108 protein-coding genes, 1 tRNA gene and 1 pseudogene (2 of these 110 only partly in view) are annotated in these 114,358 nt (G+C 73.3%); 47 read left to right on the forward strand and 63 right to left on the reverse strand.

The window, feature by feature from the left end:
- The 11 genes from AB0I60_RS17825 to AB0I60_RS17875 form a co-directional block, all read right to left on the reverse strand.
- Positions 1-1,029 carry the beginning of a bifunctional FO biosynthesis protein CofGH gene (locus AB0I60_RS17825; RefSeq protein ID WP_360731101.1) on the reverse strand. 1,491 nt of this gene lie to the left of the window's left edge, so only the first 1,029 of its 2,520 coding nucleotides appear in the window; the start codon lies at positions 1,027-1,029; its stop codon lies off the left edge, out of view.
- A gap of 184 nt (positions 1,030-1,213) precedes the next feature.
- On the reverse strand, positions 1,214-2,932 hold the full coding sequence (locus AB0I60_RS17830) for a TIGR03767 family metallophosphoesterase (RefSeq protein WP_360731102.1): 1,719 nt from the start codon (positions 2,930-2,932) through the stop codon (positions 1,214-1,216).
- Positions 2,933-3,039: 107 nt separating this feature from the next.
- The gene (locus AB0I60_RS17835; protein ID WP_360731104.1) at positions 3,040-3,324 is read right to left on the reverse strand and encodes a chorismate mutase; all 285 of its coding nucleotides are present in this window, start codon (positions 3,322-3,324) and stop codon (positions 3,040-3,042) included.
- 123 nt (positions 3,325-3,447) lie between these two features.
- A complete protein-coding gene (locus tag AB0I60_RS17840; RefSeq protein ID WP_360731105.1) occupies positions 3,448-3,591 on the reverse strand; it encodes a hypothetical protein in 144 nt (47 codons plus the stop codon).
- 38 nt (positions 3,592-3,629) lie between these two features.
- A complete protein-coding gene (locus AB0I60_RS17845) occupies positions 3,630-3,932 on the reverse strand; it encodes a HepT-like ribonuclease domain-containing protein (RefSeq protein WP_360731106.1) in 303 nt (100 codons plus the stop codon).
- Between the two features lie 34 nt (positions 3,933-3,966).
- Complete coding sequence (locus AB0I60_RS17850; protein ID WP_360731108.1) at positions 3,967-4,275, reverse strand: nucleotidyltransferase domain-containing protein; 309 nt, start codon at positions 4,273-4,275, stop codon at positions 3,967-3,969.
- Positions 4,276-4,309: 34 nt separating this feature from the next.
- Positions 4,310-5,113 (reverse strand): exodeoxyribonuclease III, encoded by an 804-nt coding sequence (locus AB0I60_RS17855; RefSeq protein ID WP_360731110.1) that lies wholly within the window; start codon positions 5,111-5,113, stop codon positions 4,310-4,312.
- A gap of 11 nt (positions 5,114-5,124) precedes the next feature.
- On the reverse strand, positions 5,125-5,346 hold the full coding sequence (locus tag AB0I60_RS17860; protein WP_360731112.1) for a hypothetical protein: 222 nt from the start codon (positions 5,344-5,346) through the stop codon (positions 5,125-5,127).
- A gap of 7 nt (positions 5,347-5,353) precedes the next feature.
- Positions 5,354-6,670: a cytochrome P450 gene (locus AB0I60_RS17865; RefSeq protein ID WP_360731114.1), complete on the reverse strand. Its 1,317-nt coding sequence runs from the start codon at positions 6,668-6,670 to the stop codon at positions 5,354-5,356.
- A gap of 61 nt (positions 6,671-6,731) precedes the next feature.
- Entirely contained in the window at positions 6,732-7,040 is a 309-nt protein-coding gene (locus AB0I60_RS17870) for an SH3 domain-containing protein (protein WP_360731115.1), read from the reverse strand.
- Positions 7,041-7,273: 233 nt separating this feature from the next.
- A complete protein-coding gene (locus AB0I60_RS17875; protein ID WP_360731117.1) occupies positions 7,274-8,494 on the reverse strand; it encodes an NADP-dependent isocitrate dehydrogenase in 1,221 nt (406 codons plus the stop codon).
- 136 nt (positions 8,495-8,630) lie between these two features.
- On the opposite strand from AB0I60_RS17875, the gene AB0I60_RS17880 reads away from it, so the two are divergent.
- From AB0I60_RS17880 to AB0I60_RS17890, 3 genes are all read left to right on the forward strand, one after another.
- Positions 8,631-9,437, forward strand: coding sequence for a metal-dependent hydrolase (locus AB0I60_RS17880; protein ID WP_360731119.1), 807 nt, complete (start codon positions 8,631-8,633; stop codon positions 9,435-9,437).
- A 36-nt stretch (positions 9,438-9,473) separates the two neighbouring features.
- Positions 9,474-10,166 carry a class I SAM-dependent methyltransferase gene (locus AB0I60_RS17885; RefSeq protein ID WP_360731121.1) on the forward strand — a complete coding sequence of 231 codons (693 nt, stop codon included), beginning with the start codon at positions 9,474-9,476 and terminating at the stop codon, positions 10,164-10,166.
- Positions 10,167-10,249: 83 nt separating this feature from the next.
- Positions 10,250-10,726 (forward strand): hypothetical protein, encoded by a 477-nt coding sequence (locus AB0I60_RS17890; RefSeq protein WP_360731122.1) that lies wholly within the window; start codon positions 10,250-10,252, stop codon positions 10,724-10,726.
- A gap of 43 nt (positions 10,727-10,769) precedes the next feature.
- On the opposite strand, the gene AB0I60_RS17895 is transcribed toward AB0I60_RS17890, so the two are convergent.
- On the reverse strand, positions 10,770-11,027 hold the full coding sequence (locus AB0I60_RS17895) for a Prokaryotic metallothionein (RefSeq protein ID WP_360731124.1): 258 nt from the start codon (positions 11,025-11,027) through the stop codon (positions 10,770-10,772).
- A gap of 105 nt (positions 11,028-11,132) precedes the next feature.
- Positions 11,133-11,206: transfer RNA gene (locus AB0I60_RS17900), tRNA-Arg, on the reverse strand.
- A gap of 122 nt (positions 11,207-11,328) precedes the next feature.
- Here AB0I60_RS17900 and AB0I60_RS17905 point away from each other — a divergent pair.
- From AB0I60_RS17905 to AB0I60_RS17915, 3 genes are all read left to right on the forward strand, one after another.
- Positions 11,329-12,435, forward strand: coding sequence for a DnaJ domain-containing protein (locus AB0I60_RS17905; RefSeq protein ID WP_360731126.1), 1,107 nt, complete (start codon positions 11,329-11,331; stop codon positions 12,433-12,435).
- A gap of 86 nt (positions 12,436-12,521) precedes the next feature.
- On the forward strand, positions 12,522-13,700 hold the full coding sequence (locus tag AB0I60_RS17910; protein WP_360731127.1) for an LLM class flavin-dependent oxidoreductase: 1,179 nt from the start codon (positions 12,522-12,524) through the stop codon (positions 13,698-13,700).
- A gap of 131 nt (positions 13,701-13,831) precedes the next feature.
- Positions 13,832-14,593, forward strand: a complete 762-nt coding sequence (locus tag AB0I60_RS17915; RefSeq protein WP_360731128.1) for a hypothetical protein — start codon at positions 13,832-13,834, stop codon at positions 14,591-14,593.
- Between the two features lie 32 nt (positions 14,594-14,625).
- Here the strand turns inward: AB0I60_RS17915 and AB0I60_RS17920 are convergent, their stop codons facing one another.
- The 4 genes from AB0I60_RS17920 to AB0I60_RS17935 all read right to left on the reverse strand — a co-directional run bounded on the left by AB0I60_RS17920 (position 14,626) and on the right by AB0I60_RS17935 (position 18,163).
- Positions 14,626-16,812, reverse strand: a complete 2,187-nt coding sequence (locus AB0I60_RS17920) for a hypothetical protein (protein ID WP_360731130.1) — start codon at positions 16,810-16,812, stop codon at positions 14,626-14,628.
- A gap of 378 nt (positions 16,813-17,190) precedes the next feature.
- The gene (locus tag AB0I60_RS17925; protein WP_360731132.1) at positions 17,191-17,601 is read right to left on the reverse strand and encodes a hypothetical protein; all 411 of its coding nucleotides are present in this window, start codon (positions 17,599-17,601) and stop codon (positions 17,191-17,193) included.
- Complete coding sequence (locus AB0I60_RS17930; RefSeq protein WP_360731134.1) at positions 17,598-17,873, reverse strand: hypothetical protein; 276 nt, start codon at positions 17,871-17,873, stop codon at positions 17,598-17,600. Before AB0I60_RS17930 ends, AB0I60_RS17925 begins: the two co-directional genes overlap by 4 nt.
- 26 nt (positions 17,874-17,899) lie before the next feature.
- Positions 17,900-18,163: a hypothetical protein gene (locus tag AB0I60_RS17935; protein WP_360731135.1), complete on the reverse strand. Its 264-nt coding sequence runs from the start codon at positions 18,161-18,163 to the stop codon at positions 17,900-17,902.
- A 416-nt stretch (positions 18,164-18,579) separates the two neighbouring features.
- Here AB0I60_RS17935 and AB0I60_RS17940 point away from each other — a divergent pair, with 416 nt between their 5' ends.
- The 3 genes from AB0I60_RS17940 to AB0I60_RS17950 all read left to right on the forward strand — a co-directional run bounded on the left by AB0I60_RS17940 (position 18,580) and on the right by AB0I60_RS17950 (position 21,830).
- Complete coding sequence (locus AB0I60_RS17940) at positions 18,580-19,560, forward strand: Fic family protein (RefSeq protein ID WP_360731137.1); 981 nt, start codon at positions 18,580-18,582, stop codon at positions 19,558-19,560.
- Positions 19,561-19,596: 36 nt separating this feature from the next.
- Positions 19,597-20,178, forward strand: coding sequence for an HhH-GPD-type base excision DNA repair protein (locus AB0I60_RS17945; protein WP_360731139.1), 582 nt, complete (start codon positions 19,597-19,599; stop codon positions 20,176-20,178).
- Between the two features lie 65 nt (positions 20,179-20,243).
- Positions 20,244-21,830: a serine/threonine-protein kinase gene (locus AB0I60_RS17950; protein WP_360731140.1), complete on the forward strand. Its 1,587-nt coding sequence runs from the start codon at positions 20,244-20,246 to the stop codon at positions 21,828-21,830.
- Here AB0I60_RS17950 and AB0I60_RS17955 read toward each other — a convergent pair.
- Positions 21,764-22,963, reverse strand: a complete 1,200-nt coding sequence (locus AB0I60_RS17955) for an MFS transporter (RefSeq protein ID WP_360731141.1) — start codon at positions 22,961-22,963, stop codon at positions 21,764-21,766. The genes AB0I60_RS17950 and AB0I60_RS17955 overlap by 67 nt on opposite strands.
- 80 nt (positions 22,964-23,043) lie before the next feature.
- Between AB0I60_RS17955 and AB0I60_RS17960 the strand changes: the two genes are divergently transcribed.
- The 6 genes and pseudogenes from AB0I60_RS17960 to AB0I60_RS17985 all read left to right on the forward strand — a co-directional run.
- Positions 23,044-23,358 (forward strand): helix-turn-helix domain-containing protein, encoded by a 315-nt coding sequence (locus tag AB0I60_RS17960; protein ID WP_360731143.1) that lies wholly within the window; start codon positions 23,044-23,046, stop codon positions 23,356-23,358.
- 60 nt (positions 23,359-23,418) lie between these two features.
- Positions 23,419-24,195, forward strand: coding sequence for an ABC-2 family transporter protein (locus AB0I60_RS17965; RefSeq protein ID WP_360731145.1), 777 nt, complete (start codon positions 23,419-23,421; stop codon positions 24,193-24,195).
- Positions 24,188-24,985, forward strand: coding sequence for an ABC-2 family transporter protein (locus AB0I60_RS17970; protein WP_360731147.1), 798 nt, complete (start codon positions 24,188-24,190; stop codon positions 24,983-24,985). The genes AB0I60_RS17965 and AB0I60_RS17970 overlap by 8 nt, the downstream gene beginning before the upstream one ends.
- Positions 24,982-25,968 carry an ATP-binding cassette domain-containing protein gene (locus AB0I60_RS17975; protein ID WP_360731149.1) on the forward strand — a complete coding sequence of 329 codons (987 nt, stop codon included), beginning with the start codon at positions 24,982-24,984 and terminating at the stop codon, positions 25,966-25,968. Before AB0I60_RS17970 ends, AB0I60_RS17975 begins: the two co-directional genes overlap by 4 nt.
- Positions 25,969-26,011: 43 nt before the next feature.
- Entirely contained in the window at positions 26,012-26,407 is a 396-nt protein-coding gene (locus AB0I60_RS17980) for a bacteriophage spanin2 family protein (RefSeq protein ID WP_360731151.1), read from the forward strand.
- Positions 26,408-26,515: 108 nt separating this feature from the next.
- Positions 26,516-26,695: pseudogene (locus AB0I60_RS17985) on the forward strand (DUF1918 domain-containing protein); the annotation flags it as partial.
- 98 nt (positions 26,696-26,793) lie between these two features.
- Here AB0I60_RS17985 and AB0I60_RS17990 read toward each other — a convergent pair.
- Complete coding sequence (locus AB0I60_RS17990; protein ID WP_360731153.1) at positions 26,794-27,459, reverse strand: TetR/AcrR family transcriptional regulator; 666 nt, start codon at positions 27,457-27,459, stop codon at positions 26,794-26,796.
- A 79-nt stretch (positions 27,460-27,538) separates the two neighbouring features.
- Here AB0I60_RS17990 and AB0I60_RS17995 point away from each other — a divergent pair, with 79 nt between their 5' ends.
- Entirely contained in the window at positions 27,539-28,444 is a 906-nt protein-coding gene (locus tag AB0I60_RS17995) for an NAD-dependent epimerase/dehydratase family protein (protein ID WP_360731155.1), read from the forward strand.
- Here AB0I60_RS17995 and AB0I60_RS18000 read toward each other — a convergent pair.
- Complete coding sequence (locus tag AB0I60_RS18000; RefSeq protein WP_360731157.1) at positions 28,441-29,256, reverse strand: inositol monophosphatase family protein; 816 nt, start codon at positions 29,254-29,256, stop codon at positions 28,441-28,443. The genes AB0I60_RS17995 and AB0I60_RS18000 overlap by 4 nt on opposite strands.
- Before the next feature lie 59 nt (positions 29,257-29,315).
- Entirely contained in the window at positions 29,316-30,305 is a 990-nt protein-coding gene (locus AB0I60_RS18005) for a malate dehydrogenase (RefSeq protein ID WP_360731158.1), read from the reverse strand.
- Between the two features lie 160 nt (positions 30,306-30,465).
- On the opposite strand from AB0I60_RS18005, the gene AB0I60_RS18010 reads away from it, so the two are divergent.
- Positions 30,466-31,071 (forward strand): pentapeptide repeat-containing protein, encoded by a 606-nt coding sequence (locus AB0I60_RS18010; protein WP_360731160.1) that lies wholly within the window; start codon positions 30,466-30,468, stop codon positions 31,069-31,071.
- Positions 31,072-31,117: 46 nt separating this feature from the next.
- Here AB0I60_RS18010 and AB0I60_RS18015 read toward each other — a convergent pair whose 3' ends face one another.
- The 6 genes from AB0I60_RS18015 to AB0I60_RS18040 all read right to left on the reverse strand — a co-directional run bounded on the left by AB0I60_RS18015 (position 31,118) and on the right by AB0I60_RS18040 (position 42,961).
- Complete coding sequence (locus AB0I60_RS18015; RefSeq protein WP_360731162.1) at positions 31,118-33,985, reverse strand: TNT domain-containing protein; 2,868 nt, start codon at positions 33,983-33,985, stop codon at positions 31,118-31,120.
- An 83-nt stretch (positions 33,986-34,068) separates the two neighbouring features.
- Positions 34,069-35,583, reverse strand: a complete 1,515-nt coding sequence (locus tag AB0I60_RS18020; RefSeq protein WP_360731164.1) for a TNT domain-containing protein — start codon at positions 35,581-35,583, stop codon at positions 34,069-34,071.
- Entirely contained in the window at positions 35,580-36,050 is a 471-nt protein-coding gene (locus tag AB0I60_RS18025; protein WP_360731166.1) for a hypothetical protein, read from the reverse strand. The genes AB0I60_RS18020 and AB0I60_RS18025 overlap by 4 nt, the downstream gene beginning before the upstream one ends.
- Positions 36,013-42,117 (reverse strand): glycohydrolase toxin TNT-related protein, encoded by a 6,105-nt coding sequence (locus AB0I60_RS18030; RefSeq protein ID WP_360731168.1) that lies wholly within the window; start codon positions 42,115-42,117, stop codon positions 36,013-36,015. Before AB0I60_RS18030 ends, AB0I60_RS18025 begins: the two co-directional genes overlap by 38 nt.
- Before the next feature lie 23 nt (positions 42,118-42,140).
- Positions 42,141-42,458 carry a WXG100 family type VII secretion target gene (locus AB0I60_RS18035; protein WP_360731169.1) on the reverse strand — a complete coding sequence of 106 codons (318 nt, stop codon included), beginning with the start codon at positions 42,456-42,458 and terminating at the stop codon, positions 42,141-42,143.
- Positions 42,455-42,961 carry a YbaB/EbfC family nucleoid-associated protein gene (locus tag AB0I60_RS18040; protein WP_360731171.1) on the reverse strand — a complete coding sequence of 169 codons (507 nt, stop codon included), beginning with the start codon at positions 42,959-42,961 and terminating at the stop codon, positions 42,455-42,457. Before AB0I60_RS18040 ends, AB0I60_RS18035 begins: the two co-directional genes overlap by 4 nt.
- A 111-nt stretch (positions 42,962-43,072) precedes the next feature.
- Here AB0I60_RS18040 and AB0I60_RS18045 point away from each other — a divergent pair, with 111 nt between their 5' ends.
- Genes AB0I60_RS18045 through AB0I60_RS18060 form a run of 4 tightly spaced genes read left to right on the forward strand, consistent with a single transcriptional unit; the run spans position 43,073 to position 46,377 of the window.
- Positions 43,073-44,254 carry an MFS transporter gene (locus AB0I60_RS18045; RefSeq protein WP_360731173.1) on the forward strand — a complete coding sequence of 394 codons (1,182 nt, stop codon included), beginning with the start codon at positions 43,073-43,075 and terminating at the stop codon, positions 44,252-44,254.
- Positions 44,244-45,209, forward strand: coding sequence for a DMT family transporter (locus tag AB0I60_RS18050; protein ID WP_360731175.1), 966 nt, complete (start codon positions 44,244-44,246; stop codon positions 45,207-45,209). The genes AB0I60_RS18045 and AB0I60_RS18050 overlap by 11 nt, the downstream gene beginning before the upstream one ends.
- Complete coding sequence (locus tag AB0I60_RS18055) at positions 45,206-46,063, forward strand: bifunctional methylenetetrahydrofolate dehydrogenase/methenyltetrahydrofolate cyclohydrolase (protein WP_360731177.1); 858 nt, start codon at positions 45,206-45,208, stop codon at positions 46,061-46,063. Before AB0I60_RS18050 ends, AB0I60_RS18055 begins: the two co-directional genes overlap by 4 nt.
- Positions 46,064-46,083: 20 nt before the next feature.
- Positions 46,084-46,377, forward strand: a complete 294-nt coding sequence (locus AB0I60_RS18060) for a DUF3017 domain-containing protein (protein WP_360731357.1) — start codon at positions 46,084-46,086, stop codon at positions 46,375-46,377.
- A 10-nt stretch (positions 46,378-46,387) separates the two neighbouring features.
- Here AB0I60_RS18060 and AB0I60_RS18065 read toward each other — a convergent pair whose 3' ends face one another.
- Positions 46,388-46,951, reverse strand: coding sequence for a TetR family transcriptional regulator (locus tag AB0I60_RS18065; RefSeq protein ID WP_360731179.1), 564 nt, complete (start codon positions 46,949-46,951; stop codon positions 46,388-46,390).
- A 77-nt stretch (positions 46,952-47,028) separates the two neighbouring features.
- On the opposite strand from AB0I60_RS18065, the gene AB0I60_RS18070 reads away from it, so the two are divergent.
- The 3 genes from AB0I60_RS18070 to AB0I60_RS18080 all read left to right on the forward strand — a co-directional run bounded on the left by AB0I60_RS18070 (position 47,029) and on the right by AB0I60_RS18080 (position 49,175).
- On the forward strand, positions 47,029-47,589 hold the full coding sequence (locus tag AB0I60_RS18070; RefSeq protein ID WP_360731181.1) for a dihydrofolate reductase family protein: 561 nt from the start codon (positions 47,029-47,031) through the stop codon (positions 47,587-47,589).
- A gap of 166 nt (positions 47,590-47,755) precedes the next feature.
- On the forward strand, positions 47,756-48,175 hold the full coding sequence (locus AB0I60_RS18075; protein WP_360731182.1) for a hypothetical protein: 420 nt from the start codon (positions 47,756-47,758) through the stop codon (positions 48,173-48,175).
- A gap of 121 nt (positions 48,176-48,296) precedes the next feature.
- The gene (locus AB0I60_RS18080) at positions 48,297-49,175 is read left to right on the forward strand and encodes an AraC family transcriptional regulator (protein ID WP_360731184.1); all 879 of its coding nucleotides are present in this window, start codon (positions 48,297-48,299) and stop codon (positions 49,173-49,175) included.
- Between the two features lie 50 nt (positions 49,176-49,225).
- Here the strand turns inward: AB0I60_RS18080 and AB0I60_RS18085 are convergent, their stop codons facing one another.
- The 4 genes from AB0I60_RS18085 to AB0I60_RS18100 all read right to left on the reverse strand — a co-directional run bounded on the left by AB0I60_RS18085 (position 49,226) and on the right by AB0I60_RS18100 (position 55,269).
- Positions 49,226-52,522, reverse strand: coding sequence for an error-prone DNA polymerase (locus AB0I60_RS18085; protein ID WP_360731186.1), 3,297 nt, complete (start codon positions 52,520-52,522; stop codon positions 49,226-49,228).
- A 1-nt stretch (position 52,523) separates the two neighbouring features.
- On the reverse strand, positions 52,524-52,685 hold the full coding sequence (locus tag AB0I60_RS18090) for a hypothetical protein (RefSeq protein WP_360731188.1): 162 nt from the start codon (positions 52,683-52,685) through the stop codon (positions 52,524-52,526).
- Positions 52,685-54,259, reverse strand: a complete 1,575-nt coding sequence (locus AB0I60_RS18095) for a DNA polymerase Y family protein (protein WP_360731189.1) — start codon at positions 54,257-54,259, stop codon at positions 52,685-52,687. Before AB0I60_RS18095 ends, AB0I60_RS18090 begins: the two co-directional genes overlap by 1 nt.
- A gap of 335 nt (positions 54,260-54,594) precedes the next feature.
- On the reverse strand, positions 54,595-55,269 hold the full coding sequence (locus AB0I60_RS18100) for a hypothetical protein (RefSeq protein WP_360731191.1): 675 nt from the start codon (positions 55,267-55,269) through the stop codon (positions 54,595-54,597).
- Positions 55,270-55,742: 473 nt separating this feature from the next.
- On the opposite strand from AB0I60_RS18100, the gene AB0I60_RS18105 reads away from it, so the two are divergent.
- Complete coding sequence (locus AB0I60_RS18105; RefSeq protein WP_360731192.1) at positions 55,743-56,327, forward strand: hypothetical protein; 585 nt, start codon at positions 55,743-55,745, stop codon at positions 56,325-56,327.
- Positions 56,328-56,471: 144 nt separating this feature from the next.
- Here AB0I60_RS18105 and purH read toward each other — a convergent pair whose 3' ends face one another.
- From purH to AB0I60_RS18140, 7 genes are all read right to left on the reverse strand, one after another.
- Entirely contained in the window at positions 56,472-58,055 is a 1,584-nt protein-coding gene (gene purH / locus AB0I60_RS18110) for a bifunctional phosphoribosylaminoimidazolecarboxamide formyltransferase/IMP cyclohydrolase (protein WP_360731194.1), read from the reverse strand.
- The gene (gene purN, locus AB0I60_RS18115; RefSeq protein ID WP_360731359.1) at positions 58,052-58,687 is read right to left on the reverse strand and encodes a phosphoribosylglycinamide formyltransferase; all 636 of its coding nucleotides are present in this window, start codon (positions 58,685-58,687) and stop codon (positions 58,052-58,054) included. The genes purH and purN overlap by 4 nt, the downstream gene beginning before the upstream one ends.
- A gap of 56 nt (positions 58,688-58,743) precedes the next feature.
- On the reverse strand, positions 58,744-60,279 hold the full coding sequence (locus tag AB0I60_RS18120) for a DUF6350 family protein (protein WP_360731195.1): 1,536 nt from the start codon (positions 60,277-60,279) through the stop codon (positions 58,744-58,746).
- A gap of 138 nt (positions 60,280-60,417) precedes the next feature.
- The gene (locus AB0I60_RS18125; RefSeq protein WP_360731196.1) at positions 60,418-61,098 is read right to left on the reverse strand and encodes a DUF5336 domain-containing protein; all 681 of its coding nucleotides are present in this window, start codon (positions 61,096-61,098) and stop codon (positions 60,418-60,420) included.
- A gap of 174 nt (positions 61,099-61,272) precedes the next feature.
- Positions 61,273-62,163 (reverse strand): succinate--CoA ligase subunit alpha, encoded by an 891-nt coding sequence (sucD, locus tag AB0I60_RS18130; protein WP_360731197.1) that lies wholly within the window; start codon positions 62,161-62,163, stop codon positions 61,273-61,275.
- A gap of 2 nt (positions 62,164-62,165) precedes the next feature.
- On the reverse strand, positions 62,166-63,335 hold the full coding sequence (sucC, locus tag AB0I60_RS18135) for an ADP-forming succinate--CoA ligase subunit beta (RefSeq protein ID WP_360731199.1): 1,170 nt from the start codon (positions 63,333-63,335) through the stop codon (positions 62,166-62,168).
- Positions 63,336-63,690: 355 nt separating this feature from the next.
- The gene (locus AB0I60_RS18140) at positions 63,691-65,310 is read right to left on the reverse strand and encodes a hypothetical protein (RefSeq protein WP_360731200.1); all 1,620 of its coding nucleotides are present in this window, start codon (positions 65,308-65,310) and stop codon (positions 63,691-63,693) included.
- Between the two features lie 148 nt (positions 65,311-65,458).
- On the opposite strand from AB0I60_RS18140, the gene AB0I60_RS18145 reads away from it, so the two are divergent.
- Complete coding sequence (locus AB0I60_RS18145; protein ID WP_360731201.1) at positions 65,459-66,592, forward strand: alpha/beta fold hydrolase; 1,134 nt, start codon at positions 65,459-65,461, stop codon at positions 66,590-66,592.
- Positions 66,593-66,889: 297 nt separating this feature from the next.
- On the forward strand, positions 66,890-67,609 hold the full coding sequence (locus tag AB0I60_RS18150; RefSeq protein WP_360731203.1) for a M23 family metallopeptidase: 720 nt from the start codon (positions 66,890-66,892) through the stop codon (positions 67,607-67,609).
- Positions 67,610-67,903: 294 nt separating this feature from the next.
- Here AB0I60_RS18150 and AB0I60_RS18155 read toward each other — a convergent pair whose 3' ends face one another.
- On the reverse strand, positions 67,904-68,326 hold the full coding sequence (locus tag AB0I60_RS18155; RefSeq protein ID WP_360731204.1) for a helix-turn-helix domain-containing protein: 423 nt from the start codon (positions 68,324-68,326) through the stop codon (positions 67,904-67,906).
- Between the two features lie 54 nt (positions 68,327-68,380).
- Between AB0I60_RS18155 and AB0I60_RS18160 the strand changes: the two genes are divergently transcribed.
- Positions 68,381-69,724, forward strand: coding sequence for an MFS transporter (locus AB0I60_RS18160; protein ID WP_360731206.1), 1,344 nt, complete (start codon positions 68,381-68,383; stop codon positions 69,722-69,724).
- Here AB0I60_RS18160 and pcrA read toward each other — a convergent pair.
- Positions 69,687-72,005, reverse strand: coding sequence for a DNA helicase PcrA (gene pcrA, locus AB0I60_RS18165; RefSeq protein ID WP_360731208.1), 2,319 nt, complete (start codon positions 72,003-72,005; stop codon positions 69,687-69,689). The two genes, AB0I60_RS18160 and pcrA, sit on opposite strands and share 38 nt — an antisense overlap.
- 227 nt (positions 72,006-72,232) lie before the next feature.
- Between pcrA and AB0I60_RS18170 the strand changes: the two genes are divergently transcribed.
- Positions 72,233-72,529: a chorismate mutase gene (locus AB0I60_RS18170; RefSeq protein WP_360731210.1), complete on the forward strand. Its 297-nt coding sequence runs from the start codon at positions 72,233-72,235 to the stop codon at positions 72,527-72,529.
- Here AB0I60_RS18170 and AB0I60_RS18175 read toward each other — a convergent pair.
- Positions 72,498-73,565, reverse strand: coding sequence for a histone deacetylase (locus AB0I60_RS18175; protein ID WP_360731212.1), 1,068 nt, complete (start codon positions 73,563-73,565; stop codon positions 72,498-72,500). The genes AB0I60_RS18170 and AB0I60_RS18175 overlap by 32 nt on opposite strands.
- Positions 73,566-73,629: 64 nt before the next feature.
- Between AB0I60_RS18175 and AB0I60_RS18180 the strand changes: the two genes are divergently transcribed.
- The 6 genes from AB0I60_RS18180 to AB0I60_RS18205 all read left to right on the forward strand — a co-directional run bounded on the left by AB0I60_RS18180 (position 73,630) and on the right by AB0I60_RS18205 (position 80,614).
- Positions 73,630-73,947, forward strand: a complete 318-nt coding sequence (locus AB0I60_RS18180) for a hypothetical protein (protein ID WP_360731214.1) — start codon at positions 73,630-73,632, stop codon at positions 73,945-73,947.
- Between the two features lie 187 nt (positions 73,948-74,134).
- Positions 74,135-75,112: a hypothetical protein gene (locus AB0I60_RS18185; RefSeq protein WP_360731215.1), complete on the forward strand. Its 978-nt coding sequence runs from the start codon at positions 74,135-74,137 to the stop codon at positions 75,110-75,112.
- A 332-nt stretch (positions 75,113-75,444) separates the two neighbouring features.
- Positions 75,445-76,182 (forward strand): hypothetical protein, encoded by a 738-nt coding sequence (locus tag AB0I60_RS18190; RefSeq protein ID WP_360731217.1) that lies wholly within the window; start codon positions 75,445-75,447, stop codon positions 76,180-76,182.
- 159 nt (positions 76,183-76,341) lie between these two features.
- A complete protein-coding gene (locus tag AB0I60_RS18195; protein WP_360731219.1) occupies positions 76,342-77,178 on the forward strand; it encodes a hypothetical protein in 837 nt (278 codons plus the stop codon).
- Positions 77,179-77,579: 401 nt separating this feature from the next.
- A complete protein-coding gene (locus AB0I60_RS18200; protein WP_360731221.1) occupies positions 77,580-78,920 on the forward strand; it encodes a serine/threonine-protein kinase in 1,341 nt (446 codons plus the stop codon).
- A 113-nt stretch (positions 78,921-79,033) separates the two neighbouring features.
- Positions 79,034-80,614, forward strand: a complete 1,581-nt coding sequence (locus tag AB0I60_RS18205) for a serine/threonine-protein kinase (RefSeq protein ID WP_360731222.1) — start codon at positions 79,034-79,036, stop codon at positions 80,612-80,614.
- 287 nt (positions 80,615-80,901) lie between these two features.
- Here the strand turns inward: AB0I60_RS18205 and AB0I60_RS18210 are convergent, their stop codons facing one another.
- Both AB0I60_RS18210 and AB0I60_RS18215 read right to left on the reverse strand, forming a co-directional pair.
- Complete coding sequence (locus AB0I60_RS18210; RefSeq protein ID WP_015105167.1) at positions 80,902-81,312, reverse strand: SsgA family sporulation/cell division regulator; 411 nt, start codon at positions 81,310-81,312, stop codon at positions 80,902-80,904.
- 183 nt (positions 81,313-81,495) lie between these two features.
- Positions 81,496-82,419, reverse strand: a complete 924-nt coding sequence (locus tag AB0I60_RS18215) for a DMT family transporter (RefSeq protein ID WP_360731223.1) — start codon at positions 82,417-82,419, stop codon at positions 81,496-81,498.
- A 75-nt stretch (positions 82,420-82,494) separates the two neighbouring features.
- Here AB0I60_RS18215 and AB0I60_RS18220 point away from each other — a divergent pair, with 75 nt between their 5' ends.
- Both AB0I60_RS18220 and AB0I60_RS18225 read left to right on the forward strand, forming a co-directional pair.
- Positions 82,495-83,388: a LysR family transcriptional regulator gene (locus tag AB0I60_RS18220; RefSeq protein ID WP_360731225.1), complete on the forward strand. Its 894-nt coding sequence runs from the start codon at positions 82,495-82,497 to the stop codon at positions 83,386-83,388.
- A gap of 87 nt (positions 83,389-83,475) precedes the next feature.
- Positions 83,476-84,603 (forward strand): XRE family transcriptional regulator, encoded by a 1,128-nt coding sequence (locus tag AB0I60_RS18225; RefSeq protein ID WP_360731226.1) that lies wholly within the window; start codon positions 83,476-83,478, stop codon positions 84,601-84,603.
- Positions 84,604-84,649: 46 nt separating this feature from the next.
- On the opposite strand, the gene AB0I60_RS18230 is transcribed toward AB0I60_RS18225, so the two are convergent.
- Entirely contained in the window at positions 84,650-85,315 is a 666-nt protein-coding gene (locus AB0I60_RS18230; protein ID WP_360731228.1) for a response regulator transcription factor, read from the reverse strand.
- A complete protein-coding gene (locus AB0I60_RS18235; RefSeq protein ID WP_360731361.1) occupies positions 85,312-86,583 on the reverse strand; it encodes a PspC domain-containing protein in 1,272 nt (423 codons plus the stop codon). Before AB0I60_RS18235 ends, AB0I60_RS18230 begins: the two co-directional genes overlap by 4 nt.
- On the opposite strand from AB0I60_RS18235, the gene AB0I60_RS18240 reads away from it, so the two are divergent.
- From AB0I60_RS18240 to AB0I60_RS18250, 3 genes are all read left to right on the forward strand, one after another.
- Positions 86,561-86,938 carry a hypothetical protein gene (locus AB0I60_RS18240; protein WP_360731230.1) on the forward strand — a complete coding sequence of 126 codons (378 nt, stop codon included), beginning with the start codon at positions 86,561-86,563 and terminating at the stop codon, positions 86,936-86,938. The two genes, AB0I60_RS18235 and AB0I60_RS18240, sit on opposite strands and share 23 nt — an antisense overlap.
- A gap of 103 nt (positions 86,939-87,041) precedes the next feature.
- Entirely contained in the window at positions 87,042-88,256 is a 1,215-nt protein-coding gene (locus AB0I60_RS18245) for a PspC domain-containing protein (RefSeq protein ID WP_360731232.1), read from the forward strand.
- Positions 88,249-88,452 (forward strand): hypothetical protein, encoded by a 204-nt coding sequence (locus AB0I60_RS18250; RefSeq protein WP_360731234.1) that lies wholly within the window; start codon positions 88,249-88,251, stop codon positions 88,450-88,452. Before AB0I60_RS18245 ends, AB0I60_RS18250 begins: the two co-directional genes overlap by 8 nt.
- 213 nt (positions 88,453-88,665) lie before the next feature.
- On the opposite strand, the gene guaA is transcribed toward AB0I60_RS18250, so the two are convergent.
- Positions 88,666-90,231 carry a glutamine-hydrolyzing GMP synthase gene (gene guaA, locus AB0I60_RS18255; protein WP_360731236.1) on the reverse strand — a complete coding sequence of 522 codons (1,566 nt, stop codon included), beginning with the start codon at positions 90,229-90,231 and terminating at the stop codon, positions 88,666-88,668.
- Between the two features lie 46 nt (positions 90,232-90,277).
- Here guaA and AB0I60_RS18260 point away from each other — a divergent pair, with 46 nt between their 5' ends.
- On the forward strand, positions 90,278-91,723 hold the full coding sequence (locus AB0I60_RS18260; protein ID WP_360731238.1) for an aldehyde dehydrogenase family protein: 1,446 nt from the start codon (positions 90,278-90,280) through the stop codon (positions 91,721-91,723).
- A gap of 224 nt (positions 91,724-91,947) precedes the next feature.
- On the opposite strand, the gene AB0I60_RS18265 is transcribed toward AB0I60_RS18260, so the two are convergent.
- From AB0I60_RS18265 to guaB, 5 genes are all read right to left on the reverse strand, one after another.
- On the reverse strand, positions 91,948-93,480 hold the full coding sequence (locus AB0I60_RS18265; protein WP_360731240.1) for an FAD-dependent monooxygenase: 1,533 nt from the start codon (positions 93,478-93,480) through the stop codon (positions 91,948-91,950).
- Positions 93,477-94,436, reverse strand: coding sequence for an MBL fold metallo-hydrolase (locus tag AB0I60_RS18270; protein WP_360731242.1), 960 nt, complete (start codon positions 94,434-94,436; stop codon positions 93,477-93,479). Before AB0I60_RS18270 ends, AB0I60_RS18265 begins: the two co-directional genes overlap by 4 nt.
- A gap of 112 nt (positions 94,437-94,548) precedes the next feature.
- On the reverse strand, positions 94,549-96,267 hold the full coding sequence (locus tag AB0I60_RS18275; RefSeq protein ID WP_360731244.1) for a GMC family oxidoreductase: 1,719 nt from the start codon (positions 96,265-96,267) through the stop codon (positions 94,549-94,551).
- Between the two features lie 113 nt (positions 96,268-96,380).
- The gene (locus tag AB0I60_RS18280; RefSeq protein WP_360731245.1) at positions 96,381-97,514 is read right to left on the reverse strand and encodes a GuaB3 family IMP dehydrogenase-related protein; all 1,134 of its coding nucleotides are present in this window, start codon (positions 97,512-97,514) and stop codon (positions 96,381-96,383) included.
- A 45-nt stretch (positions 97,515-97,559) separates the two neighbouring features.
- On the reverse strand, positions 97,560-99,071 hold the full coding sequence (guaB, locus tag AB0I60_RS18285; RefSeq protein ID WP_360731246.1) for an IMP dehydrogenase: 1,512 nt from the start codon (positions 99,069-99,071) through the stop codon (positions 97,560-97,562).
- A 69-nt stretch (positions 99,072-99,140) separates the two neighbouring features.
- On the opposite strand from guaB, the gene AB0I60_RS18290 reads away from it, so the two are divergent.
- Positions 99,141-99,590 (forward strand): DUF5319 domain-containing protein, encoded by a 450-nt coding sequence (locus tag AB0I60_RS18290; RefSeq protein ID WP_360731247.1) that lies wholly within the window; start codon positions 99,141-99,143, stop codon positions 99,588-99,590.
- 141 nt (positions 99,591-99,731) lie between these two features.
- Here AB0I60_RS18290 and AB0I60_RS18295 read toward each other — a convergent pair whose 3' ends face one another.
- The 5 genes from AB0I60_RS18295 to AB0I60_RS18315 all read right to left on the reverse strand — a co-directional run bounded on the left by AB0I60_RS18295 (position 99,732) and on the right by AB0I60_RS18315 (position 104,042).
- Complete coding sequence (locus AB0I60_RS18295; protein ID WP_360731248.1) at positions 99,732-100,685, reverse strand: anti-sigma-D factor RsdA; 954 nt, start codon at positions 100,683-100,685, stop codon at positions 99,732-99,734.
- Positions 100,686-101,258: a sigma-70 family RNA polymerase sigma factor gene (locus tag AB0I60_RS18300; protein ID WP_360731249.1), complete on the reverse strand. Its 573-nt coding sequence runs from the start codon at positions 101,256-101,258 to the stop codon at positions 100,686-100,688.
- 234 nt (positions 101,259-101,492) lie between these two features.
- Positions 101,493-102,089 carry a response regulator transcription factor gene (locus tag AB0I60_RS18305; protein WP_015805222.1) on the reverse strand — a complete coding sequence of 199 codons (597 nt, stop codon included), beginning with the start codon at positions 102,087-102,089 and terminating at the stop codon, positions 101,493-101,495.
- A gap of 80 nt (positions 102,090-102,169) precedes the next feature.
- Entirely contained in the window at positions 102,170-103,069 is a 900-nt protein-coding gene (locus AB0I60_RS18310; protein ID WP_360731250.1) for a hypothetical protein, read from the reverse strand.
- A gap of 31 nt (positions 103,070-103,100) precedes the next feature.
- Positions 103,101-104,042, reverse strand: coding sequence for a MerR family transcriptional regulator (locus AB0I60_RS18315; RefSeq protein WP_360731251.1), 942 nt, complete (start codon positions 104,040-104,042; stop codon positions 103,101-103,103).
- Positions 104,043-104,314: 272 nt separating this feature from the next.
- On the opposite strand from AB0I60_RS18315, the gene AB0I60_RS18320 reads away from it, so the two are divergent.
- Positions 104,315-104,611, forward strand: a complete 297-nt coding sequence (locus AB0I60_RS18320) for a WhiB family transcriptional regulator (RefSeq protein WP_360731363.1) — start codon at positions 104,315-104,317, stop codon at positions 104,609-104,611.
- Positions 104,612-104,811: 200 nt separating this feature from the next.
- Here the strand turns inward: AB0I60_RS18320 and groL are convergent, their stop codons facing one another.
- From groL to AB0I60_RS18335, 3 genes are all read right to left on the reverse strand, one after another.
- Positions 104,812-106,434 carry a chaperonin GroEL gene (gene groL / locus AB0I60_RS18325; protein ID WP_360731252.1) on the reverse strand — a complete coding sequence of 541 codons (1,623 nt, stop codon included), beginning with the start codon at positions 106,432-106,434 and terminating at the stop codon, positions 104,812-104,814.
- A gap of 90 nt (positions 106,435-106,524) precedes the next feature.
- Positions 106,525-106,818, reverse strand: coding sequence for a co-chaperone GroES (groES, locus tag AB0I60_RS18330; protein WP_158844728.1), 294 nt, complete (start codon positions 106,816-106,818; stop codon positions 106,525-106,527).
- A 362-nt stretch (positions 106,819-107,180) separates the two neighbouring features.
- Positions 107,181-108,041, reverse strand: a complete 861-nt coding sequence (locus AB0I60_RS18335) for an NAD(P)-binding domain-containing protein (protein WP_360731255.1) — start codon at positions 108,039-108,041, stop codon at positions 107,181-107,183.
- A gap of 112 nt (positions 108,042-108,153) precedes the next feature.
- Here AB0I60_RS18335 and AB0I60_RS18340 point away from each other — a divergent pair, with 112 nt between their 5' ends.
- The gene (locus tag AB0I60_RS18340; RefSeq protein ID WP_360731257.1) at positions 108,154-111,087 is read left to right on the forward strand and encodes a BTAD domain-containing putative transcriptional regulator; all 2,934 of its coding nucleotides are present in this window, start codon (positions 108,154-108,156) and stop codon (positions 111,085-111,087) included.
- A gap of 36 nt (positions 111,088-111,123) precedes the next feature.
- Here the strand turns inward: AB0I60_RS18340 and tsaD are convergent, their stop codons facing one another.
- Genes tsaD through tsaB form a run of 3 tightly spaced genes read right to left on the reverse strand, consistent with a single transcriptional unit; the run spans position 111,124 to position 113,295 of the window.
- Positions 111,124-112,176 (reverse strand): tRNA (adenosine(37)-N6)-threonylcarbamoyltransferase complex transferase subunit TsaD, encoded by a 1,053-nt coding sequence (gene tsaD, locus AB0I60_RS18345; RefSeq protein WP_360731259.1) that lies wholly within the window; start codon positions 112,174-112,176, stop codon positions 111,124-111,126.
- Positions 112,169-112,612 carry a ribosomal protein S18-alanine N-acetyltransferase gene (gene rimI, locus AB0I60_RS18350; RefSeq protein WP_360731364.1) on the reverse strand — a complete coding sequence of 148 codons (444 nt, stop codon included), beginning with the start codon at positions 112,610-112,612 and terminating at the stop codon, positions 112,169-112,171. Before rimI ends, tsaD begins: the two co-directional genes overlap by 8 nt.
- An 11-nt stretch (positions 112,613-112,623) precedes the next feature.
- Positions 112,624-113,295 carry a tRNA (adenosine(37)-N6)-threonylcarbamoyltransferase complex dimerization subunit type 1 TsaB gene (gene tsaB, locus AB0I60_RS18355; protein WP_360731261.1) on the reverse strand — a complete coding sequence of 224 codons (672 nt, stop codon included), beginning with the start codon at positions 113,293-113,295 and terminating at the stop codon, positions 112,624-112,626.
- Between the two features lie 176 nt (positions 113,296-113,471).
- Between tsaB and AB0I60_RS18360 the strand changes: the two genes are divergently transcribed.
- The 3 genes in view from AB0I60_RS18360 to AB0I60_RS18370 are tightly spaced (at most 34 nt apart) and all read left to right on the forward strand, a layout consistent with a single transcriptional unit that may run on beyond the window.
- Positions 113,472-113,843 carry a MerR family transcriptional regulator gene (locus AB0I60_RS18360; RefSeq protein ID WP_360731263.1) on the forward strand — a complete coding sequence of 124 codons (372 nt, stop codon included), beginning with the start codon at positions 113,472-113,474 and terminating at the stop codon, positions 113,841-113,843.
- Entirely contained in the window at positions 113,831-114,136 is a 306-nt protein-coding gene (locus AB0I60_RS18365; RefSeq protein ID WP_360731265.1) for a thioredoxin family protein, read from the forward strand. Before AB0I60_RS18360 ends, AB0I60_RS18365 begins: the two co-directional genes overlap by 13 nt.
- Positions 114,137-114,170: 34 nt before the next feature.
- A protein-coding gene (locus AB0I60_RS18370; RefSeq protein ID WP_360731266.1) for an acyl-CoA synthetase crosses the window boundary here: on the forward strand, positions 114,171-114,358 show its start. It continues 1,138 nt past the right edge of the window; the window shows 188 of its 1,326 coding nt (coding positions 1-188); its start codon is at positions 114,171-114,173; its stop codon lies off the right edge, out of view.

The raw sequence follows: 114,358 nt of genomic DNA on the forward strand, positions 1-114,358 counted from the left end.
CACCGGGGACACGCCGCCCCAGTCGTCGACACCCGCCCGCAGCATCAGCCCGAACTCGTCGCCGACCAGGTTCGGCGGGGCCTGGACGCTGGTGGACGGCGGCATCACCAGCCGCGCGACGGCGATCGCGGCGGCCAGCTCGCGCAGGTCGGCGTCGGGCATCCCGCGCATCGCGGTGTCCGGCTTGGCCCGGAAGTTCTGGATGATGACTTCCTGCACGTGCCCGTACTGGCGGGCGATCCCGCGCATGGCCAGCAGCGACTCGGCGCGCTCGGTCACCGTCTCGCCGATGCCGATCAGGATGCCGGTGGTGAACGGGACGTTGACCCGGCCCGCGTCGGTGAGCACCCGCAGCCGCACGGCTGGGTCCTTGTCGGGGCTGCCGTAGTGCGGGCCGCCCTTCTCGCTCCACAGCCGCTCGGCGGTGGTCTCCAGCATCATCCCCATGCTGGCCGCCACCGGGCGCAGCCGTTGCAGCTCCTCCCAGCTCAGCACGCCGGGGTTGAGGTGCGGCAGCAGCCCGGTCTCCTCCAGCACGGCGATCGCGCTGGCCCGCACGTAGTCGAGCGTCGACTCGTAGCCGCGCGCCTCCAGCCACTCCTTGGCCTGCGGCCAGCGCTCCTCCGGCCGGTCACCGAGCGTGAACAGGGCTTCCTTGCACCCCTGCGCGGCGGCCCGGCGGGCGATGTCGAGCACCTCGTCGCGCTCCAGGAACGCGGCGGGCAGGCGGTGCGGGACGGTGGCGAACGTGCAGTAGTGGCAGCGGTCGCGGCACAGCCGGGTCAGCGGGATGAACGCGTTGCGGCTGTAGGTCACGACGCCGGGGCGGCCCTCGGCGAGCAGGTGCGCGTCCCGCACCCGGCCCGCCGCCGCCAGCAGGGCGTCCAGGTCGTCGTCCCGGGCGTGCAGCAGCACGGACGCCTCGGTCACGTCCAGGACCGCGCCGTCGGCGGCCCGGCGCAGCGCGCGCCGCATCGCCGCCGGACCGGGGTGGGGCTCGGGCGGGGTGATCGAGATGTCCACGGCCACGTCAACGACCCTAGGCGGCCAAAATTCCAGCGCGGCCACCGGGAGTGAGATGAGGCACGTTCACCCGGCACGACCCGGCGCCCGCGCCGACACCGCAGGGCGCGGGCCGCACCCGCTCAGGCGATGCCCGGCGAGCGGCTCACCTCCACCTCGCGCGGTGCGCGGCATGCCGCTCGCCTCCCCGTCACGCGGTGACCGGGGAGCGGCCCATGACCAGCAGTTCCGCGTTCCGGTCGGCCGGCGTTCCCACGGCGTTCAGGTTCGCGTGCGGGTCGTTGAACGCGAACTCCCGGGCCAGCGAGGCCAGACCGCGCGGTGTGCCGTCGTCGTAGTCCGCCGCGTAAGGCGCGTCGCCCTCGACGAGCGTGGTGAACAGCGACAGGGTGCCGTCGCCGTTGTCGACCAGCTCGATGACCCGGGCGTGCTGCGGGTGGTCGACGTGCGCGGCGGTGTTGATCTCCCAGAACGCCCGGTCGCCCGTGCCGTGCGGGACGATCCGGTTCTCGTGGGTGTGCCCGTTGACCCAGGCGACCACGTTCGGGAACCGCTTCAGCAGGCCGACCAGCGCGGAGCCGTCCAGCCGGGGGTCCAGCGGGCGGCGGCGGTCGGGCAGCACGTTGCCCATGGTCCAGCTCGTGTGGTGGCTGAACAGGATGAACAACTCGTCGGTGACGTCCTGGGACCTCTTCAGGCCGAGCACGTCGTAGTAGCGGGAGCTGTTGCGGCGCAGCACCTTCTCCAGCCAGCGGAACTGGTGCAGGCCGATCGAGCCGTCCGCGAGGCCGGCGGTGGTCGTGGTGTCGAGGCTGATGCCGGTGACGCCGGGCGCGATGCGGAAGGTGTAGAAGACGTCCACGCCGTCGGCGTTGTCCGGGGTGAAGCCGTGGCCGACCGGTCCCGGACCGGTGTTGTTCGGGTCGAGGTGGGCGCCGACGAACCCGGCGGTGTCGAACGGCCGGCGGCGCGGGTCGGCGGTGACGGTGCGGACCAGGCCCCGGTCGGTCGCCAGCACGGCGGCGACGTCGGCGGCCTGCGCCGGTCGGGTCAGGGCGCGGGCGATGCGCGCGGCGTCGGCCTCGGGGAAGCCCATCACCTTGCGGCTGCCGGTGTAGAGGGCGTCGAGGAACGGGATGCCGTCCGGGAGGGTGCCGACCACGCTGTCGTCGTGGTTGCCGAACGTGCAGTACCACGGGATGCGCAGGCCGGGGCTGTCGAACGGGCGGATCACGGCGTCGAGCAGGCCCGGGACCAGCGGGAAGCCCGTGGCCTTGTAGTCGTCGGCGAGGGTGCTGCCGGGGTGCCAGTAGGACTTCGCGCCGGAGTCCTGCACGCCCTCGTAGCGCGCGGGGTCGCCGGTGTTGGCGGTGATCCGGCCGCCGTTGAGGACGGTGAGGAACCAGTCGAGTTCGACCTGCTCGTGGTTGTCGGTGTTGTCACCGGTGGTCATCACGAAGTCGATGGGGCGCCCGGTGAACGGGCCGCCGGGCAGCGCGTTGATCTTGCGCACGAGGGCGGTGGAGGTGTGCTGGGCGAGCGTTTCGTGCGCGCGGAACGCGCCGGAGCCCAGCAGCGGGTGGGTGTACTCGAAGCGCGCGGGGCTCTGGGTGTCGACCAGGTGCATGTCGGTGAACTGGACGAAGCAGGCCAGCGGACGGCGGTGGTCCAGCCGCCCGGGTCCGGGCGCGGCGACGTCCCCGCGCACGACCAGCGGCCACCCGGGACCGGCGGTGAGCCGGCGGTACCCGGCCTGCCCGACCGGCGTGGCCGCGCCGTCCAGGGTGGTGCCCGTGGTGGTGCTCGCCGGTACCCGTGCCGGGGCGGCGGTGGCGGGCGGCCCGCTCCACAGGACGGCCGCGCCGGCGACCCCGGTCGCGTGGAGGAATCCCCGTCGGTTCAGCGCCATCGACCCACTCCTCACCTGAGATTGGTGAAAGAGTTTCACGATCTGTGGCCCGGGTCACCAACACCAGGTGAAGTGCGGCCGAACGAGCGAAGGCGCTTCGCCTGCGCTCAGCCGCGCCGGTGTCGGTGCAGCTCGTGCTCGACGAAGGCCCCGATCATGGCCCGCCACACCGCCTCGGCGACCACCGGCGACAACCCCGCGTCCCCGGCCCGCCGCTTGACCCCGTCCACGACCCGCTCGACCCGGTCGGGCGCCCGCACGGCCGACTCGTCGGCCTTGAACCGGGCAGCCACCTCCACCAACCGCTGCCGCGCGGCCAACAACCGCACCAACTCCCCGTCCAGGGCGTCGATCCGCGCCCGGACCTCGTCCAAGGACTCCGGCTCAGCCACCAGCCACCCCTCCCGAACCGCTCACCCCATCGACCCCGTGTGCAGCCGACCCAGCCCGCCGGGGTCAGGCGCGAACCGCCCACCAGGTCGACCAGCCCAGCCGACTGCCCCCACAAGCCCCGCTCACGTGTGTGCTCGATCCCCCGCCCTCGGCCAGTCGAAGCCCACCGTGACCGGCGCGTGGTCCGACCAGCGCTCGGCGTAGGTCGCGGCGCGCTCCACCACGGCGGACACCGCCGTCGCCGTCAGGCCCTCCGTCGCGCACACCAGGTCGATCCGCCGGAGGATGCGCGTTGTCGAACACCTCAGTCACCCGCCTGGTCGAGCAGTCGGCGAAGCACCTGGTCCAACGCAGGTACCTTGTCCACGAGCGTCTGCCAGACCAAGGCGTCATCAACCGATGCGTACCCGTGGATCAAGATGCTGCGGAACGCGACGATCCGGTTGACGTCCGGGATGGCCGATGCGAGTTCGGCATCGACCTTGCGGAGCTGGTCCAGGGCCTCACCGATGATCTCGAACTGCCGCTCGACCGCCGATCTCAGCATGGCGTCCGCCTCGTAGTCCGTGAACGACTTGCCCGCGCTGAACTGGCCCAGCAGCTCCACGGCGTGCAACGCATCCCAGAGGAAGGCGCGGGGATCAGGCCGCATACAGCTGTTCCCGGGTCGCCATCACGCGCTGCCGGAAGTACGGGTTGCGGATGCTGGAACCGCTCACGAGGTCGACCGGCCGGCCGAAGATCCGCTCCAGCCCTTCCTTCAAGGCGAAGTAGCTGCCGAAGTGGTCGAACCCCGGACCGGCGTCGAACTCCACGAGGACGTCCACGTCGCTGGACACCACGTCGAACGAGTCACCGACAGCGGACCCGAACACGTCGAGACGCCGAACGCCCACCGCGCGGCACAGGTCCTCGACCTCAGGCCGCTTGGCGGCGATGATCTCGTGCACGGGCGTCACCTCCTGGCCACGATTGTGCCCGATCTCAAGCCCTCGGCCAGTCAAAGCTCACCGTGACCGGCGCGTGGTCCGACCAGCGCTCGGCGTACGTTGCGGCCCGCTCGACCACGGCGGACGTCGCCGTCGCCGCCAGGCCCTCCGTCGCGCACACCAGGTCGATCCGCCAGCCGGAGTCGTTGTCGAATGCCTTGCCCCGGTACGACCACCACGTGTACGGCCCGGCCACGTCGGGGTGCAGGGCGCGCACCACGTCCACGTACCCCGACGAGAACACGGACGACAGCCACGCCCGCTCGGACGGCAGGAAGCCCGACGACTTCAGGTTCGCCTTCCACGCCTTCAGGTCCTCCTCGCGGTGCGCGATGTTCCAGTCGCCGCACACCACGACCTCGCGCCCGGACACCGCCGCCTTCTCGCGCAGCTCCACCAGGTACGGCAGGAAGCCGGCCAGGAACCGGTCCTTCTCGTCCTGGCGCGGGGTGCCCGCGTCGCCGCTGGGCACGTACACGCTGGCCACCACGGCGGTCGGCAGCTCGACCTCCACGTACCGCCCGGACAGCTCGAACTCCGGCACCCCGAACCCGACCCGGACCGCCTCCGGGACCTGGCGGGTCAGCACGGCGACCCCGTTGCGGCCCTTGACCTCCGAGTGCGCCTGCGCCACGTGCCACCCGGCGGGCGCGCGCAGCTCGGCGGTGAGCTGGTCCGGTTCGGCGCGGACCTCCTGGAGGCACACCACGTCGGCGGACGTCGCGGCCAGCCACTCCAGGTAGCCCTTCTTCGCGGCGGCACGCAGCCCGTTCACGTTGACGGTCGAGACGGTGAGCACAGCCGGGCAGCCTAGTCGCGGGAGGCGGGCTTCCAGCCGTGCGGGTAGTCCGCGCCGCAGCCGGTGCACGTCGCCACCAGCCCCAGTTGGAGCACCAGGTAGCTCGACCCGCCCGGCGACGGCACGCCGCGCAGCTCGTGCCCGCCCAGCTCGGACCGCAGGCCGGGCCACTCGGGCGAGCACGCGCACGTGGAGACCTCACCGCGCCGGAAGGAGCGCCACCTCAGGAACATGCCCCCATCACACCACCGACCGCACGCGCCGGGTGTACCGGACCCGGCACGGCGAGTCCGGCCACTTGGTGTGCATCCCGGGCACCGGCCGGGGATCGGGGTCCAGGAGCTGGAAGTCGTAGTGCCGCAGCAGGGTCGCCACGACCAGCTTCATCTCCAGGTAGGCGAAGTGCACGCCGGTGCAGCGGTGCAGGCCGCCGCCGAAGCCGATCAGCGCCTGGCGCTCCAGCCGGCCCTCCCGACCCTCGGCGTACCGGTCGGGCCGGAACTCGTCGGGGCGTGCGTGCTCCTCGGGCAGCCGGTGCGACACCGAGGGCGCGGCGACCACCATGGTGCCCTCGGGGATCTCGTGGCCGTCCAGCTCGAACGACTCGGCCGCCTGGCGCACCAGCAGGTGGGCGACGGGGTGCAGGCGCTCCGACTCGTGCAGGCAGTTGTCCAGGTGGGTCAGCGCCTTGACGCCCGCCAGGTCCAGCTCGCCGGTCTCCGCGCGGACCCGGTCGACGTGCTCGGGGTGGGTGAGCAGGTCGACCAGCGCCCACGAGATGTGGCCGGTGGTGGTCTCGTGGCCGGCCCACGTGAACAGCAGGATCATGTTGACCAGCACGGCGTCCGGCACCTCGGTGCCGTCCGCGTACACCGCCTCGGCGAGGGTCTGGAGGAAGTCCGGCGGCGTCACGGGGTGGGCCCGGCGCTCCCGGATGAGGTTGCCGAGCAGGAGCCGCAGCCGGTCGCGGGCGCGGTTGCTGCGCACCACGGACGGCAGCGGGAGCCGTTGCGGCGCGGCGGGGTTCATGCCGGCGGAGAACCTGCGGAACTCCGCGAAGAAGTCGTGGTCCATGCGGGAGCCGAAGTCCGGGCCGAGGAAGCAGCGGGCGGCGATGCGCATCACCAGCGGCCCCAGCTCGGTGGTGAGGTCGAACTCGCCGGTGTCGCCGAGGCGCTCGGTGAACGCGGCGGTCTCCTCGCGCATCGTCTCCACGTAGCCGTCGAGCTGCCGGCCCTGGAAGCGCGGCACGACGATCTCGCGCTGCCGCCGGTACTCCTCGGCGTCGGCGAAGAAGTAGAACTCGGGCGAGAACATCCGCTCGAAGAACGGGTAGGCGGTGCGGATCGACAGCTTGCGGTCCGTCTCGCCGAAGAAGAAGCGGTTGCGCTCCGTGCCGAGCAGCACCACGGCGCGCTTGCCGGGCAGGCGCAGCGAGAACACGTCGCCGACTTCCCGGTGACCGCGCGCGATCAGCTCGACGGGGGTGCGGATGAACTCGACGAGGTGCCCCAGCACGGGTAACGCGCCGGACACCGGTGAGGGGTAGCGGCCCATGCCACCCACCGTGCCACCGCCGTCCGGGTTCGGACACCGCTCCCTGAGCGATTTTCACGTCTCACCCGCAGTCACTGTCCGAGGTCGGCGCGACGAAGTCGTTGTTCACCCACCGGCCGTCGGCCAGCAGCCGGAAGCCGTTCTGGACCGTGCGCTCGGCCTTCACCACCGAGTCGCGCTGCATGGTCGACACGATGGGCTGGGTGTCGGCGGGGCCGGACCGGACGTTGAGGATGTCGGCGGTCACCGTGACCTCGCACCCCGCCGCCGCCTCCGAGCCCATCGGCTTGCCGCCGTTGGTCACCCACATCACCCCCGCGGCACCGAGCACACCGATCACGATCAGCCCGCGCGTAGGAATCCCGAACATCGCCATGCCTCCCGAACACCGGTCCTGAAGTGCAGATATAGCCGATGTCGAGGCCCGTCGAACGCCTGCCGGCCGAATCCACCCGGCAGGGGAACCGATGGGGTGACCGCGACCGCCCCCGGCGACCGCCGGTCATCCGGCAGCGCCGCCCGGCAACGCCACCGACGAACACCCCCGGGAACGCCGAAGGGGACCGCACGGAAGCGGTCCCCTCCCCCTGCGACCGGGACGGCTCAGCCGGCCATCCGCTTCTGCAGGTTCTCGTCCAGCGTGCCGAGGAAGTCCTCGGTGGTCTGCCACTCCTGGTCCGGGCCGACCAGCAGGGCCAGGTCCTTGGTCATCCGGCCGCTCTCGACGGTCGAGATGACGACCTGCTCCAGCGTCTCCGCGAAGCCGGTGACCTCGGGGGTGCTGTCCAGCTTGCCCCGGTGCTTGAGGCCGCCGGTCCACGCGTAGATGGACGCGATCGGGTTCGTGGAGGTCGGCTTGCCGGCCTGGTGCTGGCGGAAGTGCCGGGTCACCGTGCCGTGCGCCGCCTCGGCCTCGACGGTCCTGCCGTCCGGCGTCATCAGCACCGACGTCATCAGGCCCAGCGAGCCGAAGCCCTGCGCCACGGTGTCGGACTGCACGTCACCGTCGTAGTTCTTGCAGGCCCAGACGTAGCCGCCCTCCCACTTGAGCGCCGCCGCGACCATGTCGTCGATCAGGCGGTGCTCGTAGGTGAGGCCGGCGGCGTCGAACTTGTCCTTGAACTCGGACTCGAAGACCGCCTGGAAGATGTCCTTGAACGCGCCGTCGTACGCCTTCAGGATCGTGTTCTTGGTCGACATGTACACCGGGTAGTTCCGCTGCAACCCGTAGGCGAACGAGGCGCGCGCGAAGTCCTCGATCGACTTGTTGAAGTTGTACATGCCCATCGCCACGCCGCCGTCGGGGCCGTAGTTGGCCACGACGTGCTTGATCGGCTCGGAGCCGTCCTCGGGCGTGAAGGTGACGGTCAGCTCACCCGCGCCGGGCACCTTGAAGTTGGTGGCCTTGTACTGGTCGCCGTGGGCGTGGCGGCCGATGATGATCGGCTTGGTCCAGCCCGGCACCAGCCGGGGGATGTTGGAGATGATGATCGGCTCGCGGAAGACCACGCCGCCGAGGATGTTGCGGATCGTGCCGTTGGGCGAGACCCACATCTTCTTCAGGCCGAACTCCTCGACCCGCGCCTCGTCCGGGGTGATGGTGGCGCACTTGACGCCGACGCCGTGCTTCTTGATGGCGTGCGCCGAGTCGATCGTGACCTGGTCGTCGGTGGCGTCCCGGTGCTCGATGCCCAGGTCGTAGTACTCCAGGTCGACGTCCAGGTACGGGTGGATCAGCTTGTCCTTGATGAACTGCCAGATGATTCGGGTCATCTCGTCGCCGTCGAGTTCGACGACGGTCCCCTGAACCTTGATCTTGCCCATACTCAGGGCGCTCCTCTCGCTCCGATGCAAGCAAGACAAGCGTACTGCTATGCCCGGCGGCGGGCGCGGGCACCCGGGTCGAATGGGAAGGGGGTCACAATGCCTTAGCCTCCTCACACGATCTTGGAGGGGGCCCATGTCGACCGGACCGACGCACGCGATGAGTGGCTTGCTGGCCTGGGCGGCGGTGACCGCGCTCGCCGAGGACCACCCGATCGGGCAGCTCTCCCCGCAGAGCTGGGCGGTCGGCGCGGTGCTGGCCACCGGGGCGGCCCTGCTGCCGGACCTGGACCACCCGTCCTCGACCATCTCCCGCACGTTCGGGCCGGTCAGCGCAGGTGCGTCGGCGCTGATCAACACCCTCAGCTCGTTCGTCTACCGCACCACGCGGACCCGCAAAGACTCCAACCGCGACGGCGGCCACCGGGGGTTGACGCACACGCTGGTGTTCGCCCTGGCCGCCGCCGTGGGCACGACGGCCGTCGTCCAGCAGTCGCAGAAGTGGGCGCTGCCGGCGCTGATGTTCGTCTTCGCCGGCCTGGCCGTGCGCGGGATCATGAACGACTGGTGCCCGCAGAAGGACGCCCTGCTCATCACCGGGGTGTCGGCGGCGATCACGGTGGCCTGCGTGGTGTGGACGGAGCAGACGCCGGCCAGCGCGGCGGCCTGCGGGGTCGCGGTCGGGGTGGGGTGCGTGGCGCACTTCCTCGGCGACGCGATCACCGAGCAGGGCTGCCCGATCCTGTGGCCGATCCCGCTGGCGGGCAAGACGTGGTTCCCGGTCGCGCCGCCGAAGGTGATGCGGATGCAGACCGGCGGCACGGTGGAGATGGCGATCGTCGGACCGCTGATCACGATCCTGTCGGTATGGCTCTCCGCCGCCGCGTTGCAGCGGACCGGCGTGCTGCCGTTCCTGGACGGCTTCGACCTGCTGCCGATCTAGGAACGGCGGACCACGCCGGCGGCTGTCGTCGCCGGCGTGATCGAAGACGACGCGCCCAACGCCGACGACCAACTCAGCGCCACCCGCGACGCCGCCGCCCTCGTCTACGCCGAGCAGTTCGGCGACAGCTCGCTGCGCGACCGGCCGCTGGACCGCGCCGTGCTGACCGCGTTCGCCGAGCTCGTCCGCGCGAGCGGCAACGACCGGGTCGCGGACCTGGGCTGCGGCCCCGGCCACGTCACCGCCCACCTGGCCGGCCTGGGGTTGGCGGCGTTCGGCGTCGACGCCTCCCCCGCGATGGTCGCGCTGGCCCGGCAGGCCCACCCCGACCTGCGCTTCGACGTGGGCTCGATGGCCGCGCTGGACCTCCCCGACGGCGGGCTGGGTGGCGTGCTCGCCCGCTGGTCGATCATCCACACGCCGCCGCGCGCCCTGCCGGCCGTCCTGGCGGAGTTCCACCGCGTGCCGGCACCCGGCGGTCACCTGCTGGTCGGCTTCTCGGCGACCGAGGGCCCGTCGCACCCCACCCAGGTCTTCGACCACGCCGTCGCCCCGGCCCACCGCTGGTCGCCCGACCACCTGGCCGGGCTGCTGCGCGAGAGCGGGCTGGTCGAGGCGGCCCGGCTGGTCCGCGAACCGCAGCCCACCGACCGCCGGCAGTTCCAGGAGGTCCACCTGCTGGCCCACAAGCCCCGACCGGACAAGATTTCGGACAACAGCCATTCGTAGGCTACCCGCGCCTCACCCGATCGGACTAGCCTCGCCGGGAACCGCGATCCGGTGCCGGAGGGACAGATCCACGTGGACGTGCGATGACGACCTGGCTCGGCCTCAACGCGGGCCACGACGACCCGGGCACCGCGGACCGGACCGCCCTGGCGCTGCACGAATCCCTGCTGTTCCACGCCCACCTGGTGTGCGTGCACGCGGTGGAGGAGGGCCACGCCATGTCGTTCCGGCTGGCCGACGACCCGTCGGAGAACACCGTGTCGACGCTGATCGAGCGCGGCTACGGCGTGGCCGTGCACAACGGCAGCCTGCAACGCCTGGCGGGTCCCGACCAGCTCACCAGGGGCGCGCTGCGCGCCGCGCTGGCGCACCGGCACCGCAAGGAGGGCCGTGCCCTGCGGTTCCCCGGCCAGCGCAGCCTGCGCGGCCGGTACGGCGTGTCGGACATCCTGGCGTTCAGCGCGATCGAGGAGGTCCTGCCGCACGGCGTCAAGAGCGTCGACGCGCGCGGCGACCTCCAGCCCCGCTTCATCGACGGCAAGCTGGTCCTCACCGTCTGACCTCCGCTGCGCAACCCCGGTGCGTCCGGCCCGGTGCGGGTGCTCAGCCCGGGTGCGCGCCGACGGCGTCCTTGATCTCCGTGCCGAGCGCTTCCGCGCTGCGCGCGCAGTGGGCGCAGCAGAAGAACCGGCCCTCCACCTCGACGCCGTGGCCGAGGATGCGGCAGTCGCAGTGCTCGCAGCGCGGCGCGAGGCGTTGGGCGGCGCACTCGAAGCTGTCGAACGTGTGCACGTCACCGCTCACCGTGCGCACCTCGAACGCCATCCAGTAGTCGTTCCCGCAGACGTCGCAAGTCGCCATGAGCGCAGCCTGCGGCTTGCCCCCGGGCCCGGCAACTCGACGTCACCCGCCCGGCGGGCGCACCGCGCGGGCCGGCGGAGCCGCGCGGACGGCTGCGGGGCGGAGCGGACCAGGCCGGATTCGAACCGGCGTACTCCCGCCTCGGAAGACGGGCGCGTCAACCACTGCGCTACAGGTCCCGACGAGCCGGGGCCGCGCGGCGGAGGCCGCGCAGCCCGGCTGCGCACAACCCTAACCAGGAGCCCGCACCGGAAGACAGTGCCGAACAGAGTGCGCCGAACGGTCCCGCTAAGGTCTGCGCGTGCGCGGGGTCGACTACTACGAGCTCCTCGGGGTGGGCCGCAACGCGTCCACGGCGGAGATCAAATCCGCCTACCGGTCGTTGGCGAAGGTCATGCACCCCGACGCGGGGGGCTCGTCGCTGACCTTCCGCATGTTGCAGGAGGCGTACGACACGCTCCGCGACCCGACGCGGCGGCGCGACTACGACCGGGGCTGGTCGTTCACCCGGCCGCACGCCCGGACCACGTCCACCCGCCCGCCGCGCACCGGCCGCACCGGGCGGCTGCGCAACTTCGGCGACGACCCGGACTTCGTACCCCCGAAGCCGCAGGTCGACCTCGGCGACGTCCCGTGGTGGCACCTGGTCGACGTCGGGCAGCGGGTCCGGTACGTGCCCGCCGCCGGTCCCGGCCACGCCCCCGCGCTGGCCGCCGTGGTCGGCTGGTTCTTCCTGCTGCTGCCCGTGGTCGCGGTCGACTTCTCCCCGCTCACGCTGGCGCTGTGGCTGCTCGTGGTGGGCGCGGCGGCCGTGGCCGCGTTCCGGTTGGTGCGGCGGTACTTGACGTCCGTGCGGGCGGACCGGGCGTTCGCGCACGACGTGGACGCGGAGGTCGTGCACGGCAGCACCGACGACCGGGTGTGCGAGCGGTTCACCGCCGACCTGCTGGCCCGCTACCTCACCCGGCTGCCGGGCGCGCGGGTGTTCCACGGCCTGGCGTGGCCGCGCTCGGTGTTCGCCGACGTGGACCACGCGGTGCTGTGCGGGCGGCGGCTGGTGCTGATCGAGTCGAAGTCGTGGCTGCCCGGCCACTACGCGGCCGAGGACGACGGCACCCTGTGGCGAAACGGGCACCCGTTCCGGGGCGGCGGCACGAGGCTGCCGCGCAGCCTGGCCCTGTACCGGAAGTTGTTGCCATGGCTGGACATCCGCACGGTGCTGCTGGTCTACCCGAGCCGCGCCGGCGAGGTGACGACGGACGAGGCGGCGGACGCCCTCGTGCCGCCGATGACGCCGACCCGATTCGTCGAGGAGGTCGGCGACTGGCTGGCCGAGGACCCGGCCACCGTCGACCGCGAGGCGTACCGCCTGCTGCTGGCCCAGGTCGTCCCGGTCACCCGACCCTGACCCCCGCGCACCTGAATGGCCGCTGTCGCGCGGCCGTCCGCCGGGCTAACTTCTGCGCACCCCGCCGACAGTTGGAGGAACGCGCGGTGAAGGTCGACGTCTTCAACGAGATCCAGGACCCCCGGCCGTGGCGGGAAGGGCACCAGCACGCGCGCATCACCGAGTCGCTGGAGCAGGCGAAGCTGGCCGACGAGCTGGGCTACGGCTGCTGGTGGCAGGTCGAGCACCACGGCGCGGAGGAGTTCAGCCTCTCGTCCGCGCCGGAGCTGATGCTCGCGGCGATCTCCCAGCACACCTCGCGCATCCGCCTGGGCCACTCGGCCGTCCTCGCCCCGGCCCGCTTCAACCACCCGATCCGGGTCGCCGAGCGGGCCGCGATGCTCGACCACCTCAGCAACGGCCGGGTCGAGCTGGGCCTGACCCGGTCCACCACGCCGGAGTGGCGGCTGTTCGGCATCGACCCGGAGCACGTCCGCCGGCAGACCCAGCAGGCGTTCGAGATGGTGCCCCGGATGTGGACGCAGGAGCGCTTCTCCTACTCGGGGCCGGACTTCGAGATCAGCGACGTGCCGATCGTGCCGAAGCCGCTGCAGCGCCCCCACCCGCCGCTGTGGCAGGCCGCGGCGAACCCGGCGTCGTTCGAGGAGGCCGGGAAGCGCGGCGTGGGCGTGCTGGGCACGACGATCTGGGAGTCCGCCGAGCGCGTGCGCAGGATGGTCGGGCTCTACCGCGACGCCGCTGCGGCGTGCACCGAACCGGTCGGGTCGTTCGTGAACAACCAGGTCGCGTTCTTCACGTTCGTACACTGCGCGGAGACCGACGAACAGGCGGTCAAGAACGGCGCGGTGGCAGCGGCGGCGTGGTACACCGTGAAAGCGCTGACGTTCTTCGAGGCGGCGGACTCGTTCGTGGAAACCGTGCGGCAGCACGAGAAGATCCTGGAGGACCCGACCGGCGGCGGCCTGACCGGTGACTTCCTGAGGGCGGAGGCACAGGCGTCCACCCGCCCGAACCGGGCGCAGGTCGTGATCGGGCGGGTGCTGCAGGGCGAGGCCGTGTCCGACGAGGAGATCTTCGAGGCGCTCAACGAGCAGGACTCGCTGATCGTGGGCAGCCCGGAGACGTGCCGGAAGAAGCTGCGCACGTACGCGGACCTGGGAATCGACCGCCTGATGGCGTTCCACCAGGTCGGCAACCTCTCGCACGAGTCGGTGATGACGAGCCTCCGCCTGATCGGCGACCTGATCCCGGAATTCGACACCTGAGCCGCCACCCCATCGGCGAACCTGCCCCACTCGTTACCGATTCCACCCGATCGAGTGGGCCGGGTTTGCCCGGATAACGGGCTCCACGACGGCCGCGATTCCTCAGTACGTCGAATTCGAGGATGTGCGCCATGAGCTACCCCCAAGGAACCCAACACCACCTGCCGGTCCAGGACGCGCCCAAGCCGAGGAAATTCGGTGCACTGGCGTGGACGTCGCTGATCCTGGGAATCGTGGGCCTGGTCGGCTCACCGATCATTCTCCTGAACAACCTCACCGCCGTCATCGCCGGTGTGGGGGTGGTACTGGGTCTGATCGCGTTGTTCGGCAGCAGGAAGATCCTCGCGGGCATCGGTGTCGTGCTCTGCGTCCTGGCGGTCGTCGCCACGGTGGTGGCGCAGAACGCGGCGGTGAAAGCCCTGGACGAGGCGTTCAACGGGACGACCAACGAGGGCACCGTGAGCGGCGGGGACGCCAAGGCGGACGCCGTGAAGAGCCCGCCGACCTGGGACCAGCGCTACACGTGGGAGAACGGCCTGGCCGCAGAGGTCTCCGCTCCCGCCGCGTGCACGCCGGGCGAGTTCGCCATCCCGTCGGACGTGGCACGGGGCGTGAAGGTCACCGTCACGGTCGTCAACGGTTCGGACAAGCCGTTCGACACGGGTCTGCTGTCGGCCGGCGGCGAAACCCAGTTCGCGGGGAAGAAGGCGGAGAAGATCTACGATTCCAGCGGGGCGTGCGGCGACAGTGCCCTCGCCACGGCGACCGTGCTGCCGGGGAAGACGTTCACCTACGACCTGGCGTTCGCGGTGGGTGCCGAACCCGGAGAACTCCAGATCACCCTCCAGCCCGACTTCGGCGCGGACAAGGCGATCTTCGTGGGCCAAGCCTGAGCGGGCGCTGCACACCCACCGCCCTCGTGCGTTCAGGCCGGCGGGGCTGCGGAGAACTGGATGACCGTTCCGACCACTCCGCCCAGCATCGCCGTGAAGAGGTTGACGTACAGGGATTTCGCCCGCGCGTAGACCCACCACGAGTCATCGTTCTTCGAGAACCGCAAAGCCAGTGCATGGCAGAGCGCCGACCACACCCCGGCAGCGACGAGGACGAGCAAGGCCCCTTTCCACGGCAGCCCCTTCTCGACCACACCCACGACCGGCCCCCACAGCAACACCACCGCCACCACGCACGCTGCGGCCACCGCCACCGCACTACCCAGGAAGAACCGACGTGACGAGACGACGGCAGCTTCTTCGAGGCGTTCCCGCAAGTCCTTCTGCTCCTCCTCCAGCAGGCTCAGCTTTTCCTCCTTCTCCCGCGCCCGCTCCTGCTCGTCCTGGAACTGCTTCTTCCACTTGGCAGCTTCGGCCTGCGCGCGCTGCACCTGTTGCCGCGACTGCCTCTTCGAGGTGTCCCGCCCCTCCTGCACACCGACCCGCCGGTCGACCAGCCGCTGGAGGTCGCTCTTCTCCGCGTTCAGCCGCTGGATCTCCGACTCCCGTTCCTGGTTCTCGGTCTCCAGGTTGCGCACGACCTCCGTGAGCGCCGTGTCGATGGCGACGACCACCTGGCTCTCGGCCACGTCGGACGCGACCTTCTCGCGGAGCGCCTCGTTCTGCAGCACTTTGAGGGCGGTGTCGGTCGAGATCGCGGAGTAGTGGGCCAGCTGCGAGATGATGCGGAGGGTGACCTGCTCCGTCTTCGGGTCGAACTCCTGGAACATGAACGGCAGGCGGGCGCTGCTGAGCAGAGCCGCCTCCAGCTTGTCGTTGCGCGGGACCCAGAACTGGAGCATCTGGATGAACTGGCTGGGGTGCAGGAAACACGGCGCCTGCCGCTTGGCGCGACGCCGGTCCTTGTCGTACCTGAGCAAGCCGGTGTTGTCGATGCTGAGTCCCCAGTACTCCATCTCGGCGACGATGCTGGTCCGCTTGCGCTTCTCCGCCGTGTACCGCCAGAGGACCACGTCGTGGACGACCGACCCGCGCGGCCTTCCCCGATCCTTCGCGCCCTCCCGTGCCACGATGTCGGCGATCTCGGACTGCACGGACTGCCGTTCACCGATCACCTGCGTGAGGGGATCGTCCACCACCGCGATCCCCTTGTCCGCGAGGATGATCTCCAACCCGTTGAGGTAGGGGCTGAAGTAGACCTCGGCGGTCATCGGCCGCCCGGTCTGCTCGACCACTTCCAGGAAGTGGGCCACCAACCCCGGCTGCGTCCCCGACCTCAACGTGGCGGTGGCCAACTCCGGCGTGATGAGCCCGCTGCCGACGCTGCGCCTGTTGACCAGGAGGGCGTTCGTCGCCTCGGAGATGGTCTGGGGAAGGACGAGGAACTGGACCTCGACCCGGTCCTCGATCTCCTTCAGCAGGTCGAACAGGTACAGGGTGGCTTCGTTCGACGGGTTGGCGTGCAGGGAGAGGATCGAGAACAGGAGGTTGGTGTCGAGCAGCACTTTGAAGCGCACCTTGCCGCCGTGCTGCGGAGCAACCGCGTCCAGCGACTGCCGGTCGAGGTTGGCGGCCAGGACGAGCAACTGCGCGTGCAGCCGGCCCAGCACCCACGTGCGGACGTGGTCGTTCTCCGTGTCGAGGAAGTCGGTGATCGCACTGCGCACCGCACCCCGCTGGTCCTCGTCGACGCGTTCCAGCAGGCGGTGGATCAAGCCGGCCTTCTCGATCTCCTCGTCCAGCCCGGCGAGGATGGCGTGGGTACGAGCCCCGAGTTGGCGGATGAGCGGGTTCAGCAGGAGATTCTGGAAGTCCGCGAAAATCTCACCCGGCGACAACACGCACCCGGCCTGCGCCAGGCTCTTCGCAAACATCCCACTGATCTTCTCTTCTAATTCCGCGGCTTCTTCCCGCTGCTTCCACAGGGCCCGGCGAGAGTTCTCGGAGAGCGAGCACCCGCCGGCACCGCCGGTCAACAGCGAACCCGCCCTCTTGAGCCTCTCGATGACGTCCGCGAACTGCCGAGGCTCGACCGTGACCCCGAGGTCGTCGACCAGACTCCGCTTGATCTGCTCCAGCCGCTGCGGACGGCCGACCTCGGCCAGTCGCCACAGCACGATCTTCCCCAACGCTTCCAGCCACCACTCCGACCGGTTCAACTCGACACGGTGGAGAACACCGACCAGGGAAGGGGGAAGAACGGCATCATTCTGTTCCAAAGGGACTCCTCACCGAGCACCGCGTACTAGGCCATCGCAAACCCCTCCAACCCCGTTACCCACATCCCATACCATTCCGGCCACCACAACTCTTTCCGAGGCGGGCTCACATAAGAGTCGCCTCCCAAACCGACTGACGACCTCCCGCGATCCAGATCAACGCGGAGTGTTCGACCATTCACCTCACGTCGAACCGCCTCCGCGAACCGACCGACCAGTACAGCCCGCTTGTGCCTGGGAACCAGCCGGCCTCCATACGAGGCCGCGTTGACCCGCCCCTCCGGGATGCTGCTCGATCAGCGCACAAGTGATGTGCGACTAACTGCTCCCTTCAAGCAACCGAGCAGCAGTTTTCGGGTCCATAAGGTTCGAGTAGACCTGTTCGCCGGACCGCAACGACCGATCCGGCATGGCGAACTCCGGGTACCAGCCATCCCGATCACAACCTGGAACCAGGTCGAGGGCGACGGCGACGAAGTTGTCGGGCACCGATCCGGTGATCCACATCGCCACGTACGTGCCCCGGTCCTCCACGCCTCGAACGAGCACCCCGAGTTCTGCACCGGCAACTTCGCCGACGTGTTCGTGCCCGTTGAGCAACGACGCACGCACCAGGCGCCGAACCGTCTCGCGCATCGCCCGCAGCATTCGGACGGCTGCCTCGGCGCAGTACCGATCGTGGTCGCCCCGGCCCGCGAGCCACTGGTCGCAGAACGTCGCCGACTTCAAGGGCGGAGTGTGCTCGGCGTTGTACCTGGCACGTGCGGCGGCGGCATCAGTAGCAAGCGCTTCATAGAAGTCATCCCGACTTCCAGCTTCCCTGACTCCCGCCACCGCTGCACTTTGACCTTGAACACGACTATGTCGTCAATCGAACGGATCCGCTCACGTGGACCTGTCGGCTCGGCGAACTGTTCGTTGCCCTTCTTGATCAGCGGGTGGTCGATCTCATCGAGGGGCTCGTCGATCGGCGGCAGGTCACGATTCAGATCCTCGCGCAAACAGCGGAGGGTCGGGCGAACGGCCATCAGGATTCGCTGACCCCGCCCAGTTCATCGAGACGTTCCTTGGACATCCCTGTCAAAGCAGCCACCTGACTGCTCCGGGTGCCGTCGAGCGCCGCCATCGTGCGACGCAAGGCGGCGTTGATCTCTTCCCGCCTCGCACCCAGGTACTCACGAACAGCAGCGGCCAACAGGTCCTTCTGGGACATGTGCAGCGCGGTGGCACCGTGCGCGATCAAAGCGTGCGTCTCTTGATCGACCTTGACAGGAGCAGACTGGACAGCCATGCCACACCTCCAGGTACCCAAGGGTACTCGGGTACCACTACAGGTCAAGTAGGCACGCCACTTCCGACGACCGGCGAGAACCGACTCGACGCAGGCTCCCCTGGTCCGCCCATGCGATGTTCTCGCCATGTCCCCGAAGCTGCGCCTCGCACAGGACCCGAACGCCGACGAACTGCTGTCCCAATAGCCCGCTGGCCCTGCTCTTCGGGATGCTGCTCCACCAGCACACTGTCTGATGTATGACATCGGCGGGGCGGGCCACCACCCACCCCGGAGTACTCCACCACATCCTAGTTGTTCGGTTCGATTCCTTTGGCAGGTCGCGAACAACTCCGCCTAGTTGTTTGGTACAGTTCGAAGAGCTTGATCCGAACAACTTGGAGCCACGCATGGCAGGGCGTCCGTCACGAGCGGTCGTGTACCAGCGACTGGACGAGGCTGTCGCCGAGCTTCGCGAACGTCTCGGTGGCCTGCCCGCTCCCGCCGAAGCCGAGGACATCTGGTCCAACATCTGGCACCAGGAAGCACACAACAGCACCGCGCTCGAAGGCAACACTCTCGTCCTGCAGGAGGTCGAACGCCTCCTGGACGAAGGCCGCGCGGTGGGCGCGAAGCCGCTCCGGGACTACATGGAGGTGCGCGGCTACGGCGACGCGGCCCGCTGGGTCTACGGGCAGGCCCTCGATCCAGGCGATTGGCAGACCGGCGACCTCGTCTCGTTGCAGGAGGTCCGCCACATCCACCACCTCTGCACGACCCCGGTGTGGACCATCGACCCCCACCCGCACGCAACCGATGCCGAGAGCCCCGGGAGCTTCCGCCGCCACGAGATCGCGGCGTTTCCGGGCGGCATGAAGCCACCGTCGTGGACCGACGTCGACCACCTCATGCGCGACTGGGTGGGCGAGACCGTCAAGCTGCGAGACCTCGGCGATGAACCTCTGCCGGAGTCGCTGGCACGTGCGCACAACTCCCTGGAACAGATCCACCCGTTCCTCGACGGCAACGGTCGTGCGGGCCGCCTGGTCCTCAACCTGCTGCTGGGACGGCTCGGCTACCCGCCGGCGATCATCTTCAAGAGGGACCGCGACAAGTACCTGCAGGCGATGAGGCAGGCGGACCGCGGCGAGTACGGCCCGCTGGGCGAACTCATCGCCCGCAGCGTCACCGCGAACCTGTACAAGTTCATCATCCCGGCCGTGGCCGGCCCGGTGAAACTCGTGCCGCTCGCCGCTCTGGCCACGGACGACCTGACCGAGAACGCACTCCGAGTGGCGTCCATGCGTGGCCGCCTACGCGCGATCAAGGGCGACGACGGTTTGTGGCGCAGCAGCAGGAACTGGGTCGACGAGTACCGCAAGAACCGCCACCGCCGCCTCGGTGGACCATCCTCCTGACAGCGATCGCGACCGCCGCGTGCAACCATGTCGCCCATGAGCCCGAAGCTGTGCCTCGCGCAGGACCCGGAAGCGGACGAACTGCTCTCCACCAGCCCGTTGGCCCTGCTCTTCGGGATGCTGCTCGACCAGCAGATCCCCATGGAGAAAGCGTTCAAGGGGCCCAAGGCGATCGCCGACCGGATGGGTGGCGAGTTGGACGTGCACCGGATCGCCGAGGCCGGTGAGGAGGACTTCGCCGCCGTCATGGCCGAGGTTCCCGCTGTGCACCGGTTTCCCGGGTCCATGGGGAAGCGGCTCCAGGGACTGGCCCGGTACCTGATCGAGCACTACGACGGCGACCCCGAGGTCATCTGGACCCGGGACGAACCCGACGGCAAGACCGTGCTCAAGCGGCTCAAGGAGTTGCCCGGGTACGGGGACCAGAAGGCGCGGATCTTTCTCGCCCTGTTGGGCAAGCAGCTCGGCGTTCGGCCCGACGGGTGGCGGGAGGCCGCCGGGGCCTACGGGGACGACGGGGCTCGGCGGAGTGTCGCCGACGTCCGGGACGCGGTCTCGCTCGGCGAGGTCCGGGAGTTCAAGAAGGCCGCGAAGGCTGCGGCCAAGGGTTCTGGCTGAGGGGCGCGGCGGGACGGGCGTTGTCGACACCCGGAGGTGTCGGTCCTCCGGGTTAGAGTCGCCGCGTGCAGTTGCCGGGATTGGCCGATCTCACTCCGTTGGGGCAGGGCGGGTTCGCCACCGTCTACCGGGCTCGTCAGGTCCAGTTGGGGCGCGACGTCGCCGTCAAGATCGACAACCGCGTCCTCCAAACCGAACGCGACCGGCGGCGGTTCCTGCGGGAGGCCCAGGCCGCCGCTCGGCTCTCCGGGCACCCCCACGTCGTCTCGGTGCACGATGCCGACTTCACTCCCCAGGGCACTCCCTACCTGGTCATGGAGCTGTGCACGGGCGGGTCGCTGGCCGACCTGGTCCGGCGGGACGGGCCGCTGCCCGCGCCCCGGGTCCGGGACCTGGGGGTCCAGCTCGCCGACGCGCTGGCCGCCGCGCACGCCGAAGGGGTGCTGCACCGGGACATCAAGCCCGGCAACATCCTGCTCGACCGGTACGGCACGGCGAAGCTCGCCGACTTCGGGCTGGCCGCCCTGCTGGACGCCGAGGGCAGTTCCACCGTCACCCGGGACGCGCTGAGCCCCAGCTACGCCTCCCCCGAAGCCTTCGCCATGGCCCAGCCCACGCCCGCCGCCGACGTCTACTCGCTGGCCGCCACGCTCTACGACCTGCTCGCGGGCAAGCCGCCCCGGCCGGTCCCGTGGCCCATCGAGTCCTTCGACCACCTCGGGGAGGTGCTGCGGTCACCGGTTCCGCTGGTCGCGGGCGTCCCGCAGGAACTCCACGACACGCTGGTGCGGGCGCTCACCCCGGACATCGCGTACCGGACGGGCAGTGCCGCCCAACTGCGGGACGAGCTGAAGAACCTCAGTGGCGGGAACCTGAGCAGCGGTAGTGGTGGTGTCGGGGGTGGGGTGCCGCCGGTTCACTGGCAGCACGTCGTGCAGCCGGTGTCCGGACCGCAGCAGGTGGCGCAGCCGTGGTCTGGGCCGCAGCAGTCCGGGCCGGGGGTGCAGCAGTCCGGGCAAGGGCAGCAGCAGCCGTACGGGCAGTCCGGGCCGCCGCAGCACCAGCAGTTCTCCGGGCCTCCTGCCCAGTACGCGCACTCCGGGCCGTTGACCACCAGGCGCAAGCCGTGGGCGGCGGTCGTGGTCGTCGCGCTGGTCGCGGTGGCCGTGGCCGGTGGGGTGTGGTGGATCAACCGGGAGAGCACCGCGCGGGACGACGTCGGCAAGGGCACCGGTGGGACGTCCGCCGCCCAGGACGTGCTGGAGACCGTGCCGCCTCGGCTCAAGTCGTGCGGTGAGGGCTTCTGCATGGCCGAACCCACCTGCTACCACGGGATCACGTCGATCGGCGGGCAGGCGGCGTCGGCGCGGCGCGCGGGTGACTGCTCCACGCCGCACTACTGGGAGGCGTTCTCCGGCGGGTGGCTGTCCGGGGCGATCCCCCAGGTCGACAACGACGAGCTGGTGAAGGCCGCCGAGGTGAAGAGCGTGTGCACGGCCGAGGTGATGAAGGCCAACACCCGCCCGGCCGTGGACACGTCGTCCTGGGAGATCACCGCGGTCGCCTTCAGCGACGGCAGCCGGAACTACTTCCACTGCTTCGCCAAGGACCCCGAGGAGGGCGAGGTCACGACCAGCGCCTTCGGGTCCTGAGCGGGCTTGAGCGCGAGCACCAGCAGCACCAGCGCGAGCACGGCCGGCGTGGCGGCGATCGGTGCCAGGGGCAGCAGGCCGACCCAGCTGATCACCAGGCCGCCGAGCACGCCGGACAGGCCGACGCCCAGGTAGATCGCGGACGCGTTGAGCGACAGCAGCAGGCCGCTGGACGCGGGCGCGAGCTCGATCAGCCACGACTGGATCGGCGGGTTCGCGGCCCAGGTCAGGGCTCCCCACGCGAACAGGGCGAGCGCCGCGCCGACGACCGTCGTCGTGGTCAGCGGCAGGGTGGCCAGCACGACGATGAAGCAGCTGAACATCGTGACCAGCAGCTTCCTGGTGTCGAACCGGTCCGCGAGCCGCCCGCCCGCCCAGTTGCCGAACGCGCCGCCGACGCCGTAGGCGACCAGCAGCAGGCTGATCACCACGCCTTCGACGTGCGCGGTCGCGGTGAGCAGGGGTGCGACGTAGTTGAAGACCGTGAACACCGACAGGCAGGCGAGCACGGTCAGCGCCAGCACCATGACGACCCGGCGGTCGGCGGCGGGCGCGAACCGCTCGCGCAGGCGGACGGTGGGCGGCGCCTCGACCACGGGCAGGCCTAGCCGGACGGCGACGGCGGCCAGCGCGGTGATGGCGGCGATGAGCCCGAACACGCCCTGGTAGCCGAGCGGTTCACCGAGCAGGTTGCCCGCCGGCACGCCGAGGACCAGGGAGAACGTCAGGCCGCCGAACACCAGGGCGACGGCGCGGCCACGGCGTTCCGGCGGGGTGAGCACGGTGGCCACGAGCACCGCGCCGGGCGTGTAGACGGCCGCGCCCAGGGCGCTGACCACGCGCGCGGCCAGCAGCAGCGGGTAGGTCGGGGCGAGGGCGGCGGCGAGGTTGCCGACCGCCGACACGGCGAGCGCGGCCACCAGCAGCGTCCGCCGCTCCCACCGGCCGGTGAGGGCGGCGAGCAGCGGGGACGACAGGGCGTAGGCGATGGCGAACGCGGTCAGCAACTGGCCGGCGGTGGCGTGCGTGACGTGCAGTTCCTCGCTGACGGCGGGCAGGACGCCGGTGACGATGTACCCGCTCGTGCCGATGGCGAACGCGCCGGCGGTGAGCAGGTAGGTGCGGGCTGACATGGGTTCGATTCCCCCGATCGAATGATGGTTCGACAGGAACCGTACTACGAGAATCATCAAAGTTCGATAGATCTCGTATCATGGTCGCCATGCAGGCGCTCCCCCACCCCGAACGCGACGAGATCCGCATCGAGGCGGTGCTGCACGCGCTGGCCGACCCGGTGCGGCTGCGCATCGTCCGGGAGCTGGCGCTGCGCCCGGACGGCGTCTCGTGCGGGCTGATGGACCTCGGCATCAGCGCCTCCACCCTCACCCACCACGTGCGCACCCTCCGCGAGGCGGGCGTGGTCTTCGTGACGCCGCGCGGCACCTCGCGCATCAGCAGCCTCCGCCGCGAGGACCTGGACGCGCTCTACCCGGGACTGCTGAACGGCGTGCTCGCCGCGCCGCGCTGACCGCACCGGGCCCGCGTCGGCGCGCTAAATGGTTTGCGGCCGTTCCTAGGGTAGTGAGACGTGCGCGCTTACGCGCTGCTTGCGCTCGCCGGATTCCGCCGCTACTCCACCTATCGACAAGCGATGTTCGCCGGCCTCGCCGCGAACACCACCTTCGGCCTGCTCCGCACGGCGGTGATGGTCGCGGTGGTGGGCGCTGCGCCCAAGGCCGGCTACGACGTGCCCACCGCCGTCGCCTACGTGTGGGTCGGCCAGGGGCTGATGGCGTTCGTGCAGCTCTGGGGCGACACCGCGCTCGCCGAGCGGGTGCGCAGCGGTGACGTGGTCGTCGACCTGCACCGGCCGTGGCACCTCCAGGCCGCCCTGTTCGCCGCGGACGTCGGCCGCGCCGGGTACTCGGCCCTGGTCCGCTTCGCGCCGCCGGTCGTGGCCGGCGCGCTGGTCTTCCCGTTCCGCTGGCCCGAACCGGCCGCGTGGCCGGTGTTCGCGCTCAGCGCGCTGCTGGCGCTCACGGTCTGCTTCGGCGTGCGCTTCCTGCTCAACGCCGGCACGTTCTGGTTGCTGGACAACCAGGGCGTGATGAGCCTGTGGTCGGTCATGTCGAGCGTGCTGTGCGGCTTGGCGCTGCCGCTGGCGTTCTTCCCCGACTGGGCGCGCACGGTGTTGTGGGCCACGCCCTTCCCGGCGATCGTCCAAGGCCCGATCGACGTCTGGATCGGCCACGGTCCACAGTGGACCACCTTGGCGCACCAGGTCTTCTGGGCGGTCGTGCTGCTCGCGGCGGGGCACTGGGTGCTCGGGCGCGCGGTGCGCAAGGTGGTGGTGCAGGGTGGGTGAGCGCATCTACGCCAAGCTGATCGCCGCGCGGTTGCGCGGCCAGATGTCCTACCGGGTCTCGTTCGTGCTCTACTGCGCGTCGCAGGCGTTGGCGCAGGGCTCCGAGCTGGTCGTGATCCTGGTGCTGTTCAACCAGGTCGACGCGCTGGGCGGGTTCTCCGCGACCGAGGTCGTGCTGATGTACGCGATCGCGTCGGTCGCGTTCGGCGTCGCGGACACGGTGGCGGGCCAGCTCAACGAGCTGCCGCGCTACATCCGCACCGGCCAGTTCGACGTGCTCCTGGTGCGCCCGTTGGGGACCCTGCCGCAGATCGCGGTGTCCGACGTCCGGCTGCACCGCCTCGGGCGGGTGGTCACCGGCCTGGGCGCGTTGACCTTCGCCCTGGTGCACAACGACATCGCCTGGTCGCCGTGGACGGCGCTGCTGGTCTTCGCGGCACCGCTGGCCGGTGCGGTGATCTTCTCGTCGGTGTGGGTGGCGGCCTGCGCGGTGTGCTTCTGGTTGGTGGAGGGGCAGGAGCTGGCGAACAGCGTCACCTACGGCGGCAACTCCTTCGCCTCCTACCCGGTCACCGTCTACTCGGGTTGGCTGCGCCGGGTCATGGCCTTCGTGATCCCGACCGCGTTCGTCGCCTACTACCCCGCCCTGGCCCTGCTGGACCGCCGGGACCCGTTGGGCGGCCCCGATTTCCTGGGCTGGGTTTCCCCCCTCGTCGCACTCGCCGCCGCCGGCGCGGCCGGGCTGGTGTGGCGCTTCGCCGTTCGCCACTACCGAGGGACCGGGTCATGATCGAGGTGCGCGACCTGCGCCGCGAGTTCACCGTGCGGAGCAGGAAGGGGCCCGACGAGGGCGGGCGGGGCTGGGCCGGGCGGTTCCGGCGCACCCGCCGGACGGTGTGCGCGGTCGACTCGGTGAGCTTCGACGTCGCCGCCGGCGAGGCGGTCGGGTACGTCGGGCCCAACGGGGCCGGCAAGTCCACCACGATCAAGGTGCTCACCGGCATCCTGGTGCCGACCTCCGGGCACGTCCGGGTGTCCGGCGTCGACCCGTCCCGCTCGCGGCGCGAGCTGGCCCGCCGGATCGGCGTGGTGTTCGGCCAGCGCAGCCAGCTCTGGTGGGACCTCCCGCTGCGGGACAGCTTCGAGCTGCTGCGCGCGGTCTACCGGGTGCCCAGGGCCGACCACGCGCGCCGGCTGGACGAGTGCGTCGGCCTGCTGGAGCTGGCCGGGTTCCTGGACACCCCGGTCCGCCAGCTCTCCCTGGGGCAGCGGATGCGCGGCGAGGTGACCGCCGCCCTGCTGCACGGCCCGGAGCTGCTGGTGCTGGACGAGCCGACCATCGGGCTGGACCTGGAGTCCAAGGAGCGGCTGCGCGAGTTCCTGGCGGAGCTGAACTCCGCGCGCGGCACCACGCTGCTGCTCACCACCCACGACCTGGACGACATCGAGCGGCTCTGCCCGCGACTGGTGGTGATCGACCGGGGCACCGTGCTGGCGGACGGCCCCCTGGAGGCGCTGCGGGCCGAGGTCGCGCCGGACCGGGTGCTCGTGGTCGACCTGGAGGTGCCCGCCGCGCCGCTGGACGACCTGCCCGGCGTGGTGGCGGCGCGCGTGGAACTGGGCGGACTGCGACAACACCTCACGTTCCGCCGCGCGGAGACCACGGCGGCGGCGCTGATCGCCGCCGTCGCGGCGCGGGCCGCCGTGCACGATCTGGTGGTGGAGGAACCGGAGATCGACGATGTGGTGCGCCGCTTGTACGCGCGTCGGTAGAGTCGGACGAAACGGTCACGTTTTCCGCACCCGAGGAGTAGCCATGCGCGCAGGTCGTCCGGTCGCCACCTTCCTGCTGGCGCTGGGGCTCGTCGGGGCGCTGTCGGCCTGCGAGGCCGTGCAGGACGCCTCCAACGCGGCGAACCAGGCGGGCCAGGCGATCGACAAGGTCAAGCTGTGCGCCGACGCGGTCGCGCTGGCCGGGTTCACGCCGAGCACCACCGACCCGCAGAAGGCCCTGGACGAGACCAAGGCCAAGGCCGAGGAGCTGAACAAGCTGGCCGAGAAGGCGGGCGACGCCACGCTCAAGGACGCCATCACCGGCGTCTCCGACACGATGTCCAACGTGACCCTGAGCGACCTCGACCCGGCCAAGATCGCGGACTGGTCGCAGAAGAAGCTGGACCAGGCCGCCAAGCTCACCGCCGCCTGCGGCTGACCCGCGAGAGCCGGCCCCGCCGCGCGGAATGGCCGTGTTGAGCGGAAATGCCAGGCTGTCGGTACCTTCGGAAGCGTCCTACGCTGGGACGCACCGGAGGTGTTGCACATGCACGCGACAGTCGGCGACCGGTTGCACGTCCACAGCCGCGCGGTGGGACTCGACGAGCACATCGGCGAGATCCTGGAAGTCCGCGGGCACGCGGGTGCGCCGCCGTACCTGGTCCGCTTCTCCGACGGCCACGAGGGGCTGGTCTACCCCGGCCCGGACAGCCTCGTGGAGCCGCGTCGGAGCCCGGAGGGCCTGACCGAGGCCCGCCGGGGCCCCGAGGGCGTGGCGCAGCCGCGCCGGAGCCCGGAGAACCTGGCCGAACCCCGCCGGGGCGACTAACCGCCCCGGACCAGCGAGTCGACCTCGGCGCGGTACAGCAGCGCCGGGTCGAACCCCATCGGGCCGAACTGGCCCGACACCTCCAGGCTGAGCACGCCGTGCAGCCTGGTGAACGCCCGCACCGAGGTGAGCAGCACGGCGGGGTCGACCTCGCCCTCACCCCGCGATCGGGCCCACTCCCGCAGCTGACCGTCCAACCCGGACGGCGTCACAGGCCGGGCGGGCGGGCCCGACTCGGCCAGGACGCCGATGAACGCGCTCATCGTGCGGTGCGCGAGCGCGATGGTGTCCTGCGGCGCGTGGTAGCCGGGCAGCGGCGAGCCGAACAGCAGCAGGTAGCGGTGCGGCTGGTGGACGGCCCAGGCGCGGTAGGCGTCCGCGAAGCCCCGCACGCGCTCGTCGCGGGGCCGGTCGGCGGTGTCCGCCACCGAGGCTTCGACCGCCTCCGCCAGGTCGCGCCAGGCGTCCCGGATCAGCTCGGTGAGCAGGTCGTCGCGGTTCTTGAAGTACCGGTAGAGGGCGGGGCCGGTGACGCCCATGCGCTTGGCGATCGCGTTGACCGACACCCCCTCCACGCCGAGCCCGGCGAGCTGCTCCAGCGCGATGCGCTTGGCCTCGTCCCTGGTCTCCTCGCGGTACCGCTCACGCCGGGTCGTGGTCACGTGCGCCCTCCCTTGACAGAGACACTCTAACTTGTGTTAGAACTTCTAACGTCAGTGAGAGGCAATCAGGGGAGCTGTCATGCCGGTGGTCGTGCTCGGGGCGGGTCGGGGCATCGGGCGGGAGGTCGCCCGGCAACTGGTGGCCGACGGCCGGGAGGTCCGCGCCGTCACGCGGTCCGGTGGCGTGCCGGAGGGGGCCGAGGACGTGCGGGCCGACCTGCTCGACCGGGACGCCGCCGTCGCCGCCGCGCGCGGCGCGTCCGTGGTGCACCTCGCGGCGAACGTGCCGTACCCGTCCTGGGCCGACACCCTGCCGACGCTGTTCGACAACGCCGTCGCCGCCGCCGAGGCCGCCGGCGCGAAGCTCGTGCTGGCCGACAACCTGTACTCCTACGGGCCGGTGACGGAACCGATCACCGAGGACACCCCGGAACGCCCCGCCGGGCCGAAGGAGAAGCTGCGCAGCGCGCTGGGCAAACGCTTGCGGGAGGCGTCCGTGCCGGTCGTGCTCGCCCGGTCCAGCGACTACTACGGGCCGGGCGGCGTCGGGTCGCTGCCCGGCGAGCTGCTGCTCAAGCCGCTGGCGCTGGGCAGGCGGCCGATGTGGTTCGGGCCGCTCGACGTGCCGCACACCTTCGCCTACCTCGGCGACACCGCCCGCGCGCAGATCGTCCTGGGCGACGACGAGCGCGCGGACGGGCGGGTCTGGCACACGCCGGCCGCCCCGACGCTGACCGTGCGCGAGTTCGCCGCGCTGGCCGGCCGGGTGCTGGGCACCCCGCGCGCACCCCGCCGGCTGCCGACCGCCACCGTCGCGCTCGTCGGGCTGGTCGATCGACGCCTGCGGGGCGCGGGCGAGCTGGACCACCAGCGCACGCGCCCGTGGGTGGTGGACCACTCGGCGTTCGAGCGCACCTTCGGCCCCCTGCCCGCGACCCCGCACGAGGAGGCCGTCGCCCGCACCGCCGAGTGGTACCGGGCCTAGCCGAGGACCGCCGCGATCAGCTCGTCGGCCAGCGCCGGGGTCGCGGCGGCGATGCCGGACCAGCGGCGGGACAGGTCGAGGTCGAACTCCAGCGGGCGGCCGTGCAGGTCGAGCAGCGCGCCGCCCGCCGCCGGGACGGTGACCAGGGCCGCGATCAGGTCCATCAGCCGGTGGGTGTCCGAGCCCGGGTCGGCGAACCCGTCCACCGAGCCCTCCGCCACCAGCGCCGTCTCCAGGCACGTCGTGCACAGGATGCGGATGCGGTCGGCGGCGTTCGCCAGGCGCGTCCACGCCTCCTCCGTGCCGCGCTTCGGGCGCATCAGGCACAGCGACGAGCCCTTCAGCGCGGTCCGGCCGGACGTGCGGTACGGCGTCGGGCGGCCGGCCTTCGCCGACCACGCGCGGCCCGTGTCGAACCACACCGTCAGCGCCTCTACGGGCACGGTGTCGACCACCAGCGCCCCCGCGAAGCACGACAGCGGGACACCCGTGGCCGCGTTCGCCGAACCGTCCACCGGGTCGACCACCAGGGTGGCGGCGGAGCCGTGGTCCACGAAACCGGCTTCCTCGGACAGCAGGTTCACGCCCGCCGCCTCGGCCGCCTCCACGATTGCGCCCTCCACGATCGCGTCCACCCGCATCGTCGGGGTGCCGTCCGCGCCGTCCGCGACCTCCTCGCGCAGCTCGGCGCGGGTGTGCAGCTGGCGGGCCTCCTGGTAGGCGCGGGCGGCGGCCCGCACCGCGGCGGCCAGCGCGGGGTGCACGTCCTGGGGGAGCTGGGGTTCCGGAACGGGCCAGGGGTTCTTGGTCACGGTGGAGAACATGCCACGGGGGAGCCCCCGGTGTGGAGGCTCCCCCGCGTCGTGGGAACTCAGATGAGGCCGAGGCCCCGGACCGCGTCGCGCTCCTCGACCAGCTCGGCCACGGAGGCGTCGATGCGGGCGCGGGAGAACTCGTCGATCTCCAGGCCCTGCACGATCTCGTACCGGCCGCCCTTGGCGGTCACCGGGAACGACGAGATCAGGCCCTCCGGCACGCCGTAGGAGCCGTCCGACACGACCGCCGCCGACGTCCAGTCGCCCTCGTCGGTGCCGTTGACCCAGGTGTGCACGTGGTCGATGGCCGCGTTCGCCGCCGACGCCGCCGAGGACGCGCCGCGCGCCTCGATGATCGCCGCGCCGCGCTTGGCGACGGTCGGGATGAAGTCGTTCTCCAGCCAGGACTGGTCGTTCACGGCCTGCGCCGCGACCTGGCCGCCGACCTCGGCGTGGAACAGGTCGGGGTACTGGGTGGCCGAGTGGTTGCCCCAGATGGTGAGCTTCTTGATGTCGGTCACCGCGACACCGAGCTTCTTGGCGAGCTGCGACAGCGCCCGGTTGTGGTCCAGGCGGGTCATCGCGGTGAACCGCTCGGCCGGGACGTCGGGCGCGTGCTGCTGCGCGATGAGGGCGTTGGTGTTGGCCGGGTTGCCGACCACCAGCACGCGCACGTCGTCCGCCGCGCCCGCGTTGATCGCCTCGCCCTGCGGCTTGAAGATGCCGCCGTTGGCCTCCAGCAGGTCGCCCCGCTCCATGCCCTTGCTGCGCGGGCGCGCGCCGACCAGCAGGGCGACGTTCACGCCGTCGAACGCCGTCTTGGCGTCGTCGGTGATGTCGATGCCGGACAGCAGCGGGAACGCGCAGTCGTCCAACTCCATCGCGGTGCCCTCGGCGGCCTTCACGGCCTGCGGGATCTCCAGCAGGCGCAGGCGCACCGGCACGTCGGGGCCCAGCAGGTGGCCGGAGGCGATGCGGAACAGCAGTGCGTAGCCGATCTGGCCGGCCGCACCGGTGACGGTGACGTTCACGGGCGTGCGGGTCATGAGCCTTCCCGAATGACGGTCGAACTGGCTTCAGTCCTCGGGCACGACCACTAGGCAGGCTGCACCTGTCAGCGGCGGTCTCTACTCCGGGACCGGCGCACGGGCGGTTTTGCCCGACGCGGTGAGGTTACCAACCGTTGAACGATGACAAGGTGTGACAGTGGACATCATCGGAGCGGACCCCGAAGTGGGCGAGGACTACGGCGACGCCGTGCTGGCCGGGCAGCGCTGGGAGGGGCGGTCGTTCCTGCGCTGCGACTTCACCGAGGCCGACCTGCGCGGGCTGGTGACGTCGAACTGCACGTTCACCGAGTGCAAGTTCGACCGGACTGACCTGGGTGACTCGTCGCACACCGCCACGGCGTTCCGCTCGTGCCGGTTCGACCGCGCGGTGCTGGCCTCGGCGGCGTTCCGGTCGTGCACGCTGCTCGGGTCGGTGTTCGCGGAGTGCGGGCTGCGCGGGGTCGTGCTGGAGGAGACCGACCTCACGCTGGTCGGGCTGTCCGGGGCGCTGCTGCGCCGGGCGTCGCTGCGCGGGTTGCGGCTGCGCGAGGCCAACGTCGAGGGTGCCGACCTGCGCGACGCGGACCTGCGCGACGCCGACCTCACCGGCGCGCGGCTGCGCGCGGGCAAGTTCGACGGTGCCGACCTGCGCGGGGCCCGGCTGAGCGCGGACGCCCTGGTGGCCGCCGACCTGCGCGGGGCGCGCGTGGACACCGGCACCGCGATCGCCTTCGCCGCCGCCCACGGCCTGCGGGTGGACTGAGCGCCGAGCCCCCGGTGAGCCCCGGGCGGGGCTCACCGGGCACTGCTCAGTGCGCGGGTGCCTCCTGGTTCGCCACCTCGACCAGGACGCCGTCGGCCAGCATGTCCTCCACCGACTTCGGCATCAGGTAGGCGGTGCCGCCGCCGGGCTGCTCGAACCACGGCACGGCCACGCCGGTCAGCACCTCGACCGGGCGGCGCAGGCGGTAGACGCGGTACGGGCGGTTGATCCAGGACGGGACCAGCGACCGCTCCGCGAACGGCGTGCCGGCGGCGTAGACCAGGTTGCCCGCGCCGTCGCCGAACCGGTCGACCTCCAAGCCCACCGGCAGCTCCACCATCTGCTTGTGGCGGAACAGGGTGAGCGGCGGCTCGCCGTTCATCGGGGTGATCGGCCAGTTGCGGGACTTGGGCGGTTCCAGGCGCTCCGGCGGGGTCTGCCGGCGGTCGTCGCGGAAGCCGTTGTTCGCCGGCGGGCGCTGCTCCTCGCGGAACCCCTCGGCCTGCGGGCGCTCCTCGCGGAAGCCTTCGGCCGGCGGGCGCGGGGGTTCTTCGCGGAACCCCTCGACGGGCGGGCGCTCCTCGCGGAAACCCTCGGGGACCGGCGGTCGCGGGGCCTCCTCGCGGAAACCCTCGACTGGCAGGCGCTCCTCGCGGAAACCCTCCGCCTGCGGGCGCTCGTCGCGGAAACCCTCGGGGGCCGGCGGGCGCGCGGGCTCCTCGCGGAAACCCTCGGCCGGCGGGCGCGGGGTGCGCGGCGGCGGGGGCGGCGGCAGCGGGCGCGGGACCCGGCGGCCGGTGAGGACGAGCTTGCCGACCAGGTAGGCGGCGGCGTCCTCGACCCGCTCGAAGCGGACCGGGTCGGTGGGGCCGTGGTCGAACCACGCCACCTCCCAGTCCGGGCCCTCGGTGCGCAGCACCCAGGTGCGGTCGGCCGGCTCGCCGAAGCGGTACGCGGCCGGTGGCACGTCCAGCTCGTCCAGCGCCCGGCGGACACCGGTCAGCTCGCGCTCCTCGTCCGGCGTGACCTGCCTCGGCTCGACGGCCCCGGGCTCGTGGTCGGGTTCGTGGTCGGGCTCGTCGCCCTGCTCGTGGTGCTGCTCGTGGTCCTGCCCGTGCCCGTCGTACCGGTCGTCGGCGAACCGGTGGTGGTCCGGCCGGTCGTCCGCGACCTGCGGCTGCTCCTCGAACCCGCCCTGCTGCTCGAACCCGCCCTGCTGCTCGAAGCGGTCGCGCTCCTCGAACGCGGGCTGCTCGGCGTACTGCGGGTCCGAGTACTGCTCGGTGAACGGCTGGTCGGTGAACGGCTGCTCGGCGGCCTGCTCCGGGCGGTCGAAGTCGGGCTGCTCGTGGTGGTGGCCGTTCTGGTCGGCCCGTGCCACCGGCACGTCCGCCAGGTCCAGGTCGTCCTCCGCCGCCTCCCGCACCACGGGCTCGTGGGCGGCCTCGGCGGCGGCCGGCCGCGCGGGCTCCTCCTCCGCGAACGGGCTCCACGTCCCGGTCTCGTCCTGCCCGGTCTCGTCCGGCTCGCGGTCGTACGTGGTGACCGGCGCGAACAGGTCCATGCCGTCCACGTAGGACTCACGCCGGTACCGGTCGTCGATGACCGGGCCGTCCTCCTCGAACCGCACCCGGTACGGCGGGCCGTCCTGGGCGTAGTCCACCACGTCCGACTTGAGCTCGGTCGGGTGCGCCGGCTCCTCGACGGTCGCCGGCGGGTGAACCCCCTGGTCGGAGTGGTCGCGCTCGCCGGTGTGGTCCCGCTGGTCGGCGTGAGCGCGGTCGTCGGCGAGCAGCTCGGGCAGCGGGGCGGCGACCGTCGCGCCCACCTCGACCGGCTCGTCCCGCTCCGCGAACGCGGGCTCGTCGTACCGCCGGCCCTCGAACTCCCGGCCGCCGGCCTGGCCGCCCTCGAACGCGGCAGCGTCGAACTTCGCGGTCTCGAACTGGCCGCCGTCGTGCGGCCCGCTGTCGTGCGCTCCACCGTCGTGCGGCCCACCGTCGTGCGGCCCACCGTCGTGCGGCCCACCGAACGCCTCGAACGCCTCGGGCTCCGGGACCTCGGCCACCGGCACGGGGGTGTCGCGCGGCGCGGCGGGGGCGCCCAGGTTGGCGGCGGCGGCGACCCGGGCGTCCTCGGACACCTCGGGCAGCTCGTAGTCGTTCGCCCTGGCCCGCTCCACCAGCTCCGGCTCGGGCGGCACGCCGTACGCGCGCAGGTAGTAGCCCACCGCCGCCGGCCAGACCCAGTGGCCGTCGGTCTGGAACGCCACCGGCACCACGGCCGGCGCGTCCGGGTTCAGCACGTCGGCGTCGAAGCCCCGGCCGACCACGGCGACCGGGGCGCGGTCCAGGTAGTCCATCAGCAGGTCGCGCTCGGCCTCCGGCACCGGCGGGCGGTTGACCGAGGGCCGGCCGCCGGGACCCGCGCCGTCGAACACCCGGGCCGTGCGGAACCCGCGCGGCTGCTGGGCGGGCGGCGGGGCCTGCGCCAGCCTGCGGCGCAGCCAGTCCGGCACGTTCTCGTCCGTGCGCGGGAAGAACCGCATCTCGTCCTGGTACGCCTGCGGCGGCGGTGGCACCTGCCACGCCGGTTCCGCGCGGTCGAAGTCCAGGTTGTAGCTGGACGGGTGGTCGAGCTGGTAGCGGGCGTTGGACCAGCTCCCCCGGCCCTCCCGGTACATGCCCACGCGCAGGCGCGCGAACAGCCCCGCCACGTCCTGCGGCGGGGACCAGACGCGCATGGTGCCGTCGGCGGACCGCACCTCGGCGACCAGCTCGGCGTACCGACCGGTCGCCCGGTACTCCGCCGTCACGTGCCGCCAGTCTTCCGGGGCGGCACGCATCAGCGTCAGGCCGATCTGCTTGACCAGCGCGTCCTGCTCGGTCGGGTTCAACGGCTTCGGCTCGGACACGTGCACCATCTTCCCCCGCGACTCCCCGTGGCCGCACCTGACCCCGCTGCGCCGAACGGACTAACCACGCGGTGCGACCGAGGCTAGACCTCCTGCGACGGCGGCCCGCTGCTCACCCCGGGCACCTCGACCAGGCTGCCATCGGCCAGCAGTGCGCGCACTGCCTGCGCCAGGAAGTACCCGGTGCCGCCGCCGACCTGGCCGAACCACGGCACGGCCACGCCCTTGAGCGCGGGCACCGGCTTGACCACCCGATACACGTGGTAGCGACGGTTCAGCCAATCAGGTGGCAACGATCGGTTGCCGTACATGGTCCCGGCCGCGTAGACCAGGTTGCCGGTCTCCGCGCCGAACCGGTCCAGCTCGGTGCCCGGCGGCACGACCACGGCTTCCCGGTCGCGGAACAGCGACAGCGGCGGCTCGTCGTCCAGCGGCTGGATGTCGGCCACCGGCCGCACCTCCGGTGCCGCCGCCGGACCGCCGGACCGGGCCGCGTCCAGGTCGTCGCGCCACAGCAGCTGCGCGAGCAGCGCCTTGGCCGCGTCCACCGCGTGCTCGTAGACCCTCGGCCGGCCGTGCGGACCCCGGTTGGCGTCCCAGAACTGGACCTGCCAGCCGACCGGACCGGGCGCGGGTTCCAGCACCAGGGCGTCCGGCTTCGGCTCGACGATGCCGTACTCGGCCTCCCCGACGCCGTAGTGGTCCAGCCGGGCCTTGAGGTGGTCCAGCGCCCGCTGGTCCACGTCGGTGATCACGCGGGGGGTGTGCGCGGGCAGCGGCGCGCTCTCGGCCCGGCCGGTGGCCACGGCCGTGGCGGCGGCCTCGGCGGCCGGGTCGACCGGCGGCACCGCGTAGCCGTTGTCCCGGATGTGCTGCACGAGCTGCGGCACCGGGGCGATGTGGTGGTTGCGCAGGTAGTAGGCGACGCCGCCGGGCCACACCCAGGTGCCGTCGGTGTGGAACGACAGCGGCACGGCGGGCGTCGCGTCCGGCTTGAACGCGTCCGCGCCGTAGGACCGGGCGGCCAGCACGACCGGCGCGTTCTCCAGGTACGCGAGCAGGTCGTCCAGCTCCTGGGGGTGCACGCGCGGCCGGTCGTGCACGGGCACGCCCGCCGCGTCCACGCCGTCGAACAGCGGGGCGGCGACCAGCTCGGACGGCGGGGCGGGCGCGTCGCCGCCCAGGTGGGCGCGCAGCCAGTCCGGCACGGTCTCCCTGGGGTGCAGCTCCAGCTCCTCCGCGTAGGCGGCGGCGGGCGGCGGCGACGTCCAGGCCGGCTCGTGGTCCCGGTCGAACTCCACCGAGTACGTGTCCGGGTGCACCAGGTGGAACTTCAGCGAGAACCAGGTGCCCCGGTCCGGCCGGGCCATGCCCTCGCGGAGCTGCACGAAGAACGGCAGCGCCTCCTCGGGCAGCCGCCACGGGAACGAGCCGCCGAACATGGTCAGCCCGGACGCCTCGGCCTCCACGTACCGGCCGACCACCCGGAAGTCCACGAAGAGCTGCTCCCAGTCACCGGGCAGCCGCTGCACCAGCAGCGTGGTGACCGAGCCGAGGATCGCGTTCTGGTCCTCGACGTCCAACCTCGGCGCGGTCATGCGTTCTGCTCCTCGGTAGCGGCCTCGGCCAGCCGGGCCCGCAGCCAGTCCGGGACGAAGGACTCGTCCCGGGGGAAGACCAGCAGGTCACGGGCGAAGTCGGCGGCGGGCACCGGCGGCTCGAACCTCGGGTCGTGGTCGAAGTTGTAGGTGATGTCGATGCGGACCGGCGCGTTGACCACGCACCGGCAGGAGAACCACGCGCCCCGGCCGGGCTGGTAGAGGACCTGCCGCATCTCCTGGAACGCCTGCGTCAGCCCGTCCGGCGGCAGCACCTCCGGCGTCGACCCGTCCGGCAGGTACACCGTCAGCGCCAGGTCCTGCACCGCGACCGTCATCTTCACCAGCAGGTCGATCCGCCGGAAGTCCTCGGGAGCGGCCGTCAGCAGCAGGCCGCCGATGCGCTGGAGCAGCTCGTCGTGCCGCTGCTCAGAAGTCGGCCGGCCAGAGGGCTGCGTTGTGCTCATTGGGGTAGCTCCTGACGTAGATCTCGGTCGTGCCGTCGGCGAGCGTCACGCGCCACCGGGTCTGGTAGGTGTGCGGGTGCCGCTGGAGCGGGTCGCGCAGGGCGAAGGTGTCGATGATCTCGACCGTACCGCCGGCCTTGATGAACTTCGACCGGTCCCGCTCCATCCGGTGCCAGGTCTCCTCCGAGGTGAACGCCGGCCGGCCGTTGCCCTGGTTCTGGTCGCGCTGCTGGCTCGACTGGTTCGCCGCCTCGGCCGGGAAGCCCAGCTCGTTGCCCTGGTGGTGGCCGCCGTCGGACAGCTTCTTGCCGTTGCCGTCCACCTCGCCGTGGTTGCCGACCTCGATCTGGGCGCTGCCGTCCCGGCGGATCGCGCCGCCCGAGGAGATGTCGGGCCGGCCGGTGGTGGCGACCGTCTCGCCGTCCCCGTTCGTGCGACCCCGCCACATGCCGTTGTCGGCGGTCAGCGTGGCGTTGGGCAGCGGCAGGTTCAGGTCCGGGCTGAACGGGCGGAAGGTGTGCAGGTGCGACACCGCGCCGTCGTCGCCGGTCTGGAACGTGCCGTAGCCCTGCTTCTGGTGGTCGTCGAGGGTGAACCGGGTGTTCGGCGGCAGGTCCGGGCGCGACGAGAAGGGCGCGGCGTTGCCGAACGGCGCGGTGACGGCGGCGACCTGGGCGGGCGTCCAGTGCGCCGGGGCACCGCCCACGACCTGCACGGAGTACTGGTACTCGCCGTCCACCCTGGTCCGCACCTGCTGGAGCCGGACCTCGCCGCCGGTCGGTGCGGGCCAGGTCTGCGCGGGCTGCTCGGCGCGGCCGAGCCCGTAGAAGCCGTCCGAGGTGACCTGCGCGCCGGCCGGGGCCTGGGCGATCTCGTTGTTGACCCGGCTGCGCTGGCCCGAGTGGGTCTCCTCGAACACCACGTGCCCGGCGTCGTCGGTGATGAACCGGCCCCGGTGCTGCCCGTGCTCGTCGGTGACGGTGTAATCGGTGTTGGCGTCGTGCACCTGGCCGGGCCGGCTGAACGGCTCGCCCTGGCCCAGGTCGCCCACCGACCGCTGGTGGCGGGCGTCCGGCGCGGTGCCGTCCACCGCGTTCTGCGGGTGGCCGTTCGCGTCGGTGGTGAACTCCTGGTGCAGCGGGCCCCGGTCGACGTTGTAGTTCGCGCCGGCGACCGGGTGGGTGACCTCCGGGTTGCGGGTGTCGCCCAGGAACTCCGGCGCGGCGATCCACCTCGGCCGGCCGTCCGCGTCGGTCTGCACCGTGCCCCGGTGGTTGCCGTCCGTGTCGTGGACCTCCAGGCGGGTGTCCGGCGGCAGGTCGGTGCGGGCGGTGAACGCCTCGCCGGGGCGCGGGGCCAGCGGGTGGTCCGGGCCGACCACCACGCGGCCGTTGGCCGGGGCCGGGGGCGTCTCGATGATCACCGTGCGCTGGACCGGGACCTCCTGGCCGCCGATCCGGACGGTGTCCTGGGTGGTCTGGCGGGTGCCGTCGGCGTTGGCCACGAACGCGTCGTGCCGGTGGCCGGTCTCGACGCGGTAGTGGGCGTCCGGCGCGGGGTGCCGGACCTCCGGGTTGTCGCCGTGCCGGGTGTTCGGGGCGATCGCGTCGACGTGGACCCGGCCGTCGGCGTCGACGTGCACGACCGTGCGCACCTCGCCGTTCGGGTCCTGCACCTCGATGCGGGTGTCGCGGGGCAGCTCGCGGCCGTCGAACAGCGACTGGCCCTCGCCCAGCCGGACCGTCTCGCGGTGCCGGGTCTCCGGCTCCTGCCACGGGGTCTGCACCTGCGGCTCGACGTCCTGGCGGCCCCGGTGCGCCTGGTCGTCGGTGGCCAGGTCGCCCTTCGGCTCGTGGCCGGGCGGCATCCCGTGCTCGCCGACCGGCGTGCTGGAGCCGTCCGGGTCGAAGGTGTGCCAGCCGCCGTCCGGCGGGATCCTCGGCCCGCCGGACTCGGCCGGCGAGCTGGCGTAGAGGTTGCCGTGCTGGTCGGACCACGCGAGCGCGTCCGGTGCGGTGACCGGCTGACCGGTCTCCCGGGCCACGTGGGAGGCCAGCGAGTTCTCCCCGCCCGCGCCCGCGTCGCAGCCGACGAACGTGATCGGCCGGTTCGCCAGGTCGGGGTGGTTGGTGATCAGCTCGACCAGCTCGGACCGGGTGTAGTGGGTGTCGCCGATCCGGACGCCGTCGCCGTCGGTGTGCACGTCGAGCACCGCGTGCCCGTCCGTGGCCGGGATGCGGCCGGACAGGTCGCGCAGCCGGTCCTCCGTGTGCAGGGCCACGCCCGAGTCGGTGACCTGGCTGTTCCGGATCGCCTGGTCGACCCGCTGGGACACCTCGCCCAGCGGGATCGGGCCGTGGTGGGCGACCGGGCCGAGGTCGGGGTTCGGGGTGTGCGTGGCCGGGCCCTCCGCAGGCGCGTAGCCGTCGAACGCGCCGTTGCGGGCGTCGGCGACGGTGGCGGCGTCGGGCCGCAGGACGTTGCCGTCGCGGTCGAACGTGCCGAAGTCGGGCGCGAGCACCCGGCCGTCGGCGGGCGGGACGTCCACCTCGCGCATCACGCCGAGGTCGAGCAGGCGCTGCACGCTCATCTGCCCCGTGGCGGGGTCGACCAGGGCGGGGTTGACGACCGGCTGGAGCTGGCGCGCGCCACCGGGCTGGTCGAACGCGGGGGCGACCTGCGCCAGCTCGACGGTGAGCGGGGCGTCCAGGACGTAGACGTGGTAGCCCTTGCCCATGCTGTCCGGCAGGATCGCGCGCTCGCCGAACCCGTAGGGCTGACCGTCCGGGCGCAGCGGCGACAGGAAGTCGCCGTTCGGGCTGCCGAACCGGTCGAGGACCGTGCCGGCGGGCAGCTCCACCACGACCCGGGGGCCGTCCGCGCCCTGGTTCGCGGGCCACGCGATCGACCCGTCCGGGTTGGAGTGGGCGTCGATGAACGGCTGGTAGCTGCCGTGCGGGCCGTAGGGCTGGTAGGTCGGCTCGATGATGGCGGCGGCGCGCTGGTCGTAGGTGCCGACCTCGCGGTCGGTGGGGCCGGTGCTGTCGTGGACCGAGTGGTAGGGCCCGTCGTGCGAGAAGCCCGGCACGACACCGGCCGGGTTGCCCCAGACCCCCTTGTGCGGGAACGGGTCCGTCGCGGGGGCGGGGGTCGCGTCGGTCGGGGCTGCGTCGGTCGGGGTCGGGTCGGTCGGGGTCGGGTCGGTGTCGGCGGGCCACTCGTGGCTGGACGCGGGCGAGTGCTCGTCGCCGGGTGCGCCGACCGTGTCCGGGGTCGCGTCGGTGACCGGGCTGTCGGTGACCGGGCTGTCGGTGACCGGCGTGGTGTCGGTCGGGGTGTCAGCCGGGCTCGTGTCGGTCGGGGTGGTGTCGACCGGGGTGGTGTCGACCGGGGACGTCTCGGGCGTCGGGGTCGGTCGGTCCGTGGTCGGCGTGGAGTCGGCCGGGGGCGTGTCGGTGCCGCGCGAGGCGGGGCCATCGGTGCCGCGCGACGCGGGTGCGTCCACGCCCCGGGAGGCGGGGGCGTCGGTGCGCGGGGCGGTGCCGAGGTCTGCTCGGGGGGCTGCCGGGGCCTGGCTCGGCGTCGGGTTGGGCGTCGGGCGCGGGGCCTGGGCGTCCGGGCGGGTCGGGGGCGTGCCCGGCTGGTGGGGAGTCGAGCCGGGGTGGTGCGCCGGTGCGCCGGGCTGGTGACCGGGGCCGGAACCCGCCGGTTGCGGGCCGAAGCCACCGGGTTGGGGCCCGAAGCCGCCGGGCTGGGGGCCGAAGCCCCCGGCGGGCGGGGCGGACGGGCCGCGCTGTTCGGGCATGGTCGGTGCGCCGTGCTGCGGCGCGCTGTGCTGCGGCGCGGGACCGGTGTCGCGGAACGGCTGGGACGGCAGACCGGTCACCGAACTGGCGCTGACCGCGTCCGTGCCGTGCACGGTCCGCTCGTGACCGCCGGGGTTCGGGTCCGAGAAGAAGCCGGACGACGTCGGCGCGGAAGGCCCACGCCCACCACCACCTCCGCCACCGCCGCCGGGAGGAGGCGCGAACCCGCCACCGCCGGCCATCGGCGCACCCATGCCACCCGCCGACGCCGGACCCGCAGCAGGTCCACCCGCAGCAGGCCCACCCACAGCCGGTCCGGACGCGGCAGGCCCGGTCGGACCCGCCGCCGGACCACCGGGGACCCCGCCGGCGGGAGCGCCTGCGGGCGGTGCCACGGGAGCCACCCCACTGGTCGGTACCGCACCGGGAACCGGCCCACCGGTCACCCCGGGCAGCGGACCCGCCCCCGGAACCGAACCGACCGGAGGCGAGCCGACAGGTGCCGACCCGGTGGGTGCCGAACCCGCCGGAGCCGAGCCGACGGGAGGCGAGCCGGCCGGAACCGAACCGACAGGAGGCGAGCCGGCCGGGGTCGAGCCGGAGGTGCTGCCACCGGGGGTCGACGCGCCGGGAGTGGCGCTGTGGCCGGGGGTGAAGGGCGAGCCGCCGGGGCCACCGCCCGGAGCGCGGCTGCTGGAACCGTTGCCAGGCGTGCTGCCGGAACCGTTGCCGGGGGTGTTGCCCGGCGTGCTGCCGGGGCTCGCGCCGGGGGTGCCCGGAGTTGCGCCGTGCGGGGTGCTGCCGGGGGTCGAGCCCAGGCCGGAACCGCCCGGGGTGGAGTGCGGGGTCGCACCGGGGACGCCTGCCGCACCGGGCACGCCGGCGGCACCCGGGATGCCCGCCGCGCCGGGGACGCGGGGCGTGCCACCCGGAGTCGTGCCGCCCGGAGTCGTGCCGCCAGGGGTCGCGCCACCGGGGCTGGTGCCGCCGGGGGTCGCGCCGCTCGGCGTGGGACCGCCCGCGCCCAGGCGGTTGCCGATCGACGACGGGCTGCCGCCGGTACCGGGGGACGTCGGCACGGAGCCGGCTCCCGGACGGGAGATCGGGGCGGTCGCCGGCGCGAAGCCCGCCGGTGCGGAGGTGCCGCCGGGCGCGGGTGCGTGGTCGCCGCCGACCCTCGGCGGCGCGGACACCGGCGTCGCCGGGGCGGGTGGGGCGGCCACGGAGGACGCCGTGGTCGAGTCGCCGCCGGCGGGGCGGTTCAGGCCGTCGCGGCTCACGGTCGGGCCGCCCGGGGTGGTACCGCCCGGGGTCGGGCCGCCGGGGGTCGGGCCGCCCGGGGTGCCGCCCACCGTGGGCGGTGCGGACACCGGGCCGAGGTTCGGCGGGCCGTCCGGGCCGCCGGCGTTCACCCTCGGCGCCTCGACGCTGATGCCGTCCTTCGCGCCGCCGATGCCGCCGGACACCGCGCCGGCCGACGCGCCCATCAGCACGTCGCGCGCGCTGATGTCCTGGCCCATCACCGCCGCCGTGCCGACCGTGGACACCGCGCCCTCGACCGCGCCGCGCGTGGCACCGACCGCCACCTGGCCGGCCAGGCCGCCGCCCTCGAACTTCAGGCCGCCGGACACGCCGCCGACCAGGCCGGAGACCGCGCCGGACACCGCCGCCTCGCCGGTCTTGCCCCAGTCCCAGTCCTTGCGCTCGCCGCTGAGCATCTGCACGCCCTGGATGGCGGCGTCGATGCCGACCGAGATGGCGACCTCTTTCAGGATCGCCAGGACGAGCTGCCGGAAGGTGAACTGCACGATCAGGCGGGTCGCCTGCTGGGCGATCGGGATGCCCGCCGTGGTCGCGCCGAAGGTGCCGAACGCGGCGGCGACCAGCGCGGCGATCTCGATGGCCAGCGCGATCAGCGACGCGATGATCGACAGCTTGGTGTACTCGACCTCCAGCGCGGTGTTGTCGCAGCTCTCGGCGAGCTGCTCGCAGATCTTCTGCAGCTTGGGCAGGTAGGACTCGTCGCCGTCGGCGAACTTCTTCCAGTACTCCTCGAACCGCTGGACGGCCTCGCCGGTCTGGCTGGCCATCACCGTCGACGCGGCCCCGTTGGCCTCGTCGATCACCGACTTCACGCCCTGTGCGGCTGTGCGGTAGGCGTCGGCCATGCGCCGCAACGCCGTCTCGTCACCCTCCGGCCAGCTCTGCCCGACCACGATCGGGAAGAGCCAGGTGACCTCGCTCGGGATCTCGATGCCCACCGCAGTGCCCCTCAGTAAGTCCGTCAGTAGGTCCGGGAGATCCCGGTCGCGTTGCCCTGGTCGACGCCCTCGTAGGTGTCGGCCGACTGCTCGACACCCGTCCGGATGTCCTGCAGCGCCTTCGCCAGGTTCTGGAACGCGTCGAGCGTGGCCGTGGAGTTGGGCACGTAGTTCTTGGCGAACGCCTGCCCCGACTCGTCGCCGCCCCAGCACTGCCCCTCGGCCTGGAGCGCGCCGCTGAGCTGCTGGAGGACGCCGTCGAGCGCGTCACCCGATCCGCTGAACTGGGCGGCGCCCCGGCGCATACCCGGGACGTCGACCTGGAACCCTCCGCCGGTCACCAGCCACTCCTGTCCAGGAAGCTCTCGCCGTCCTCGTCGTCGGGCCTCGGCGCGGGGGGCTGCCGCCGCGCCGACGGCGGCTGCGGCACCGGGGGCGGTGGCGGGATGAGGTCGGCGAGCGACGGGACGCCGGGCAGCAGCTCCGACAGGTCGACGCTCGCGCCCTGCTGGGCCGGCGCGACCACCTCGTTCAGCTCGGTGCGCGACCGGGCCACGGCCTGCAGGACCGTCTCGGTGGCCAGCCGCGCGAGCTTGTCCGGGGTGGTGCGCTCGAAGGCGTTGGCGGAGAACTCCAGCGACGTCAGCGCGCCCGTGGAGTCGACCGACGCCCGGACCGCGCCGTCCTTGGACACCGCCGTCGCGGTGATCGCCTGGACCCGCTCCTGGGTCTCGCGCAGCTGCGCCGTCTTGGTCTTCAGCTCGGCGAGGAGCGTGTCGACCTGCTCGCGCATGGCGGCGTTGCGGGCCTCCAACACTGCCCTGCGCCCGGTGGGATCGGTCACAGCTGTCCCCTCGCTCGTGCTTCTAGGAGGTGCTGACGCTAACCGAGGCCGTCGGGTTCCCACGGATGTCGACACCGGGTCGAGGGGGCCGGTCGGGTGCAGAGTGGACGGGTGCTCCGCCCCTACCGCGAACTCGCGGCGACCCCCGGACTGCCGTCGCTGCTGCTGTGGTCGGTGCTCGGCCGGGTGCACCTCCCGGGCACGCCGCTCGCGTCGTCGTTCCTGATCGCCGGGTGGACCGGGTCGCACGCGGTGGCGGGGCTGGTCGGCGGCGTGTTCGCCGTCGGCCCGGGCGTGGCGAGCCCGCTGCGCGGACGTGCCGCCGACCGCGACCCGTCCAGTCGGTTGCTGCTGGTCACGGCCGTGGGCTACAGGCCGGCGAGCGCGGTCGCGGGGCCGCTGCCGGTGCTGCCGGCACCGGGCTGGTGGCCGCTGTCGGTGGTCGTGGCGGCGCTGGCCGGGATGTCCGTGCCGCCGGTGACCCAGCTCAGCCGGGCGAGCTTCCCGAGGCCGGCCACCGGGCCGGCGCGGCAGGCGGTGTTCACCGTCGAGGCGTCCGTGCAGGTGCTGGTCCACGTCGTCGGGCCCGCGCTGACGGCGCTCGTCGTGGCCGTTGCGGACCCCCGAACCGCGCTGGGGGTGCTCGGCGCGTTCGGGTCCCGGGCCGCGCTGCGCCGGGCCGGGCCGGACGAGCCGCCGCCGCGCGCGCACCGGGCCGGCGGGCGGACGCTGCTCACCGACCGGTCGATGGTGTTCGCGCTGGGCACCGGGCTGTGCGTGGTGGCGGCGCTGGTGTCGGTGGACGTGCTGGTCATCGCGTGGGCGCGCGACCTGGGCAGCCCGGCCCTGGCCGGTGCGCTGACCGCCGCGTGGGGCGTCGGGTCGGTGCTCGGCGGGTTGGTCGTCGGCGGGTGGGCCGGCGAGTTCCGGCCGGCCCGGCGGCCGGCGGTGCCGGCGCTCGGCGTGGCGGCCCTGGTGCCGGTGCTGCCGCCGGTCACGTCGTCCTCGGCGTGGGTGGTCGGCGCGGTGCCGGCGGTGGGCGGGGTGGCGATCGCGGCCACCAACGCCCGGCTCAGCGACCTCGCGCCGGAGGGGCGCAAGGCCGAGGCGTTCGGGTGGATGAGCGCGTTCAGCACCGCCGGTTCGGCGCTGGTCCTGCCCGCGACGGGGTGGCTGCTCGACGACGTCGGGCCCGCTGCGGCGGCCGGGGCGAGCGCGGCGGCGGCCCCGGGGGCGGTCGCGCTGTCGACCGGCGTGCGGGTGCCCCGGCTCGGGGGACGGGATGTTGGGTGACGTCCGGGTGCTCGGTGCGCTGTTCGCGTTCGTGGGCGAGGTGTTCCTGGCGGTGCAGGGGCGGATCAACGGTCAGCTCGGGTCCGCGCTCGGGGACGGGTTCCTCGCCGCGCTGGTGTCGTTCGGCGGCGGGGTGGCGGTGCTGCTGGTCGCCGTGCCCGCCACGCGGGCCGGGCGGGCGGGGCTGGTCCGGCTGCGGGGCGCGCTGCGCGGCGGCGGCCTCCGCTGGTGGCAGTGCGCCGGCGGGGCGTGCGGGGCGTTCTTCGTGTCCGCGCAGGGCCTGACCGTCCCGGTGCTGGGCGTGGCGACGTTCACCGTGGCGGTGGTCGCGGCGCAGGTGGTCGGCAGCCTGCTGGTCGACCGGGCGGGCATCGGGCCCGCCGGGGTGCGGCCGTTCACCTGGCCGCGCGTCGCCGGGGCCGGGCTCGCGGTGGTCGCGGTCGGCGTCGCGGTGTCCGACGAGCTGGGCCGGCCGGCGGCGCTGTGGCCGGCGCTGCTGCCCGCCCTGGCCGGGTTCGGGCTGGGCTGGCAGCAGGCGGTGAACGGGCTGGTGTGGGAGGCCGCGCGCAGCACCCGGGTGACGACGCTGGTCAACTTCGCCACCGGCTCGGTCGTGCTGGCGGTGGTGTGCGCGGTGGACGTCACGGTGCGCGGGCTGCCGGCCGCCGCGCCGGGCGAGCCGTGGCTGTACGCGGGCGGCGTGCTGGGGATCGTGGCCATCGGCACGGCGGTGGTGGCGGTCCGGTACAGCGGGGTCCTGCTGGTCGGGCTGGGCCAGGTGGCCGGGCAGCTGGTGGGCGCGGTGGCGGTGGACGCCGTGGTGCCGGCGGCCGGTGGGCTGTCCCCGGTGACCGTGGTCGGCACGGCGTTGACCCTGGTCGCGGTGGGCGTCGCCGCGCTGCCCGCCCGGCGGCGCGGCCGGCCCGCGCGGCGGATGGGAGGATGGCGCGCGTGACGGCGACGATCCTCAACGGCAGGGCCACCCGGGACTCGATCTTCGAAGACCTCCGCGCGCGGGTCGCGGCGCTGGTCGAACGGGGGGTGACGCCGGGCCTGGCCACCGTGCTGGTCGGCGACGACCCCGGGTCGCACTCGTACGTCAAGGGCAAGCACACCGCGTGCGCGAAGGTCGGCATCACCTCGATCCGCCGCGACCTGCCCGCCGACACCACGCAGGAGCAGCTCGAGGCCGTCATCGACGAGCTGAACGCCGACCCGGCGTGCACCGCCTACATCGTGCAGCTCCCGCTGCCGAAGCACCTGGACGCCAACGCGGTCCTGGAGCGCATCGACCCGGCCAAGGACGGCGACGGCCTGCACCCGGTCAACCTGGGCAAGCTCGTCCTCGGCGACGAGGCACCGCTGCCCGCCACGCCGCGCGGCGTGGTCGAGCTGCTGCGCCGGTACGAGGTGCCGATCGCGGGCGCGAACGTGACCGTCGTGGGTCGCGGCGTGACGGTCGGGCGGCCGATCGGCCTGCTGCTGACCCGGCGCAGCGAGAACGCCACGGTCACCCTGTGCCACACCGGCACCAAGGACCTGGCCGCCGAAGTGCGGCGGGCGGACATCGTGGTCGCGGGCGCGGGCAGCCCCGGCCTGATCACCCCGGACATGGTGAAGCCCGGCGCGGCCGTGGTGGACGTCGGCATCACCCGCACGGAGGCCGGCCTGGTCGGCGACGTGCACCCGGACGTGGCCGGGGTCGCCGGGTTCCTGGCGCCCATCCCGGGTGGCGCGGGCCCCATGACCATCGCCATGCTGCTCACCAACACGGTCGAGGCGGCCGAGCGCGGCCTCGACCGGGACTGAGGGCGGGAGCGGTGGAACTGATGCCGGAGCAGCGCTGGCGGTCGGCGGCGGGACAGCACCTGCCGTTCGCGCTGGTGCTGGCCGTGGTCGGGCTGGGCGTGCTGCGCGTCGTGCAGTACCACTGGCGGCAGGGCGCGGTGCTGATCGGCGTGGCGCTGCTGCTCGCGGCGCTGCTGCGGGTGCTGGTGACCGACGAGCAGGCGGGCCTGATCGCGATCCGCAGCCGGGGCGTGGACGCGTTGCTGTACTCGGGGCTGGGCATCGCCGTGATCGGCGTCGCCATGACCATCATCGGCGGCCCCCTGAGCCGCTAGCCCCCGTCCGCTAGAGCCGGTCGACCAGGGCGGCGATCAGGTCGTCCAGGGTGTCGGCCGGCAGGACGTCGGGCAGGGTCAGGTGCTCGACCACCAGGCCCGTCATCGCCAGGTAGAGCCCGACGACGGTGGTCCGGTCCCCCGGCAGGCCGATGTCGAGGTGGTAGCGGACGTTGTCCTCCAGGTTCCGGGCGATCGTCCCGGTCAGGTCCGCCCGCAGGCCGGGCCGCCGGGTCGCCTCCAGGCGCAGTTCGAGCAGGGCCAGGTAGCCGGCGCGGTCGTGCGAGAGCCGCGCGAGGATGTCCTTCATCAGTGCCAGGACCAGGGCCTTGTCCCGGTCGGCGCGCAGGAGGGCGGCGAGCCGCTCCGGGTCGGGCTGGAGCCGCACGTGGATGTGCTCCCCCACGTGGCGCAGCAGGTCGTCCCGGTTGGCGAAGTAGTTCGACGCGGTGCCCGCCGGCACGCGCGCCTCCACGTCGACGGCGCGGAACGTCAAGCCGCGCGCGCCCTCGCGCGCCAGCACCTCGATCGCCGCGTCCACCAGCGCCGTCCGCCGGGCCGGGTTGCTGACCACGCGTCCTCCTCGACCTGTGCCCGCTTGACAACCACTACAGGCAGAGTACTACAGTCGGAGTGGTTACGGGAGGAAACATGCGAGAACTGACCTACCTGGTTGCCACGTCCCTCGACGGCTTCATCGCCGCCCCGGACGGCGGCGTCGGCGATTTCCTGTACGAGGGCGACCACATGCCGGCCCTGTTCGAGGAGTACCCGGACACGCTGCCCGCGCAGGCGCGCGAGGCGCTCGGCATCGACGTGCCGAACCCGAACTTCGACACCGTGCTGATGGGCCGGGCCACCTACCAGGTGCCGGGCGGGCTGCCGAGCCCGTACCCGCACCTGCGGCAGTACGTGGTGTCCTCCACCGTCCAGGACGCGCCGAGCGACGTGGAGGTCGTCTCCGGCGACGTGCTCGCCAAGGTCCGCGAGCTCAAGGCCGAGGACGGGCTGGGCATCTACCTGTGCGGCGGCGGGAAGCTGGCCGCCGCGCTGCTGCCGGAGATCGACCGGCTGGTGCTCAAGGTGCACCCGATCGTGCTGGGGCACGGCATCCCGCTGTTCGACGGCGACATCCCGGCTGCACGGTTCACGCCGACCGCGACGCGGGCGTTCACCACCGGCGTCGTCTTCACGACCTACGCCGCGTCGTGACACCCATCCGTCTATTGTGGACAGTGTGAACAACTCTTTGCCACAAGAGGCGTTGGTTGGCAAGCCCGTCGCGCTGTGACGGTGGACGCGCCCGGACGGCGGTAGGTGCCCGGACGTGCCCTGGGCATCCTCAAGAGGTCCAGACCAATCACGCAATGGGGGCATTGTGCGGAAAACCAACAGCAGCAAGCGCGTCATCCGGACCGTCGCGGCCGTGGCGGTGGCGGCCGGCGCGCTGACCGTCTCGGCGGGCACGTCCGTCGCGGCCACCGGCACCGTCGGCGCGCTGTCCGGCTGCACCACCACGAACCTCTCCGTCGTCCCGGCGACCCGCACGGCCGACTGGACGGTGTCCTGCACCGACCGCCGGTACGTGTACGCCGACGTCACGGTGTTCGCGGGCGGCGTGGCGGACAGCAACCCGTCGGAGGCGCAGTGGGTCAACGCCGGCTCCAGCTGGCAGGACCACAACGTCTACCCGCAGACCACCCCGGCCGTGGACCACATCTGCGTGCACATCGTCACCTACGTCGACCCCACCGACCCGTTCGAGCAGCCGCAGGTGATCGGGCACTCCTGCGTGTGACCCGTGACCGCCGGCCACGCCCGGCGTAGCGATCGCACGTGAAAGCGGACCGCGTCGCGGTCGTCCCCGGTGGGCCCGCCGGGGACGACCGCGACGCCGGCCGAATGGCTAGCCTGGCGGGGTGTTCGACTCGCCCGACTTCGACCTGGCGCCGTACGCGGGGTTCGACGTGCCGGCGCACGTGCGGCGCACCTACTGCTCCTGGGGCGACGCGGGCTGGCGGTCGGTGCTCGTGCAGTGCTTCGACCACGTGCCCGAGGCGGAGCAGGTCCACCTGCCCGGCGTGGCCGACCTGCACCTGGTGCTCTACGCGGCCGGGGACGTGGTCATGCGCACCGCCGACGGCGGCAGGCCGGTCCGCCGCCGTCGCGTCCCCGGAGACCTGGAACTCGTGGTGCCCGGCCGGGCGAGCGTGCGCGACTACCGGACGACGTCGGCGATGCGCACCGTCCAGGTCCACGTCCCGTCGGGGACGGTCGAGCGGACCGCAGCCCGGCTCGGCGGGGCGGAACCGGACTTCGAGGCGCTCGCGGCCTCGCTGGGCGCGGGCGACCCCGTCCTGGAACACCTCGTCCGGGCGCTGCCCGCCGCCGGCGGCGCGGACGACCTCTACGCGGAGACGGCCGCCGACTTCCTCGTCACCCACCTGCTGACCCGGGGCCGCCACGAACCGCTGCGGGGCCCCGAACACGCGGCCGTCCGCGCGGCCGTCGCGGTCATGCGCGACCGGCTGGCCGAACCGCTGACCCTGGCCGACATCGCCGCCGAGGCGCACCTGAGCGCGTACCACTTCAGCCGGGTCTTCCGGGCGACCACCGGCGAAACACCCCACCGCTTCCTCACCCGGCTCCGCATCGAACGGGCGCAACGGCTGCTGTCGGGCAGCGACCTGACCATCGCTCAGATCGCCGCGCGGTGCGGTTTCGCCACCCCGGGAGCACTGTCGACGGCCTTCCTGCACCACGTCGGAGTCCGCCCGTCGACGTACCGCAAGAGGTAGCCGGCGCCGGAGTGGCGGGCAGACGGCGGCGTCCGTGGTCACAAAGTCCGTCAGCGGAAGTCGCGGGAGCGGGAGGGGATGCGCAGGACCAGGGGTTGCAGGTGCTCCGCGCGCAGGCCGACCACCCCCTCCTCCTTCTCCAGCACGCCCCGGACCAGCAGGGCGGGGCTGGAACGGGCGATCCGGCGGTACCGGACCCACAGGCCGGCGGAGCACACCACGTTGACCATGCCGGTCTCGTCCTCCAGGTTCAGGAACGTGACGCCGCCCGCCGTCGCCGGGCGCTGGCGGTGCGTCACCGCGCCGCCCACCAGGACCTTGGCCCGGTCCGCCGCGTGCGCCAGGTCCGCCGTGGTCAGCGCGCCCAGGCCGGTCAGGTGCTCCCGGACGAACTGGGTCGGGAAGCTGTCCGGGGACAGGTCCAGCGCCCACACGTCGGCCACCGCCAGCTCCACCTCGTCCATGCCGGGCAGCGGCGGGGCCTCGGTGCCGACCTCGGTGCCCGGCAGCCGGTCCGGGCGGATGCCGGCGATCGCACCCGCCGCCCACAGCGCCGCGCGCCGGTCCACGTCGAAGCAGCCGAAGGCGCCGGCGGTGGCCAGCGCCTCGGCCTGGGCCGAGGTCACCCGGACCCGGCTGCCGAAGTCCGCCATGTCCCGGTACGGCCCGGACCGGCGCTGCTCCACGATCGCCTCGGCCACCCGCTGCCCCACGGTGCGCACGCCCGCCAGGCCGATGCGGACGGCCTGCGCGCCGTCGACCCGTTCCAGCGTGGCGTGCGGGAGGCTCGCGTTCACGTCCGGCCCGAGCACCCGGACGCCGTGCCGGCGGGCGTCGGCGACCAGCGACTGCGGCGAGTAGAACCCCATCGGCTGCGCCCGCAGCAGCGCCGCGCAGAACGCCGCCGGGTGGTAGAGCTTGAACCACGCGCTGACGAACACCAGGTGCGCGAAGCTCAGCGCGTGGCTCTCCGGGAAGCCGAAGTTGGCGAACGCCACCAGCTTCGCGTAGATCCGCGCCGAGAGCTCCTCGTCCACGCCGTTGGCGCGGGCACCCTGGTAGAACCGCTCGCGCAGGCGTTCCATCCGGTGCGTGGAGCGCTTCGCGCCCATCGCCCGGCGCAGCTCGTCGGCCTCGGCCGGGGTGAAGTCCGCGACGTCCACGGCGATCTGCATCAACTGCTCCTGGAACAGCGGCACGCCCAGCGTCTTCTGCAACGCGCCCGCCAGCAGCGGGTGGTCGTGCTCCCACGCCTCGACCCCGTTGCGGCGGCGGATGTAGGGGTGCACCGACCCGCCCTGGATCGGGCCGGGCCGGATCAGCGCGACCTCGACCACCAGGTCGTAGAACTCCCGGGGCTTGAGCCGGGGCAGGGTGGCCATCTGGGCGCGGCTCTCGACCTGGAACACGCCGACGGAGTCGGCGCGCTGGAGCATCTCGTAGACCCCCTGGTCGGCCAGGTCGACCTTGCCCATGTCGACCTCGACGCCCTCGTGCTCGCGCACCAGGTCGATGGCGTAGTGCAGCGCCGACAGCATCCCCAGGCCCAGCATGTCGAACTTGACCAGGCCGATGGACGCGCAGTCGTCCTTGTCCCACTGCAGCACCGTGCGGTCCGCCATCCGGCCGCGCTCCACCGGGCACACCTCGCTCACCGGGCGGTCGCAGATCACCATCCCGCCGGAGTGGATGCCCAGGTGGCGCGGGAAGTTCTCCAGCTGCGCGGCGAGGTCCAGCACCGGGCCGGGGATGCCGCTCTCCTCAACCGAGGACCGCAGCGGTCCCCACCGGTCGATCTGCTTGCTCCACGCGTCCTGCTGGCCGGCCGAGTGGCCCAGGGCCCTGGCCACGTCCCGGATCGCCGAGCGGCTCCGGTAGCTGATGACGTTGGCGACCTGCGCGGCGTGCCGGCGGCCGTACTTCCGGTAGACGTACTGGATCGCCTCCTCGCGGCGGTCGGACTCGATGTCCAGGTCGATGTCGGGCGGGCCGTCCCGGGCCGGCGCGAGGAAGCGCTCGAAGAGCAGGTCGAAGCGGACCGCGTCGACGTTGGTGATGCCCAGGGCGTAGCAGACCGCCGAGTTCGCCGCCGACCCCCGGCCCTGGCACAGGATGTCGTTCTCCCGGCAGAAGCGCACGATGTCGTGCACCACCAGGAAGTAGCCCGGGAAGCCCAGCTCCTCGATGACCCGCAGCTCGTGCTCCACCTGGCGGTGCGCCTTGGGGTTCTCCTCGGGCGTCCCGTAGCGGCGGCGCGCGCCCGCCCGCGCGAGCGAGCGCAGGTGGCTGTTCTCGTCCTCGCCCGGCGGCACGTCGAACGGCGGCAGCTTCGGCGCGATCAGCTCCAGGTCGAACTGGCACTGCATCCCCAGCACGGCCGCGCGGTGCACCGCGCCCGGGAACCGGGCGAACCGGCGGGCTATCTCCTCGCCCGACCGCAGGCACGCGGTGCGCCCCGGCGGCAGCCAGCCCGCGATCTCGTCCAGGCTGCGCCGCGCCCGCACCGCCGCCATGGCCGCCGCCAGCCGGCCGCGCGCGGGCACCGCGTAGTGCACGGCGTTCGTCGCCACGGTCGGCAGCCCCAGCTCGTGCGCCATCCCCCACAGTAGGTCGTTGCGCGGCCCGTCCTCGGGGTAGCCGTGGTCCGTCAGCTCCACGAACACCCGGTCCGCGCCGTACGCCCCGACCAGCCGGCGCAGCTCCCCGAACGCCGCCTCCGGCCCCTCCCGCGCCAGCGCCCGCCGCACCGCGCCCTTGCGGCACCCGGTGAGCACGACGCACTCGTCCCGGGTGTCCGCGACGACCTCGTCCGGCGAGTACACCGGGCGGCCCTTCTCCGCGCCGTCCGCGAGCTGCCCGGTGGTGATGGTGCGGCACAGCGCGTGGTAGCCGGCCGCACCGGTCGCCAGCAGCAGCAGGTGCTCCCCCTCCGGGTCCGGGACGCCGTTCTGGGGCGCGGGGAGCCCGAGGCTCAGCTCGGTGCCGAACACCGTCCGCACCCCCAGCTCCTTGGCCGCCTGGGCGAACCGGACCACGCCGTACATGCCGTCGTGGTCGGTGAGGGCGACGCCGTCCAGGCCGAGCTGCTGCGCCGCCTCCACCAGCTCCTCGGGGTGGCTCGCGCCGTCCAGGAAGCTGAAGTTGGAGTGGCAGTGCAGTTCCACGTACGGCACGCGGGACCGGGTCGCGCCCAGCTCGTCGACCTTGACCGCGAGTTCCGGCGGCGCCTCGTAGCGCTCCCTGCGGTGCGTCCACGCCGGGCTGTCGCCGCCGTCCGGTCGCGGGGACCGGCCGGACAGCGCGCGTTCCAGCTCCGACCAGCGGACCGGCGGGTTGTCGAAGCCCACCTCAGAACTGCTCGTCCGGCGCGCGGCGCGGCAGCGGGACCAGCGGCGGCGTCCAGCCGGGGTTCACCGGGCACGCGGGGTCGCCCGCCTCGGCGGCGTCCCGCTCGCCGTGCAGCAGCCAGTCCGCCAGGCCCTGGTAGTCGTCGGAGAAGTCCCCGGCCATCAGTCGTACACCCCTTCCACCGCCCACTTCCCGCCCGCGCGGATCAGCAGGAACGCCAGTTGTGCGCCGTCCGGCGCGGTACCGAGCACCTGGAGCCGGGCCGCGCGCACCGCGTGCTCGCCGTCCCACCACCGTTCGTCCACCGGCCACGGCCCGGCCCACGCCACGACCTCGCGCGCCCGGCCGGCGTGCACGATCCGGTGCGGCCGGACGACCAGCTCGGCGTAGCCGGTGACCACGACGTCGCCGCCCGCCTCGTCCACCAGCGTCACCGGTTCCGGGCACGCGAAGACAGTGGCCGGTGACGGCGCGGGCAGCCGGCCGGGCCACGGCCGCGCCGGGTCGGTCGCCGGCACCCGCTCGTCGCCCCACGGCACCAGCCGGACCCGCTCCGCCGGACCGCGACCGCCCTGCGGCACCGGGGTGAGCACGGCGTCCGGCCCGAGCAGGCCCTGCACGTGGACCATCGCGCGGGCGGCGCGCTCGGCCGCCTCGCCCTGGTCCCGGCCCGCGCCCGGCCACAGGCCGAGCTGGAGCACGCCGGCGTCCACGACCTCCTCCGGGTCGAGCCGGAGCAGGTGCAGGCCGGAGGTGAGCCGCTCGCGGGTCAACCAGCCGTCGAGCTGCCAGCGCACCCGGTCGGCGATGCCCTGCGGGGTCAGCGGGTCCGCGCACCGCCACACCCGGCGCAGCTGCTCGCCGGTCTCCGTGACGGCCTCGATGGCGAGCCGGGTGCACGCCAGGCCACGATCGGCCAGCACCCGGTGCAGGCGTTCGGCGAGGGCCCTCGCGGCGAACGCGGCGGCGTCGACCCGCTCGACCGGCGGGTCCAGGCCCTGGGTCACCGCCAGCTCGACCGGCGGCCGGCGGCGGACCCGGGGGCGGCGCACCACGCCCGAGGCCAACCGGTGCGCGAGCACGGCGGACCGGCCGAACCGGCCCGCCACGTCGCGCTCCGGGACGGCGGCGAACGCGCCCAGCGTGCGCAGGCCGAGCCGGCGCAGCAGGTCGACCAGCTCGGCGCGGTCCGCGCGGCGCTCGGCGGCCGGGTCGAGCTCCCGGACGTCCAGCGGCGCCAGGAAGTCCGCCGTGCCGCCGGGCGGCACGACCAGGCCGCGCTGCGCGGCGAGGGTCGCGGCGAACAGGCCGTCCGCGAGGCCGACCTGCGCTTCGACGCCCGCGTGCACGGCGACGTGGTCGACCAGCCGCTCGGCCGCCCGCTCCGGCGACCCGTAGTAGCCGACCGGCCCCCGGGCGGCGACCACCACCAGACCGGGGCGGACCACCTCGATGCCCGGCGCGAGCTCCTCGACGGCCGCCGCGACCGGCTCGAACAGCCGGGCGTCGCGGGCGTCGTCGTCCTCGAAGACCACCAGTTCGGGGCACTGGCCCTGGGCGGCGCGCTTGCGCTGGCCGCGCCGCACGCCCTCCGCGCGGGCCACCGCCGAGCACGCCACCACCTCGTTGGCCCGGATCACCGCAGCCGGCACGTGCGGCGGCAGCGCGGCCTGCGCCGACGCCGCCACGACCGGCCAGTCAGGGCACCACACGGCGAGCGTGTACACGGCTGTCACCTCGTTCCTGGAAGGGGAATCCCCTGGTCAGCCCGCCGAGACGCCACGGAGCCGGCTGCGGGGCGGGGTCCGGGCGCACCGGCCGGGCCCAGGAGAAGAACGCGCTCAACACCGAGCAGCCCCCGGTAAGGCGCGCGAGGAGGTCGGGAAGCGCGCCCCGGCCGACGCCGGAGCCGGCACCACAACCGGCACCACAACGGGCATCGCAACCGCAGCCGTGCAGGACGATCCCCTGGAACACGGCCCGGTCGACTCCGACGCGGCACCGAACGAGCCCCCGGCACGCGGGCCGGTCGCCGACGCGGCACCGGACGAGTCCCGGGAACGCAGCGCGGTCAGCACTTGGCCACCGCCGGGACGGGGCGGAGGACCGGACGCGGCGCGGGGGTCGGCCGGCCCGGCAGGGGCAGGGTCGTCGTCCTCTCCCGCGCGGCGGCGCCGCGTCCGGTGGCACGCACGGTCACCGTCCGGGTGGTGAGCAGGCCGTGGCCCTCGCCCAGACCGCCCCACGGGCCGTAGGACGCGCGCAGTTCGACGTCCGCACCCGGCCACGGGCCGCCGAACGGCAGCAGGACCGCTTTGCGGTGCCGGGCGCGGGCGGAGAGCTTGCGCGCGGTCGCGGGCGTCACCGGGGTGGCCAGCGACACCACGTCGAAGCCGTCCAGCAGCGCCGCGACGGTCCGTTCGACCTCGCTCTGGTCCCTCCCAGGACGAGGGACCAGAGCGAGGCGGTGGACGGCCACCCCCAACTCGGCCGCCGCGAGTGCCCCACACCGCGGCAGGCCGGCGACGGCCGCCCAGCACCCTTCCGCTGTCGCCTCGGCCAGCAGCGTGAGCAGCAACGATGTCGACTCGCGTACCAACACCGTGCTGCCCCGCCGCAGGCCGCCCCACGGGAGGACGTCCGCCAGTTCCCCGCGAACCGGCAGGACCCCGGGCTGTGCCGAGGTCGACTCGCCCGCCGCGCCTACCCCGAGCGCGACCGGCGTCGCCGTTGCCGACCTGGACACCCACCCTCCTCCCACGAATCCGCGCGCACCCCTGTGCGCGGACCGCCGTGGGAAGCCGGCGACCTGTCCCTCGAACATCTGTTCGAACGATGTGGCGATCTTATCCCCTCCGGACCACCCGCTGTCAATGGCCACGATCCGGTGACTGGCACACTGCTCGGCGCAGCTTTCCGCGACGCACGGGGGGAACCGTGAACGCACCACAGGACCAGCCACCGCGCCCCGGACGGCCCGGCTTCGGCCAGACACCTCCCGGACCGCCGGGATACGGTGCGCCACGAGGGTTTCCGGGCCACGGACCGCCTCCCGGCGGTGGCCGACCGGGCGGCGGCCACCCGCAGCCGGGCGGCGGCCACCCGCAGCCGGGCGGCGGCCACCCGCAGCCGGGCGGCGGTCTCCCCGGCGGGTACCCGCAACCGGGCGGGTACGGTCCGCAGCCGGCGAAGAAGAAGCGCACGGGGCTGGTCGTCGGCTTGGCGGTGGGGGCCGTCGTGCTGGTCGTCGGCGGCGTGTTCGGCAAGCTGTACCTGGACTACAGCCGGGAGCCCGGCGGCGGCCCCGGTGAGCAGCCGATCCCCCGGTGCGAGATCAGCGAGGGGTTGCGGTCACAGGCGCACGTGAGCAGCTTCCGGCTGGTCCAGGCCCCGCACGAGGGCGAGAAGGGCCTCAAGCAGACGCACTGCGCGTGGGAGCAGACCAAGGGCGAGGACGGCCGCGACCCGCGCACCCTGAGCTTCCTGGTCTACGACTACGGCAGGTTCTCCGACAAGCAGGACCGGAACCTGGAGCAGGCGAAGAGCAACTACTCCGGGTTCACCTCCTACGCGTCCGGGCAGCAGGCCAAGCCCGTGCAGGGCCTCGGCGACGAGGCGATCCTCGTGGCACCGTCGGCGAAGGCGGACCTGACCGAGGTGAACCTGCTGGTGCGCAAGGGCGCGGTGGTGTGGAACATCCGCTACTCGGGGCGGGACAGGGGTTTCTTCAGCGACACCGAGTTCCCGGTCGAGGACGCCGAGGCCGTCGCCCGCAAGACCGCCGAGGAGCTGACCGGGCGCTGACACCCGGCAGCGCCGACCACGGCCGCGCACAGCAGCAGCGCGGACACGGCAGCGGGGCTCCCCGAACGAACCGGAGAGCCCCGCTGCCCAGCCGGACCACCGCGCGCAACCACCGCGCGAAATCAGTGCGGCGTCAGTGCGGCATCAGTGCGCGAAGTGCCGCGTACCGGTCAGGTAGACGGTCGCGCCCGCCGCCTCCGCCGCCGCGATGACCTCCGCGTCCCGCACCGAGCCGCCGGGCTGCACGACCGCGCGCACGCCGGCGTCCAGCAGCACCTGCAACCCGTCCGGGAACGGGAAGAACGCGTCCGACGCGGCCACCGCGCCGCGTGCCCGGTCACCGGCCCGCGCGACCGCGAGCCGCGCCGCGTCCACCCGGTTCACCTGGCCCATGCCGGCCCCGACGGTGGCACCGCCGGCGGCGAGCAGGATCGCGTTCGACTTGACCGCGCGGCACGCCCGCCACGCGAAGGCCAGGTCCGCGAGGCCCTCGGCGTCCAGCGCGGTGCCGCACGCCAGGGTCCAGTTGGCCGGGTCGTCGCCCTCGGCCTCGATGGTGTCCACGGCCTGCACCAGCAGCCCGCCGGACACCGCGCGCGTCTCCACGCCGCCCCGGCTCGGCTCGTCGGCCACCAGGATGCGGACGTTCTTCTTGCGCGACAGCACGTCCAGCGCACCGTCCGCGTAGGACGGCGCGATGATCACCTCGGTGAAGATCTCCGCGACCTGCTCGGCCAGCTCCACGGTCACCTCGCGGTTGGCCGCGATCACGCCGCCGAACGCGGACACCGGGTCGCACGCGTGCGCCCTGCGGTGCGCGTCCGCGATCGCGCCGGCACCCTCCACCGAGGACACCGCGATGCCGCACGGGTTGGCGTGCTTGATGATCGCCACGCACGGCAGCTCGTGGTCCCACGCCGCGCGCCACGCCGCGTCGGAGTCGACGAAGTTGTTGTAGGACATCTCCTTGCCGTGCAACTGCCGCGCGGTCGCCAGGCCGGTCCGCCCGTCGCCCTGCGTGTAGAGCGCGGCCTTCTGGTGCGGGTTCTCGCCGTAGCGCAGCACCTGCTTGCGGTCCCAGGTCGCGCCGACCCAGCCGGGGAAGCCGGAACCCTCGTCGTCGGCGGCGAGGGTGCTGCCCATCCAGGACGCGACGGCCACGTCGTAGGACGCGGTGTGCCGGAACGCCGCCGCCGCGAGCGCCTGCCGGTCCGCGAGCGTGAACCCGCCGGCCGCGACCTGCTCCAGCACCCACCCGTAGCGCGCCGGGTCCACGACGACGGCCACGCTCGCGTGGTTCTTCGCCGACGCCCGCACCATGGCCGGCCCGCCGATGTCGATCTGCTCGACGCACTCGTCCGGCGACGCGCCGGACGCCACGGTCCGGGCGAACGGGTAGAGGTTCACCACCAGCAGGTCGAACGGCGCGATGCCCAGCTCGTCCAGCTTCGCCACGTGCTCCGGCCGCCGGGTGTCGGCCAGCAGGCCCGCGTGCACGCCGGGGTGCAGCGTCTTGACCCGGCCGTCGAGCACCTCCGGGAACCCGGTCACGTCCTCCACCGGGGTCACCGGCACGCCGGCGTCGGCCAGCGCCTTGGCGGTGCCGCCGGTGGAGACGATCTCGACTCCGGCCGCGTGCAGGCCGGTGGCCAGTTCCAGCAGCCCCGACTTGTCGGAGACCCCGATCAGGGCCCGACGAACCGGTCGCCTCTCGGCAGGAGTGGTCACGGGATGCTCACCTTTCGTCCGTTCACGGTGCAGCCCTCGCGGGCCAGTCGGGCGACCACGTCCACCAGCAGCCGCCGCTCCACCACCTTGATGCGCTCGTGCAGGCTGTCGACGTCGTCACCGTCGCCGACGACGACGGCTTCCTGGGCCAGGATCGGCCCGGTGTCCACGCCGCCGTCCACCAGGTGCACGGTCGCGCCGGTGACCTTGACGCCGTAGTCGACGGCGTCCCGGACGCCGTGCGCGCCCGGGAACGCGGGCAGCAGCGCGGGGTGGGTGTTGACCGTCCGGCCGCCGAAGCGGGCCAGGAAGGCGGATCCGAGGATCTTCATGAACCCGGCGGTGACCACCAGGTCGGGCTCGTGCTCGGCGACCGAGGCGGTCAGCGCGGCGTCCCAGTCGTCCCGGGACGCGTGGTCGCGCAGCTTCACGGCGAAGCCGGGCACACCGGCCCGCTCGGCGCGGGCGAGGCCCTCGACGCCGGTCCGGTCCGCGCCCACCGCCACCACCCGCACGGGGTGGCCGGGGTCGGACGCGGCGTCCAGCAGCGCCTGCAAGAGGGTGCCGGAACCGGAGACGAGGACGACGACCCGCGCGGGGTTCGGAAGCCGGAGTGTGGTCGCGGCGCTCAGCGTGCTTCTCCTTGCTGGGGACTGTCACAGCAGCTCAGGAGCAGCCTAGGCGTTGCCTAGTCGCGCTTGTCGGCCAGGTCCGGGTCGTCGTCCGGGTCACCCTCCCGGCGGTCGCCCGAGTCGGCGGCCGGCTCGTCGTCCAAGGCGTCGTCCAGGTCCCCGGCCAAGTCGTCCGCGTCATCGTCGAAGTCGTCCGGATCGGGTTCGGACTCGTCGTCCTCCGCCTCCTCGGCCTCCTCCTCGACCTCGTCCAGCTCGTCCTGGTACTCGTCCTCGTCTTCCTCGTCGTCGAACTCGTCCTCGTCGTCGAACTCGTCCTCGTCGTCGTACTCGTCGTGGTCCTCGGCGGGCTCGTCCTCGTACCCCTCCTCGGCGACCGCCTCGACGCCCTCGGCCGCCGGGGGCTCCTCGACGTCCCGGGGCGCGTCCTCCGGCACGGGGTCGGGGACCGGTCGGGTGCCGGCGAACCAGGCCACCACCCCGCCCGGCACGGCGACCCACCCGAAGGTGAGCACCGCCAGCAGCCCGGCGGGCACGGTGACCGGGTCGAACGCGCCGTCGCCCAGGCTGCCGCCCGCGATCGCGGCCAGCACCAGGCTGCCCACCGCGCCGGTCACCGCCGCCACCAGCACGGCCCGGACCCGCGCGCGCGGCGTCTCGGCGGCGGTGCGCAGCGACAGCCCGACCAGCACGCCGATCGCGCCGGGCAGCACCAGCACCAGCGGCAGCACCGCCGTCTGCTCCTCGGGCAGCGCGGCCAGCAGCGGCACCGCCGGCACCGGGCCGCCGGTGAACGCGGTCGGCGCGACGGTCACCGCGCCGATGGAGAACCCGGAGCCCGCCACGTAGGACAGCGCGCCGACCACCGCGTTGGGCAGGTAGGCCAGGCACATCAGCCAGATCCCCAGGCCGGTGCCCAGGGTGCCGCCCGCCTGGTCGAACAGGTCGCTGGTCACCGACCAGGACACGAGCAGGCCGACCGCCAGCAGCAGCGCGCCCGCCGAGGTGAGCGCGAACAGGGCCATCGCACCCGCCCGCAGGCCGCGCCGCGCCACCGGGTCGATCCGCTCGAACACCACCTCGACCAGGCCGCAGCGCTGCGCCACGCCGGCCACCGCCGCCACCCCGGACACCGCCGCGCAGCCGAAGAACGCCACGGCGGGCGTCGCGCGGACCACGCCGTCGTCGCCCATCAGGAACGCCACCACGCCGCCGACCACGGCGTGCGCGCCGGCGATGCTGAACACCACGCCGCGCGCCTGCAACGGCTCGAACAGGCCCAGCCGGTCCGCCGCGCCCGCCGCCGCCCGCGACACCAGCAGCATCAGCAGCACGGTCGGCAGCAGCGGCAGGACGCCGAGCTGGCCGCCGTCGAAGCGCAGCGGCACGTGGTGCGCCACCAGCCACGCGGGCGCGGACGCCGACAGCACGCCGGTCGTGGAGAACTGGGCGTGCGCCGCCGTGGAGGAGACCAGGGCGAGCAGGGCGGCGACGGCGGCGTAGCTGACCACCACGGAGCCGGCGGCCGTCATGGCGAGCACCCGGGCCCGTTCGGCGCGGGAGAACTCGGGCGGGCGCACGGAGTCCGTCACGGCACCGTGCGAAGACGATTGCAGCACCGGCATCTTTCCACTGTGTCAGGAGGGCTCGGCCGTTCGGGTGAGGCACGCCGGGTACGCGAAGAGGGGTGGCGCCGACCTGTCGGCACCACCCCTCCCACGACTGCCCCGTCAGCCCTGCTGCTGGCCGCCGAACCCGCCCGGCGGCGTGCCGGGCTGCTGCTGGCCGGGCTGCTGCTGGCCGGGCTGGTTGAACTGGCCGGGCTGCGGCATGTACGAGGTCGGCTGCGGGGCGCCGCCGGGCTGCTGCGGCTGCTGCGCGCCGAACTGGCCGGACGGCGGGCCGTACTGGCCGGGCTGCTGCTGGCCGGGCTGCTGCTGGCCCTGCTGCGGGAACGCGCCGGACTGCGGGTTCCAGCCGCCCGGCTGCCCGCCGTACGGGTTGGCGGGCTTCGGCTCGAACTTCACCACGCCGGCGTCGAGCAGCAGGCTGAGCACGATCGCGGCCGTCTCCAGCAGCGCGATGATCAGCAGCACGATCGACATGCCCTTGACGCTGCCGCTGCTCTTGATGATCGCCTGGAGGAACAGCAGGGTCGGCACGGCCGACAGGACCGCCGCCGCCGGGAGCAGCTTGGGCGCCTTGGGCAGCACGGTCAGGCCCGCCAGCGCGGCGGCGGCGAGCAGGTACTCCACGGAGCCGGACGACACGTCGTCGGCGAAGGCGAGCAGGTACGCGATCAGCCCCAGGCCGGCCGCGACCAGCGGCAGGATGAGGTTCAGGTTGACCCCCACCGCCGGCTGTTGCGCCGGACCCGGCTGCTGCTGAGGGGCGCCGTACGGCACGGACATGGTGAGGTCTCCTCCTCGACCGAAGGACTGCTGGCGACAACTGAACGCTAGCCGATGCACACTCTCCGACGACGAGCGGACCGGGCTGGTTCCCCCGGATGTGCGCATTGACTCACGTCGAACGGCGCACAGGCCACCCCTGCGTCAGGAATGGCCTGTGCGTACGGGTGAGCGTCAGCCGATCGACTGCATGATCTCCCGCATGAGCGCGGCGGTCTCGGACGGCGTCTTGCCGACCTTGACCCCGGCCGCCTCCAGGGCTTCCTTCTTGGCCTGGGCGGTGCCCGCGGAGCCGGACACGATCGCGCCCGCGTGGCCCATGGTCTTGCCCTCGGGGGCGGTGAAGCCCGCCACGTAGCCGACGACCGGCTTGGTGACGTTGTCCTTGATGTAGGCCGCGGCCCGCTCCTCGGCGTCGCCGCCGATCTCGCCGATCATCACGATCGCCGCGGTCTCCGGGTCGGCCTCGAAGGCCGCCAGGGCGTCGATGTGGGTGGTGCCGATGATCGGGTCGCCGCCGATGCCGATGGCGGTGGAGAAGCCGAAGTCCCGCAGCTCGTACATCATCTGGTAGGTCAGGGTGCCCGACTTGGACACCAGGCCGACCTTGCCCGCGCCGGAGATGTTCGCCGGGATGATGCCCGCGTTGGACTGCCCGGGGCTGATCAGGCCGGGGCAGTTCGGGCCGATGATCCGGGTCTTGTTGCCGGTGGCCACGGCGTGCGCCCAGAACACGGCGGTGTCGTGCACCGGGATGCCCTCGGTGATCACGACGGCCAGGCCGATGCCCGCGTCGATCGCCTCGATCACGGCGGCCTTGGCGAAGGCCGGCGGGACGAAGATCACGGTGACGTCCGCGCCGGTGGCCTCCATGGCCTCGGCCACGGTGCCGAACACCGGCAGCACGGTCCCGTCGAAGTCGACCTTCTCGCCGGCCTTGCGCGGGTTCACGCCGCCGACGATGGTGGTGCCGGAGGCCAGCATCCGCTTGGTGTGCTTGGTCCCCTCGGCCCCGGTCATGCCCTGGACGATGACCTTGCTGTCCTTGGTGATGAAGATAGCCATCGTCAGACCCCCGCAGCCGCGAGCTCGGCGGCCTTGTCGGCCGCGTTGTCCATCGTGTCGACAACGGTCACCAGCGGGTGGTTCGCCTCCGCGAGGATGCGGCGGCCCTCCTCCACGTTGTTGCCGTCCAGGCGGACCACCAGCGGCTTGGTGGCCTGGTCGCCCAGGATGCCCAGCGCCGCGACGATGCCGTTGGCCACCGCGTCGCAGGAGGTGATGCCGCCGAAGACGTTCACGAACACGCTGCGCACGTCCGGGTCGTGCAGGATGATGTCCAGCCCGTTGGCCATCACCTCGGCGGACGCGCCGCCGCCGATGTCGAGGAAGTTCGCCGGCTTGACGCCCCGGTGCTTCTCGCCCGCGTAGGCGACGACGTCCAGCGTGGACATGACCAGGCCCGCGCCGTTGCCGATGATGCCGACCTGGCCGTCGAGCTTGACGTAGTTGAGGCCCTTCTCCTTGGCCTTGGCCTCCAGCGGGTCCTCCGCCTGCTTGTCGACCAGCGCCTCGTGGGCGGGGTGGCGGAAGGAGGCGTTCTCGTCCAGCGTGACCTTGCCGTCGAGGGCGACGATCCGGCCCTCGGGGTCGCGGACGAGCGGGTTGACCTCGACCAGGGTGGCGTCCTCGGAGACGAAGGTCTCCCAGAGCTTCACGATGACGTCGGCGACCTGGTCGGCCACCTCGGCGGGGAACTTCGCGGCGGCGACGATCTCGTCGGCCTTCGCGCGGTCGACACCCCGGACCGCGTCCACGGGCACCTTCGCCAGTGCCTCGGGCTTGGTCGCGGCGACCTCTTCGATGTCCATGCCGCCCTCGACGGACGCCATCGCCAGGAAGGTGCGGTTGGCGCGGTCGAGGAGGAAGGAGAAGTAGTACTCCTCGGCGATGTCGGACGCGGGGGTCACCAGCACGCGGTGGACGACGTGGCCCTTGATGTCCAGGCCGAGGATCGCCTCGGCCTTGGTCTGCGTCTCGTCGGGCGTCTCGGCGAGCTTGACGCCGCCCGCCTTGCCCCGGCCGCCGGTCTTGACCTGGGCCTTGACGACGACGGTCTGACCGAAGCGCTCGGCGATGGCCTTGGCCTCGGCGGGGGTGCTCGCCACGTCGCCCGGCAGAACCGGGACGGCGTGGGCGGCGAAGAGGTCCTTCGCCTGGTACTCGTACAGGTCCACTCGGGTCTCCTGCGACGTCGGTGTCGGACACCGCGTCCCGGTGCGGTCCTCGAAAGGTCCGGCGCTCCAGGCTGGAGCCTGGTGCCCACACGTACCAGGCATCACCTGGAACGCCGGCACAGCCGTGGGGGGACCGGCTCGACGCGGCTGCGCAGAACACTATCGACCTGCGCCGACCAGTCCGCACCCCATACCCGTGAGGTCGGTCATAAAGGTGGTGAGGTCGATCACCACACCGATTCAGCCTCACCCGATCCAGCGAGTTTTTTCGCACACCCGCCTGATGATCGGACGGCTCCGGTGCGCATTGTCCGAAACAGTTCCGGTAGTGGGCGAAGGAAGTCTTGAGCCTCGTTCACCTGGAGGGGCGCGTGCCGCGCACGGCGGCGGCGACCAGCAGGGCGAGCGTGGTGGCCAGGGCCAGCCACAGGGCCGGGCCGGGCGCGGTGCCGGCCACCCGGGATTCGCTCAGCGGGTACTCCAGCGCCCGGGTCGCGGTCACGCAGGCCGCGCCGAGCAGCAGCGCCGCGCCGCGCGCGGGCCGGGAGACCAGGGCCAGCCCGATCGCGACGAGCACGGCCACCAGCGCGATCAGCAGCCCCCACGAGCCGACCCGGAGCCCGAACGCGGTGATCGGCACGTAGTCGGGTGCCCGGAGCACCGGCAGCGCGAACGCGCCCAGCGCCAGCAGCCCCGCGATCGACCCGGCCGCGAGCAGCGGCAACGGCGGCGAGCCGCGTTCGACGCCCTCCTCGTCCCGCTCCACGGCACCCGCCAGGCCGGCGCTGACCGCCGCCGCCACCGCGAGCACCGCCGCCAGCGCGGTGAACCAGACCCCGGCGGCGGGTTCGACGGAGGGGACGCGGGTGGCGTTGAACGCGGCGTCCAGCGCGAGGCCGGCGGCCAGCGGCACGGTGGCGGTGGCCACGGTGAACGCCGGCCGGGCCTTCGGCAGCAGCGCGAGCGCCGTGACGGCGGCGGCGGCCGGCCACAGCAGGCGGGCGGCGTAGTCGGTGGGCGCGGCGACGCCCGGGACGTGCAGGTGGTCGACCAGCGCGCCGAGCGCGGCGGCGACCCCGGTCGCGACGCCGAGCGCCCCGGTGATCAGCATCAGCCGGCGGCGGCCGGGCAGCTCGACGTCGTGCTCCTCCCGGTCGGTCGCGGACCGGTCGGCCGTCGACCACGCCAGCGCGGCGGCGGCTGCCAGCACCAGGAACGGACCGGGCGTCACGTCCACCTCGTCCAGGGCGAGCGCGGTGACCAGGCCGGGCACGGCGAGCGCCACCAGCGCGGCGGCGGTGCCGAGCAGGCCGCCCCGGCGCGCGTCCGCGTCACCGGTGCTCGCCGCGAGCACCGCGAGCACCGGTGCGGCCAGCACCAGCAGCAGGCCGCCCAGCAGCGGCAGCAGCCGTGCGTCCAGCGGGCCGGCGGCCGGGATGAACGCGTCGGTGGAGGTGTACGGAGCGGTGAACAGGCCCACGGCCGCGACCACGCCCGCCGTGGCGGGCAGCCCGAACCGCTGGGACCGCTCGCCGTCCTGGTCCACGCCCCCGGCCGCGAGCACGGCCGCCGCCACGACCAGGACGTGACCGGCGAGCAGCAGCCACGCGCCGAACGCCGGCTGGGGCGGGACGAGGCTCGCCGGGCGGAACAGCTCGGGGCGCGCGGCGACCAGCGGGTCGCGCACGACCTGGAGGTCGACCAGGAAGCGGCCGACCGCGACCACGCCGGCGGGCACCAGCGCGGCAGCGGCGGCGACCTCCCGGCGGCGGAGCAGGAAGTACCCGGACACGCCCGCCGGGAGCAGCGCCAGCACGGCCAACAGGGGCCACGCGGGGTAGGCGGGCGGAGCGCTGCCGTCCACCACGCGGACCAGGGGCCCGATCGCGCCGCACAGCCCGCCCGCCGCGGCGAGCCCGACCGCGAGGCGGGTCCTGGGGTGCACCGGGGACGTCAGGTCAGCGGTTCGCGTCATCGGGGGCGACGCTAGCAGGGCCCCGGGGCCGCCCGGCCGAGCGCCGCAGGGCCCGGCCGCGCGGGCGGGACGCGGCGCGGGTGATCGGGATGTCCGGGTTGTCGGCGGGTAGTCCTCTTTCGTGGGAGCTTCACCTACCTTCGGCCCCATGGGTGACGTCCCGGCGCGGCCGTCCGGCTGGGGCGGGTTCAACCTGGACGCGGTGCGGGCGGGCGTCGGCGACGCCTGGCGCGGCGTGGTCGGGGCCGGCGCGAGCCTGGTGGACGGTGCCGGCGGCGCGCTGCGCACGGTGACCGGCGCGGGCGCGGGCCTGGTCGGCGGGCTGCGGAACGTGACCGGGTCCGGGCTGCTCGGCACGGCGGTCGACGCGCTGCGCGAGGCGGCCGGGACCGGGGCCGGGTTGGTCGGCGGCGTGGCGGAGGTGGCGCGGGCCGTGGCGACGCCGGGCGGCGCGCGCGGGGTCGCGGTCGAGGCGGCCTGGCTGACCGCGCGCACCGCCCTCTACCCGTGGGGCGCGGTCGAGCGGCAGTTCCGGCCGGACGGGCACCTGAGGCACTACCGGACCGACCGGCTGCCGCCGCGCCGGCGGGGCCTGGTCGTTTCGGCGATGGAGGCGGCGGGCACCCCGGTCGTGCTGGTGCACGGCATCGGGGACAACCGATCCGCCTTCGCAGTGCTGTCGGGGGCGCTGCGAAGGCGTGGGTTCGGAGCCGTGCACGCCGTGAACTACAGCGTCCTGACGGCGCTGACCGGCGACGTCCGGCGCTCGGCCGCCCTGCTCGGGAAGCACGTGGAGCGGATCTGCGAGCAGACGGGGTCGGACCACGTGCACGTGGTCGGCCACTCGCTGGGCGGGCTCATCGCCCGTTATTACGTGCAGCGGCTCGACGGCGACGCCCGCGTCAAGACGCTGGTCACGCTGGGCACCCCGCACGGCGGGACGCTGGCCGCCTACCTCTTCCCCACGTCGCTGACCCGCCAGCTACGCCCGGGTTCGGACCTCCTGTCCGAGTTGGCCGCGCCGTGCCGGCCGTGCCGCACGAGGTTCGCGGTGGTGTGGAGCGGGATGGACCAGGTGGTGATCCCGCAGCGGCACGCCCGCTTGGAGCACCCGGCGTTGCGCGTGGAGGAGTACCGGATACGTGATTCAGGTCACCTTTCGCTATCGGTTGATACTCGCGCTCTGCACGCGGTTGTGACTGCGATCACTCGAACGGATGAAGGTTTGTCTCACCCCATCGTGCCTGTACGTAAGGGGTTTAGTAGCTCCGAAGTGACGTAGGGTCACCGCCCCCACTGCCGGACTTCCCCCTCGCCGCTATTCGGTAGACAGCACCGCAGGGGATTGCTTACGAGGCTTCCGCCCCGTTACTGTCCCCCGGTCCGTTGTCACGGTCTGGTCACAGCAGGAACAACGAGCCGGTACCCCGACTGGCTCATACCGGGATCCCCCGCCCGGTGTCGACCGGACTCCCCGAAGACGGAAGGCCAGGTTTTGTCTTCTCGACACCGCTCCCCCGGCGGCCACAGCAGTACCGACGTGCTCGAACCAGCAGCAGCCCGCACTGCCACGCGTGACGTGGGAGCGCACCGGCTGCCGCCGCCGCCCTCCGCCCTGCGCGGCCGGATCGTGGTCGCCGCGGTCGCGGTCGGCGCGTTCGCCGCAGCCGGCGCGGGCCAGACCCTCCACGCGCTGGGCTCCGGCTCGGACGGCCCCGTCCAGGACGAGGTCACGCCGCTCGCCGCCGCGTCCGACGGTGCCGCCGCGTTCGGCGTCGGTGGCTCCGGCCCCGCATCGCCGCACGTCCTGCCGGTCTCCAAGACGGCGGACCCCGCCGCCGAGGCCGAGAAGCTGACCAAGAGCGCCCGGATCTCCGAGGACCGCGAGGCGGCCGAGGTCGAGGCCAAGCGCCCCAAGTACTCCCGGCCCGCCAACGGCGACTTCACCTCCGGTTTCGGCGGTCGCTGGGGTGCGATGCACAACGGCATCGACATCGCGGGCCCGATCGGCACGCCGATCCTGGCCGCCGCCGACGGCGTGATCATCGAGGCCGGCCCGGCCAGCGGTTTCGGCCTCTGGGTGCGGGTCGAGCACGCGGACGGCACGATCACCGTCTACGGCCACGTGGACACCTACTCGGTCCGCCAGGGCCAGCGCGTCCAGGCCGGCGAGCAGATCGCCCGGATGGGCAACCGGGGCTTCTCCACCGGCCCCCACCTGCACTTCGAGGTCTGGAACCCGGGCGGGCTGAAGATCAACCCGCTGAGCTGGCTGAACTCCAAGGGCGTCAGCGTCTGACCCGTCCGCCCTCCGCAGCGGCACGGGCGCGCACCAGGTCTGAGAGAGAGAGAGAGAGAAAGGCCGGGTCGCGCGTGCGCGACCCGGCCTCTGCACTACCCCCTCGACCGCCCCCGCGGTGATTCCCCTCGCGCTTCCGCCGCCCCCGAAGCGGCTTCCGCGTGGTGCCCGCGAGCGGTTCCCCTTGGCCGGATCACCCCGAATGGCCCGGACACCCCGCTCGTGACACCCCTTAAGACGCCCGGGGTGCGCGCGGGTTGCGCACGATCTCCCACTCGGTTCGAAAGGGGGGCGTCAGGCCGCGCCGGCCCTCGCGTCGAACGCCGCGCGCGCCGCGTTGACCTCTTCCTCGTGCTCGTCCGCCCAGGTGGCGAGGCTGCGCAGGGTCTCGTGCAGGGTCCGCCCCAGCGGGGTCAGCTCGTAGTCCACCCTCGGCGGCACGGTCGCGTGGACGGTGCGCAGCACCAGCCCGTCCCGCTCCAGCCGGCGCAGCGACGCGGTGAGCACGCGCCGGCTGACGCCGTCGATCCGCCGCCACAGCTCGGCGAAGCGGTGGCCGCGCTCGGCGAGGTAGGCGATGACGAGCACCGACCACTTGTCGGCGACCCGGTCGAGCACCTTGCGGACGGTGCAGTCCGACCGCGTGTCCCACTGCCGGGCGTCGTCGTCGTCGGTTTCGTCGCAGTAACCGGGTGACTCGAAAGTGCCGTCTTCCACGGCTGCCCATCCTCCCTCAGGGTTGTATGCACATGCAACGAGAAGGGTGGGGCTGTGACGACTACGGCAACCCCGGCCCGGCTGAGCGGGCGCGAGTGGGGCCTGCTGCTGGTGCTGTGCGGGGCGATCTTCCTGGAGGGCGTCGACGTCTCGATGATGGGCGTCGCGCTGCCGTCCATCCAGGCGGAGCTGGGCCTGTCCGCCGGGGCCCTCCAGTGGGTGGTCAGCGCGTACGTGCTCGGCTACGGCGGCTTCATGCTGCTCGGCGGCCGGGCGGCGGACCTGCTCGGCCGGCGGCGGGTGTTCCTGTTCTGGCTGGCGGTGTTCGTGGTGTTCTCCGGCCTCGGCGGGTTGGCCCAGGACGGCTGGGTGCTGATCACCGCCCGCTTCGTGACGGGCCTGAGCGCCGCGTTCCTCACGCCGACGGGTCTTTCCATCATCACCACCACGTTCGACGGCCCACGGCGCGATCAGGCCCTGCTGGTGTACGGCGGGGTCGGCGCGGCCGGCTTCACGCTCGGCATGGTCATCGGCGGGCTGCTCACCGCGATCGGCTGGCGCTGGGTGTTCTTCGCGCCCGTGGTGCTCGCCCTGGTGCTCCTGGTGGCCGCCGCGAAGACCCTCCCGAGGTCCTCGGACCGGGTGCGCGGGCGGTTCGACCTGGCGGGCGCGGTCACCGTCACCGGCGGCATGGTGCTGCTGGTGCTGGCCGTCGCCGAGGGCGTGTGGCCCGCGCTGGCCGGCGGCCTGGCGCTGCTGGCGGTGTTCGTGGTGGTCGAGCGGCGGACCCCGGACCCGCTGGTACGCCTCGGCATCCTGCGCCGGGGCACCCTGCTGCGGGCCAACGCCTCCGCGCTGCTGCTGGCGACGTCGTTCTTCGGGTTCCAGCTCGTCGCCGTGCTCTACCTCCAGCAGGTGCTGGGCTGGTCGGCGCTGGAGACCGGCCTGGCCCTGCTGCTGTCCGGCATCGACGCGGTGCTCGCGCCGACCCTCACCCCGCGCCTGGTCGCCCGGTTCGGCCTGCGCCGGGTGACCACCACCGGGCTGCTGCTGGCCGCCGCCTCGTTCGCGCTGTTCCTGCGGCTGGACCACGGCTGGACCTACTGGCAGGTCCTGCCCTCCGCGCTGCTGCTCGGCTTCGCGTTCGCGCTCGCCTACGGACCGCTGACGATCATCGCCACCAGCGGCGTCGCCGACGCGGAGCAGGGCCTCGCGGGCGGCCTGCTCAACACCTCGTTCCAGTTCGGCGCGGCCCTGGGCGTCGCCGGCGTGACGGCGCTCGCCGCGCTGGGCGACACCCCGCTGGACGGCTACCGCCTGGCGCTGCTGTTCCCGGTCGCCGCCGCCCTGCTGGCGGCCCTCACAGCTTCACGAGGGGCACGCCGCCGATCAGCATGAGCCGGACCTTCCCCGCGCTGCCGAAGTCGATCGTGGCGGTGGCGCGGGGACCCGAGCCGTCGACCGCGACCACGCTGCCCAGGCCGTACTTGTCGTGGTTGACCCGATCGCCCACGTCGAGCTTCAGCGCGGGCGTGTCCTTCCACTGGTTGTTCGCCGGCGCCGGCCGCGCGGGGCCGTCCGAGCGGCGGCCCCACGTGGTCGCGGTGGACGGCGCGGAGCGCTTGGGCTCCACCCGCCGCCACTCGACCAGCTCGGCCGGGATCTCGTCCAGGAAGCGGGACGCCGGGTTCGCCGACGGCTGGCCCCACGCGGAGCGCACCAGCGCCCGCGACAGGTACAGCCGCTGCCGCGCGCGGGTGATGCCCACGTACGCGAGCCGGCGCTCCTCGGCCAGCTCGGCCGGGTCGCCCAGGGCCCGCATGTGCGGGAAGACGCCGTCCTCCCAGCCGGTGCCGAACACCACCGGGTACTCCAGGCCCTTGGCGGTGTGCAGCGTCATCAGCGTGACCACGCCGTCCGACTCCGCGTCCGGCACCTGGTCGGCGTCCGCGACCAGCGACACCCGCTCCAGGAAGGCGGCCAGCGAGCCCTCCTCGGGCAGGCCCTCGTCCTCGGCCGGCGCCGCCTGCGCCGCCGCGCCCAGGTCGGTGAACTCGCGGGCCACCGTGACCAGCTCGTTCAGGTTCTCCACCCGGGTGTGGTCCTGCGGGTCCTCGCTGGCCTCCAGCTCCGCGCGGTAGGCGGTGCGGTCCAGCACCGCCTCCAGCACGTCGGCCACGTCGTCGCCGCGCTCGACCAGCGCGCCCAGCTCGTCCATCAGCTCGACGAAGCCGGCGATGGCCTTCTGCGAGCGGGTGTTGAGCAGCGGCACCCGGCCGCGCACGGCCTCCCGCAGCGCCGCCGCGAAGCCGATCCGCTCCCGCTCGGCGTAGGTCGAGACGCACGCCTCGGCGCGGTCGCCGATGCCGCGCTTGGGCACGTTGAGGATGCGCCGCAGCGAGACCGTGTCGTCCGGGTTCGCCAGCGCCCGCAGGTAGGCCAGCGCGTCGCGCACCTCGCGCCGCTCGTAGAACCGGACGCCGCCGACCACCCGGTACGGCAGGCCGAGGCGGATGAAGATCTCCTCGAACACGCGCGACTGGTTGTTGGTGCGGTAGAACACCGCGATCTCGCCGTTGGTCGCGTCGCCGCCGTCGACCAGCCGGTCGATCTCGCGCGCCACGAACGCGGCCTCGTCGTGCTCGTTGTCCGCGACGTAGCCGACGATCTTCTCGCCGTCGCCCAGGTCGCTCCACAGCCGCTTGTCCCGGCGGTCCGGGTTGCGCGAGATGACCGCGTTCGCGGCGGTCAGGATGCGCTGCGTGGAGCGGTAGTTCTGCTCCAGCAGGATGGTGGTGGCCTGCGGGTAGTCGCGCTCGAACTCCACGATGTTGCGGATCGTCGCGCCCCGGAAGGCGTAGATCGACTGGTCGGCGTCGCCCACCACGCACAGCTCGCCCGGCGGGACGCCGCCCTCGCCGGTGCCGACCAGCTCGCGGACCAGCGTGTACTGCGCGTGGTTGGTGTCCTGGTACTCGTCCACCAGCACGTGCCGGAAGCGGCGGCGGTAGTGCTCGGCCACGTCCGGGAAGTTCTGCAGCAGCTCGACCGTGCGCATGATCAGGTCGTCGAAGTCCAGCGAGTTCGACTCGGTGAGCCGGCGCTGGTAGGCGTCGTAGACCTCGGCGACCCGGCGCTCCAGGTCGTTGGCCGCCTGGACCTTCGCCGTCTCGACGTCCACCAGCTCGTTCTTCAGGTTCGAGATGTGGATGGCGAGCGTGCGGGCCGGGTAGCGCTTCGGGTCCAGGTCGAGGTCGCGCGCGACCAGCGTGATGAGCCGCCGGGTGTCGTCGGAGTCGTAGATGGAGAAGTTCGACGACAGCCCCAGGGCCTTGCCGTCGCGGCGCATCACCCGGACGCACATGGAGTGGAAGGTGGACACCCACATGGACCGGGCGCGCGCGCCGACCAGGTCGGCCACCCGCTCCTTCATCTCGGCGGCGGCCTTGTTGGTGAAGGTGATGGCCATGACCTCGCCGGGGTGCACCCCGCGCTCGGCCAGCAGGTAGGCGATCCGGCGGGTGAGCACGCGGGTCTTGCCCGAGCCCGCGCCCGCGACGACCAGCAACGGCGACCCGGAGTGCTCGACGGCCCGGCGCTGCGCCGGGTTGAGGTCGGCCAGCAGCCGGGACGACCGGGACTCGGGGGGACTTGGCGGCAAGTCGAACAAGGCGCTCATCGTGCGTCCACGTTACTCGGTACCCCCGACAGACCTCCGCACGATCGGCCGGCTGTGGCATGATGGGCCCGTGCGCTCGGTCAACTTCGAGTTTTTCTACGGGACCCGGACTCCGGCTCCCGTGGACCGCTAGCGCGCCAAGCCACCCACGAAGCCCCGGAGTCCTCGGATTCCGGGGCTTCGCCGCTTCCGGACCGGGACCCAGCCAGAGTCGAGAGGTCACCGCGATGAACAGCACCGACACCGCGCCCACCGCAGCGCCCACCACCGCCGCGCCCGCCCCCGAGGACATCGACGCGCTGCGCCGGGAGATCGACCACCTGGACGCGGAGATCCTGCGCCTGGTCAACCGGCGGGTGGAGGTGTCCCGGACGATCGGCGCGGCCCGGATGGCCGCCGGCGGCACGAAGATCGTCCACAACCGGGAGATCGACGTGCTCAACCGCTACCGCGAACTCGGCCCGGAGGGGCGCGACCTGGCGATGATCCTGCTCAAGCTGGGCCGGGGCCCGCTCGGCCGCTAGCCGCGCGGGCCAGGTCGCGGTCCACGAGCCGGTCCTCGTCGGGCAGGTACGCGAGGGGGTCGTCCAGCAGCACGCCGGCCCCCACCAGCCCCTCCACCAGCGCGTGCAGGCACAGGGCGGCGTAGCCCCGCAGGTAGCCGCCCTCCTGGGTCAGCACGGTCGGGAGGTCCAGCGTTGCCACCTCCCGGCCGATGTGCCGGTACCCGGCGGCGGTCAGGTTGTGCCTGCCGTTCGGGTCGAACGCCGAACCGTCGAACCCGGACGCGCAGACCAGGAAGTCCGTGCCGTGCTCGCGGATCGCGGGCAGCACCAGCTCCTCCAGCGCCCGCCGGTACGCGGTGTCGCCCGCGCCCAGCGACAGCTCCACGTTGAGGTTGCCCGGGCCGCTCTCCTCCGGGCCGCCGGTCTGCACGTGGTTCGCGCCCCACGGGCCGTGCCGCATGTGCACCGAGCAGGTCAGCACCCCGTCCACGTCCCGGAACACGTCCTGGGTGCCGTTGCCGTGGTGCACGTCCCAGTCCAGCACCGCGACCCGGTGGCCGGCGCGGCGGGCCGTCTCGGCGACCAGGGCGGCGTTGTTGACCAGGCAGTAGCCGTCCGGCAGGCCGCGCTGGGCGTGGTGGCCGGGCGGGCGGACGAGCGCGTACGCCAGGCGGGTGCGGCCCGCCGCCACCGCCTCGTACGCGGCCAGCGCGGTGCCGGCGGCGGCGCGGATCGCGTCCCAGGAGCCGGGGCCGACGACGGTGTTGGTCTCCAGCGATACTTTTCCGCCCGCGTGGCACGCCTTATATAGGGAGGACAGGTACGCGTCCGTGTGGACGCGCGCCAACTCCTCCTCCGTGGCGAACCGCCCCTCGGACCACGTGAGGTGCGGTGCCACCGGGCCGTGCAGCAGGGCGTGCCGGAACGTGCTCAGCCGAGCGGCGTTCTCGGGGTGCGGCTCGGCCTCGTCCAACCACGCCCGGTCGCCGGGCAGCTCCCACAGACCGGTGCCGGTGTCGTGCCCCAGGCAGGCGTCGTGCCAGAAAAACTCCACCCGAGGGGGATATCAGGGCGATCACCCATGGGCCAAACCGAAAGAGCGCAGGCACACTGGGGGCATGGGAGTCATCGGCCTCATCACGGGTCTCATCGCAATCCTCGGCGTGCTCGCCGCGCTCGCCCACGACGGCTACCTGGCCATGCTCGGGTCGGCCGCCAAGTCGAAGCGGGCGGCGGGTGCCCCGATCGCGCAGTACGTGCGCAGCCGCTGGGCCGTCGCCGGCGTGACCACGGTCGTGGCGCTGGTCGGCCTGCTGATCACCTCGGGCGTGAGCGTGGCCAGCGACGTCATCGGCGCGCTGATCGCGGGCGGTGCCGGCCTGGCCGCCACGAACGCGTTGCAGAGCAGCCGCAAGAAGCTGAACAGCGGCAACTGAGGCAGTTCACTCGGTCGGGTGTCACGTGGGGTCATCCGGCTTACCCGTCAAGCCGCTCCCGGACCCTGCACCTACCCTGGGGTAGGCGCAGGGTCTTCGTCGTCCCACCCCCGGTTCCCTGCCCCTGAACAGGTGAACTGCGGCCCGACTCGCGTCAGGCCCGGGGGTGGGAGGGATCACGACAGGTATGGACATCGCGGAACCGGAACGGTCCGGCAGGCACCGGCTGGAGCACGGGAGCGGCGACCTCTGGCTGCCGCTGGGCCCGGTGCCCGACCCCTCCCCGCACGCGGGGCAGGTGGTCCGGCCCGGGGCGCTCCCGGTGCAGCGGACCCGCGACCCGGTGGCGGACACCGACGCGGTCGGCCTGCGCAAGTTCAACATCGGCCTCGTCCCGGCCTCGGTGACCCCGCCCCGCACGTGGAAGCGGGCCGCCTGGTTCGCCGTCGTGTCGTCGGCCGCCGTCCTGGTGGGCCTGGCGTACGCGGCGGCCAAGCTGGTCGGCGCGGACTCGCCCGAGGAGCGGATCGGGATGCCCGGCTACCCGACCGCGAGCCCGCTGATCACCGGGTTCGACACCCCCGCGCCGCCCGTCCCCACCGAGGTCGTGGCGGTCCGCCCCGAGCGACCGGACCGCCCGGACCAGCCGCGCGAGGAGAGGGCCGCGGCGGTCCGGGGCACCGACGAGGTCCGCCCCCGCACCACCGCCGACCCGGCGCCGCCCGGCGCGGCCACCGGCGAGCCGTCGACCGCCGGCCGGCCGGGTGCCGGGCCCGGCAGGTCGACCGCCGAGCCCGCCGACCCGTCCACCGCGCCGACCGTGACCACCGTGCCCGGCCGCGCGAAGCCGCTGGTGGACGCGGCGGCGATCGTGCTGCGCACGGAGCGGTTCTACGAGCAGGCGGTGGCCGACGCGGAGGCCGCGATGGCGATGGTGTCCGACGGGTTCCGGTCGGACGCGGAGGCCCTGCTGGAGCAGCGCTTCTCGGACGTGTCGGCGATCGAGGTCACCGCGATCACGGTCGACCCGGCGTCCGGCGCGACGGTGAGCACGCTCCGGGTGACGAAGTCGGACGGCAGCACCACCACCGAGCGGCGCGAACTGCTGTTCACCACGGCCGGCGACCCCCTGATCAACGCCGAACGGCTGCTCGACGCGTCCTGACCCCGGCGGGTGCGGTCGGGTCGGCGCGGCCGGGCCGGTCGGCGCGGGTGCGGCCGGCTACCGATCGGTGCGGTCGACGCCGAACGGCCTCCCGTCGGCGTCCAACGGTCGTTCGCAAACGTACAGCCCGACGCCGCTCCGTGCTTGATCGCCTGATCGAGGGACAGGTGCGGACCGCTGACCGCCACGAACGGGTGAACCCCTCCATTCTGCTGGCTTCGCCCTGGTGAAGCGCGGTACGAGTTCTCGCTGACGACACAGGTGCGAGGGAGTCGCCAGTGCAGCGCCCTACGACGAGCGGTCGCAGGCACAGCCGTGCGGGTTCGGTCTCGGTGGCCGAGTTGATCCGGAGGCAGCGCGTCCCGCTGCGGATCGCGTCCCGGGAGCGGCCCACCGCCCGGGGCCCGCTCCCCGGGCAGACCGGCGAGGCCGCCCACCAGGCCCCGCCCCGGCAGTCCAACCGGACGGCCCGGGTCGCGGCGCTGACCACCGGCGCGCTCGTGCTGCTGGTGTCCGTGGCGGCGGCGTCGATCCTGGTCGCCACCCGCGACAGCGGCCCCGCCCGGCCCTCGGTGACCCCGCCCGCCGACATCACCGGCTCCTCGGCGCTGCGGCCGGACGTGCTCGCGGCGGAGCTGACCGGGCCGCAGGACTCCGAGCCCGCCCCGCTCGGGCCGGACCCGATGGCCGCCGACGTGCCGATGGACGTGCCGGCCGAGCCGGAGGGCCCCGTCGTGCCGCCCCGGGAGGCCGCGACGCGGTCCAAGCCCCAGGTGGACGTGGTGCGGCACTTCTACGAGCTGCTGCCCGCCAAGCCCGCCGAGGCGGCGCTGCTGCTGACCGGCGACCTGATCGGCACGGGCGCGCGGGACTTCGTCGCCTCGTGGGGCGGCATCCAGGCCATCACCATCGAGTCGACCACCCTGCGGGCGGACGGCACGGTGCGCGCCGTGGTGTCGATGCAGGAGCGGTCCGGGCGGTGGATGCGGGTCGAGCAGCGGTTCTGGCTCACCGACACCAGCCCGCCCCGGATCTCCGGGACAGAGGTCCTTTCGGCCCAGCGGAGCTGACCCTGCGTGACGGCCACGCGACCGGAACTCACCCAGCGTTGAGAATCACAGTCCTTGACGAGGAAACTTCCCCCAAAGGGGTTACGGATTCGGTCACGATTCGGTATCCATGTTCCCGGTCGGTAGCTCAACGCACTCCCCGGGAAAGGTGAGACTCCGGTGTCGAACGACGACAACCGCCGTCGGCAGGACGGCTCGACGGCCAAGCTGTCGGTCGCCGACCTGATCGCCAGGCGCGAGGCGGAGACCCAGCCGATCCCCCGGATCACCGACGAGGAGACCATCCGGTTCACGCCCCGGGTGAACCTGTCGGGCCGCGAGCTGCACATCACCGAGCTGCTGCGCCGCGAAGGCCGCGCCGGCGAGGAGGAGCGCGGCGGCGGTGGTTTCTCCGTGCCGAAGCTCGTCGCCATGGCCGGCGGCGGCGTGGTGCTGGCCGGCGCGGTCGCGTTCACCGCCACGAGCCTGCTCACCTCGCCCGACGAGCGCCCGCTGGCCGAGGTCCGGTACGACAACCGCCAGGCCGCCCGCAGCACCAACACCCTCGGCAACGACCTGGCGGCAGCCGCCGCGAACCAGCAGCAGGCCCAGCCGGCGCAGGACACGACCACCGAGGCGACCACCACCACCGAGCCCACCCAGGCGACGACCCAGCGGCCCCGGGCCACCCAGCAGCCGGCCCCCGCGCCGACCACGACGACGACCGAGCAGGCCCCGCCGCCGGTCGAGCCGCCGCCCGCCACCACCACGACGACGCCGCCCGCCGAGGTGCCGCCGCCGACCACGACGACGCCGCCCACGACGACCCAGGCGCCCCGGCCGTCCTCGGACGCACCCACCCCGCCGTCCACCGGCGTGACCGCGCCGCCGTCCTCGACCGCGCCGTCCTCCGAGCCGTCCGCGCCCACTGCGCCGTCCGCACCGTCCGCCGGCGTCGACCTCGGCGGCATCCTCGACCCGCTGGGCGGGTTCGACTTCTTCTCGCCCGCCGCCTGAGTCGCGCCGCCGCGAGCCCGCCCCGCCGGCGAGACCGGCGCGGTCACCCGACCGGGCGACCCGGTCGACGCACCGGCCGGCGTTCGGGCCGACCGGTTCGACCCCCTGGCGCAGCGCGATGCGGTGCGGGTGCGTTCCGGAACGTGAGGGCCGCTCAGCGCGCGTGGACTCGGCCGTTCGGACCCAAAAGGGGCGATCTTCACCCGAACAGGTGGCTTCCCCGGTCGGATTCAGGTATCCCTTCCCGGTCCGGACGTAGCTCGCGTGACCTGCACAACGGTCCGAAAGCCGTAGTCACCGCCGGGGTAGGCTGTCCGCGCACCGATCCGCACGACGAGGAGCCCGAGCGTGAGACCTGCTGCCCTTGCCGCGGTCCCGCAGCGCCCCAGCGAGGTGGTCCGGTGAGCGCCGACGAACGCCTGATAGCCGAGCGCTACCGCTTCCTGGACCGGATCGGCAGCGGTGCCATGGGCATCGTCTGGCGGGCCCAGGACGAGCGCCTCGGCCGGATCGTGGCCATCAAGGAGCTGCTGCTCCAGCCCAGCCTCGACGCCACCGAGCGGGACGAGGCGATCCAGCGCGCCATGCGCGAGGGCCGGATCGCGGCCAAGCTGCACCACCCCAACGCCATCGCGGTCTACGACGTGGTGGAGGAGAACGGCGCCCCCTGCCTGGTCATGGAGTACCTGCCGTCGAGCAGCCTGGCCGACACGATGGCCGAGCACGGCCCGCTCGACCCGGTGGAGGTCGCGCAGATCGGCGGGCAGGCCGCCGCCGCGCTGGCCGCCGCCCACGCGGCGGGCATCGTGCACCGGGACGTGAAGCCGGGCAACGTGCTGCTCGCCGACAACGGCCTGGTCAAGATCACCGACTTCGGCATCTCCCGGGCCAGCGACGACGTCACGGTCACCAAGACCGGCCTGATCGCGGGCACGCCCGCCTACCTCGCGCCGGAGATCGCGCGCGGCCAGGACCCGACGCCCGCGTCGGACGTGTTCTCCCTGGGGTCGACGCTGTTCGCGGCCGTCGAGGGCGAGCCGCCATTCGGCCTGAGCGAGAACACCCTGGGCGTGCTGCACGCCGTGGCGGCCGGCCGGATCAACCCGCCGACGATCGACGGCCCGCTGGCCGACGTGCTGCTGGTGCTGCTGAACTACGACCCGGCCGACCGGCCGACCATGGCCCAGGCCCGCGACATGCTCAACGCGGTCGCGCACGGCCGCAACCCGAGCCTCGGCGGCCTCGCGCCCGCAGCGATGCCGGTGGCGGGCGCGACGACCGTGCTGGACGCCGACCGCACCCACGTGGTCCGGCCCGCGCCGCGCACGGTCGGCCCCCGCACGGTCGGCCCGACCGCACCCGTGGCGCCGCCGCCCGAACCGAACAACACCCGGCCGCTGGTGATCGCCGCCGTGGTGCTGGGATCGTTGCTGCTGCTCGGTTTCCTCCTGGTCGCGCTCGGCGCGTTCGACACCAAGGAACCGAAGGTGCCCCCGGTCACCAACAGCACCTCCAGCACGGCGCCCACGACGACCACGACGCCGCCTGTGACGACCACCACAGAGCCGCCGCGCACCACGTACGAAGAGCCGACCACGACCACCACCACGACCACCACCACGACGACCACGACGACCACCACCACGACGACGACCACGACGCCGAAGACGACGGTCCCCCCGACGACCACACCGCCGCCGGCCGTGACGAGTACGAGCCCGCAGCAGCCCCAGGGCGGCTGACAACCTCGTAAGGTGGACGACGAACCCGATCGGGTGACCAAACGTCCTTGTGTCGAAGTGGCGACGTCACCGGTGTTCGCCCCTGACCAGCCCGAGCTAGCTTTGGAGCACCTGTGACCGACGACGGCCGCCTGGTTGCCGGCCGCTACCGACTGGGCCACCGGATCGGCAGCGGCGCGATGGGCATCGTCTGGCAGGCCCACGACGAGCGCCTGCACCGCACGGTCGCCGTGAAGCAGCTGCTGCTCCAGCCCGGCCTGGCCGAGGCGGACACCGACGAGGCCAAGCGGCGGGCGATGCGGGAGGGCCGGATCGCGGCCCGGCTCCAGCACCCGCACGCGATCGCGGTCTACGACGTGGCCGAGGACGACGGCCAGCCCTGGCTGGTGATGGAGTACCTGCCGTCCAAGAGCCTGTCGACCGTGCTGTCCGAGCGCGGCACGCTGCCGCCGCGCGACGTGGCGTCGATCGGCTCGCAGGTGGCCTCGGCGCTGGCCGCCGCGCACGTCGCGGGCATCGTGCACCGCGACATCAAGCCGGGCAACGTGCTGCTGGGCAACGAGGGCACGGTCAAGATCACCGACTTCGGCATCTCCCGGGCGACCGGCGACGTGACGGTGACCGCCACCGGGATGCTCGCGGGCACCCCCGCCTACCTAGCGCCCGAGGTGGCCAAGGGCTACGACCCCGGTCCGCCCTCGGACGTGTTCTCGCTGGGCTCCACGCTCTACGCGGCGATCGAGGGGATGCCCCCGTTCGGCCTGAACGAGAACACCATCGCGCTGCTGCACCAGGTCGCGTCGGGCAAGGTGACGCCGCCCAAGCAGGCCGGTCCGCTGACCGCCCTGCTGATGCGCCTGCTGCGCGCCGAGCCCGAGGACCGGCCGACGATGGCCGAGGCGAAGGAGGCGCTGGCGGCGGTGGCCGCCGGGCGGGCCGCGCCGGAGTTCCCGGTGGCGCTGCCGCAGACCCACCCGCCGTCGTGGCAGGGCGCTCCCGTGCAGCAGCCCCAGCAGCACGCGGCGGTGACCCGCGCGGTCGCACCGGCTCCGGCGGCGACCCGGGTGTCCCCGGTGCCGACGCCCCCGCGCCCGGCGGCGGCGCTGCCGCCCCAGCGCCCGGCCGCCGCGCCGCGCCAGGAGTACAAGCAGTCCGGCCGGGGGCCGGTGAAGAGCAGGCGCTCGACGGTCTTCACGGCGCTGGCCATCGCGGCGGCGGCCGTGGTCGGCATCCTGCTGGCCAGCATGTTGAGCCGGGGCGAGGCCGGCAACCAGGCCGGTCCGACGACGACGGTCACCCAGCCCGCCGCCGGTGGCGAGCCGTCCACGACGACCACGAAGAAGACCGCCGCCCCGCCGCCGAAGATCACCACCGACCCGACGCCGGACCAGCAGGAGCAGGCGATCCGGGACTACTTCGCGCTGATGCCGTCGAACGTGGAGGACGGCTTCAACCGGCTGACCGCCGAGATGAAGAGCGGCAACGGCGGGTTCGAGGGCTACAAGGGCTGGTGGAGCCAGGTCAAGGCGGTCGAGTTGACCAACGTGCGGATCAACGAGCCGTACGCGTACGAGATCGAGGTCGCGTACCACATGAAGGACAGCTCGGTGTCCCGCGAGCGCAAGCTGATCGTGCTCAAGTGGGAGAACCAGGGCCTGTTCATCGCCAAGGACCAGACGCTCGGCAAGTCCTGACCGGTCCGGGGCCGCTCCCCAGCGGGCGGCCCTGCGGACCGGTGACGACCTCCCACTCCCCCTCTGCGTGCGTCTGACGACCCGCTCGCCCGCTTGGCTGCCTGCGCTCCCGGCGCAGGCGGGGCGGCGTGTCCATCCCCCTGGAACGGTCCGGCGCGGTCAGCGCCTGCCGACCGGCCTGATCGGCGGCGGGCACCCCCGAGCGACCGCCGTCGGCACGTCCGGTCGCCCGCCGTCCTCCCGTCGCACCCGCGGGTGCCGCGCCCGGAGGAGGGCAGGCGACCGGCTCAGTTGGTGGAGACCAGCTTCGCCAGCTCGCGGTCGAAGTCGATCCACAGGTCCTCCTCGCCGGGCTGGACCACGTCGTAGGTGAGGTCCAGGAACTCGGCGATGTCCTCGGCCTGGGCCGACAGGATGGCGAAGCCGGTGGGCGCGTTCAGCTCCAGCAGGACGCGCTCGGGGTCGTCGGCGGCCGGCCGCACGAGGATGTCGCCCTCGCCGGACGGCGTGAGCAGCCCGTCCGCCAGCAGGTCGCGGGCGAAGATCCACTCGACCTTGCCCTGCCCGGTGTGGAACAGCACGGCGACCGCGTAGGGGTCCTCCGGTTCGTAGTGCAGCTCCGCTTCCACCGGTGCCGGTGCGACCCCGGGGACCAGGAGGTGGAACGTGGTGCTCGCGGTGATGCTCTCGGCGCTCATGGTGTGGAGTCCTTCCCGTGTTCATCCCTCTCTTGGAGAGGAGACGTCCGAGAAGGCCGATCGGGACGTGGTTCGGCCCAATACCACGCTATCGGGGGAGACCTGGGTCTCAGGTCCACCCGTTTGCCCAGTTCGGTTGTCTCAGATGGCCTATACCGACGAGTAACCCAGTGTTATCGCAGGTCACTTGAGCGTAGTCGTCCGCTCCGGCTGGACCGGGATGATCGCCGTCGCGGGCTGCCGGCGGGTCAGCGCGACCCCGGCGAGGACCACGACCATGCCCGCCACGACCCGCGCGTTGAGGTCCTCGCCGAGGAACGCCGCGCCCAGCAGCACCGACACCACGGGCAGCAGGTAGCCGACCGTCGTGGCGTTGGTGGGGCCCTCGTCCTCGATGAGCCGGTAGTTCAGGACGAACGCCGCACCCGTGCCGAAGACGCCCAGGACGCCGACCGCCACCAGCGCCTGCCAGGTCAGGTGGGTCTCGTCGAGGCCGCCGACCGGCAGCACCAGCACGGTCAGGCCGGAGGCCGTCACGAGCTGCGCCGAGGACAGCTGGATGGACGACAGGCCGCGCCCGGAGATCGTGCGGCCGATGTAGGTGTAGCTGACCGCGTAGGAGGCGGCGGCGGCCAGGCAGGCCAGCGCGCCCCAGCTCGCCAGGCCGGCCCTCTCCCACGGCGCGAAGATCAGCAGGGTGCCCGCGAAGCCCAGCACCAGGCCGACCAGCCGGGCCGGGTTGCGCCGGCGCTCGAAGCCCAGCAGCAGGCCCAGGGCGAGCGCCCACAGCGGCGTGGTGGCGTTCAGCACGCCCGCGACGCCCGAGTCGACGGTCTGCTCCCCCACGCCGAACAGCACGAACGGGATGACGTTGCCGAAGACCGCAGCCACCGCCAGGTGCACCCAGACGCCCCGGTCCGCCGGCAGCCGCTGACCGCGCGTGAAGACCAGCACGACCAGGACCGCCGCGCCGAGCACGGTGCGGACCAGCGCGATCTGGACCGGCGACAGCCCGGTCAGGGCGATCTTGATCCACAGGAAGCTGGAACCCCAGAGGAGGGCGAGGACGCCCATCCTGACCAGCGTGCCGGGTCTGTTCACGGGCATACTCTGCGCTACGCGAAGCATCAGGACAAGTAAAGAGAACTGCAAGATGCTTAAGCAGCGCTGTACGATCGGGCCATGCTGGACGTGCGACGAATGCAGGTGCTCCGGGCCGTGGTGACCACCGGCTCCATCACCGCCGCGGCGGCCAACCTCGGCTACACGCCGTCCGCCATCAGCCAGCAGGTCGCGGCCCTGGAGAAGCAGGCCGGGCTGCCGCTGCTGGACCGGGTCGGGCGGGGCGTGCGGCCCACCGTGGCCGGGCGGGTGCTCACCGAGCACGCGGCCCGCATTACCGACCGGCTGGTGGAGGCCGAGGCGGCGCTCGCGGACCTGAGGGAGGGGCGCACCGGGCGGCTGCGGGTGCGGTACTTCGCCACCGCCGGAGCGGCGCTCGTGCCACCGGCCGTGGCCGCGTTCAAGGCCCGGCACGCCGACGTGCAACTGGACCTGAAGCTGACCGAGCCCGCCGACCCGATCGTCGAGGTCGGCGCGGGGCGCGCGGACGTGGCGCTGTCGGTGTTCCCGCGCGAGGCCGAGGTGCCGCGCGGGGTGCACGTCGAGCACCTGCTGGACGACCCGTACCTGGCGGTCCTGCCCCGAGGCCACGACCTGGCCCGCAAGCGGGTGCTGGACCTGGCGGACCTGGCCGACGAACCGTGGGTGGACGCGGTGAACCCACCCGGCCACTGCCGGGACATCGTGCTGGACAACTGCGCGGCGGCCGGCTTCGCGCCGAACTTCGTGCTGGAGTCCGACGACTACCCGACCGCGCAGGGCTTCGTCGCGGCGGGCCTGGGCGTGACGATCGTGCCGAAGCTGGGCCTGGGCGTGGTCCACCCCGGCGTGGTCGTGCGCAAGCTGCGCCACCCGGAACCGACCCGCACCATCTGCGCCGCGATCCGCCAGGACAGCATCGGCTCGCCGGCGGTGAAGACCCTGCTGGACGCCCTGAAAGCCGCCGTCGCCTGACGGGTGGGGGTGCCTTTGTGGCAGGTGGTCTCCCTGGTTGCCCCACGAGTCCGGCGGTGGAGGGGCTGTGAGCAGCGATCAGGCCGAGTGGTTGCGGGTCCGCCGAGCACCCGGGGCCCGGGCCGCGAACTGACCGAACTCGCGGCCTGGCTCTACCCCGAAGCGGACCGGGCCCCCGGTGGTCACGTCCTCGCCGGGCCGGGGTGGGTGTCGGAGCGCCCGGTGGAGCTGGACCGCGTCGAGCTGCGGTGGGCGGAGGACGCGCGGCCGTTCCGCCTCCCGGAACCGGCTCCCGTCGAGCACCTGCTCCCGCTGAGCGACAGGGGCACCCGGTACACCGACTACAGCCGCGCGGTTCGGGACCTGGTGCGCCCCAGGTTGCTGGAGAACCGGCTGAGCTACCGGCTCACGGCCGTCGACGCGGTCGACTCGTCCCCCGAGCGCAGGATGCGCCTGACGTTCGGCCGGACGACCTTCTTCGAGCTGTTCAGCCTGAAGCAGATGATCGCGCACGAGTTCAAACGGGCGTGGCTCTCGTCGGGTCGGTCGATGCCCGGTTTCGCGGACCTCCCCCTCCGCACCGCGCTCGGCGACCCGTTCGACCCGGAAAGGCTGCTGATGTCGCCGGGCATCAACACGTTGACCATCCGCCGTGGCAGCCGCCGCGAGTCGGCGGCGTTCGTCCTGCACGAGAGGGACAGCGGCGGGGTGGCCGACGGCGGCGGGCTGTGCCACGTGATGCCGGCCGGCGAGTTCCAGCCCTCGTCCGCCGCGCCGGTCAACGTCCGGAACGACTTCTCCCTCTGGCGCAACATCATGCGGGAGTTCTCGGAGGAGTTCCTCGGCAACGCCGAGCACGACGGCTGCGACCCGCGCCCGATCGACTACCGCTGGGACGACCCCTTCGCCCGGTTCGAGGACGCGAGGAGGCGGGGGACCTTCCGCCCGTGGCACTACGGCCTGGTGGTGGAGCCACTGGAACTCGGCGTCCAGCAGCTCACGGTCGCGGTGGTCGACGCGCCCGAGTTCGACCGGCTCTTCGCGCGGATGGTGGCGGTCAACGACGAAGGACGCGTCGTCCGACGGGGCGGGGTGCAGCACCTCCCCTTCACCGCCGAGACCGTCGACCGGCTGGACCCCCGGCTGTCCGCGAGCGCGCTGACGCTGCTGCGGATGGCGTGGCGTGATCGCGCCACCCTGCTCGCCGGCCAGTAGGCGACCCCGTACCAGCGCACCAACCCCGATCAATCCTCGCGAAAGCTCAGACCAGGCGGCGGTCGGAGGCCCAGCGGGAGAGTTCGTAGCGGTTGGAGAGCTGGGTCTTGCGCAGCACGCTGGACACGTGGGTCTCGACCGTCTTCACCGAGATGAACAGCTCCGACGCGATCTCCTTGTACGCGTACCCCCGGGCCAGCAGCCGCAGCACGTCCCGCTCCCGGGGCGTCAGCAGGTCCAGCTCGGGGTCGCTGATCGGGGCCGCGCCGGGGCGGTCCGCGAACGCGTCCAGGACGAAGCCGGCCAACCGGGGGCTGAACACCGCGTCGCCGTCCGACACCCGGACCACCGCGCGCACCAGCTCCTGGCTGGAGATGGTCTTCGTCACGTACCCCCGCGCGCCCGCGCGGATCACCGCGATCACGTCCTCGGCGGCGTCCGACACCGACAGCGCCAGGAACACCACGTCCGGCAGCGCCGTGCGGACCTGCCGCAGCACCTCCGCGCCGCCGCCGTCGGGCATGTGCACGTCCAGCAGCACCACGTCCGGCCGCACGTGGCCGATGCCGACCACCGCCTCGCCCACCGAACCGGCCTCGCCGACCACGTCGACCTCGTCGGTGATCGAGTCGAGCTCCGCGCGCACGCCCGCGCGGAACAGCGCGTGGTCGTCCACCAGGAACACCCGCACCGGCGGCTTCTCGGTTGTCACGTCCTGGCCTCCGTCTTCTGGTTGCCGGCGGTCTTCCTCGGCATGTGCAGCTGCACCTCGGTGCCCTCGCCGGGCGTCGTGCGCAGCCGGACCTCCCCGCCGTGCCGGTCCATCCTCCCCCGGATGGAGTCGGCCAGGCCATGCCGGTCCTCCGGGACCAGCGCCGGGTCGAAGCCCTTGCCCCGGTCCCGCACGAACACGGTGACCCGGTCGGGCTCGACCTCGCCGTACACGCTGATGTCGCCGACGCCCGCGTGCTTGGCCGCGTTGACCATCGCCTCGCGGGCCGCCTGCACCATCGCCAGCAGGTTGTGGTCCAGCTCGCAGTCGCCCACCACGACCTGCTGGACGGCGATGGCGAACTGGTCCTCGACCTCGCCGGACGCCTTGGCGATCGCGGCGGACATCATCGTCGGCTGCCCGTTCTCGCCGACCGCGTGCCCGTACAGCCAGTCGCGCAGCTGCCGCTCCTGGCCCCGGGCCAGCCGCTTGACCTCGCGCGGGCTCTCGGACTGCTTCTGGATCAGGGCGAGCGTCTGGAGCACCGAGTCGTGCAGGTGGGCGGCGATCTCGGCGCGCTCCTCGGTGCGGATGCGGACCCGGCGCTCCTCGCCCAGGTCGTTGATGAGCTTGATCCACAGCGGCACGGTGAGCACCGCCACGCCGCCCAGCGTGGCCACCACGGCGAGCAGCGCGAACCGGAGCTGGTCGATGCCGTAGCTGCTGATCAGCAGCACGCCGATGCCGATCGCCACCAGCGCCACCCCGGACAGCACCCGGACCAGCGCGGCCCGGCCGGTGCCGAACAGGCCGGACTTCGCGCCGTCGCGCCACCGCCTGCGCTGCGCCTCGTCGGCCTCCCGCCAGACGACGGCCGCGCCGACCAGGGCGACCGCGAGCGGCCCCACTATCCAGCCGCTGACCGGCCCGGACAGCAGCCCGCCGACCACCGCCGCGCCGATGCCCAGCGCGACCAGCCCGAGTGCCTGCTGCCGCTCCTGGGGCTTCGGGGACGGCTCCGGGGTGTCCACCGCGCGCTGCGGCACGAACAGCCACAGCAGCCCGTAGGCCACGATCCCGACGCCGTTGAGGGCGGTCAGCGCCGCGAACACCGCGCGCACCCAGAACACCTCGACCCCGAGGTGGTCGGCGACACCGCCCGCCACCCCGGCGACGACCCGCCCCGCCCGCCGCCGGCGCACCGGCTCGTGCCCGCGCCCGGCCTGCCCCGCACCGACCGCCCCCGTGGACCCGGACGCGACCGGCACGCCCACCGGGAGCACGCCCGCAGAAGGCACGGACACAGGAGGCACGGCGGAAGTCGGCACGCCCGCAGAAGGCACAGCGGAGGTCGGCACGCCCGCAGGAGGCACGGCCGAGGTCGGCACACCGGTCGTCGGCACGCCCACGGTCGGCCGGTCGGACGTCGCCGCCGAACCCGCCCCCGCCGACGTCTGCCCGGCCGGACCGGCCTCCGCCGGACCCGTCTCCGCCGAGGTCTGCCCCGCCGAGGTCGACGAGGTCGGGATCGGCGCGGTCGGGTCGGGCGTCGCCGGGTCGGGCGTGGCCGGACCCGGCGTGGCCGGTCGGGGCGTGGAGGACACCTGCGAGCTCACCTCCTGATGGTCACACGCGTCCGGGGCGCTTTCATCAGGGTTCCACCCGATGCGCGGTTCAGGGTGGGTCCCCGATGTGCATCGTCCCCCGGCGGACCATGCTCGTCATCGTGAGCGGGAACCTGAGCACTGCCGGCGTCGAGGAGACGCTGAAGGACTTCTGGGCCAGCCGGCCCAGGCGGCCGCACTCGGGGCGGAAGATCGCCGGTGTCGCCGCCGGCATCGCCGAGCGCTACCGGATCGACCCCGTCGTCGTCCGGGTCGCGTTCGTGGCGATGGCCCTGTGCAACGGCGCGGGTCTGCTGATCTACCTGCTGGGCTGGCTGTGGCTGGCGCAGGCCGACGACGAGGTGTCCGCCGCCGAGGCGCTGTTCGGCCGAGGGCGCAGCTCCACACCGCTGCCGCTGACCGTCCTGCTGGGCCTCGCCGTGGTTCCCGCCAGCGGCTTCTTCGTCGACGGCGGTTTCACCATGGTGGGCGGTGTGCTGCTGTCCGTCGGCGCGATCTACCTGCTGCACCGCAGCCGGGGGTCGCTCAACCGTCCGCCCTCCGCACCCGAGGTGAGGCCAGTGGATACCGCCGAGTCGCCGACCGCACGCGTGACGCCGCCCGCGTGGGACCCGCTGGGTGCCGCGCCGTTCGCGTGGGACCTGCCGGAACCGGCAGCCGCCCCCGCGCCGCCGGCGGAGCGGCAGTCGCACCCACCGCAACGGCGTCGGCCCAGGTCACGGGTGGGCGTGGCGACGTTCGGGCTGTCGCTGGTGGTGCTGGCCGGCGGGCTGGTGGCGTCCTCGTACAGCCCGTGGTTCGACGCGCCGCACGTCATCGGCCTGGTCGTGGCGACCCTCGGCCTCGGGATGCTGGTGGGCGCGTTCCGGGGCGGCGGCGGACGCGGGCTGATGGGCCTGGTCGTCCCGCTGAGCGTCGTGGGGGTGCTGATGACCAGCGTCGACTTCACCTCGATCGGCGGTTCGGACCACATGGGGGACGTGAACGCGCAGCCGACGACGCGGGAGCAGGTGCTGGACCGGTACGACACCAACGTGGGCAGCGTCGACCTCGACCTGACCGGCCTGCCGGCGACCGGGTCGGTGACGACCGAGGTGGAGGTGGGCATCGGCAGCGCGAAGGTCCGGGTACCCGCCGACGCGGACGTGGTGGTGACCTGCCACTCGGGCCTGGGCTCGGTGTCGTGCCTGGGACCGGAACGAGACGGCCGGAACAACACCACGACGGTCGACGACAAGGGTGCCGGCGAGGGTGGGCTGCGAGTGGAGCTGGACGTTCGGGCAGGACTGGGAGAGGTGGTGGTGAGCCGTGGCTGACCAGGAGTCGATCGAGAAGCGCGGAGTGGACGTCGTCGGCCTGGTGTTCGGGGCGGCAGCCCTGGTCGCCGCCGCCTACATGCTGTCCGACGGGACGTCGTGGCCGGCCTTCCTGGACGTCAGGTGGGTCCTGGCGGGCGGCGCGATGCTGATCGGCCTGGGCCTGCTCGCGGGCTCGGCCCGGCGCAAGGGCTGAGGGGCCGGTCGGCGAGGGGGAGCACGACCACGGGACGCGGAGCACGGGGAGACCGCGACCGGGGGAACGGGGTGAAAGCGCCGACAGGGGTGTGGGCGCAGGGGAAAACCGGGGGTCGAAAAGGCCACCTCGCATCACGCGAGGTGGCCTTTTCGTCACGCCGGCCAATCGGGCGTCACGCCGGCAATCAGACGTCACCCAGCCAATCGGGCGTCACTCCCACTCGATGGTGCCCGGCGGCTTGCTGGTCACGTCCAGCACCACCCGGTTGACCTCGGCCACCTCGTTGGTGATCCGGGTCGAGATGCGCTCCAGCACGTCGTAGGGCAAGCGGGTCCAGTCGGCGGTCATCGCGTCCTCGCTGGACACCGGGCGCAGCACGACGGGGTGGCCGTAGGTCCGGCCGTCGCCCTGCACGCCCACGCTGCGCACGTCGGCCAGCAGCACCACCGGGCACTGCCAGATGGTCCGGTCCAGGCCCGCGCTGGTCAGCTCCTCGCGCGCGATCGCGTCGGCCTTGCGCAGGATCTCCAGGCGCTCGGCGGTCACCTCGCCGATGATCCGGATGCCCAGGCCGGGCCCGGGGAACGGCTGGCGCTGCACGATCGTCTCCGGCAGGCCCAGCTCGGTGCCGACCCGGCGCACCTCGTCCTTGAACAGCGCCCGCAGCGGCTCGACCAGGGTGAACTGGAGGTCGTCCGGCAGGCCGCCCACGTTGTGGTGGCTCTTGATGTTCGCCGCGCCCGCGCCGCCGCCGGACTCCACCACGTCCGGGTACAGCGTGCCCTGCACGAGGAACTCGTAGTCGCCCTCGGCCTTGAGGTCGCGCTCGGCCTGCTCGAAGACCCGGATGAACTCCCGGCCGATGATCTTGCGCTTCTCCTCCGGGTCGGTGACGCCGGCCAGCGCGCCCAGGAACCGCTCCCGCGCGTCCACGGTCACCAGCCGCACGCCGGTCGCCGCCACGTAGTCCCGCTCGACCTGGGCGCGCTCGCCCGCGCGCAGCAGCCCGTGGTCGACGAAGACGCAGGTCAGCCGGTCGCCGATGGCCCGCTGGACGAGGGCCGCCGCGACCGCCGAGTCGACGCCGCCGGACAGGCCGCAGATGGCCTTGCCGTCGCCGACCTGCTCGCGGATGCGCGCGACCTGCTCCTCCACGATGGACGAGGTGGTCCACTGCGGACGGATGCCCGCGATCTCGTGCAGGAACCGGCGCAGCACCTCCTGGCCGTGCGGCGAGTGGCCGACCTCGGGGTGGTACTGGACGCCGGCGAACCGGCGCTCGCGGTCCTCGAAGGCGGCCACCGGGGCCCCGTCGCTGGACGCGGTCACCGTGAAGCCGTCGGGCGCGGCGGTCACGCAGTCGCCGTGGCTCATCCACACCGGGTGGGTGCCGGGCAGCTCCTCGTGCAGCAGGCCGGACCCGGCCACGTCCAGCTCCGTGCGGCCGTACTCGCGGGTGCCGGTGTGCTCCACCGTGCCGCCCAGCGCGCCGGCCATCGCCTGGAAGCCGTAGCAGATGCCGAACACCGGGACCCCGAGCTCGAACAGCTTCGGGTCGACCTGGGGAGCCCCCGGCTCGTACACGCTCGACGGCCCGCCCGAGAGCACGATGGCCGCCGGGTCCTTCTCCACCAGGTCCGCCACGGACGTGGTGTGCGGCACGACCTCGGAGTACACCTGGGCCTCGCGGACCCGACGCGCGATCAGCTGCGCGTACTGCGCGCCGAAGTCGATTACCAGAACTGGGCGGCTGTTGCTCTCAGACACGGCTGACATCGTCTCAGACCTGCACCCGGTGCACGGAACGGCCTAGGTTGGGCGCATGGACGCGACCACCCCTCAGCCACGTCCCTGCTGGATCGCCGGACACGCCGAGCAGGGCACGCAGGCCATCACCGTGCACCACCCCTTCGACGGCACGGAGGTGGCGTCGGTCGCCGTACCGGGCCCCGAGCAGGTGGAGCGCGCGGTCGCGGCTGCCGCCTCGGTCGCCAAGCAGTTCCGCCGCACGCCGGCCCACGTGCGGGCCGAGGCGCTGCTCACCGTGTCGCGGGCGCTGGCCGACCGCGCCGAGGAGATCGCCGAGACGATCACCGCCGAGAACGGAAAACCACTCAAGTGGGCGAACATCGAGGTCACCCGGGCGGTGAACACGTTCCGGTTCGCCGCCGAGGAGGCCCGGCGGTTCACCGGCGACCTCCAGCGCCTGGACACCGACACCGGCGGCGAGGGCAGGCTCGCGCTGGTCCGCCGGGTGCCGCGCGGGCCGGTGCTGGCCGTCGCGCCGTTCAACTTCCCGCTGAACCTGGTCGCGCACAAGGTCGCCCCGGCGCTGGCCGTGGGTGCTCCGGTGATCGTCAAGCCCGCCTCGGCCACGCCGCTGTCGGCGCTGCTGCTGGGTGAGCTGCTCGCCGAGACCGACCTGCCCGACGGCGTGTTCTCCGTGCTGCCGGTGCGCGGCGCGGACATGAAGTCGCTGGTCGTGGACGAGCGGCTGCCGGTGATCTCGTTCACCGGGTCGACCTCGGTCGGCTGGTCGCTCACCGACGACGCGCCGCGCAAGCACGTGCTGATGGAGCTGGGCTCGAACTCGGCCGCGATCGTCTGCCCGGACTGGCCGGACCTGGACTGGGCGGCGTCCCGGATCGCCACGTTCGGCAACTACCAGGCCGGGCAGTCGTGCATCGCGGTGCAGCGGGTGCTGGTGCACCGGGACGTGGCGGACGCGTTCGTGCCGAAGCTGGTCGCGGCCGTGCGGGCGCTGCGGACCGGAGACCCGCACGACCCGGAGGTCGAGGTCGGTCCGCTGATCGACGAGGACAACGCGCGCCGCGTGGAGGAGTGGGTGGCCGAGGCGGTCGCCGGGGGCGCCACGCTGCACCTGGGCGGCGGGCGGGACGGGACGACCGTGGAGCCGACGGTCGTGCAGGACGTGCCGGCGTCGGCGCACCTGTGGAAGGACGAGGTGTTCGGGCCGGTGCTCGCGGTGTCCGTGGTGGACTCGACGGCGGAGGCGTTCGACCTGGCCAACGCCACCGACTACGGCCTCCAGGCGGGCGTGTTCACCCGGGACGTGGCCGTGGCCTTCGAAGCGGCGGCAGAGCTGGAAGTGGGCGGCGTGATCATCGGCGACGTCCCGTCCTACCGAGCCGACCAGATGCCGTACGGCGGCGTGAAGGGCTCAGGCACCGGCCGCGAGGGCGTCCGCTCCGCAATGGACGACTTCACCGAGGAACGCACCATGGTCCTCACCGGCATAACCCTCTGACCCCGACACGCATCGTCAGGCGAGCGACCACCACAATCCACCACCCAACCCGACCCACACGCGAGGCCGCGTCGGTGTGTCGGGTCGCCTTCCGCTCCGATCACGCTCTTCGATCGGAGCGGAAGACGGCGCGATGCATCGACTTCAGGCGGCCGAGCCGCCTCGACGGAGTCGAGGCAATCCAACACAGCCGCGTCGGTGTGTCGCGTCGCCTTTCACTCCGATCACGCTTTTCGATCGGAGTGAAAGACGGCGCGATGCACCGACTTCCGAGCGGCCTCGCCCGCCTCGACGGAGTCGAGGCAATCCAACACAGCGAACCCCGTCGCTTGGCGCAATGCGGCTTGAGGGTCGGTCGGGGCTACGGCTGCGAGGTGGCCGTCCGGGCGGATCAGGGTGCCGTTCACCTCGGTGAAGCCGGGACCGCAGTGGGTGCTGTCGGGCAGCAGCTCGCCGTCGCAGCCGGGGCTGGTCAGCGGTGAGTCGCGGTAGGCGAACGGCTCGAACAGCCGGCCCGAGTCGATCTCGTCCACGCGGCCCTGTTCCAGCACCGCCTGCCGGTGCGCGCGCTCCTGGTCGGTGCGCGGCACCAGGAACCGCATGGTGGCCCCGGTGACGCGGAGGTTCTCGTCGGCCGCCGCCGCGCGTTCCCGTTCGTAGGAGGGCAGCAGGTCCGGGCCCGCCTCGCCGCGACGGTCCAGCGCGACCTTCCACACCGCGTTGTCGGCGTCGCAGATCCCGGAGTTCAGGCCGCGCGCGCCGAACGGGCTCATCACGTGCGCCGCGTCGCCGACCAGCAGCACCCGGCCGTCCCGCAGGGCCGTGGCGCGGCGCTGGTGGAAGCGGTAGGTGGACTGCCAGCGCACCTCGTACGGGCGGTCGCCGGTGATCTCGCGGATGTGCTCGTCGGTCAGCCGGAAGCCCTCCGGCACCTGCCAGTCGACCCGGTGGACGCCGCCGGGCTGGGGGTGCAGCAGGACCTGGCGGCCGGGGTTCCAGTCGGGGTCGAAGTGGAACAGCCGCTCCGGCTCGGGGTGCCCGAGGTCGACCGCGATGTCGGCGATGACGAACAGGTCGTCGAACGAGTGGCCGGGGAAGCCGATGCCGAGCAGGTCGCGGACGGTGGAGCGGGCACCGTCGGCGGCCAGGCAGTGCGTGCCCCGGAACACGTCGGTGTCCGTGGTCAGCTCGACGTGGTCGCCCTGGGACACCGCCACCACCCGCTGCCCCCGGCGCAGGTCGATCAGCGGTTCCTGCCGGACCCGGGCCTCCAGGACGCGCTCCACGTCGGTCTGCGGCGTGTTCACGAACGGCGGGAACCCCGGCCGCCGGGGCAGCTCCAGGGTGGCGACCTCGCGCCCCCGGTGGAACGTCCGGCCCCGGTACCAGGTGACGCCGGCGTCCACGACCGCCCGGCCCGCGCCGACCCGCTCCAGGATGTTCAGCACGTCCCGCTGGACGCAGATGGCCCGGCTGCCCACCTCGGTCCGCCGCCGCGCGGCCTCCAGCAGCACGCACGGCACGCCCGCGCGTGCCAGCAGCAGCGCGGCCGTCATGCCGACCGGTCCCGCGCCGACCACCAGCACCGGGTCCTCGGCACCGCCCCGGCCGCGCCGCCGGCCCGCCGCCGGGCGCACCGCGCCGAGCACGGCCTGCGGGCCCGTCGTGCCGGCGGCCCGCGCGCCGGCGTCGAAGCGCGGCCGGCCGCCGACGGCCCGGACGGAGGTGAACTCGCCGCCGATGGGAGCCGGGCTCACCGGAGCTCCGCCCACACCTCGCGGTCCCGCTCCGCCGTCCAGACCCTGGGCCAGTCGACGCCCGAGCACTCGTCCCAGTACCGCTGCACGTCGAACGGCAGGCAGTGCTCGAAGATCGGCCAGCGCCCGTAGCGCGGGGCCAGCGCCGCGTGCGCGGCCCGGAACGCCTCCGCCACCGTGCCGCCGCCGACGTGCACGGACCCGACCGTGCGGCGCAGCTCGTCCAGGAAGTGCCGGGACTGCGCGATCGCCGCGTCCACCTCGCCCCGGTCCCGGGCCACCGCGCCCCGCCCGCCGACGAGCTGCTCCGCGCCCAGCGCGCGCACGGCGTCCAGGGTGGAGGTCGCCCACTCGTCGTGGAAGGCGTCGCCGGTGTAGAGGGCGGCCTGCGACTCGACCAGGTCGCCCGCGAACAGGACGCGCTGGTGCGGCAGCCACGCCACGATGTCGCCGGCGGTGTGCCCGCGCCCGCAGTACCGCAGCTCCAGGTCGCCGCGGTCGCCGCCGAGGGGGATGGTGAGCCGGTCGGTGAAGGTGAGCGTCGGCCAGGTCAGGCCGGGGATCGACGCGGGGTCCTCGAACAGCCGGGGCATCCGGCCGTACTCGCCGGCCCAGTCCTGCTCGCCGCGCTCGGCGATCAGGGTCCGGGTCAGCTCGTGCGCGATGACCTGGTCCGCGCCGAACGCGCTCGCGCCCAGCGTGCGCACCGCGTGGTAGTGGCTGAGCACCAGGTAGCGGACGGGTGTGTCGGTGCGCTCGCGGAGCAGGTCGAGCCAGCGCCGGGCGGCCACCGGGGTGGCCCTGGCCTCGATGCAGACGACGAAGTCCTCGCCCTCGACGGCCCCCACGTTCGGGTCGCCCTCCGCCGTCAGGGCGTAGACGCCCTCGGCGAGTTCCACGAACACCTCGTCCTTCGGAGCGAGGTCGGCACTGGACGCAAACGGCTTCGCTGCCACGGACCCACCATAGGACCGGCACGGCGAGAGCGCGCCCATGAGCTTTTGACCTCAACACATATGCACCCCGGAGGAGGTGATTGGGCCTCACCTCCCGCCGCGTCGCACCAGGTCAGGAGCCCTTGACCTGCACGATCGGCAGCCGCAGCGCACCCGGCGCGGACGCCGGCACGACGGGCTCGACCGGTGCGACTGCGGGCACCCGCCGGTAGGCCGCGCCCGGTGCCGGCCGCCCGTCGTCCTCACCCTTGTTGGGCCACAACGAGAACGCCCGCTCCGCCTGCGCCGCGATGGTCAGCGACGGGTTGACGCCGAGGTTCGCCGAGATCGCCGACCCGTCCACCACGGAGAGCCCCGGGTACCCGTGGACCCGGTGGTAGGGGTCGATGACACCCGACGCCGCGTCCGCGCCGATCGGGCAGCCGCCGATGAAGTGCGCGGTGAGCGGGACGTTGAACAGCTCGCCCCACGTGCCGCCGGCCACACCGCCGATGTGCTTGGCGGCCAACAGGTTCGCCCGGTGACCGGCCGGGATGAACGCCGGGTTCGGCTCGCCGTGCCCCTGCTTCGAGGACAGCCTGCGCCCGAACAGGCCCTTGCGGCTGAACGTGGTGATCGAGTTGTCCAGGCTCTGCATCACCAGCAGGATCACCGTCCGCTCGCTCCACCGGTGCACCGACACGATCCGCAGGAACCGCACGGGGTGCCGGACCGCCTGGACGAGGAACTGGACGATCCTCGGCGTGGCCTTCGCGCCGTCGGTGGACAGCGTCTGGAGCAGGCCCATCGCGTTGCTGCCCCTGCCGTAGCGCACCGGCTCGATGTGGGTCTGCTCGTCGGGGTGGATGGACGAGGTGATCGCCACGCCCCGGCTGAAGTCGCGCTCCTCGTCCACCCGGAACCGGCCCGCGCCGATGATCGCCTCGGAGTTGGTGCGGGTCAGCTCGCCGAGCCTGGCCGACAGCCGGGGCAGCGCGCCCTCGGCCCTCATCCGGTGCAGCAGCTGCTGGGTGCCCCAGGTGCCGGCGGCCAGCACGACCTGGCCCGCGGTGATCGTGCGGCGGTCGCGCCGCAGCCGGCCCCCGGTGCGCCGGGTGTCCACCGACCAGGTGCCGTCCGGCTCCTGCCGCAGGCCGGTGACGGTGGTCAGCGGCAGCACCCGCGCGCCGTTCCGCTCCGCCAGGTAGAGGTAGTTCTTGACCAGGGTGTTCTTCGCGCCGACCCGGCAGCCGGTCATGCACTCGCCGCACTCCACGCACCCGGTCCGGCGCGGACCGGCACCGCCGAAGAAGGGGTCCTCGGCGGTCTTGCCGGGCTCGCCGAAGAACACGCCGACCGGCGTCGGGCGGTAGGAGTCGGCGACGCCCATGTCGGCCGCGACCTTCTGCATCACCTCGTCGGACGGCGTGGTCGTGGGGTTCTCCACCACGCCCAGCATCCGGCTCGCCTGGTCGTAGAACGGGGCCAGCTCGGCCTCCCAGTCGGTGATGTGCGCCCACTGCCGGTCCTGGAAGAACGCCCGGAGCGGCCGGTAGAGCGTGTTCGCGTAGACCAGCGACCCGCCACCGACGCCCGCGCCGGCCAGGACCATCACGTTGCGCAGGGCGTGGATGCGCTGGATGCCGTAGCAGCCGAGCGCGGGTGCCCACAGGTACCGCCGCAGGTCCCAGGAGGTCTTGGCGAACTCGTCGTCGGCGAACCGGCGACCGGCTTCGAGCACGGCGACCCGGTAGCCCTTCTCGGTGAGCCGGAGGGCCGCGACGCTGCCGCCGAAGCCCGAACCCACGACCACGACGTCGTAATCGGTCTTGTTACCGACGAGTTCACCCATGCCGCGAGATTAGGGGTAACTTCGGGTAACAGCCAGTACTCGACCGGTTCAGCTCCTCCGCACGACGAAGGGCCCCCGCCGGAGCGGAGGCCCTTCCGGAGGGAGCGACGACCCTACCCGCGCACGGTCAGGCCGACCTTCTGGAACTCCTTGATGTCGGAGTAGCCCGTCTTCGCCATCGCCCGGCGCAGCGAGCCGAACAGGTTCGTCACGCCGCGCGGGTCCACCGACGGGCCGAACAGCAGGCTGCGCAGGTCGACCACCTGGTCCACGCCGGTCGACACGTGGCTGCGCGGCACCGACGGGTGCGCCGACGACGACGTCCAGTACAGGCCCTGGCCCGGCGCTTCCGACGCCGCCGCGAGCGGTTCGCCCAGCATCACCGCGTCCGCGCCGCAGGCGATCGACTTCGCCACGTCGCCGCTGGTCAGCACGCCGCCGTCGGCGATGACGTGCACGTACCGGCCGCCGGTCTCGTCCAGGTAGTCCCGGCGGGCCGCCGCCGCGTCGGAGATCGCCGTGGCCATCGGGACGCCGATGCCCAGCACGGAGTCCGTGGTGGTCACGCCCGGCGTGTAGCCGTAGCCGACGATCACGCCCGCCGCGCCCGTGCGCATCAGGTGCATCGCCGTGCGGTAGTCGCCGACCCCGCCCGCGATGACCGGGATGTCCAGGTCCGCGATGAACGACTTCAGGTTCAGCGGCTCGCCGTCGCGCGACACGTGCTCGGCGGAGATGATCGTGCCCTGCACGACCAGGACCTCCACGCCCGCCGCGAGCAGGTCCGGGGTCAGCTCGGCCGCGCGCTGCGGGCTGACCCGCACCGCCACCGTGACGCCCGACTCGCGCACCTGCTTGATCGCCTCGGCGATCAGGTCCAGCCGGACCGGCGCGGCGTGCAGCTCCTGGAGCACCTTCACCGGCGCGGCCGGGTCGTCGGTGTCCTCCACCGACTGCACCAGCCGGAACAGCGCGTCGTCCACGTCGCCGTGCCGCGCCCACAGGCCCTCGGCGTTGAGCACGCCCAGGCCGCCCAGCTCGCCGACCGCCACCGCCGTGCCGGGCGAGACGATCGCGTCCGTCGGGTGGGTGATCAACGGGATCTCGAACCGGTAGGCGTCGATCTGCCACGCCGTCGACACGTCCTTAGAGGACCGGGTCCTGCGGGACGGGATGATCTCGACGTCGTCCAGCTCGTAGGCCCGCCTCGCGGTCCGGCCCATGCCGATCTCGACCAGGTCGCGCACCTTTTATCGTCCTCTCGTGGGGCGGGCGTACTCCCGGACCCTAGCTCAGCGCGTGGTGTAGTTCGGCGCTTCCACGGTCATGGTGATGTCGTGCGGGTGGCTTTCCTTCAGACCCGCTGCGGTGATCCGCACGAGCTGCTTGAGCTGGAGGTCGGAGATCGTCTGCGAACCGGTGTAGCCCATGGCCGCGCGCAGGCCGCCGACGAGCTGGTGCACCACCGACGAGAGCGGGCCCCGGAACGGCGTGCGGCCCTCGATGCCCTCGGGGACGAGCTTGTCCTCGGACAGCACGTCGTCCTGGAAGTACCGGTCCTTGGAGTACGACTTGGCCTCGCCCCGGCCCTGGAGGGCGGCCAGCGAGCCCATGCCCCGGTAGGTCTTGAACTGCTTGCCGTTGACCAGGACCAGCTCACCGGGCGCCTCGGCGGTGCCCGCCAGCAGGCTGCCGAGCATGACCGCGCTCGCGCCGGCCGCGATCGCCTTGGCGATGTCGCCGGAGTACTGGATGCCGCCGTCGCCGATCACCGGCACGCCGGCGGGCGCGCACGCGAGCGACGCCTCGTAGATCGCGGTGATCTGCGGCACGCCGACGCCCGCCACCACGCGGGTGGTGCAGATCGAGCCGGGGCCGACGCCGACCTTCACGCCGTCCGCGCCCGCGTCCACCAGCGCCTGCGCGCCGGCCCGGGTCGCCACGTTGCCGCCGACCACGTCGACGCCCTCGCCGAGCTCCTTCTTCACCCGGGCGACCATCTCCAGCACGTTGCGCTGGTGGCCGTGCGCGGTGTCGACCATGATCACGTCGATGCCCGCGTCCGCGAGCGCCATCGCGCGGGTGAAGCTGTCCTCGCCGACGCCGATCGCGGCGGCGCACAGCAGCCGGCCGTCCGGGTCCTTGGAGGCGTTCGGGTACTGCTCGGTCTTGACGAAGTCCTTGACCGTGATCAGGCCGCGCAGCCGGTTGTCGCCGTCCACGATCGGCAGCTTCTCGATCTTGTGCCGGCGCAGCAGGCCCAGCGCCGCGTCGGCGGACACGCCGACCTGCGCGGTCACCAGCGGGCCCTTGGTCATGACCTCGCGCACCGGGCGGGAGTGGTCGACCTCGAAGCGCATGTCCCGGTTGGTGATGATGCCCACCAGCTTGCCCTGCGCGTCGGTCACCGGGACGCCGGAGATGCGGTAGCGGGCGCACAGGTCGTCCACGTGCTTGATGGTGTCGTCCGGGGTGCACGTCACCGGGTCGCTCACCATGCCCGCCTCGGACCGCTTCACGGTCTCCGCCTGGCGGGCCTGCTCCTCGACCGACAGGTTGCGGTGCAGGACGCCGATGCCGCCCTGGCGGGCCATCGAGATGGCCATCCGGCCCTCCGTCACGGTGTCCATCGCGGCCGACGCCAGCGGGACCCGGAGGGTGGTGTTGCGGGAGATCCTGGTGCTGGTGTCCACGCCGCTGGGCACGATCCCGGACTCGGCCGGCAGCAGCAGGACGTCGTCGAAGGTCAGTCCCAGCATGGCGAACTTGGGCGGGACTCCGTCAGCGTTGAGCTCGCTGGTCATGGCGGCTGGCTTGCCTTCCGTCGTGCGGCGATCCCGCCGCGCGACGGATCGGGTTTTCCGCAGGCGGCGATGGGTTCAGCCCATGGTATCTGGACGTGGTCGGGGGTCGGCCCGGTACCGTGCGTGGTCGTGCCGCACGACGCGTTGCCACCAGACCCGTTCGCGGGCGACCCCGAGGACCCGGCGCGGGCCCTCGGGCAGCCCGACGACGACCACGACCACCCGCCGATGGACGACGACGAGCGGGCGGAGCTGGTCGGCGACCTGAGCGACCTCGCCGTCTACCAGGCGCTGCTGGAACCCCGGGGTGTCCGGGGGATCGTGGTGGACTGCGGCGAGTGCCAGGAGCCGCACTACCACGACTGGGCGCTGCTGCGGTCGAGCCTGGAGCAGCTCCTGTCGGACGGTCGGATGCGCCCGCACGAGCCGGCCTACGACCCCGACCCGGCCTCGTACGTGAGCTGGGAGTACTGCCGGGGCTACGCCGACGGCGTGACCGCGACCGAGAGCGCCCGCTGAACCCGTCCCCCGATGTGACCGATCCCTCGTCACACCGGCTCCGGGACCGGACCCACCCGCACCTGTCCGACCGACCCGGCCCGGACGGCGGATGCCCGCCACCTCGGGCGAGGTGACGGGCATCGCAGCGCTGGAGCGGGGTCAGTTGCCCCCGGTCACCGCCGGGCTGCCGCCGGGCTGACCGGCACCGCCGTACAGGCTGGAGCTGCCGTTCTGGGTGGCGTTGCCGCTCTCGTTCTGGGTACCGCCGCTGGACGACTCGCCGCTGCCGCTGGGCGGCGGGGCGACCGAACCGCCCGTGGTCGGCGGCACCGTCGTGGTCGTGGTCGGCGCGGTCGTCGTGGTCGGCTCGACCGTCGTCGGCTGCTGGGTCGTCGTCGTCTGGTCCGTGGGCGACGCGGCCTGCGTCGTGGTCGACGGCGCGGTGGAGGCGGCCGGCGTGGTGGTCGGGACGGGCGTGGTGCTGGTCAGCTCGCGCAGCAGCGAGCCGTGCCTCTTTTCCAGGTCGGCCTTGCCGTCGTCGACCGAGATCGAGGGCAGCGCCTCGCTCGCGCGGTTGAGCAGGTCCCGGGCCTCGCCGTAGCGGCCGGCGCTGAGCGCGGCGCGGGCGGTCTCCAGGTCGGTGCGGACCGTCACGGCGGCTTCCACCGACCGGGCGTGGTCCGAGTAGAGCACCCTCGTCAGGCCCCAGAGGGTGTCGCCCGGCTGGGCGTCGCGGGCGACCAGGCTGACCCCGGTGAACGCGATGGCCAGCACGGCGGCGGCGCTCGCCAGGGGGATCAGGAAGCGGTGGCGGCCCCGCTGGAGGGGGCGGGCCGCGGCGATCGTCGCCACGGCGGTGTCGGTGTCGACCAGCTCACCCATGGGACGACTGTCGACTTCGCGCCGCCACGCCAGCAGCAGCGCGTTCAGCTCATCGTCGACCAACGCATCGGTCTGCCCGCGCCCGCCCAGCGCGTCCAGCAACGCGTCGTCCGCCCGGATGCCGGCGAGGTCGTCGCCGGGGTCAACCAGGGGGTCGTCCGAAGTGAGCGGGGTTCTCTCGTCTCGTCCGCGCACGACTCGTCCATCGCCCTTCTCGTGCTGGTCGGCCACTCAGACCACCTCCTCCGCCGCCAGGGTCTTGCGGAGGCGGGCCAAGGCGCGGTGCTGCGCCACCCGTACCGCGCCCGGCGTGGAGCCGACCGCGTCGGCGGTCTCCTCGGCCGACAAACCGACGACAACTCGGAGCAGCAGGATCTCCCGCTGCTTCTCCGGAAGGACCTTCAGGAGTTGGGCCATCCGCCCGGACAGCTCGCCCTGCATGGCGCGCTGCTCGGGTCCGGCTTCGGTCTCCGGCGCGTCCGGCACCTCCGGGACCGGTTCGGACCGGTTCCGGGCGGCTGAGCGATGCGCGTCGGCCACCTTGTGCGCTGCGATCCCGTAGACGAACGCCAAGAACGGCCGACCCTGGTCGCGATAGCTGGGCAGGGCCGTCAGCACCGCGAGACACACCTCCTGGGCCACGTCGTCCGCCGAAGCGAAAGACCTCTCCTGCCTTCCGACTCGGGCGCGGCAGTACCGCACCACCAAGGGACGAATGGATGCCAGCAGTCGTTCGATCGCGTGGCGGTCGCCATCGACGGCTGCGCCCACTTCGGCGTCCAGTCCGTCCCCCAAGTTGGTCATCGCAGACAACAGCCCTGGTGTTACGTGTAGGCGTACCGACAACGAACGGCACGGGACGATCGACGTCGCCCGTACCGGTGACCCTTACCGTACCGGTCCCCGCGCCGGATGTTCGCAAAAGGGGTCGAAAGACCCCCTGCGAAGTGCCGACACGCCCTAAGAGACGAACCAGCCCGGCGACGGTTGCGTCACCGGGCTGACCGGAGGAAGGAGTGCCGGGCGGTGTGACCGGCCTTACGACACGAGCCCCCGCCGGAAGCCGTGCGCGACGGCCTGGGCGCGGTCACGGACGCCGAGCTTGCGGAACAGCCGGCGGGCGTGGGTCTTGACGGTGTCCTCCGACAGGTAGAGCTCGCGCCCGATCTGCCCGTTGCTCTTGCCCTGGCTCATCCCGCGCAGCACCTGGAGCTCCCGCTCGGTGAGCTGGACCCCCGGGTCGGAGGGCTGGCGCGGTGCCGGTACCGAGGTGCTGGCCAACGTATGCGCGAGCGCGGCCACCAGTTCGGGGCGCGAGGCGTCCCAGCGGAGGTAGCCCCGGGCGCCGCCGGCGATCGCGGCGGCGATGCTGCCCGCGTCGTCCGGTGCGCCGAACACGATGACGTTTGCCTGCGGGTTGGCCGAGACGAGTCGCCGGGTCGCTTCGACCCCGGTCGGGACGGCGCGCTGGGTTCCCACCAGCACCACGTCGACCGGCTGCCGAGAGAAGCGCGCCAACAACTCGTCACCGTGCGCTACGCAGTCGATGCGGCTAACCCCTGGGACAGCCGACATCACGCGGGTGAGACCCTCCCGCACACTGCGCCGGTCGTCGCAAATAAGGACCGTGGTCACGGGGACTCCTTCCTGCAGCCGAGTGACGTTCCACTTCCCCTATCGGACGCTAGGGGCCGAACCTTGACACGATCCGGTGCTTAATCCGTCAAGAAGTTCGCCTGGGGGTCTGCGTTCGGGGGTTCCCCGGAACGGAGCAGCGCCGTCGGGATCCACGCAGAGTTGACCGCGAGTCGTCGGCTGATCGGATCAGCTCTGCGTAACACGCAGCTCAGAGCGTTGACGGCAAAATTCCTCACCTTCTCGGTTTCCGCATCATTGCGGACAACGGGGCTGGTCAGGAGCATGAGTGCCGTCGGCCAGGACAACGAGAGAAGCCCGTGGCGGTCAGTGTGATTTAGGTCACAGGATAGCAAATGGACGCCCCGAGCGACGCTTTCGGGTGTCCCCCACACCACTGAAGCCACCCCCAGGACGAGCCCGGACTTGAGCACGTGCCGCGTCGCACCGACCGCTTCGGCCGCGCGCAACGCCCGTTCGGCGGGCTCGACCGCTCGCTCCGCGTGACCGGCGGCGAGTTCGATCTCGGCCGCCACCCAGTCCTTGCGGACCCCCGTGCGCCAGCTCTGCGTGACCACCCGCGCGTGCAGCAGGCGGGCCTCCCGGAGCCGGCCCGCGCCCACCGCGTCCGCCGCCAGCCCCAGCAGCGCGTCCGCCCGCGCGCCCGCCGCGTCGACCCCGTCCAGGTCGGGCGGCGACGAGTCCGGCGCGGCGGCGAGGGCCAGCGCGTCGAACCGCCGCGCGGTCGCGTGCGAGCCGAGCTGGCGGCGGTGGGAGGCCAGCGTCGAGGCGGCCAGCGACGCGATCAGTCGATCACCGGACCGGACGAGCGGGTGCAGCAGGGTCGCCGCCGCCGCGTAGTGGCCCTGCCCGCCCAGCGCGACCGCCGCGAACCAGCGGTCGCGCGGCGGGCCGTCCGCCGCGCGGCGGACGTCCGCCCCCGGTCGGTCGCCGAAGGCCGCCGCGCGCAGTGGGTCCACCCGGCCATTGTCCGCCGGTCGGGGCCGGTCGTCAGCAGACGGCGCGCTCGATCGCGTCCGCCGCGTCCGCCAGGCCCTTGATCCGCTCGGCGGGCGAGGGCACCACGCCGCGCGCCCAGCCGGGTCCCCCCACGAACACCCGCACCTGCTGGCGCGTCCGGGGCAGGGCGGACACCGCGCCCGGATCGGCGTAGCGCGGGAGCTGCGCCCACAGCACCACGGCCGCCGGCGCGGTCCGCCGGACGGCGGCGGCCAGGGCGTCCAGCGGGAGCGCCGCGCCGAGCTGCCGGATGCCGACGCCGCGCCGGGCCAGCTCGGCGGCCAGCGGGTAGAGCGCCAGGTCGTGGCGCTCCTCGGGCGTGCAGGCCAGCAGCACCGGCCGGTGGTTGCGCGGCTCCGCGACGATCGGCGTCGCCCGGACCATCGCCGCCAGCACGCACTCGTCGAGCAGGTGCGACACCTCGACCCCGGCCCCGGAGTGCTGCCAGCGGTCGGCGATCCCGGCGAGCACCGGCCGGACCACCTCGTCCCAGGTGGCGACCACGCCGTCCTGCGCGATCGAGTCGGCCAGCAGGAGCTGGACCGCCGCCGAGTCCATCGCCAGCGCCGCCCGCCCCACCCCGCGCGCGAGCCGGCCCGCGCCCGGCAGCTTCAGCCCGCGCCCGCCCACCGGAGGGGCGGTGGTGTCCAGCTCGCCGCCGGTGAGCACCGGCGGGGCGGGCGGCCCGGCGCTGATCAACCGGGGTTGCGGGGCGGGCGCGGCGAGCGCGTACTTGGCCGCCTCGGCGCTGGACGCGCCCCGCAGCAGCGCCCGCTGCATCAGCTCCAGCCGGGCCACGTCCTTCGGGGCGTACTTCCGGTGTCGCCCGGTGGTGTGATCACTGGGTCCGAGCCCGTACCGGCGGTCCCAGGTCCGCAGGGTGGCCGGCGCGACGCCGAGCCGGCGGGCGACCGCGGCCACCGACAGGGTCACCGAATGCGCAGGATCATCCTCTGCCGCAACGGTTTCCCGCTCGCCTTCCGGCGTCGTCGCGGTGTGGTCGGGGGGCGTCATCACGCTGACATCGTCCGTTCACCAGCCGTCACCGGCAACTCCGGGGGTGGCCCCGGCTGATCACCCATCGAATGAATTGGCGCCTTTCTGCCGCCGACCCCCTTGAACAAGCATTGGCGCGGTTCTACGGTGGATCATCGTTAAGCCGAATGGAGCAGTTCTCTCATCAGAGGGCCAAGGAGGCGGTCTCGATGGCGGACACCCGAAGGCTTCCCGGTCCCAACGCCGATCTGTGGGACTGGCAGATGCGCGGCTCGTGCCGCGGGATGGACAGTGCGTTCTTCTTCCACCCGGACGGGGAACGAGGACCGGCGCGGGCGAGGCGGGAGGCACGGGCAAAAGCCGTGTGCCTGTCCTGTCCCGTGCTGGAGATGTGCCGGCGCCACGCGCTGGCGGTGCAGGAGCCGTACGGGATCTGGGGCGGGCTCTCGGAATCCGAGCGAGACGGCATCATCAAGGCCCGCAAGCGACAGCCGGTGCTGACCTGACCCGGGTCGACCCCGGCCCGGTCGGCGGAAGGGGCGGCACCCCCGGGTGCCGCCCCTTCGCCGTGCTCCGCCCTCGATCTGCGCACGTCGGCCGGGCCGACCGACCCCGGGAACGCCGGGAGGGGCGGTGCCGTGGTGGCACCGCCCCTCCCGGAGCACGTCGGCGTGCGGTCGCGCGGGGCGGACCCCGGCGTCCGACCTCAGTGGCCGTGCCCGTGACCGTGGCCGTGACCGGCCGAGGCGGGCTCCTCTTCCTTCTTCTCCACGACGGCGCTCTCCGTGGTGAGCACCATGCGGGCGATGGAGGCGGCGTTCGAGACGGCCGAGCGGGTGACCTTGACCGGGTCGATGATCCCGGCCTCCAGCAGGTCGCCGTAGACCAGCGTGGCCGCGTTGAGGCCGAAGCCCCAGTCGCCCTCGCGGACCTTGTTGACCACGACCGCGCCTTCCAGGCCGGCGTTCGCGGCGATCCAGAACAGCGCCGAGCCGAGCGCCTCGCGGACGATCGCGGCACCGGTCGCCTCGTCGCCGGTCAGGCCCAGGCCGCCGTCGAGCACCTTGGCCGCGTGGATGAGCGCCGAGCCGCCGCCGGGCACGATGCCCTCCTCGACCGCGGCCTTGGTGGCGGCGACCGCGTCCTCGATGCGGTGCTTGCGCTCCTTCAGCTCGGTCTCGGTGGCCGCGCCGACCTTGATCACCGCGATGCCGCCGGAGAGCTTCGCCAGCCGCTCCTGGAGCTTCTCGCGGTCCCAGTCGGAGTCGGTGGCCTCGATCTCGCGGCGCAGCTGCTCCGCGCGACCGGCCACGTCCGCCTTGGTGCCGCCGCCGTCGACGATGGTCGTGTTGTCCTTCGACACCACGATCCGCCGCGCCGTGCCCAGCACGTCCAGGCCGGCCTCGGACAGCTTCAGGCCCACCTCGGCGGCGATGACCTGGCCACCGGTGACGACGGCGAGGTCGTCCAGGAACGCCTTGCGGCGGTCGCCGAAGTACGGGGCCTTGACCGCGACCACGCGCAGCGTCTTGCGCAGGGCGTTGACCACCAGGGTGGACAGCGCCTCGCCCTCGACGTCCTCGGCGATGACGACCAGCGGCTTGCCGGCCTCGGCGACCTTCTCCAGCAGCGGGAGCAGGTCGGCCAGGGCGCTGATCTTCTCGCGGTGCAGCAGGATGCGGGCGTCCTCGAACACCGTCTCCTGGGCTTCCAGGTCGGTGGCGAAGTGCGCCGAGATGTAGCCCTTGTCGAACTGCACGCCCTCGGTGATCTGCAGCTCGGTGGCCAGCGTCGAGGACTCCTCGACGGTGATCACACCGTCCTCGCCGACCTTCTCGATGGCCTCGCCGAGCAGCGCGCCGATCGACTCGTCGCGCGAGGACACGGTGCCGACCTGGGCGATGTTGTCCCGGCCCTTGACCGGGGTGGCCTTGCCCTTGAGGGCGTCCACCACGGCGTCGGCGGCGGCCTGGATGCCCCGGCCCAGCGAGGTCGGGTTCGCGCCCGCCGCGACGTTGCGCAGGCCGACCCGCACCATGGCCTGGGCCAGCACGGTCGCCGTCGTGGTGCCGTCGCCGGCCACGTCGTTCGTCTTGGTGGCGACGCTCTTGGCGAGCTGCGCGCCCAGGTTCTCGAACGCGTCGTCCAGCTCGATCTCGCGGGCGATGGTCACACCGTCGTTGGTGACCGTCGGGCCGCCGAACTTCTTGTCCAGCACCACGTGCCGGCCGCGCGGACCCAGGGTCACCTTGACCGTGTCCGCCAGCTTGTTCACGCCGCGCTCAAGTGCCCGACGAGCGTCCTCGTCGAAGCTGATCTGCTTGGGCATTGCCTACAGCCTCTCCTCGTGATGCGCGAAACGCCCCGGAACCCCCGGTGTCGGTGGGTTCGCCGGGGCGTCCTGCGTGTCGGCCGAAAGTCAGTTGATGACGGCCAGCACGTCGCGGGCGGAGAGGATCAGGTACTCCTCGCCGTTGTACTTGACCTCGGTGCCGCCGTACTTGGAGTAGATGACGACATCGCCGACAGCCACGTCCACGGGGATGCGGTTGCCCTTGTCGTCGATCCGGCCGGGGCCGACCGCGAGGACCTTGCCCTCCTGGGGCTTCTCCTTCGCGGTGTCCGGGATCACGAGGCCGGAGGCCGTCGTGGTCTCGGCCTCGCTGGCCTGCACGACGATCTTGTCTTCGAGCGGCTTGATGTTCACGCTCACCGGGCTGACCTCCACGGTCGTCGAAAGCGTTGGCAGGTTGCGTTTACGGCTCCTGCCACCCCGCCGTCGCGGGGGTCGGGGCGGTTGCTGGTGCCGTGCAGCTAGCACTCTACCCACGCGAGTGCCAACCGTTCAACGAACCCCCCGACAGTCGGCCCGGACGGTGGGACGCGCCACGTCGCAGGGGGTGTCCGGGGCCCGCTCTCGACGGCCCGCGACCGATCAGGCGGGCAGCCGGTCCCCCGGCCCGCGCAGCCCCCCGGCACCGCGCGGGCCGACCCCGCTCCGCTCGCGGCCCCCGGACCTCGCGGCCGACCCGGCCCCCTCGCGGCCGACCGGGGTCCGCTCGCGGCGGGCCGCGCCTACCCGGCGGGCTTGATCACCTCGTACAGCGCGGTCCAGCTGTTCTGCCCGTACCCGGCCGCGATGGCCCGCCGGTACAGGTCCTGGACGGCCCCGGGCAGCCCGGCGTCCACCCCGGTCGCCTCGCTCGCGCCCACCACGTGGTCCGCCGTCGCGCCCATCATCACGACGTTCGCCAGCTCGCCGGGGTGCTCGCCGCTGTCCACGGCGTTGATCGTCTCCTCCAGGTACATCCCCACCGACTCGACGTTCTCCTTCAGGTACGGCGCGAACTGCGCGGCGGTCACCCCGGCCGTGCGCACCAGGGCGACGCTGTGCAGCGCGGCGGCCAGCGCGGTCAGGAAGTAGTCGAGCTGCGCCTGGTAGAACAGCTGCGCCAGCGAGTGGTCCTCGCCGAGGTACTCGGTCCGGCCGATCACCCGCAGGGTGTCCGCGTGCTCCTCGAACACGGCCCTCGGGCCGCTGTAGAAGACGTACGCCCCCTCCTCGCCGATCAGCGGCGCGGGCACCATCACGCCGCCCACCAGCAGTTCCGCGCCCCGCTCAGCGAGCCACGCGGCGGCCTTCAGGGTCTTGCCCGGGGTGTCGGAGCTGAGGTTGACGACCGTCTTGCCGGCCAGGTCCGCGTCGCCCAGGACGTCGTACATGGCCTGGTAGTCGGTCAGGCTCAGCACGACCAGGCGGGTGGCCGCGACCGCCTCGGCCGCCGTGGCGGCCCGGTGCGCGCCCTTCGCCACCAGCTCGTCGGCGCGGCTCGCGGTCCGGTTCCACACCGTCACGGCGTGGCCGCGCTCCAGGTACTCCGCGACCATGGCCCGGCCCATCGGGCCCAGGCCGATCAACGTCAGCGGCGTGCTCATCAGTGGTTCCTCGCTTCCTCGGCAGGTGTGACCGAAGGTGCCGGAACCCGCTGCGGGTCCGCTGCGGGTTCCCTGCGGGTGCGCCGGGGAGGCACCTGGCTACCGTCGTGGTGTGCGATTCGGCGTGCTGGGGCCCTTGGCCGTGTGGGCGGCGGACGGGACCCCGGTGCGGGTCCCGGAGGCGAAGGTCCGGTTGCTGCTGGCGCACCTGCTGGTCGCCGAGGGCCGGCCGGTGCCGGTGGACCGGCTCGGGTCGGCGCTGTGGGGCGACCGGCCGCCGGGCAACCCGGGCAACACGCTCCAGACCAAGGTGTCCGCGCTGCGCCGGGTGCTCGGCCGGGACGTGGTCACCTGGGAGCCGCCCGGCTACGCGCTGCGGGTCGACGCCGGGTCGTCGGACCTGCTGGAGTTCCGGGCGCGGGTGGCGGCGGGCGACCGGGGCGGCGCGCTCGCCCTGTGGCGCGGCGAGCCGCTGGCGGAGTTCGCCGACGAGCCGTTCGCGGTGGGGTTCGCGCGGCGGGTGGGCGAGGAGCGGCTGGCCGCCCTGGAGGACTGGGCCGAGGCCCGGATCACCGCCGGGCACCCCGTCGAGCTGGCCGACGAGGTGGCGCGGCACCCGCTGCGGGAGCGGTTGCGCGGCCTGCACATGCGCGCGCTGGCCCTGGCCGGCCGGCAGGTGGAGGCGCTGGAGGGCTACGCCGCGCTGCGCCGCCTGCTCGCCGAGGAGCAGGGGCTGGAACCCGGCCCGGACCTGGCCCGGGTGCACCGGGCGCTGCTCGCCCAGGAGCCGGCGGGGCCGCGCACGAACCTGCCCGCGCCGGTGACCGAGCTGGTCGGGCGGGCCGGCGCGGTGCGCGAGGTGCGGGCGCTGCTGGGCACCTCCCGGCTGGTCACGCTGACCGGGCCGGGCGGCGTCGGCAAGACCCGGCTCGCCGTCGAGACCGCCCGCGCGGTGACCGCCGCCGACTGCGTGTGGCTGGTGGAGCTGGCCGGCCTGGACCGCGCCGACCGGTCGGGGCCGGCGGTGGTCTCCGACGCGGTGGCCGCCGTGCTCGGGGTGCGCGAGGACGCGGCCGAGCCGCCGGCCGAGCGGCTGGTCGCCGCCGTGCGCGGCCGGGACGTCCTGCTGGTGCTGGACAACTGCGAACGGCTGGTCGACCCGGTCGCCCGGCTGGTGTCGGACCTGCTGCGCGCCGCGCCGGGCCTGCGGGTGCTGGCCACCAGCCAGGAGCCGCTGGGGCTGGCCGCCGAGGCCGTGTGGTCCGTGCCGCCGCTGGAGCTGCCCGACGCGGTCCGCCTGTTCACCGCGCGCGCCTCGGCCGCCGCGCCCGGTTTCGCGCCCACACCCGACAACCAGCGCGCGGTGGCCGCGATCTGCCGCCGGCTCGACGGCCTCCCGCTCGCCCTGGAGCTGGCCGCCACCAGGGTGCGCGCGCTCGGCGTCGACACCCTGCTGGAGCGGTTGGACGACCGGTTCCGGCTGCTCGCGGCGGGCCACCGGGACGCGCCGCCCCGGCAGCGCACGCTGCGCGCCATGATCGACTGGAGCTGGGAGCTGCTCCCCGCCGCCGAGCGGACCGTGCTGCGCCGGCTCGCCGTCGCGGTGGAGGGCTGCGACCTGGCCGCCGCCGAGGCGATCTGCGCGGGCGGCGACGTGCCGGCGCGGGACGTCGCGGACGTGCTGGCCGCGCTGGTCAACCGCTCGCTCGTGGTCGCGCCCGACCAGGGCGGCCCGCCGCGCTACCGGCTGCTCGAATCGGTGGCCGACTACGGCCGGGAACGCCTGCGCGAGGCCGGCGAGCTGGACGCGGTCCGCCGCCGGCACGCCGCGCACTACCGCGCGCTGGCCGAGCGCGCCGACCCGGAGCTGCGCGGCCACGACCAGCTCGCCTGGCTGGACCGCCTCGACGCGGACACCGCGAACCTGCGCGCCGCGCTCGACGTCGACCCCGGCCTGGCCCGGCACCTGGCCTGGTACTGGTTCCTGCGCGGGCGCGTCCAGGAGGCCCGGCGGCACCTGACCGGGCCGTGGCAGGTCGGGTTCACCGTGCTCGCGGGCCACGCGGCCACGCCGGTCGGCGAGGTCGACGACCCGCGCGAGGACTGGTTCCTCGGGTACGTGCTGTCCACCGTGGGCGACATGGCCTCCGGCGAGCGGCACACCGAGCGCGCCCACGCCGCGTTCGAGGCGCGCGGCGACGACTGGGGTGTGGCGGCGGCGCTGAGCGACCGCTTCAGCCAGGCCATGCACCGGGGCGACCTGACCCTGGCCCGGCACGCCGCCGAACGGGCAGGCGAGCTGTTCACCGCCCTCGGCGACCGGTGGGGCCGGCTCCAGTCGACGTTCGCGCTCGGCACCCTCGCGCAGCTGACCGGCGACTACCCGGAGGCCACCGCCGTGCACACCGAGGGCCTGCGGCTGGCCGACGAGCTGCGGGCGTGGCCGGAGGTGTCGTTCTCGCTGTCCTGGCTGGGCCGGGTGGCGTTGCTGACCGAGGACTTCGCGGCGGCGCGGGCGTACCACGAGAAGGCCCGCCGGATCGCCGCCGACCACGGCTTCTCCCCCGGCGAGGTGTACGCGGAGACCGGCCTGGCGCTCGGTGCGCGCCGAGAAGGCGACCTGGACGGCGCGGAACGCCTCCTGCTGCGCATCCACGACTGGCACCGCCGGGTCGGGTCGGAGGTGGGCGCGACGCTCGTGCTGGCCGAACGCGGCTTCGTGGCCGAACTGCGCGGGGACGCCGAAGCGGCGCGGGAACTCCAGGAAGAGGGCCTGCGCCTGGCCCGCAGGACCCGCGACCCCCGGGCCGTCGCCCTGGGCCAGGAGGGCGTGGCGGGTGCCCGCGCGCTGGCGGGCCGGCACGAGGACGCCGCCCGCCTGCTCGGCCGAGCCGCCGCGAACCGCCTGTCCGTGGGCGTGCCCCTGCCGCCCGCGCAGCGCTACGACGTGGACCGGATCACCGCCGCGGCACGCGCAGCGCTGGGAGACGAGCGCTTCGACCGGGCGTTCGCCGAGGGCTCGGCGGACGTCGGGGACGCCGGCTGACGACCACCGCCGGCGCGGCCGGGCCGGAGCGCTCCGCTAGACGACCTGGATCGTGCCCACCGGCAGGCCCGGCGTCGTCGACAGGTCCAGCCGGGACGGTTCCGCCCCGGCCGCCACCAGGTGGGCGCCCAGTGCCGCGATCATCGCGCCGTTGTCCGTGCACAGCCGGGGCCTGGGCACGCGCAGCTCGATGCCCGCCGCCGCGCACCGCTCCGCCGCCAGCGCCGACAGGCGCGAGTTCGCCGCCACGCCGCCGGAGATCACCATCGTGTCCACGCCGAGGTCCTTGCACGCCCGGACCGCCTTGGCGGTCAGCACGTCGGCCACCGCCTCCTGGAACGACGCGGCCACGTCCGCCAGCGGGATCTCCTCGCCGGCGCGTTCCCGGCGCTCCACCCAGCGCGCCACGGAGGTCTTCAGACCGGAGAACGAGAAGTCGTACTTCGAGTCGCGGGGACCGGTCAGGCCGCGCGGGAACGCGATGGCGCACCCGTTGCCCTGCTTGGCGAGCTTGTCGATCGGCGGGCCGCCGGGGTACGGGAGGTCGAGCAGGCGGGCGACCTTGTCGTACGCCTCGCCCGCCGCGTCGTCCACGGTGGACCCGATCTCGGTGATCTTGTCCGCCAGGCCCTCGACCAGCAGCAGCTGCGAGTGCCCGCCGGACACCAGCAGCGCCACGCACCGCTCGGGCAGCGGGCCGTGCTGGAGGGTGGACGCCGCCACGTGCCCGGCGAGGTGGTTCACGCCGTAGAGCGGCTTGCCCAGCGCCACCGCGTACGCCTTGGCCGCCGCCACGCCGACCAGCAGCGCGCCCGCGAGCCCAGGCCCGGCGGTGACCGCGATCGAGTGCACGTCGGACAGCCCGACACCGGCCTGCTCGACGGCCCGGCGCATGGTCGGCACCATGGCCTCCAGGTGCGCCCGCGACGCCACCTCGGGCACGACGCCGCCGAACCTGGCGTGCTCCTCGACGCTGGAGGCGACCTCGTCGGCGAGCAGTTCCAGCGCGCCGTCCGGGCCGAGCCGGACGATGCCGACGCCGGTCTCGTCGCACGAGCTCTCGATACCGAGGATGAGCCGGTCAGTCACGGTTCGCGGGCCTTCCCATCGTGTACGCGTCGGCACCCGACGGCTGGTAGTAGCGGCGGCGCAGGCCGAGGTGCTCGAAGCCGTGCGCGAGGTAGAGCGAGATCGCGGGCGCGTTGTCGGTGCGGACCTCCAGGAACACCGGCAGGCCCAGCTCGTCGGCCTTCGCCAGCAGGGTCCGCAGCAGGCTGGTGCCGACCCCGCCGCGCTGCCGGTCGGCGACCACGGCGAGGGTGTGCACGCTCGACTCGAAGTCGTTCAGCCCCAGCCCGGCGTAGCCGACCAGCTCGCCGTCCACGTGCGCGCCGACGTAGAAGTTGCCGCCGTCCAGCTCGCTGCGGAACGAGCCCTCGCTCCACGGGTCGTCGCCGGGGAACAGCTCGTGCTCGATCTCGACGCACCGGGCGACGTCCTCGTGCCGCAGCGGCCCGATGGTCAGCTCGCCCGGCCTCACCGGGTCACCCGCTTGCGCCCGGTGGGCTCCACGGCGTCGGGCCGGCGCAGGTAGAGCGGGGTGAGCGCGGCCGGCCGGGCACCGGACAGCAGCTCTTCGGCGACGGCGGCGACCAGCGACCCGGGCGACGGGTGCACGGCGTCGACCAGCGGCAGGCCCAGCACGTCGGCGTAGATCCGGGCGCCCTCGCCGGCGGCCTGCTGCGGCGAGGTGCGCAGCTTGGCCAGGACGTCGGCCGGCCGGTCCACGTGCGGGCCGTCGGTGCGCCGGCCGGCGGCGTCGTAGGCGGCCCAGTAGACCTCCTTGCGCCGGGCGTCGGTGGCGACCAGCAGCGGCGCCCCGGTGTTCGCGTCGAGCGCGATCGCGTCCGGCGTCGGCACCGGGTAGACGGGCCGGTTCAGCGCCTGGCCGAGCGCGGCGGCCGTGACCAGCCCGACCCGCAGCCCGGTGAACGGGCCGGGGCCCGCCCCGCACACGATCGCGTCGAGGTCGGCCAGGGCGTGCCCGGCCTCCGCGACGGCGTCGCGCAGGTGCGGTGTCAGCAGCTCGCCGTGCGCCTTGGCGTCCACCGTCACCCGCCGGGCCAGCGTCCGGGGTCCGTCAGCGGTCAGTTCCACGACGCCGGCGGTCACTGCGGGCGTGGCGGTGTCCAGAGCGAGCACGAGCACAGTCGACAAGGGTACGGCGTGGACCGGCCCCGACTCCGCCGACTCCGCCGGACGGTCGCCCGCTCGTGCGGCGCGGTCGGATGACGCGGTCGGGCGACGCGGTCGGGCGACGCGGTCGGGTCCGTGCGGGCGGTCACACTGGACTTGACGTCGGCGTCAAGTCGGAGGATCGCATCGTGCGCATCGGTGAACTGGCTCAGCGGGGTGGGACGACCACCCGGGCGCTGCGCTACTACGAGTCCCTGGGCCTGCTCACCGCGCGGCGGACCGCGAACGGTCAGCGCGAGTACGACGAGGACGGCCTGCGGCTGCTGGCCGAGATCCGCTCGCTGGCCGACATCGGCTTCGCGCTGGAGGACACCCGGCCGTTCGTGGAGTGCCTGCGCGACGGCCACACCAGCGGCGACGCGTGCCCCGCCTCCGTGGCGGCGTACCGGCGCAAGCTGGCCGAGCTGGACGAGTGCCTCGCCCGGCTGGCCGCCGCCCGCGACCGCGTGCGCACGCAACTGGAGCAGGCCGAGCAGAGGAGGCGCCCGTGCGCACGCTGACCGACGACACGTTCACCGAGGGGGTCCGGGCCGGCGCGGTGCTGGTCGAGTTCACCGCGAGCTGGTGCCCGCCGTGCCGGATGATCGAACCGGTGCTGGCCGAGCTGGACCGGGAGCTCGACTCGGTGGAGTTCGCCAAGATCGACACCGACGCGAACCCGCGCACCGCGCGGGACCTGGGCGTGATGGGGATGCCGACGCTCCAGCTCTACCGGGACGGCGAGCTGGTCGCGCAGCTCGTGGGCGCGCGGCCCAAGTCGCAGCTCGTGGCGTGGCTCGAACCACATCTGTGATGCGCGTCGCGGGCGGTGCGGCCAAGGTGGGCGGATGCTGCTGCCCGCCCTGGCCACGCTGCCCGCGAAGCCGGCCCTGCGCTTCCCCGACGCCGAGCTGACCTACGCCGAGCTGGCCGCGCGAGCCCGCGAGGTCGCCGCCGGGCTGGTCGGCCGCCGGCGGGTCGCGGTGTGGGCGCGGCCGGACGCGCGGACCTGCGTCGCGGTGGTGGGCGCGCTGCT

Origin of the sequence: Actinosynnema sp. NPDC050436, from assembly GCF_040655415.1 — a bacterium.
Lineage (GTDB): Bacteria > Actinomycetota > Actinomycetes > Mycobacteriales > Pseudonocardiaceae > Actinosynnema.

Bases quoted from the DNA above. Each gene is read 5' to 3' on its own strand.
- AB0I60_RS17830 (WP_360731102.1), bottom strand. From the start codon at position 2,932: ATGGCGCTGAACCGACGGGGATTCCTCCACGCGACCGGGGTCGCCGGC.
- AB0I60_RS17860 (WP_360731112.1), bottom strand. From the start codon at position 5,346: ATGTTCCTGAGGTGGCGCTCCTTCCGGCGCGGTGAGGTCTCCACGTGC.
- AB0I60_RS17865 (WP_360731114.1), bottom strand. From the start codon at position 6,670: ATGGGCCGCTACCCCTCACCGGTGTCCGGCGCGTTACCCGTGCTGGGG.
- AB0I60_RS17870 (WP_360731115.1), bottom strand. From the start codon at position 7,040: ATGTTCGGGATTCCTACGCGCGGGCTGATCGTGATCGGTGTGCTCGGT.
- AB0I60_RS17875 (WP_360731117.1), bottom strand. From the start codon at position 8,494: ATGGGCAAGATCAAGGTTCAGGGGACCGTCGTCGAACTCGACGGCGAC.
- AB0I60_RS17880 (WP_360731119.1), top strand. From the start codon at position 8,631: ATGTCGACCGGACCGACGCACGCGATGAGTGGCTTGCTGGCCTGGGCG.
- AB0I60_RS17890 (WP_360731122.1), top strand. From the start codon at position 10,250: ATGACGACCTGGCTCGGCCTCAACGCGGGCCACGACGACCCGGGCACC.
- AB0I60_RS17895 (WP_360731124.1), bottom strand. From the start codon at position 11,027: ATGGCGACTTGCGACGTCTGCGGGAACGACTACTGGATGGCGTTCGAG.
- AB0I60_RS17915 (WP_360731128.1), top strand. From the start codon at position 13,832: ATGAGCTACCCCCAAGGAACCCAACACCACCTGCCGGTCCAGGACGCG.
- AB0I60_RS17935 (WP_360731135.1), bottom strand. From the start codon at position 18,163: ATGGCTGTCCAGTCTGCTCCTGTCAAGGTCGATCAAGAGACGCACGCT.
- AB0I60_RS17945 (WP_360731139.1), top strand. From the start codon at position 19,597: ATGAGCCCGAAGCTGTGCCTCGCGCAGGACCCGGAAGCGGACGAACTG.
- AB0I60_RS17955 (WP_360731141.1), bottom strand. From the start codon at position 22,963: ATGTCAGCCCGCACCTACCTGCTCACCGCCGGCGCGTTCGCCATCGGC.
- AB0I60_RS17960 (WP_360731143.1), top strand. From the start codon at position 23,044: ATGGTCGCCATGCAGGCGCTCCCCCACCCCGAACGCGACGAGATCCGC.
- AB0I60_RS17975 (WP_360731149.1), top strand. From the start codon at position 24,982: ATGATCGAGGTGCGCGACCTGCGCCGCGAGTTCACCGTGCGGAGCAGG.
- AB0I60_RS17980 (WP_360731151.1), top strand. From the start codon at position 26,012: ATGCGCGCAGGTCGTCCGGTCGCCACCTTCCTGCTGGCGCTGGGGCTC.
- AB0I60_RS17995 (WP_360731155.1), top strand. From the start codon at position 27,539: ATGCCGGTGGTCGTGCTCGGGGCGGGTCGGGGCATCGGGCGGGAGGTC.
- AB0I60_RS18005 (WP_360731158.1), bottom strand. From the start codon at position 30,305: ATGACCCGCACGCCCGTGAACGTCACCGTCACCGGTGCGGCCGGCCAG.
- AB0I60_RS18020 (WP_360731164.1), bottom strand. From the start codon at position 35,583: ATGACCGCGCCGAGGTTGGACGTCGAGGACCAGAACGCGATCCTCGGC.
- AB0I60_RS18025 (WP_360731166.1), bottom strand. From the start codon at position 36,050: ATGAGCACAACGCAGCCCTCTGGCCGGCCGACTTCTGAGCAGCGGCAC.
- AB0I60_RS18050 (WP_360731175.1), top strand. From the start codon at position 44,244: ATGTTGGGTGACGTCCGGGTGCTCGGTGCGCTGTTCGCGTTCGTGGGC.
- AB0I60_RS18060 (WP_360731357.1), top strand. From the start codon at position 46,084: ATGCCGGAGCAGCGCTGGCGGTCGGCGGCGGGACAGCACCTGCCGTTC.
- AB0I60_RS18070 (WP_360731181.1), top strand. From the start codon at position 47,029: ATGCGAGAACTGACCTACCTGGTTGCCACGTCCCTCGACGGCTTCATC.
- AB0I60_RS18090 (WP_360731188.1), bottom strand. From the start codon at position 52,685: ATGGCCGGGGACTTCTCCGACGACTACCAGGGCCTGGCGGACTGGCTG.
- AB0I60_RS18125 (WP_360731196.1), bottom strand. From the start codon at position 61,098: ATGTCCGTGCCGTACGGCGCCCCTCAGCAGCAGCCGGGTCCGGCGCAA.
- sucD (WP_360731197.1), bottom strand. From the start codon at position 62,163: ATGGCTATCTTCATCACCAAGGACAGCAAGGTCATCGTCCAGGGCATG.
- AB0I60_RS18140 (WP_360731200.1), bottom strand. From the start codon at position 65,310: ATGACGCGAACCGCTGACCTGACGTCCCCGGTGCACCCCAGGACCCGC.
- AB0I60_RS18145 (WP_360731201.1), top strand. From the start codon at position 65,459: ATGGGTGACGTCCCGGCGCGGCCGTCCGGCTGGGGCGGGTTCAACCTG.
- pcrA (WP_360731208.1), bottom strand. From the start codon at position 72,005: ATGAGCGCCTTGTTCGACTTGCCGCCAAGTCCCCCCGAGTCCCGGTCG.
- AB0I60_RS18170 (WP_360731210.1), top strand. From the start codon at position 72,233: ATGAACAGCACCGACACCGCGCCCACCGCAGCGCCCACCACCGCCGCG.
- AB0I60_RS18180 (WP_360731214.1), top strand. From the start codon at position 73,630: ATGGGAGTCATCGGCCTCATCACGGGTCTCATCGCAATCCTCGGCGTG.
- AB0I60_RS18185 (WP_360731215.1), top strand. From the start codon at position 74,135: ATGGACATCGCGGAACCGGAACGGTCCGGCAGGCACCGGCTGGAGCAC.
- AB0I60_RS18210 (WP_015105167.1), bottom strand. From the start codon at position 81,312: ATGAGCGCCGAGAGCATCACCGCGAGCACCACGTTCCACCTCCTGGTC.
- AB0I60_RS18215 (WP_360731223.1), bottom strand. From the start codon at position 82,419: ATGCCCGTGAACAGACCCGGCACGCTGGTCAGGATGGGCGTCCTCGCC.
- AB0I60_RS18220 (WP_360731225.1), top strand. From the start codon at position 82,495: ATGCTGGACGTGCGACGAATGCAGGTGCTCCGGGCCGTGGTGACCACC.
- guaA (WP_360731236.1), bottom strand. From the start codon at position 90,231: ATGTCAGCCGTGTCTGAGAGCAACAGCCGCCCAGTTCTGGTAATCGAC.
- AB0I60_RS18260 (WP_360731238.1), top strand. From the start codon at position 90,278: ATGGACGCGACCACCCCTCAGCCACGTCCCTGCTGGATCGCCGGACAC.
- AB0I60_RS18275 (WP_360731244.1), bottom strand. From the start codon at position 96,267: ATGGGTGAACTCGTCGGTAACAAGACCGATTACGACGTCGTGGTCGTG.
- guaB (WP_360731246.1), bottom strand. From the start codon at position 99,071: ATGACCAGCGAGCTCAACGCTGACGGAGTCCCGCCCAAGTTCGCCATG.
- AB0I60_RS18290 (WP_360731247.1), top strand. From the start codon at position 99,141: ATGGGTTCAGCCCATGGTATCTGGACGTGGTCGGGGGTCGGCCCGGTA.
- AB0I60_RS18300 (WP_360731249.1), bottom strand. From the start codon at position 101,258: ATGACCAACTTGGGGGACGGACTGGACGCCGAAGTGGGCGCAGCCGTC.
- AB0I60_RS18320 (WP_360731363.1), top strand. From the start codon at position 104,315: ATGGCGGACACCCGAAGGCTTCCCGGTCCCAACGCCGATCTGTGGGAC.
- groL (WP_360731252.1), bottom strand. From the start codon at position 106,434: ATGCCCAAGCAGATCAGCTTCGACGAGGACGCTCGTCGGGCACTTGAG.
- AB0I60_RS18335 (WP_360731255.1), bottom strand. From the start codon at position 108,041: ATGAGCACGCCGCTGACGTTGATCGGCCTGGGCCCGATGGGCCGGGCC.